We start from the raw sequence: 110,130 nt of genomic DNA, 5'->3' as shown, positions 1-110,130 counted from the left end.
TCGGCGGCGCGATCTGGTTCTTCAACGGGCTGCTGTTCCTCGGCAACGCCGCCTTCAACAATCTCGGCTTTCCCTTACGCTCGACGCTGCTGAACTGGGGGCGGGCGACGCTCGGCACCATCCCACCCGCGATGCTCGGCGCGTCGCTCTTCGGGCCCCGGGGCGTGGTGGCCGGCATGGGGCTCGGCTCGCTGGTCTTCGGGGTGCTCGGCATCCTGCTCGCCCGTCGCACGGTCGATCGGCTGGAGGGGGGCGGTCCGCCCCGGCGCGAACCTCAAAGCGCGGCAGAGGCGTCCCAGCGGGCGGCGCCGCTGCCGCCGGGCCACGCCCATCCCGAGCCGTTGAGCTGAAGGCGCGGGGGCCGGACACAGGTTTCGCGGGTCAGAACTGGTATTTCCCTGCGCAAACGGTCACGATGCCCTGTCCCGGCCGGTCCGACCGGGGCAGGATCGAGGCCTCATGTTCAACCCGCTCGAGATGTTCCAGGCGCAGGGCGAGGCCGGGATTCAGGCCATGGCCCAGCAATTCGGTCTGACGACCGAGCAGACGGCCCGCGCCTTCCAGGCGCTGATGCCGGCCCTGACGCTCGGCCTCCAGCGCAGCGTCGGCATGGACCCGAGCAGCTTCACCCGGATGTTCGGCCTGCCCGAGGCGGCTCGGCCCGCGGCACCGCAGGGGCTCGAGGCGCTTGGCCAGATGTTCGGCTCGGCGCAGCTCATGCAGGCCGTGCTGCAACAGGCCTCGGCCACGAGCGGCGTCGGCGCCCAGGTCCTGCGCCAGATGCTGCCGATGATGGCGGGCGCCGTGGTGGCGAGCATCGTGCACGTGATGCTCAACCAGCCGCAGGCCGCCCCCGTCCACGCCCAGCCGAGCGCGCCGCCCCCGCCCGTGCCGTTCCCGTTCGGTCCGGCCTGGGCCGAGATGGCGAAGGCGTTCCTGCCCGCGGCGGCGGCGCCCGCTCCGAAGCCAGCCCCCAAGCCTCCCGAGGTCAAGGCGGGCGAGGCCGGCTCCGACATGCTCCACCAGATGCTCCGCACCGGCGCGGAGGTGCAGGGCAACAACATCCGGGCGATGCAGGAGCTGTTCGAGACCTTCTGGCCCTCGACCGGCGCGACGGCCGGCGCGGCGCCCCAGGGCGGCCCGCCCGCTTCCCCATCCCCCGATCCGGCGGCGCCCAAGCCCCGGCGCGGACGGCCGTCCGGCGGGACCGGTTGACGCGGGGTCGCGGCCTCAGGGTGCCGTTGACCCGATGGGCCCGGACGGCATGTCCTGCCGCGCACGAGATCCGACGATGACCGACCACCTGACCGCCTGGGCCGAGTGCGCGGAGAGCGTTGCCGAGAACGGCGTTGCCAAGCGCACGATTCCGGGCACGGGCGCCAGCCTCGTGCGCGTGGTGGTGCCGGCGGGCATCTCGGCCTCGCGCCACAGCCACGGGCACGAGCAGTTCGTGCAGGTCATCTCGGGGTCGGGCATCCTGGAGACCGAGCAGGGCCGCAAGCCGTTCTCCGCCGGCAGCGTGTTCCACTTCCCCGCCGGGGCTTGGCATGCCGCGATGTTCGAGACCGAGACCGTGCTGATCGAGACGAACCTCTCGGCGCAGGGCTGACAGAGATCCGGAGACCGGCTTCCGGATCGGCCTCCGCCGGGCGGAGTGCTGCCGGATGAAGCCTCTTCCCGCACGAGGCTGGTCAAGGCTTCGTGGGCGGAGCGCATCGCATCCTCGGCGGCGATCAAGCTGACCCCCTGTGGATCGGAGGCGATGCCGCCCAATCGGTTCACGCGGGCGGCGACCGCCATCCAGGCAACGGCGCAGCCCGGAAACGTGGAGACGTAGAACGCAGGGACGCAAGCCCATGCCCCCGAAATCGATCTCCGGGTAAGTTTCCGTCAGGTCAGAAAGGGGAATGACCGAGCACTCGAACCCGACCTCGCCGCCTTCCCAGGTTGCCGGCATGTACCCGTCCACGGCAGTCCGGAACATCCGACGGTCCGGACAAACCCAACCTGCGGCAAATTATTCTTTGTGCGCGCCCAAAATGCCTGTGCTTGGCCTGAACGCGTCGCGCGTGTAGGAATCCCACCTTCAACGCCCGCCCGTGCACGCCGACGAAAGGCCGGGCATCGCCCCTACCAGAACAGAGGCTGACCATGAGCGCCGGTACCGCCGCCGACAAGCACTTCTCCAACAGCTTCTTCGCCGCCCCGCTGACCGAGGCCGATCCCGAGATCGCCGAGGCGGTGGCCAAGGAGCTCGGCCGCCAGCAGCACGAGATCGAGCTGATCGCCTCGGAGAACATCGTCTCCCGCGCCGTGCTGGAGGCGCAGGGCTCGGTGCTGACCAACAAGTACGCCGAGGGCTATCCGGGCCGGCGCTACTACGGCGGCTGCCAGTTCGTGGACATCGCCGAGGACCTCGCCATCGAGCGCGCCAAGCGCCTGTTCGATTGCGGCTTCGCCAACGTGCAGCCGAACTCGGGCTCCCAGGCCAACCAGGGCGTGTTCCTGGCGCTGATGCAGCCCGGCGACACGTTCCTCGGCCTCGATCTCGCCGCGGGCGGCCACCTGACGCACGGCGCCCCGCCGAACGTCTCGGGCAAGTGGTTCAAGCCGGTCTCCTACACGGTGCGCCGTGACGACCAGCGGATCGACATGGAGCAGGTCGCCCAGCTTGCGCAGGAGCACAAGCCGAAGGTGATCATCGCCGGCGGCTCGGGCTACCCGCGCCATTGGGACTTCGCCAAGTTCCGCGAGATCGCCGACTCGGTCGGCGCCTACTTCATGGTCGACGCCGCCCACTTCGCTGGTCTGATCGCGGCGGGCGTGCATCCGTCGCCGTTCCCGCACGCTCATGTGGTCACCACCACGACCCACAAGACGCTCCGCGGCCCGCGCGGCGGCATGATCCTGACGAACGACGAGGCGCTCGCCAAGAAGTTCAACTCGGCGATCTTTCCCGGCCTCCAGGGCGGCCCGCTGATGCACGTCATCGCCGGCAAGGCCGTGGCCTTCGGCGAGGCGCTCAAGCCCGAGTTCAAGATCTACGCCCGCCAGGTGGTCGAGAACGCCAAGGCGCTCGCCGACACGCTGATCTCGGGCGGCTACGACATCACTTCGGGCGGCACCGACAACCACCTGATGCTGGTCGACCTGCAGCGGAAGGGCCTGACCGGCAAGGCGGCGGAAGCCGCGCTGTCGCGGGCCGACATCACCTGCAACAAGAACGGCGTGCCGTTCGACCCGCAGAAGCCGACCATCACGTCGGGCATCCGGCTCGGCACCCCGGCCGGCACCTCCCGCGGCTTCGGAGTCGCCGAGTTCAAGCAGATCGGCGGCTTCATCGTCGAGGTGCTTGACGGGCTCACCGCCAAGGGCGAGGCGGGTGACAGCGCGGTCGAGGCCGACGTCAAGCGCCGCGTCCATGCACTGACGGATCGGTTCCCGATCTACGGCTGAGGCCCAAGCGGGGCCCGAGCGGGGCGGCCTTCCGGCCCGCCCCCGAGTGGATTAGGAAACGGCCGCGGACCCAACCGGTCCGCGGCCGTTTCCATGCCCGAGTGCGAAACCCATGCGGTGTCCTTATTGCGGCGGCTCCGAGACCCAGGTGAAGGACTCGCGGCCCTCCGAGGACGGCGCCGCGATCCGGCGCCGCCGGGTCTGTCCCGACTGCGCCGGCCGCTTCACCACCTTCGAGCGGGTGCAGCTGCGCGAGGTCGTGGTGCTCAAGCGCTCCGGCAAGCGTGTCCCCTTCGACCGGGACAAGCTCCAGCGCTCGATCGACGTGGCTCTGCGCAAGCGGGCCGTCGATCCCGAGCGGATCGAGCGGCTGGTCAGCGGCATCACCCGGCAGCTCGAGAGTGCGGGCGAGCCGGAGGTGACCTCCGAGGCGATCGGCGAGCTGGTGATGGCGGGACTCAAAGGTCTCGACGATGTCGCCTACGTGCGCTTCGCCTCGGTCTACAAGAATTTCCGCGAGGCCAAGGATTTCGAGGACCTGCTCGGCACGCTGAGCGACGGCACCCTGGTTCCGGCGGCCGCGCCCGGACCTGAGGTCGAGCCGGAGCCCGAAGCATCGGGACGCCGCCGCGCCGGCCGCTCATGAGCGACGACACGAACTTCATGCGCCTCGCCCTGGCGCTGGGCCGACGCGGGCTCGGCACCACTTGGCCGAACCCGTCGGTCGGCGCCGTCGTGGTCGAACCCGGGACGGGGCGGATCCTCGGGACGGGGGCGACGGCACCGGGCGGGCGCCCGCACGGCGAGCCTCTGGCGCTCGCCGCCGCGGGCGACGCTGCCCGCGGCGCGACCCTCTACGTCACCCTAGAGCCGTGCTCGCATCACGGCCGCACGCCGCCCTGCACCGACGCGATCCTGACTTCGGGGATCGCCCGGGTGGTCAGCGCGATCGAGGATCCGGACCCGCGCGTGGCGGGCCGCGGTCACGCCTTGCTGCGGGCCGGCGGCGTCACGGTCGAGACCGGGCTGTTGCGGGACGCGGCGGGGCGCGACCATGTCGGCCATATCACCCGGGTGACACGCGGCCGGCCGGCCCTGCACCTGAAGCTCGCCCGCACCCGCGACGGCTTCTGCGCGGCCGCCGGGCCGGAGCGCCTGCGGATCACCGGGCCGGTGGCGGACGGGGCGGTCCATCTCTGGCGGGCCCATGCGGACGCGATCCTGATCGGCATCGGTACCGCCCGCGCCGACGACCCATCGCTGACCGTGCGGCTGCCGGGGCTGGCGGCGCGCTCGCCCTTACGGATCGTCCTCGACACGCATCTGCGGCTCTCCCCGGCCAGCGTGCTCGCCCGGACGGCCCGCGACACGCCGACCCTGGTGCTCACCACCCGCTCGGCCCCGGCCCATGCGCGGCGCGCCCTGGAGGCCCTGGGCGTCGAGGTCGCGGCCGTGCCGGCGGACGCGGCCGGTGGGATCGATCTCCCGGCAGCTTTGGCGCATCTCGGCGAGCGTGGCCTGACGCGCCTGTGCAGCGAGGGCGGCCCCCACCTTGCGGAGGCGCTGGCGCGGGCCGATCTGATCGATGCCTGCACGCTGGTCACCGGGCCGGTGGAACTGGGGCCAGCGGGCGGCCTGCCGGCGCTGGGGCCGGTCCTGGCGGAGGCGCTGGCGAGCGACCGCTTCCGCGAGGGCGAGCGGTCGCAGCTCGGGCCCGACGCGGCCGTGACCTACGAACGCAACAGGACGTAAGCGATGTTCACGGGGTTGGTCAGCGCCATCGGCACGGTTGTCTCGATCGCGGGCGAGGGCGACCTGCGCCGGATCGCGATCCGCGCCTCCTACGACCCAGCGACGATCGCGCTCGGCGCCTCGATCGCCTGCGCGGGCCCGTGCCTCACGGCGGTGGCGGTGGAGCCGGCCGAGGGCGGCTGTGTCTTCGCGGTGGACGCCGCCGCCGAGACCCTGGCGCGCACCACTGTGGGCTCCTGGGTCGCGGGCATGCGGATCAACCTCGAACGCTCGCTGAAGATCGGCGATGAGCTCGGCGGCCATCTGGTCACCGGCCACGTCGATGGCCTCGCCGAGATCGTGGAACGCGAGTCCGTCACGGCCGACGCCTGGGGTACCAGCGAGCGCTTCACCCTGCGGGCGCCTTGGAACCTGGCCAAGTTCATCGCCGAGAAGGGCTCGGTCTGCCTCGACGGGACCTCGCTCACGGTGAATTCGGTCCGGGACGACCTGTTCTCGGTGCTGCTGATCCCCCACACGCTGCAGGTCACCACCTGGGGCGAGCGGCGCGCGGGAGATCGGCTCAACCTGGAGGTCGACCTGATCGCCCGCTACGCCGCTCGGCTCAGCGAGGCGCGAGCCGGCTGATCCGAAAGCCTTCGTCATTGCAAGCGGAGCGAAGCAATCCCGCAGCGCCCCGCTGTCGGGTGTCCCGCAGCCCTGGGTTGCTTCGCTCCGCTCGCAATGACGGCTCGAGGCCTCATCAGCGCGGCGGGATCGAGTAGGTGCCGGTGGCGTGGCAGACGAGGTCCGGGCTGCCGGCGGCGGTGATCAGCACTTCACCGACGGCCAGCCGCCGGCCGAGCTTGAGCAGGCGGCATTCCGCCACGAGATCCCCCGAGGCGGGCTTGCGCAGGAAGTTGAAGCTCAGGCTCGTCGTCACGGCGAGCGCCACCGGGCCGATATTGGCGAGGATCGCCGCATAGAGGGCGTAGTCGGCGAGCGCCATCATGGCCGGCCCCGACACGGTCGCGCCGGGGCGCAGGAAGCGCTCGTGGGCCTCCAGCCGCATCCGCGCCGAGAGCGGGCCAACCTCTTCAAGATGGTAGGCGCGCCCGCCCGCCTGCATCTGCGGGAATTCGCGATCAAGGAAGTCGCTGGTCTCGGCGAGGGTCAGGATCGTGGCGCTCATGCGTGTTTGCAGCATGGGCGGAGATGTGGGGCAACCGGCCTGATCCCGCCTGTCCCCTCATCCTGAGGTGCCGGAGCGCAGCGCAGGTCTCGAAGGAGGTCTCCAGGGATCGCGAGACTGGCTGGAGGTCTCCTTCGAGGCCCGCTATCGCGGGCACCTCAGGATGAGGGTGTCGGGTTGGAACACCGGTTCTGCCAACCCGCTCAGAAAAAGATCGGCCGCGCGCTGGCTGTGATCTCGCCCAGCACCGTGCCGGTGGCCGGCTCGACCTCCTTGAGCACCACGTCGTAGCCCCAGAGGTCGGCGAGGTGCTGCAGCACGCGCTTGGCATCGTCCTTCTGCAGGGTGATCTTGTTGATCGCCTTATGATGCAGGATCAGGCGCCGGTCGCCCTCAAGATCCACATCCACCACCTCGATATCCGGGTCGAGCCACGCCACGTCGTACTGGCGGGCGAAGGCCCGGCGCAGCTTGCGGTAGCCGCGCTCGTCGTGGATCGCCTCCACCCGCAGCTCCGGCTCCTCGGGGTCGTCGACCACGTGGAACAGGCGCAGGTCGCGCATCAGCTTGGGCGACAGGAACTGCTGGATGAAGCTCTCGTCCCGGTAATTTTCCCAGCAATCGCGCAGCACCGCCATGGCGTCGCCGGTGCCGGCGATGTCGGGGAACCACTCCCGATCCTCCTCCGTCGGCTGCTCGGTGATGCGGGCGATGTCCTGCATCATCGCGAAGCCGATCGCGTAGGGATTATGGCCGCCATAGGAGCGGTCGTCGTAGTTCGGTTGCCGGATGACGTTGGTGTGCGACTGGAGGAACTCCAGATAGGCCGCCTCAGTGATCTGTCCGGATTCCGACAGGGCGTTCATGATCCGGTAGTGGCAGTAGGTGGCGCAGCCCTCGTTCATCACCTTGGTCTGGCGCTGCGGGTAGAAATACTGGGCCACCAGGCGGACGATGCGCAGGATCTCCCGCTGCCAGGGGCGTAGACGGGGCGCGGCCTTCTCCAGGAAATACAGGATATTCTCCTGCGGCAGTTCGAGCAGCGCCTTGCGCCGCTCGGCGGCCGCGTCCGGACGCGCCGTGCCGATCTTCTGCGGCAGGGTCCGCCAGAGGTCGTTGTAGATCTGCTCACCGTGCTCGATCCGCTCGCGCTCCCGACGCTGCTCGGAGGCGAGGTCCGGCCGCTTCTTGCGCGGATAGCGGTGGACGCCCTGGCTCATCAGCGCGTGCGCGGCGTCGAGCACCTGCTCCACGGCTTGGTGGCCGTAGCGCTCCTCGCAGCGGCTGATAAAGCCTTTCGCGAAATCCAGGTAGTCCAGAATACCTTCAGCGTCGGTCCATTGCCTAAACAAATAATTGTTCTTGAAGAAGTGGTTGTGGCCGAACGCGGCGTGGGCGATGACCAGCGTCTGCATGGTCGCCGTGTTCTCCTCCATCACGTAGGAGATGCACGGGTCGGAGTTAATGACGATCTCGTAGGCGAGCCCCATCAGGCCGCGGCGGTAGCCAGCCTCGTGCTGGGCGAAGTGCTTGCCGAACGACCAGTGCTTGTAGAACAGCGGCATGCCGATCGACGCGTAGGCGTCGAGCATCTGCTCGGCCGTGATGATCTCGATCTGGTTCGGATACCAGGACAGGCCGAGCTGCGGCCCGGCCACCGCCTCGCAGGCGTCGTGGATCCGCCGGATCGTGTCGAAATCCCAGTCGTTGCCGGTGAACAGGGGTTTATCGACCTTGACGGCCGGCGCACGCACCGTGGATCGGCTGAGGCTGGTCACCATGAAACCCTCATCACATCCTCCCCTCCCCTTGTGGGGAGGGCCGGGGGTGGGGATGGTGCAGGAGGCACCGCGGCGATCAGACCTGAACCACCCCCACCGCCACCCCTATCCCTCCCCACAAGGGGGGAAGGACAAACTCACCCCTCCGCCTCCGCCCGCGCGTCCTTGCGGCCGAACAGCTCGCGGAAGACCGGGTAGATCTCCCGCCGATGGTTGACCTTGCGCATGGCGATCGGCCCGCCGGCCTTGGCGATCGCCTCGTAGGTCCGCCACAGGGTGGTGCGGTGCTCGACGAAGCCGGCGCGCGGGCCGTTCTCGTCGCCGACCTCCAGATAGGCGAAGTGCTGGCAGGCCGGCAGGATGTGCGACCGCAGCAGCTCCGTCGAGGTCGGCCCATCGGAGGAGACGTTGTCGCCGTCGGAGGCCTGGGCGGCGTAGATGTTCCAGTCGTTGGGATCGTAGCGCTCGGCGATGACGCGCTTCATCTCCACCAGCGCGGACGAGACCAACGTGCCGCCGGTCTCGCGAGAGCCGAAGAACGTCTCCTCGTCCACCTCGGTCGCCCGGTCGGTGTGGCGGATGAACACGATCTCGACGTGCCGGTAGCGGCGCGTCAGGAAGATGTGCAGCAGGATGTAGAACCTTTTGGCGAGGTCCTTCATGTGCTCGGTCATCGAGCCGGACACGTCCATCAGGCAGAACATCACCGCTTGCGCGATCGGCCGCGGATAGGGCTCGAATCGGCGGAACCGTAGGTCGATCGGGTCGACGTAGGGGATGCGCTTCGCGCGCTCGCGCAGCTTCAGGAGCGCCTGCTCCAGCTCCGGCCGCTCCGGGTCGCCCTCCGGCAGGGCGTCGAGCCGCGCCTCCAGGGCCGCGACCTCCTCGGGCTTCGGGCGCTTGAGGGCGATCCGCCGCGACATCGAGTTGCGCAGTGTGCGGGTGAGCGCGAGGTTCGCCGGCGAGCCCGTCACCGTGTAGCCCGCCCGGCGCAGCCCCTCCGTTTCCACCACCGCGAGGCGGCGCTTGGCGAGGTCGGGCAGCTCAAGGTCTTCGAGGAAGAGTTCCAGAAACTCCTCGCGGGTGAGCACGAAGCGGAACGCGTCCTCGCTGTTCTCGCCGCCCTCCCCGCCCTCGCCGGAGCCGCGCCCGCCGCCACCGCCCGGCGGACGCTCGATCGTGTCGCCCTCCACGTAGGTCTTGTTGCCGGGCAGGATGTGGTCCTGCAGGCCGGTGCCGGGCTGGCGGGAGAAGCGCGGCTCGCGCACGCCGTCCGCCGGCACACTGACCCGGCCGTCCTTGCCGAGATCCTTGATGTCCTTCTCGCGGGCGGATTCCCGCACGGCACGCTGAGCCACGTCCTTCACACGGCGCAGGAAGCGCTGGCGGTTGGGGAGGCTCTTGCCGCCCGGGTTCAAACGTCGGTCGACGATGTGCATCCGCTGCGAAAACCCTCGTCCGCGTGTGCCGGCCGGGTCCGGACCTTTATCGTACCATGCTGCGACCGGAGGTATGGATCCCTCTTTCGCAACTGGCCTGAGATCTTCACCGGCCGGTCGTCCGAAACTGTGGCGGCGGAGGGTTTAAACTTGGCCCGGCCGGATTGGACCCGGCCGGGCGCCCCGCGCCTCAGCCCGCCTGCTTCACCCGCATGTACCATTCCACCAGGCGGCGAACCTGCCGCTCGGTATAGCCGCGCGCGACCATGCGCTCGACGAACTCGCCGTGCTTCTTCTCGGTCTCGCCGTCCTTCTTGGAGCCGAAGGAGATCACCGGCAGCAGTTCCTCCACCTGGGAGAACATCCGCCGCTCGATCACCTCGCGCAGTTTTTCGTAAGAGGTCCAGCTCGGGTTGCGGCCGCCATGCTGGGCTCGGGAGCGCAGGGCGAACTTCACCACCTCGTTGCGGAAGTCCTTCGGGTTGGCGATGCCCGCCGGCTTCTCAATCTTGGTCAGCTCCTGGTTCAGGAGCTCGCGGTTCATCAGCTGGCCGGTCTCGGCGTCCTTGAAGTCCTGGTCCTCGATCCAGGCGTCGGCATAGTCGATGTACCGGTCGAACAGGTTCTGCCCGTAATCGTGGTACGATTCGAGATAGGCCTTCTGGATCTCGTGGCCGATGAACTCCGCGTAGCGCGGAGCCAACTCGGTCTTGATGAATTCCAGGTACTTCTTCTCGGTCTCGGGCGGGAGTTGCTCGCGGCGCAGCGACTGCTCCAGCACGTACATCAGGTGCACAGGATCGGCCGAGACCTCGGTAGTGTCGTGGTTGAAGGTCGCGGCCAGCACCTTGAAGGCGAAGCGGGTGGAGATCCCGTCCATGCCCTCGTCGACGCCGGCCGTGTCCTTGTATTCCTGCATCGAGCGGGCGCGGGGATCGACCTCGCGCAAGCTCTCGCCGTCATAGACCCGCATCTTCGAGAAGACGTTGGAATTGGCGTGCTCGCGCAGGCGGGAGAGCACCGAGAATCGGGCCAGCATCTCCAGCGTGCCGGGCGCACAGGCCGCGTCCGACAGTTCCGAGCCGGAGATCAGCTTCTCGTAGATGTGCTGCTCCTCGGTCACGCGCAGGCAGTACGGGACCTTGATCACGTAGATCCGGTCGATGAAGGCCTCGTTGTTCTTGTTGGTCTTGAACGTCTGCCACTCGGCCTCGTTCGAGTGCGCCAGGATCACGCCCGTGAACGGGATCGCGCCGATATTCTCGGTGCCGACGTAGTTGCCCTCCTGCGTCGCGGTGAGCAGGGGGTGCAGCATCTTGATCGGCGCCTTGAACATCTCGACGAACTCGAGAATGCCCTGGTTCGCCCGGTTCAGGCCGCCCGAATACGAGTAGGCGTCGGGATCGGCCTGCGACAGCGTCTCCAGCCGGCGGATGTCGACCTTTCCGACGAGCGAGGAAATGTCCTGGTTGTTCTCGTCGCCCGGCTCGGTCTTGGCGATGGCGATCTGGCGCAGGCGCGAGGGCCGGACCTTGATCACCTTGAAGCGCGAGATGTCGCCGTTGAACTCGTCGAGGCGCTTCAGCGCCCAGGGGCTCATCAGGCCGGTCAGCCGCCGGCGCGGGATGCCGTAGCGGCGCTGGATCTCCTCGCCCATCGTCTCGGGGTCGAACAGCCCCAGCGGGCTCTCGAAAACCGGCGAGACCTCGTCCCCAGCTTTGAGTACGTAGACGGGGTGAACCTCCATCAGGAGCTTCAGCCGCTCGGCCAGCGACGACTTACCGCCGCCCACCGGGCCCAGAAGGTAGAGGATCTGCTTGCGCTCCTCCAACCCTTGCGCGGCGTGGCGGAAGAACGAGACGATCCGCTCGATCGTCTCCTCCATCCCGTAGAACTCGCGGAAGGCCGGGTAGGTCCGGATCGTCCGGTTCATGAAGATCCGGCCGAGGCGCGAATCCTTGGATGTATCCACAAATTCGGGTTCGCCGATCGCCGCCAGGATGCGCTCGGCGGCCGAGGCGTACATCAGGGGCTCGTCGCGACAGGCCTCGAGGTACTCGGAGAGCGTCATCTCCGTGTCGCGGCGGGCCTCGTACCCTCGGGCGAAGCTCTGGAAAAGGTCGTTCGTCGCATGCATGGGCATTCGATAACCCTCTCAGACCGTGACAGCTTCATCCTGTCTCGGCTTGGATGCAACCGACAGGCCCGCTTTTGTCGCAGTGCGGCGAGCATGGTGCTCGGCATGTCGATTGCTTGCAACACCTACGGGTGCTGAGCGCGGCGCGGACGAGTCTCCGCGCCGTCTCGCGCCGCATGCCGGAAGCGGCAAAACAGGACCCGACCCGCGAACGGCCGCCTCGGCTCACAAATCGGTGCCCTCTTTCTTGGACTCGTCGCCCGATTTGGCTGCCGCTGCTCCGACCGTGATCTTCACGGTCTGGGTCTGGACTTGTCCGTCGGAGCTCTTCACCTCGAACGTCACTTCGTCGGACCCGGTGAAACCGCTGTTGGGCTGGTAGAACAGCGCCTGCACCGCCGCTTCCTTGTTGGGGCAGCGATAGCTTGCCGGCGTCTTCAGCTTGCCGACCTTGGTGATGATCGAGCCGTTCTTCGGCGGCCCGGAAACCTTGAACTCGGGCATCGGCCCAGGAGAACAATCCTTCTTGAGGTTGGGCGCGATCTCAAGCCGCACCGACTTGCCGGGCGCGACCGTCTTGGTTCGGTTTGCCGTGGACTGGGCGAAAGCCGGCCCGGCGACGGCCAGACTGCCCACGAGGAGCGCGGCGAACGGACGAAGGGCGATCATGGCAGCGTCTCTCCGGTGCCGACCCGGGGCCTGTCTCCGGAAACGCCGCCCGGTGCCCCGTTCATCGGTCGAGAACATGTGGGGACGCCGCGCACGAGCGTCGAGGGCTCGGCCGGTGGCTTAATTCTGCAGCGCCGCGGCCACGATCCCCGTGACCCGGGCGATCTGCGCGGCGTCGAGCTCTCCGGCCAGGGCGGCGGCGAGCCGCGCCTCGACCTGCGCGCGCTCCCCGGCATCCGCGATCGGCGTGGCGGGAATCTCGTCCTCGGCGAGACGGCACACGCGGCGGATCGCCTCCGCGGCCGAGAGCAGCTTCTCCCGATCGGTGGGTCCCATTTCCCAGAGCGGGTTGCGCAGGCGGCTGATCACGCGCTTCGCGTCGCGGTACTCCCGGTCGACGTTGGTGGCGGCCTCGATCTGGCTGACGAGGAACATCAGTTCCAGGACTTCGGACGCCGCTTGCGGGCAGGTGCGGACGATCCGCATGATGCGGGCCATCAGCTCCTGGCTGGGCGACAGCTTGGATTTGGGCACGGCCATGCGGGCGACAACGCGAGTTGTTGCCGGAAAGTTCGCCTGCCGCGTGTATGATCGGCACCGGTGCGTCCGGGGGGATCCGCGGTGCCGGTCAGGTCTCCGCGCCGGACATCTCGCGCAGGCCGTCGAGCAGGGCGCGGCAGGCGCGCAGCTCCTCCAGGACGTCCGCCAGGACCGAGCGGTCGGAGACCCCGAGCGGCTCGGTCCGGGCGCCCGCCTCGGACTCGGCCTCCGGGAACAGCGGCTCGGCCGGCACGGCCTCGCCGCGGCCCACCGCCTGGACGAAACGGATGCCGTTCTCCTTGATCACCCGTTGCGCCCCGGCGATCGTGTAGCGCCGCACGTGCAGGAGATGGCGGATGCCGGCGACGAGCTCGACATCCTGGGGCCGGTAGTAGCGCCGTCCCCCAGCCCGCTTCACGGGGCGGATCTGCCCGAAGCGGGTCTCCCAAAAGCGCAGCACGTGCTGAGGCACGTCGAGTTCCTCGGCGACCTCGCTGATGGTGCGGAACGCGTGGGCGCTCTTCTCGCCGGTGACGGCCGGCGGTTCGTCGGTCTCTTCGGCGGCGAGGGCTGGCGGCATGGCTGTCGTACGGATCGGATGGAGACGGCACGATCTTGCCGGCTCGCAGAGCCGTACTCAAGCCTGACCGGCGCAGGAATTCCGCCGCGTTCCGGGACGGGACCGCGCTTGCGACGCGCCCTGCGCGGGCCCTTCCCGCCTCAATCGTCGTCGTGCTGGTCCGCGCCGTTGAGGCCGTTGATCTTGGCCTTGAGCACGTTCGACGGCTTGAACACCATGACCTGGCGGGGCTCGATTGCGACCTCCACCCCGGTCTTGGGATTGCGGCCGACGCGCTTGCCCTTGCTGCGCACCACGAAGGAGCCGAAGGAGGACAGCTTCACCGTCTCGCCGCTCGCCAGGCAGGTGCAGATCTCCGACAGCACGGTTTCGACGAGGGCGGCCGACTCGGTCCGCGACAGGCCCACCTGGTGATAGACGGCCTCGCTCAAGTCGGCGCGCGTCACCGTCTTGCCTGCCATGCCGTGTCCCCTCGCCCGCATCGCTCGCCCCATGGCGCATGACGCAGCACCCATGGCCGCACCGAACGCTGAAGGCGTATCCCTATGATCCGGCACGCTAATCGGCGCTCCGCCCCCGGTCAACCGCGCCGGCGCACCGAATTGTTTCGGGCGTGTCTCCGGACGCGTCACCAGCGGATCAGCGCGGCCCCCCAGCTGAAGCCGCCGCCGATCGCCTCGATCATCACCAGGTCGCCCGCGCGGATGCGGCCGTCCCGGCGCGCGACGTCGAGGGCCAGCGGGATCGAGGCCGCCGAGGTGTTGCCGTGGCGGTCCACGGTCAGCACGATCTTCTCCCGCGCGATGGCGAGCTTGTCGGCCGAGGCCTCGATGATCCGGCGGTTGGCCTGGTGGGGCACGAACCAGTCGAGTTCGTCCGCGGTGACGCCGGCCTGCGCGAAGGCCTCGACGATCACGTCGGTAACCTGCCCGACGGCGAACCGGAACACGTCGCGGCCCTCCATGCGCAGGCGCCCGGTGGTGCCGGTCGAACCGGGTCCGCCATCGACGTAGAGCTTCTCGCGGTGCCGCCCGTCCGAGCGCAGGCTGGTGCTCAGGACCCCGCGGCCGTCCGCGTCCTCCCGCGCCTCCAACACGACCGCCCCGGCCCCGTCCCCGAACAGGACGCAGGTGGTGCGGTCCTTCCAATCAACGATTCGCGAGAAGGTCTCGGCGCCGATCACCAGCGCGCGGCGGGCCGCCCCGGTGGTCAGGAATTTGTCAGCGGTCGAGACCGCGAACACGAAGCCGGCGCAGACGGCCTGCAGATCGAAGGCGGCGCCCTGGTGGATGCCGAGCGCGGCCTGGATCTGGGTCGCGGTGGACGGGAAGGTGTGGTCCGGCGTCGAGGTGGCGCAGATGACGAGATCGATGTCGTCCGCCGTCAGGCCGGCATCGTCCAGGGCGGCCTGGGCGGCCCGGGTGCCGAGCACCGAGGTGGTCTCGTCGGAATCCGCGATGTGCCGCTGGCGGATGCCGGTCCGCTGCACGATCCACTCGTCCGAGGTGTCCACCTGCTCGGCCAGGGCGGCGTTGGTCACCACGCGCGCGGGCAGGCACGATCCGGTTCCGACCACCACCGAGCGCAGGGCTGGGACGCGCCGATTCTGCTCGGGGTCTGTACGGAGGGTTGCCATCATTGTCCTTCCCGGGCAGCGCGGGTTCACACCCTTCCGGTGTGTCGCCGTGGACGCCCGATTTCCATCCTGTCCGCCAATAGGCCTAGGCCGGCACCGGCCTTTCAGGCCGGCGCCAGGGCCGCCGTCTGGTCGAGCCTCTCACGGATCGTGCGGATCATGTCGTGACGCGCCATGTCGTGCGCCAGATCGATGGCGGCCGCGAAGCCCTGCGCGTTCTCCGAGCCGTGGCTCTTGATGACGATGCCCTCCAGGCCGAGGAACACGCCGCCATTGGCCCGGCTCGGGTTCATCTTGTCGCGGAGGGCACGGAACGCCTGCCGGGCGAAGAGGGCGCCGATCTTGGCCGCCAGCGTCCGCGTCATGGCCGCGCGGAGATAGCTGCCGATCTGCTTGGCCGTGCCCTCGGCGGTCTTGAGGGCGATGTTGCCGGTGAAGCCCTCGGTCACGACCACGTCGACCGTGCCCCGGCCAAGATCCGTGCCCTCGACGAAGCCGTGATAGCTGAGGCCGGGGCTCTCCATCTCGCGCAGGATCCGGGCGGCCTCCTTGACGGCCTCGTTGCCCTTCATCTCCTCGGTGCCGACGTTGAGCAGGCCGACGGTTGGCCGGTCGAGGTCGAACACGATGCGGGCCATGGCCGAACCCATCACGGCCATCTCGACGAGGTGCTCGGCATCCGTCCCGATGGTGGCGCCGACATCGAGCACGATGCTCTCGCCGCGCACGGTCGGCCACAGACACGCGATGGCCGGGCGCTCGATGCCCGACATGGTCTTCAGGCAGATCTTCGACATCGCCATCAGGGCGCCGGTGTTGCCGGCCGAGACGCAGGCATCCGCCTGACCGTCGCGCACCGCCTGGATCGCCTGCCACATGGACGACTTGCCCCGGCCCTGGCGCACTGCCTGGCTCGGCTTGTCGTCCATGGCGACGGCCACGGTGGTGTGGCGGATCTCGACGCAATCCTTGAGGCGGGGCTCCTTGGCGACCAGCGGTGCGATCACCGCCTCGTCGCCGAACATCAGGAAGGTGGTGCCGGGATGGCGCTCGCGGGCGAGGGCCGCACCGGGCACGACCGTGGAGGGCCCGTGGTCGCCGCCCATGGCGTCGAGCGAGATGCACACGCGTTGAGACATGTCGTTCAGGCGGGTCGCGGGGTCTCGGCGGGAAAAGCGGTGGACAGGGACGAGATAGCCCCGTCAGGCGCGGCGGACCATAGCGATACCGGGCCGGCGGGCAAATGAATTCGGGCGGCACACGCCAGGTCGCCGCCATGCGGTGGCATAATCGCTCGGGGCCCGGGACTGCCAGGACGGTCGGAATATCCCCCGTCATTCCGAGGCCGCACAGCGGCGCCCGGGATCCAGACGCGCTGTCGGCGCAAGATCTTGACGCGTCGGCGTGTCTGGATCCCGGGCTCGCCCACGACGCCCCGGAAAGACGGCGCGTCCGTGACGTCATGGCGTCGCGCGGCGGGCAGGCGATCGATGCCGCGCGGTGCGCGGGTGTCGGTGCTCAACCCTCGCCGTCGCGAAGCTTGCGCAGCCCGGCCAGGGGGCCTGCGTCCTCGCCCACCACCACGGGCTCGAAGCTGATGCCGGGCTTGCGGGGATAGGGGTCCAGCCCCAGCGCCAGGAACTCCGCGGTGAGCGCGCCGAAATCGATGCGGCCGCCGACGAGCGGGTCGGGGATGTCGGCGTCCTCGGCATCGGTGCCGGCGAGCCGGTCGGTGTCGGTGAACACGACCTCGACCGGTTCGCGCACCGGGGCCTCGAACGGTTCGAGGCTGACGGTGCAGACCTGCGTCACGAAGGCCTCCACGGTGCCCGTCACCGTGATCCGGCTGGTCGAACCCTGGATCTCGAACCGCCCGACCAGGTCGCGGATGGCGGGGATCCCGAAATCGGCCGCGAGGGCCGCGCACTCGGCCGGGCTCGCCTCCACGGTGGCGCTGCCGTGTCCCTGGGGCAGGCGCTCGACATTCACCCAGCGCGAGAGCGGGCCGCTGGCCTGGCTGCTGTCCCGGGTCATGCGCGGTCTCCTGCTCTGTCCTCGTTGGGCGCGAAAGGGGGCGCGAAGCCGTCCGGCTTCGGGAAGGGCGGGCCATCGCCGAGCAGCTCGTCGAGGTCAACCGCGGCCAGAGCCGCGTCGACCGCCTGAACGTAGGCGGCGAGGCCCGTCCCGTCCCCCTCCCCGCCGAGCACGTTGCGGACGAGGACAGCGCGCAACTCCACCGTGTCGCCCGCGTCGAGGGCGGCGTCGTAGCCCGTGGCCCGGCCGTAGAAGGCGGCGCCGAGCTTCTTCATCCGCTTGGACACGCCCATGTCGCCGACGCCCAGTTCGCGCAGGGACGCGTCGAGCTGGGTGAAGACCGAATTCACGAGATCCTGCGCCACCTCGGCGGCCGGCGCCGGCAGCCGGCTCAGCCGGCGCAGGACCAGGATCGCGTGGAGGCACAGGGCCTCGAACCGGCCCTCGACGGTGTCGGGGACGCCGAGACGCGTGTACAGGCCCGGCTGGCGCGCGGCCATGCTCAGGGTAAGGTGCAGCCCCTCGACGGCACGGCGGCGTGCGTTCGCGCGGCGGAACAGCCCGGCGATCATGGGCACCCCAGCGGGACAAATCGGACGGCGCCGCACCCGGCACGGATGTCGGCTGCCTGTGGCCAAGCTTGCCTTGTCAAAGCCATAACCCCGCGGTACGGCAACCCACGCCCAGGGCGCAAGCGCCGTCGGAATTCCGTGCCGGCGGCCTCGGTTGCGTCCCGTCCGTCCACACGCTCTCTGGGGGCCCGATGCGGCGCCGTCTCGTCCAGTCCTTCGCGCGCCTCGCCCTGCTCGGCCTTACGGGAGCCGGCCTGTCCGGCTGCATCGGCGAGGAGCTGCGCCACGGCTATCAGGTCGATCAGGCGGCGCTCGCCACGATCAAGCCCGGCATGAGCCCCGAGCAGGTGCTACAGATCCTCGGCACGCCCTCGACGGTCTCCACGGTGGGCAACAAGTCCTGGTACTACATCTCCCAGAACACCCGCCGGACGATCATGTTCATGGGCGAGCAGGTCGAGGACCAGAAGGTCACGGCGGTCTACTTCAGCCCCGGCTTCAAGGTCGAGCGCGTGGCGCTCTACGGTCTCCAGGACGGCCGGGTGTTCGACTTCATCGAGCGCACCACGCCGACGAGCGGCGCCGACCGGGCCTTCCTCAGCCAGCTGTTCCGCGGCCTGACCCGCTACGAGCCGTTCGGCAGCGGCAACGGCGCCAGCGTCGTGCCGGGCGCGAACCGCGGCCTCTGAACAACGGCGCCCGCCGCAAGGCGGGCGATCTCCGCGGGTTCTGAAAACACGTATTCGGGTCCGAGCGCCGCGAGCGCCCGCGGATCGGTGTAGCCCCAGGCCACGGCGCCGAACGGGCAGCCGAGGGCGCGCGCCGCCTCCAGATCCCGGATCTCGTCGCCGATGCAGAGCGCCCGGTCCGCGGCAATCCCGGTCCGCGCGAGCAGCGCCTTCAGCCGACGCGCCTTGCCGAAGATCGAGGCCCCGCAGGCGTAGGCGTCGATGCGGGCGGCGTTGCCCGGCCCGAGCACGCGGCGGACGGTTTCCCGGCGGTTCGACGACAGGATCGCCAGCGGCACGCCCGCCTCGGCGATCTCGGCCAGCATCGCGGTGACGCCGGGGAACAGTGCGATCCGTGCGGCGTCGCGCGCGGCCAGGGCGTGCATGTGTCGGGCGATGAGCGGCAATTTCCAGCGGGGGATGCCGAGATGGGCCACGATCGCCCGGGCGCCCTGCAGCCGCAGCTCCTCGACCTCATGCGCCTCGACGCGCCGGAACCGGTAGCGGTCGGCCACGCCGTTCAGGACCGAGCAGAACCAGTCGAAGCTGTCGGCCAGTGTGCCGTCGAAATCGAGGACGATGAGGCCAGGCCCGCGCGCGGGCTCCCGGGCCATCTCAGGTCCGCAGGTTCTCGAGCGGGACGCTGAGGCGCAGCAGCAGCCCGCCCGGCGCCCAGTCGTGCTCCAGCACGCCGTCGAGCTGGCCGGCGACGCTGCGCTCGGCCAGTACCGTGCCGAAACCCTTGCGGGACGGCGCGCCGACGACCGGGGGGCCACCCGCCTCCTGCCATGTCAGCGTGTAGCGGTCCGCTTCCCGGCGCCCCATCAGCGAGACCCCGCCCGCCTTGGTGGAGAGGCCGCCATATTTCATCGCGTTGGTCGCCTGCTCGTGCATGATCAGCGCGAGGGCGGTGGCGGTGCGCTCGCCGATCTCGGCATCGTCGCCGGAGATCGCCACCCGGGCGCGGCCGCCCTCCTCGTAGGCGGCCATGATCAGGCGCATGAGCCCCAGCACCGTCTGGCCCGCCACCTCGGGGGCGCTGTCGGGGGAGTGCGGCCGGACATATTCGTGGGCCCGCGCCAGGGCGCCGAGCCGCTCCCGGAAGGCAGCCGCGAAGGGCTTGGCGGCCGGATCGCTGCGCGCGGTCAGCGCGGCCAGCCCGCCGACCACCGCGAAGATGTTCTTGATCCGGTGCGACAGCTCGCGGATCAGCAGGTCACGTGCCTCCTCGGCGCGCTTGGCCTCGCGCAGGTCGCGAGTGACGGTGGCGTAGCCGACCTCGGCTCCGGTCGGGTCGCGTACCGGGAAGATATTGTACAGGACCGCCACCGGCTCGCCGGTGACGAAGTGCCGGAACGCCAGCTCTCCCTCCCAGAAGCCGTTCCGGCGGACCGCCGGCATCACGGTCTCGGCCAGCACCCGGCGGCTGTCGGCCGTGAAGAAATCGGGAATCCTGTGCCGGCGCGCGGTGGCGAGGTCGGGCAGTCCGACCAGGGCCAGGGCCGCCTCGTTGAGGTGGGTGATCTCACCCTCGAGGGTGCAGAGGCCGATGAAGTCCTTCGAGGTCTCCACGATGGCGGCGAGCTGGCGCGCCTCGGCCTCGGCGCGCTTCAGGTCGTCGATGTCGGTGCAGGTCCCGAACCAGCGCTCGATCCGCCCCTCCGCGTCGCGGATCGGCATGGCGCGGCCCAGCGTCCAGCGATAGGCGCCGTCGCGGTGGCGCAGACGGTACTCGATCTCGTAGGGCTCGCCGGTCTCCAGCGAGTGGCGCCAGCGTGTCCAGGCCCGTTCCTGATCCTCGGGATGGAACACGTCGTTCCAGCCCTCGCCATCGGTGGAGCCGTAGGGCACGCCGGTGAACTCGTACCAGCGGTCATTGTAATAGTCGTGGAACCCGTCCGGCTGCGTGGTCCAGACCATCTGGGGCATTGCCGCGGTCATCACCCGGAAGCGACGCTCGCTCGCGGCGATCTCCGCCTCGCGGGCCGCGACCTGGGCGAGGGTCCGGCGGTGCTCCAGCAGGCTTGAGATCTGGCGCGCCAGGGCGAGCAGCGTGGCGGTCTGCTCCGAATCGAGAGCCTTCGGCCGGGCGACGCGGTCCAGCACGCAGAGGGCGCCGAGAGGGATGCCCTGCCCGCCCCGGATCACCGCGCCGGCGTAGAACCGGAACCCTTCCGGCCCGGTCACCAGCGGGTTCTCGACGGTCCGCGGATCGGTGGTGAGGTCCGGGATGACGAGCATCTCGCCCGCCTCGATCGTGTAGGCGCAGACCGAGCAGTTGATCGGGAGCTCGCGCTTGCCGAGCCCGACCTCGGACTTGAACCATTGCCGCTGGGCATCGACCAGGCTGACGAGGGCGACCGGCGCCCGGCAGACATAGGCGGCGACGCGCACCAGATCGTCGTAGAGCGGCTCGGGCTCCGAATCGAGGATCGCGAGGTCGCGCAGTTCCGCAATCCGGGCCGAGGCGCTCCAACGCGCGTCGGTCGGTTCGGAAGCCGCGAGCGCGTGAGGTGCCGGCACATCCATGGTCCCGCCCCCAAATAGGTGCGCCGACGGCGCCTGCCTAGGCACCGCCGCGCATTGCCGCCACGCTTTCATGGGCGCGGCGGCGGATCGAGGCCGCGGGCGCCTCAGGCGGCGCGGGCCTCGCTCAGGGTCGGGTAGTCGATGTAGCCCTCCGGGCCCTGGCTGTACCACGTCGCGGCGTTGTCCTTGTTGAGCGGCGCGCCCTTGGCGATCCGCTCGACCAGATCCGGATTGGCAATGTAGGTCCGGCCGAACGCGATGGCGTCGGCCTCGCCGGCATCCAGCACCTTCTGGCCGCTGATCCCGTCGTAATCGGCGTTGAGGATCATCGGGTTGCGGAACACGCGCCGCATCGCCGGGGCGATCGGCGGGTGGTCGGCCTTGCCGAAGGTGCCGTCCGGGCCCGGCTCGCGCATCTCCAGGAAGGCAATGCCGATATAGGCCAGTGCCTGCGCGGCGGCCACGAACAGCGGCTCCGGGTTCGAGTCGTTGCAGCCCTGGATCGCGCCGTTCGGCGAGAGGCGCACGCCGGTGCGCTCGGGTCCCGCAACCTTGGCCACCACCTCGGTGACCTCGCGCAGCAGCCGCACCCGGTTCTCGATGGAGCCGCCGTACTGGTCGGTGCGGTGGTTGGTGCCGTCGCGCAGGAATTCGTCGATCAGGTAGCCGTTCGCCGCGTGGATCTGCACGCCGTCGAAGCCCGCGGCCAGCGCATTGGCGGTGGCGCGCTCGTAATCTGTAAGCAGGCGCGGGATCTCGGCGAGCTCCAGGGCTCGGGCCCCACCGTAGGGCTTCTTGCCGGAATAGGTGTGGGCCTGGTCGGGCGCCGTGGTGGCCGAGGACGAGACCGGCTTGGCGCCGCCGAGGAAGTCCGGATGAACCATCCGTCCCATGTGCCAAATCTGGCAAACGATCTTGCCGCCCTTGTCGTGGACCGCCTTCACGATCGGCCGCCAGGCATCGACCTGGGCGTCGGACCAGATGCCGGGCGCGAACGGCCAGCCCAGCCCCTCCTGGGAGATGCCGGTGGCCTCGGTGAGGATCAGGCCGGCGCCGGCGCGCTGGGCGTAGTACTCGGCCATGATCGGGGTCGGCACGTGCTCGCGGGTGCCGCGGCCCCGGGTGAGCGGGGCCATGAAGATCCGGTTCTTGGCCTTGATGGCGCCGATGCGGATCGGGTCGAGCAGGGATGGCATGGATGACCTCGTGCTGGTGCGACCTGCGGGCCGCATCCGGTTCGTTCCGGCGCCGAGGTGGCGCTGCGGCGCGGCGATGCCAAGGTGCAGCGCAACCGGAACGACGGCGGCGTGCGGGCGCGCACATGCTGAAATGCGAAGGACCGGGCCCGTCCGGAGCCCGGTCCTCGTCGCACATCCGGCTTTCGCCAGATCTCAGCTATGCGCCAGCACGGCCAGCAGCAGCAGGGCGATGATGTTGGTGATCTTGATCGCCGGGTTCACCGCCGGGCCGGCGGTGTCCTTGTAGGGGTCGCCGACCGTGTCGCCGGTCACCGCCGCCTTATGGGCCTCCGAGCCCTTGCCGCCGTGATGGCCGTCCTCGATGTACTTCTTTGCGTTGTCCCAGGCGCCGCCGCCCGAGGTCATCGAGATCGCCACGTAGAGCCCGGTGAGGATCACGCCGAGCAAGCTCGCCCCCACCGTAGCGAAGGCCTGGTTCTTGCCCGCGATCAGCTGGATCACGAAGAACAGCACGATCGGCGACAGCACCGGCAGCAGCGACGGGACGATCATCTCCTTGATCGCCGCGCGGGTCAGCATGTCGACCGCCCGGCCGTAATCCGGCCGGTCCGTGCCCTGCATGATCCCGGGCTTCTCCCGGAACTGGCGGCGGACCTCCTCCACGACCGCGCCCGCCGCGCGCCCGACCGCCGTCATGGCGATGCCGGCGAACAGGAACGGGATCAGGCCGCCGAGCAGCAGGCCCACCACCACGTAGGGGTTGGACAGGGAGAAATCGACGCTGACGCCCTGGAAGAAGCGGTACTGCGTCGGGCTCGCATTGGCGATGAAGTAGTTCAGGTCCGACGTGTAGGCGGCGAACAGCACCAGCGCGCCGAGGCCGGCCGAGCCGATCGCGTAGCCCTTGGTGACCGCCTTGGTGGTGTTGCCGACCGCGTCGAGGGCGTCGGTCGACTTGCGCACGTCGGAGGGCAGGCCCGCCATCTCGGCGATGCCGCCGGCGTTGTCGGTGACCGGCCCGAAGGCGTCGAGGGCCACGATGAAGCCGGCCAGCGCCAGCATGGCGGTGACCGCGATGGCGATGCCGAACAGGCCTGCGAGCGCGTAGGTGCTGATGATGCCGCCGACGATCACCAGGGCGGGAAGGGCCGTGGATTCGAGGGAGATCGCCAGCCCCTGGATCACGTTGGTGCCATGGCCGGTGACCGAGGCGGTGGCGATCGACTTCACCGGGCGGAAATTGGTGCCGGTGTAGTACTCGGTGATCACCACGATCAGCGCCGTGATGGCGAGCCCGATCACCGCGCAGCCGAACAGGGCGGCCGAGGTGAAGGTGACGCCCGTCGAGGTGGTGAAGGACGTGGCGAAGCCGCCGAGCAGCGTCATGTTGACGAGGGCGATGGCCGCGACCGAGAGCACGCCCGCCGCGATCAGGCCCTTGTAGAGGGCGCCCATGATCGACTGGTTGGCCCCGAGCCGCACCGCGAAGGTCCCGGCGATCGACGTGACGATGCATGCAGCGCCGATGGCCAGCGGGTAGAGCATCATCGGCTCCAGCACATCCCGGCCGCTGCCGGTGGGGCCGGAGAAGAAGATCGCCGCCAGCACCATGGTGGCGACGATCGTGACCGCGTAGGTCTCGAACAGGTCGGCCGCCATGCCGGCGCAGTCGCCGACATTGTCGCCGACATTGTCGGCGATGGTGGCAGGGTTGCGCGGATCGTCCTCCGGAATTCCGGCCTCGACCTTGCCGACGAGGTCGCCGCCGACATCCGCCCCCTTGGTGAAGATGCCGCCGCCGAGGCGGGCGAAGATCGAGATCAGCGAGGCGCCGAAGCCCAGGGCCACCAGTGCGTCGATCACCTCGCGGCTCGACGGGTCGAGATGGGCGCCGCGGGTGAGATACAGGTAGTACAGGGCGACCCCGAGCAGCGCGAGGCCGGCGACCAGCATGCCGGTGACCGCGCCGGACTTGAAGGCCATGTCGAGGCCCCCGCCCAGCGAGGTCGAGGCGGCCTGGGCGGTGCGGACGTTGGCCCGGACCGATACGTTCATGCCGATGAAGCCCGCCGCGCCCGAGAGCACGGCGCCGATCAGGAAGCCGATGGCGACCTTGATCCCGAGGAACACGGCGAGCAGCACGAACAGCACCACGCCGACGATACCGATGGTTGTGTATTGCCGCCGCAGATAGGCCTGCGCGCCCTCCGCGATGGCCGCGGCGATCTCCTGCATGCGCTGAGTGCCGGCGTCGCGCCGCATCAAGTCGAGAATCGTGACGATGCCGTAGGCGACGGCGCAGAGCCCGCCCGCGATGATCAGAACCAAGGGAATCATTCGACCGTCCTTGTTATTATCGTGCCTGGCGTGGGCTTGTGCTTGTCGAGCTTGACCGCCGCGAGACGGCCATGGGACGCGGTGCTCGGATTCGGGGCTTTCCTTCCCAAAACAAGGCCTTGATTGCCAAACTTCGCTGGAGAGCGCAAACGCCGAGTTGAAGATGTTTGCAGCGCGGCGCGCAAATGCTGCATCGCGGAAACACGAAGCCGGCGCATTATTGTGCAGGATCCGGATCCGGCGGCCCTGGGCTGAGCCGATCAGGGGCGATGCAGGGGACCGGGATTCCAGCGGCCGGCACGGGCACGGCGCCCTCCCCGCTGGACGACGGCGGACGCCGTGCCCGACCCTTCACTTTCCGGTGGAGATCCTCCGGCGACGTCCACTCTCCGTCATCGCGCGGAGACGGCCATGCCGGAGCGGTCGACCGGAAACCGTCTCAGAAGTGGCTGAACGAGCCCGCGGCGAACACACGCGCCGCGCCATCGTCCATCGCGAAACGGGGCGGCCCATCGCCGGCGGTGACGGTGCCGATGGCCGTGAGCGGAACGCCGCCCTCCTCCGCCTCAGCTCGGAAGGCGTCGAGCTGTTCCGGCGCCACCGTGCAGAGGATCTCGTAATCGTCGCCGCCGGTCAGGATCGTGTCGATCAGGCCGGGCTCGGCCGCGAGAGCGCGCCGGGCCGGTTGCGAGAGCGGCACGGCGGCTCCGTCGATCCGGGCGCTCCGGCCTGCGCCGAGCATCTTGGCGAGATCACCCGCCAGACCGTCCGAGACGTCCATCGCCGCGGAGGCGTGGCGGCGGACGGCCGGTGCCGCCGCGAGGCGCGGCCGCGGGTGCAGGTATCGGTCGGCCAGGAGGGCCCGCAGCGCCGGATCGAGCGCCGCCGACCAGGGCGCCTGCGGCTCCAGGCGCAGGCGCAGGCCGAGCGCCGCGTCGCCGATCGTGCCGGTGACGCAGATCCGGTCGCCGACCCGGGCCGTGTGGCGCCGGACGATCCCGCCGGTCGGCACCTCGCCCATCATCGTCACGCCGATCAGCGCCGGCCCGCCGGAGCGCACCGTGTCGCCGCCGAGGAGCGGACAGCCGGCCTCCGCTGCCGCCCCGCCGAGTCCGCCCGCGAAGCCGGCGAGCCACGCCTCCGTCCAGTCATCGGGCAGGGCCAGCGTCAGCAGGAAGCCGCGCGGGACCGCGCCCTTGGCGGCGATGTCGGACAGGTTCACGCCGAGCGCCTTGCGGGCGATGGAGGCTGGCGGATCGTCCGGGAAGTAGTGGATCCCCGCCACCACCGCGTCGGCGGTGAGGACGAGGTCGTGGCCGGGGGTCGGTGTCAGGGTGGCGGCGTCGTCCCGGAGCCCGTCGGCGCCCGGCCCGGCCAGCGGCGCGAAGTACCGGGCGATCAGCCCGTCCTCGGAGATGCGGGACGGGCCGGCCAAGGGTTCAGGCCTTCTTGGCGGAAGGATTCTTGGCGGAAGGATTCTTGGCGGAGCCGGACTTGCCGGAGAGCGGCTTCGACGAGCCCGGCTTGCTCGAAGCCTTGGCGGCCCCGACCTCGCCCGGCCGGACTTCCCGGGCAAGCCGGTCGAGCACGGCGTTCACGAGGCCCGGCTCGTCGGCCGTGTAGAAGCTGTGAGCCACGTCGACATAGGCCGAGATCGCCGCTCCCACCGGCACGTCGGGCCGGAACATCAGTTCGTAGGCACCGGCCCGCAGGATCGCCCGCAGCACGATCTCGATGCGCCGCAGCGGCCAGCCCTGGGCGAGCGCCTGATCGAGCTTCGGGTCGATCGCCCGCTGCTCCTCGACGGTGCCGCGCAGGAGGTCGCGGAAGAAGGCGGTCTCGGCCTTCGGATGGGCGATCCCGTCGACCTCCCGGCCGATCCAGAAGGCCTCGAACTCCGCGAGCGCGTCGAGAACGCCCTTGCCGGAGATGTCCATCTCGTAGAGCGCCTGCACCACGGCGAGGCGGGCGCCGCTGCGCGGGCTGAACTTGACGGTGCTGGCGGTCGTCTCGGTGGACGCGGCGCCGGTCTCCGGCTGGGTCTCGGGTGTCCCGGTCATTGAGGTATCCGTCATCGCGGGCGGGCGGCCTCGGCCGCGCGCTTCAGGGCGAGCACGCCGAGCGCCGCCTCGGCCGCGCCGCCGCCCTTGTTCATCTCGGCGACCCGAGCGCGGGCCAGCGCCTGCGCCTCGGTCTCGACGGTGAGAATGCCGTTGCCCAGCGGCACGCGGCGGCCGACCGACAGGTCCATCAGCGCGCGGGCGCTCTCGCCGGCGACGATGTCGTAATGGCCGGTCTCGCCGCGGATCACGCAGCCGAGCGCCACCACGGCGTCGTAGGACCCCGTGTCGAGCAGGATCGCCACCGCGGCGGGGATCTCCAGGGCGCCCGGCACCGTCACCACGGTGGCCTTCGCGGCGGCCGCCTCGATCGCCGCCAGGGCGCCGGCGAGGAGCTCGTCGGCGATCGCGTCGTAATAGCGCGCCTCGACGACGAGAATCCGGGCACCGGCCAGCGCCGGATCGGTGGGCTTGGGCGCCGAATCGGCGCGGGTATGGGCGACCATGGCTCTCGTCCGGCCGGGTTTTCGGGGGCTGGCGGATCGCACGACGGGCGCCCGCATGGGGGAGGACGGTTAGACCGAAGCGGCCGGCGCCACAAGCGGTGCGGATGCGGGTGGGGACTGCGATGCGAAGGGGCGCTGCGACGGCACCTTCCCACCCTACCGCACCAGCGGCGGCAGCGGCGCGGATCCGCCCTCCGGGACCGCCGTGCGGGCGACGTTCATTGTCATGGCGAGCAGCGCGTAATAGCCGTTGATGCCGGTGAGATCGATCGCCCCCTGCTCGCCGAAGCGCGCCACCACGGCCGCGTAGGTCGCGTCGCTCACCGCGCGGTTGCGCATCAGTTCGGTCGAGAAGGCGTAGGCCAGGGCCTCGTCGGCGCTCATCGTGTCGGGGCGCCGCCCCTCGGCCAGGGCCTGCGCGGTCTCGGGTGCGACGCCGGCCTTCAGGGCGATTGGGTGGTGGATGGCCCATTCCACCGGCTGGCTCCAGTCCCGGGCCACGATCAGGATCACGAACTCGCTGATGCGCAGCGGCAGGGCGCTGCCGTAGCGCAGGTAGAGTCCCATCCGGCTTGCGCAGAGCATCAGCTCGGGGCTGCGCAGCAGCGGCACGAACGGCCCGAAGACCGGAACGCCGCGCTCGGCCTCGAACGCCGCCGCGGCCGCGGCCTGCGCCTCCGTGAGGCCGCCGGCCGGGATCGCCGGCATGCGCTCCGCGCTGGTCTTCTCGCTGGCCATGCATTTCCCCTCCCCTGCATCGTCCCTGCATCGTGCCCGGCACGCGGCGTGCTCTGGATTTCCGGTCCCCGTACGCCTAGACCGTTCAGGCTCAGCGGCACGACCCGCGCGCCCGGACCGGGCTGCGATCCTTTAGAACGCCAGCGAGGCTTACGGCTTTGGCCCTCCCCGTCAACGAACGCCGGCGCATCATGCTGCTCACGGGTGCGAGCCGGGGCATCGGCCACGCCACCGTCAAGCGGTTCTCGGCCGCGGGCTGGCGCGTGATCACCTGCTCGCGCCACGCCTTCCCGGAGAACTGCCCCTGGGAGATGGGTCCCGAGGACCATCTCCAGGTCGATCTCGCCGATGCGCAGGACACGGTCCGCGCCGTCGAGGAGGTCCGGGGCCGGCTCGCCGCCGAGGGCGGCGTGCTGCACGCGCTGGTCAACAATGCCGGCATCTCGCCCAAGGGGCCGGACGGCGAGCGCCTCGGCGCCCTGGCGACCGAGTTCGATGCGTGGCAGCGCGTGTTCCAGGTCAACCTGTTCGCCACGATCCTTCTGGCCCGCGGCCTGCGCGACGAGCTCGCCCGGGCCAAGGGCTCGATCGTCAACGTGACCTCGATCGCGGGCTCGCGCGTCCACCCCTTCGCGGGCGCCGCCTACGGCACCTCGAAGGCGGCGCTGGCCGGCCTGACCCGCGAGATGGCCGCCGATTTCGGGCCGCTGGGCGTGCGGGTCAACGCGATCTCGCCGGGCGAGATCGACACGTCGATCCTGTCGCCCGGCACCGAGAAGCTCGTCGAGCAGATCCCGCAGCGCCGGCTCGGCACACCGGACGAGGTCGCCAAAGCGATCTACTTCCTGTGCACCGAGGCCTCGTCCTACGTGAACGGGGCCGAACTCCACATCAACGGCGGCCAGCACGTTTGACCAGAACGCCTGCCCCCTCGGGCACGAACGCCGTGGGTCACGGCCCGGCTCCTCTGCGCCGGGCTCTCCTCATCGGCCTGCTCCTGTGCAGCGTGCCCCTGGCCGCCGCGCGGGCGGAGCCCGGGATCCGGATCCTCGACCTGCCCTTCAAGGTCCGGGCCCTGCGCGGCCCCCGCAGCGAGGCCGCCGTCTCGGTGGCGACCTCCGGGCTGCTGCCGATCGCCGGCGCGAAGGTGAGCCAGCAGGCCGGCGACGAGGAGAGCGCGCCGATCGCCGTGGTCTGGGGCGACGACGGTGGTGCCGTGCTGTCGCTCTCCGAGGGAGCCGTGAGCGTCCGCCCAATCGGCCGGGAGGCGGTCGAGGGGCTGACCGCCGCGGAGACGCCGCGCGGGGCCGTGCCGGGCTCGCGCCGGGCGCTCTCCGGTCCCTTGAGCGCCTATCTCACCGGACGCACCCGCGCGCCGGACGGCAGCGCCGCGGCGGCCGTCCTGACCATCCGCGAGCGCCAGCCGATGGCGGTCAGCACCGACCCCAAGCCCGTCCCGGTGGCGACCGTGACGGTTCCGGCCGGGGGCGACGCGGTGTTCGCGCCCCTGCGGCCGCGCCTGCTCCGCCTCGGAGATCGTCCGGCGCTGCTGGCCTCCACGCGCTCGGGTGCGGAGACCGGCGGGCTCGCGCTGATCGAGCGCCCGGCCGGTGACCCGGGCGCGGCCTGGACGGTCGCGGCACGCACGCCGCCGCAGCCCAGGCCGCCCCTGAAGATTGCCGGCATCGCCGACTTCTCCGGGTCCGGCGCCGTCCAGGCCGCGACGGTCAGCGCCGGCGGCCGGCTCCAGCTCTGGACGCTGCATCCCGACCGGATCGAGGCCGGCGGCGCGGCCGAGGGCTACGCGGCCGGCGACGGCGATTCCGACCTCGCCGTGACAACACCCGCCAGCGGCGCGCCCGAGCTGGTGCTGCCCGTGGCGGGCCGCGCCGAGATCGCCCTGGTCTCGGCGAAGGGATCCCTGCACGAGCGCCTACGCGTGCCGCTCCCGGCCCCGGCCGAGACCGGAATCGTGGTCCTGGGCGAGGGGGCGGCGGCGCGGCTGCTGGTCGGCCTCGCCGACGGCCGGGTGGCGGTCGTCGCGCCCGATGGGGGAAAACCATGACGGCGGACGCCCAGGCCGACAGCCGCCTGTTCCCGGCGCGCCCGTTCGTGGGTGCGTCGATCGCGGTGATCCGGGACGAGCGCGTCCTGCTGGCGGCCCGCGCCAACGAGCCGATGCGCGGCGTCTGGACGCTGCCGGGCGGCCTCGTGGAGGCGGGGGAGGCTTTGGCCGAGGCGGCCCTGCGCGAGTTGTCCGAGGAAGTCGGCCTGACCGCCGAGGTGGTCGGCGTGCTCTCGCCCACCGAGATCATCGTCCGGGACGAGGCCGGCCGCGCCCGGCACCATTACGTCGTGCACCCACACGCCGCCCTGTGGCACGGCGGCGAGCCGGTGGCCGGACCCGAGGCCCTCGGCACCCGGTGGGCGACGCTCGCCGAGGTCGCCACCCTGCCGACGACGCCGGGCCTGGTCGAAACCCTGCAGGAGGCGTTCGCGCGGGTTCGGGACCGCAATCCGGCCCGCGGCGGGACGGTGACAGCGTGAGGCGCGCGACGATCCTGTGCCTGCTGGCGGCGCTCGCCGGTCAAGCCGCCGCGCCGGCTATGGCGCAGCAGCGCTCCGGCCGCCCGGCGGCGTCCGCCAGCAAGGACGCCAAGGACGCGCCCAAGGAGACGAACTCACCCGCCGACAGTCCGGCCCCCTACGACCGCGACCTGATGCGCATGTCCGAGATCATCGGGGCGCTGGCCTTTCTGCGCGGCCTCTGCAGCGCGCCGGATGCCGCGGACTGGCCGGCCCGCATGAAGGCGCTGATTGACTCCGAGGGCGTGACCCCCGTCCGCCGCGACCGTCTGGCCGGCGCCTACAACCGCGGCTATCGCGGCTACGCGCTGACCTACCGGGTCTGCACGCCGGCCGCCCACGAGGCGGCCGCCCGCTACGTCGCCGAGGGCGACCGGCTGTCGCACGCGCTGGCAGGCCGTTTCGGGGGGTGATGCAGGCGCAACACACTGCTCAGGCATGCCGGCGAAGCGTCGGATTTGAGCCCTCGCGTTAACCGATTCGAAATTCCCGGCTGGCCGAGCCGCAGGGACCTGCTTATCATCCGTTGTGTCCGCCGGGTCTTGTGCCCGGCGCAATGGAAGTATCGGGCCATGCAGCATATCTCTCACACCGCTCCTCTCGAGGTCGATGTCGAGGAGAAACGTGTCGCGCTGAGTTACGTCTCGGAAGCGTTCGCAGAAGGCTGCCTCGACGGGCTCGACGGAGACTGCATGGCTCAGGCCGCCCTGTTCGCCGCCTTCCAGGAACTGGTCATGACCTACGGTGAGGAAGCCACGGCTCGTTACGCGGAAGGATTCCCGGAGCGCATCCGCGGTGGCGCCTTCACCACGACCCTCCAGCACTGAGGGCCGGATCGCGGACGGTTGAGGCGCGGGCGGGCAACGACTACCTCCCGCTTCCGCGGTCCAGCACGCTGGACCGCTCCAGTCCTGTGAGGATCAGCCTGCCATGCCCGTCGCCCTGCTGCCGGACCGCGCTCTCGTCGCCGTCACCGGCCTGGACGCCGACGCGCTCCTTCAGGGCGTGCTGACCTGCAATGTCGAGACGCTGCAGGCCGGCGAGGCGCGCCTCGGTGCCCTGCTGACGGCCCAGGGCAAGATCCTGTTCGACTTCCTCGTGTCGCGGCTGCCGGACGGGTTCCGGTTCGACGTGCAGGTGGACCGGGCGGCCGATCTCGCCAAGCGGCTGTCGCTCTACCGGCTGCGCGCCCAGGTCGCGATCACCGCCGACCCGACCGTGGCGGTGGCTGCCGCCTGGGAGGGGCCCGCGCCGGCCGCCGCCGAGGCGGTCGCCGATTCCCGCCACGCCGATCTCGGGTCCCGCCTCTACGCGGCCGAAGGCGCCTTCTCGGCCGACGCCGCGGAGGCCGATTACCACGCGCACCGGATCGCGCTGGGCATCCCGGAGGGCGGGCGCGACTACGCCTTCGGAGACGCGTTCCCGCACGAGGCGCTGATGGACCAGCTCGGCGGGATCGACTTCAAGAAGGGCTGCTATGTCGGCCAAGAGGTGGTCTCTCGGATGCAGCACCGGGGTACCGCCCGGACCCGCATCCTGGCGGCCGCCTACCCGGACGGCGCCCCCGCGCCCGGCACCGAGATCACGGCCGGCGGCAAGGTTCTGGGCACCACGGGCAGCTCCGCCGGCGGGCGCGGCCTCGCCCTGGTCCGGATCGACCGGCTGGTCGACGCGCTCGCCGCCGGGGAGACACCGCTTGCCGGTGATCGCCCCGCGACGCTGGAGCGGCCTGCCTACGCGACCTTCCCGATGCCGGAGGCCGCAGCGAGCCCGGCCGGGTGAGCTGCGATCGCGCCGCGGACACGGCTCCGATCAGGAAAGCCGGCCGCTGAAACCCCGCGACGCCGCCTCCGCTTGAATCCGCCGCCCGTTCCGGCGACACCCGTCCTGGAATGGCTACAAACAGGACCGGGGCGGAAACGATGGGCGTCTACGAGCCCGGCACCGAGGCGGAGGCCGGGGAGATCGTGCGGGCGGCCGCCGGGCGCGGCGAGCGCCTGCGGCTGGCCGGCGGCGGGACCGCCGCGGGTCTCGGCCGGCCCGCGCAGGACAGCGCGACGCTCTCGGCGAAAGCGCTCACCGGCGTCACGCTCTACGAGCCCGCCGAAATGGTGGTGGCCGCCCGGGCCGGCACGCCGCTCGCCGAGGTCGAGGCCCTGCTCGCCTCCCGGGGCCAGATGCTGCCCTTCGAGCCGATGGACCTGCGCGGCCTCTACGGCACCACCGGCGAACCGACCTTCGGGGCCGTGGCGGCGATCAACAATGCCGGCCCGCGACGGATCAATGCCGGGGCGGCGCGTGACAGCCTGATCGGCGTGCGCTTCGTCAACGGGCGGGGCGAGGCGATCAAGTCGGGCGGCCGGGTGATGAAGAATGTCACCGGCCTCGACCTGGTGAAGCTGATGGCCGGCGCCCACGGCACGCTCGGGCTCCTCACCGAGGTGACCTTCAAGGTGCTGCCATCCTGCGAGCGCGTCGCCACGCTGATCTTCCCGGGTCTCGACGACGCGCGCGGGATCGCGGCCCTGTCGGAGGCCCTGGGCTCGCCGTTCGAGCTGACCGGCGCGGCCCACCTGCCGGCGGGGATCGACGCCCCGCAGGCGCGGACCCTGATGCGCCTCGAAGGCTTTTCGGACTCGATCGACTACCGGACGGGCGAGTTGCGCCGCCTGCTCAAGCGCTACGGGTCGGCGGAGATCCTGGACGGCGAGGCCGGCGCCGCCCTCTGGCGGTCGGTGCGCGATGCCGCGCCGCTGGCCGAGCCGCGCGAGGCCGCGCTCTGGCGGATCTCGACCGCGCCGACCCACGGGCCGGCCCTGGCGGCGGCGGTCGCGGCGGAGCGCGACGCCCGCTGGTTCTTCGACTGGGGCGGCGGCCTGATCTGGCTCGCCACCGGCTCCGAAGGCGATGCCGGCGCCGCGACGGTGCGCCGGGCCGTGCAGGCCCAGGGCGGCCACGCCACGCTGGTGCGCGCCCCCGACGCCGTGCGCGCCGCCGTCCCGGTGTTCCAACCGCTGGCTGAGCCGCTGATGCGGCTCACCGCTGGCATCAAGGCGGCGCACGATCCCGCCGGATTGCTCAACCCCGGCCGGATGTACGCCGGACTGTAAGCTTCAGATTCCGCCCCTTCCCGGTCGCGGGGAGGCGAGGCGCCGAGGATGTGACCCGTGCAGACCAACTTCGCCCCCGCCCAGCTCGCCGACCCCGCCATGGCGGCCTCGGAGAAAATCCTGCGGACCTGCGTGCATTGCGGCTTCTGCACGGCGACCTGCCCGACCTACCTGCTGCTCGGCGACGAGCTCGATTCCCCGCGCGGGCGGATCTATCTGATCAAGGACATGCTGGAGGGCGGCAAGCCGGCCTCGCAGGAGGTGGTCAAGCATGTCGACCGCTGCCTCTCCTGCCTGTCCTGCATGACCACCTGCCCGTCGGGGGTGCATTACATGCACCTCGTCGATCATGCCCGGGCGCATATCGAGAAGACCTACGCGCGGCCGACGGGCGACCGCTTCCTGCGCGCCCTGCTCGCCCAGGTCCTGCCCTACCCGAACCGCTTCCGCCTCGCGCTGGTCGCCGCCAAGCTCGGCGCGCCGTTCCGCGGGCTGGTCGGCCGCCTGCCGCGCGTGGGCAACCGCCTCGCTGCCATGCTCGACCTCGCCCCGGCCGGGATGCCGCCGCGTGAGCCGACGAACCGGCCGGGCCGGTTCGCGCCGGCGAACGGACAGGCCGCCAAGCGTGTCGCGCTGCTGCGCGGTTGCGCCCAGAGCGTGCTGCGGCCAGACTTCAACGCGGCGGCGATCCGGCTGCTCAACCGCCACGGGATCGAGGTGGTGCACGCCAACGAGGGCTGCTGCGGGGCGCTGACCCACCACATGGGTAAGGAGCATTCGGCCCACGCCCACGCCAAGCAGACGATCGACGCCTGGGATGCCGAGATCGCCAAGGGCCTCGACGCGATCCTGGTGACGGCGTCCGGCTGCGGCACGACGATCAAGGATTACGGCTTCATGTTCCGGGACGACCCGGCCTATGCCGAGAAGGCGCAGCGGGTCTCAGCCTTGGCCAAGGACGTGACCGAGTACGTGGCGCAGCTCGACCTGAAGACGACCACGGATGCGAGCGACCTGGTGGTGGCGTACCACTCGGCCTGCTCGATGCAGCACGGCCAGGGCATCCGGACGGAGCCGAAGGCCCTGCTCAAGCGGGCCGGCTTCACCGTGAAGGACGTGCCCGAGGGCCATATCTGCTGCGGCTCGGCGGGGACCTACAACATCCTCCAGCCCGAGCTGGCCCTGAAGCTGCGCGCCCGGAAGGTCGCCAATATCGAGCGCGTGCGCCCCGACGTGATCGCCACCGGCAACATCGGCTGCGCGACGCAGATTGGGAAGGGCACAAGCATCCCGATCGTCCACACGGTGGAGCTGCTCGACTGGGCGACCGGCGGTCCGAGGCCCGCGGCGCTGTCGGGGGTGGCGCCGCAACTCGCGGCGGCCGAGTAGAAGCAGGACGACGTTTGCACCCGCTCCATCATTCCGGGGCGCCGCAGGCGCCCCGGACCCGAAGGGGCACGCCTGAGGCGGCCGATCTAGAACCACGTCGTCGCCAGAACTTTCTGTGTTGGCGCCTCTGGATCCCGGGCTCCGTTGCGCGGCCCCGAGATGACGGGCCGCTTGGCATCACAGCCGTGACAGCCCCGTGACATCTCTTCACGCTTGACCCTTGCCAAATCCGCGCAGCGGTCTGTAATGATACCGACCCCTTTCCGGTCCCGCCGGCCGCCGCAACGGCCCGCGGACGTGGCCGAATTCCTTGCGAAAACGGTTGCGGTATCGCGGCGGATCCTGTCGGTCCGTCTGGCGGCGACGGTTGTCGCCCGCGATCGGGCAGGTGTCGCACGACGCGGCGGGGATCCTCCGCCGCACCCCAGGAATTCACGGCCGGTTCCCGCCGGCCGAGATCGTTTCGCGAGGTCGGAACCACGATGGACGGACGCACGGCCCAGCATAACGCTGCGCGTGCCCCGGAGGCGCGAGAGGTGCGTCGGTCCGGTCCGTCCCTCGATCCGGCCTGTTTCAACCCCAGGCGCCCAGGGCGCCGAACGGCGGTTGACGGCAATTTCCCCTCGAACCCATCCGCCTCGGCGACGAGGCCGGCACCACGCCCGACAGGTTTGACGTCGGGCGAGGCGCCGCCGGGACCACGGGCACGGAGAACGACGTCGGCCGCCATGCCGAGAGTCCGACATGGCCAACAAAATGCTGATCGACGCGATGCACTCGGAGGAGACCCGAGTCGTCACGGTTCACGGGTCTAGGGTCGAGGAGTTCGACTTCGAAGCCGCCAACCGGCGTCAGCTGCGCGGCAACATCTATCTCGCCAAGGTCACCCGGGTGGAGCCGTCGCTCCAGGCGGCCTTCGTCGAGTACGGCGGCAACCGCCACGGCTTCCTGGCCTTCAACGAGATCCACCCCGACTACTACCAGATCCCCCTCGCCGATCGGCAGGCGCTCCTCGAGGAGGAGGCCCGCGACGCCGAGGAGCACCGCGAGCGCGAGGAGCGCCGCCGCCGCTCGCCCCGCCGCTCCCGCGGTCGCCGCGCCGAGGCCCGCGCCCGCAGCGCTGACGAGACGGTGAGCGCCGAGGACGCGCACGAAGCCGCGCACGAGACTGCCCAGGTCGAGGGTGACGATGGTCAGGTCGCGGAGCGCGCCGAGACGCCCCCGGAGGCCGGGATCGCGCCGGCCGGCATGCCCGACACGCTCGCCGAGAACCCCGAGGCGGTGCAGGAGGCGCTCGCCTCCGAGACTGCGGCCGACGATATCGCCGAGCCACAGGCCGAGCCGGCGCAGGGCGCCGATTTCGCCGCCGAGCCGGCTGCCGAGCCCGCCGCCGAAGCAATCGACCCCGCCCCGGTCGCGGCGCAGGCCGAGGACGCCGCGACCGACCAGGACAGCCCGGTCGAGCCCGAGGCCCGGATCGCCATCGCGGAAGCGCTGACCGTGGCTGAGGCGCCGGCCGAGACCGTCACGGCGGACGCGTCCGAGCCGGTCGCCGACGACGAGGCCGACGAGTCCTCCGACGAGGAGGATGCGGAGGACGAGGAGTCCGACGACGACGAGGATGAGGACGACGAAGACGAGTCCGACGAGGATGACGACTCGGACGAGGATTCCGACGACCCCGACGCCGAGCCCAAGATCGCGCAGGTCGGCGGCAACGGCGACGCGCTGGCCGAGATCCCCGAGCGGCCCCGCCACTACCGCCGCCAGTACAAGATCCAGGAGGTGATCAAGCGCCGCCAGATCATCCTCGTGCAGGTGGTCAAGGAGGAGCGCGGCACGAAGGGCGCGGCGCTCACCACCTACCTGTCGCTCGCCGGCCGCTACTCGGTGCTGATGCCCAACACCGGCCGCGGCGGCGGCATCTCCCGCAAGATCACCTCGGCGGCCGACCGCAAGCGCCTCAAGGAGGTCGTGCAGGACCTGGAGGTGCCCGAGGGGATGGGCGTGATCCTGCGCACCGCCGGCGCCTCGCGCTCCAAGCCCGAGATCGCCCGCGACTTCGAGTACCTGATGCGCCTGTGGGAATCGGTCCGCGAGCTGACGCTGACCTCGATGGCCCCGGCGCTGGTCTACGAGGAGGGCTCGCTGATCAAGCGCGCCATCCGTGACCTCTACAACAAGGATCTGGACGAGGTTCTGGTCGCCGGCGAGGACGCCTACCGCGAGGCCAAGGACTTCATGCGGATGCTGATGCCCGGCCAGTCTAAGGTCGTGAAGCCCTACCGCGACCCGACGCCGATCTTCGCCCGCTTCGGGGTCGAGCAGCAGCTCGACGCGATGTTCTCGACCCACGTTTCGCTGAAGTCCGGCGGCTACCTCGTGATCAACCCGACCGAGGCCCTGGTCTCGATCGACGTGAACTCAGGGAGAGCCACCCGCGAGCACGACATCGAGGATACCGCCCTCAAGACGAACCTGGAGGCCGCCGAGGAGGTCGCCCGCCAGCTCCGCCTGCGCGACCTCGCGGGTCTGATCGTCATCGACTTCATCGACATGGAGGAGAAGCGGAACAACCGCGCCGTCGAGAAGAAGCTCAACGAGTGCCTGAAGAACGACCGCGCCCGCATCCAGGTGGGCCGGATCTCGCCCTTCGGCCTCATGGAGATGAGCCGCCAGCGCATCCGCACCGGCGTGCTGGAATCCTCCTCGATCCCCTGCGCCCATTGCGGCGGCTCGGGCTTCGTGCGCGCCACCGCCTCGGTGGCCCTGCACATCCTGCGCTCGATCGAGGAGGCGCTGCTCAAGTCGGCTTCCCACAACCTGGTCCTGCGCACCCGCACCGAGGTCGCCCTCTACATCCTCAACCAGAAGCGCGGGCACCTGCGCGAGCTGGAGGTGCGCTTCGGCGTCACCATCACGATCGCGGCCGACGAGCGCCTGGCGGCCACCGCGGCGTTCCAGCTCGACCGCGGCGAGCCGGCCCAGCGCGCGGAGGGCCCGGTGACGGGGGTACGCGCCCAGGCAATCTCGCCGACGACCGAGTTCGAGGACGAGGACGAGGAGGCCGACGAGGTCGAGGTCGAGGTCGAGGCGGAAACCGAGGGCGAGGCCGAGGAAGGCCACGCCGAGGCCCGCGAGGACGCGTCGCGCGAAGAGGGCGACGGCCGGCGGCGTCGGCGGCGTCGGCGTCGGCGCGGTGGTCGGCAGGAAGGCCGCTCGGAGGACGGCAGCGCCGAGGAGAATCGCCAGGCCGGCGAGCGCTCCGAGGAGGACGGCCCGGACGAGGAGTGGGACGGCGAGGAGCCGGCCGCCGACGAGCCGGCCCAGCCTGCCGTTGCGGCCGAGGCAGGGGATGCCGAGGAGGCGGTGGCCGGACCGGACGAGTCGGCCCGCGCGGACGACGAGGGTGGGCGCCGCCGTCGCCGGGGGCGCCGCGGCGGACGTGGGCGCGGCGAGGGCCGCGGCCGCGAATCCGCCGAGCAGGACGAGGCCCCGGAGGCTGCGGGCGAGGCGGTCGCTCTGCCGGCGGAAGAGCCGGTGAGCGCGCAGGCTGTGGCCGAGACGGTCGAGGCCGCACCGGCGGCGAACCGCGACGAGGCTGCGGTGGACCTGCCGGTGGCATCTGCGCCGGATTCTGCGGCGCCGGAAGCCGCGGAGCCCGCCAAGGCCGCGGCCGAACCGGCGCCCGAACCCGTCGCGGTCGTGCTGACGCCCCCGTCCGATCCGGACCGGCCGAAGCGCGCCGGCTGGTGGTCCCGCACCAAGGCGGCTCTGACGGGCGAGTAATCTCAGGTGCCCCTGGACTGAATAGGTCCAGGGGCACCGTAATCGCGCACGACGACGTGAGCGCTCTGCTGCATCCGCAATTCCAGCCGGGCGCAGAGACATGCCTCAACCTTCATCATTGGTTGAAGATTCGGTGCGACAGTCCCGCCGATTAATGCGTCGGAGGGAACCGCATGTTCAGTTTGCGCCGGCAGCGCCAGAGCCAGGACGCGGCCGTAACCCCGGTGAAGGCGATTGCCGCGACCGAGGTGCCGCCCGCTGCTCCTGCCGAAACGAGCCCTCGCCCCGAGGCGGCACCGGCCGTCGATCGCGAGTGGCTGTCCCTTCTGGCCCGTCTGTCCGCCTCGGCCTCGGATGCCGGGACCTCGATCGGCTGGATGACGCACGACGCCTCCGGCACCGCCGAGCAGGCCCGGTTGATCGCCGCTGCCAGCGAGGAACTCGCCGCCACAACCGGTGAGATCGCGGCCCGCTCCTCCTCGGCGGCCGAGACCGCCGAGGCGGCCCGGGCGGGTATCGCCACCTGCGTCGGCGACCTGCATCGCGCCACCGAGGGCATGCGCGGGATTGAGGAAGGCACCGAGGAGATCGGCGGCCGGCTCGACAGCTTCTCGGTCGCGGCCCTGCGGATCGAGGAGATGGCCGGCACCATCGCGGCGATCTCCGCCCAGACCAACCTGCTGGCGCTGAACGCCACGATCGAGGCGGCCCGGGCCGGCGAGGCGGGCCGCGGCTTCGCGGTCGTCGCCGCCGAGGTCAAGACCTTGTCGGCGCAGACCGCCAAGGCGACCGACGAGATCCGCGCCCGTGTGAACGGCCTGCGCGAGGAGATGGCCGCGATGCAGGCGGCGGTCACGCGCAGCCGCAACGCGGTCGAGGCCGGCGCTGCCGCCATGGTGCGGGCCAATGCCCGGGTCGAGACGGAGAGCGGCGCCGTGGCGAATGTCGCCGCGCAGATGCGGGAGGCCTCCGAGATCCTGGGCCAGCAGATCCTGGCCACCGGTGACATCGCCCGCAACGTCGGCCGGATCGCCGAGGGCACCGACAAGGCGCGGCGGGAGATCGGCGACGCCCTGAGCCAGCTCGAGCAGATCGAGGATCTGGGCCGGACCCTGCTTGACCGGCAGAAGGCGGAGGCCGTAGACGACCGCCTGGCCCGCATCCCGGCCGATTGCGCCGCGTGGCGCCGCGCCATCGCGGCGACCCTGGTGGGGATGCGCTCCGCAGACAACCCGCCGGCGGGCATCGCCGCCGACCCGACGCGGCCGGCCGCCCTGGAGGCGCCGCTGACGCGCGCCCGCGAGCAGGCGGCGGCCCTCATCCGCCACGTGCGCGCGCATGCCTGGGACGAGGCCACCACGGCCTTCGTCGCCTTCGAGGCGGCGATTAAGGACGCCCGCGCGGCCGTGGCCTGAGCCACCTTCAGGCGTCGATCAGGCGATCGAGGCGCATGCGGGTGATCTGCGCGACCTCGTCAAGCGCGGTCGCCTCCTCGACCGCCGGATCCCGCCCGATCCGGGCCTCGAACACCGCCAGGATCTCGGCCCGGCTCCGGCCGCGCACCGCGATGATGAACGGGAAACCGAACCGCGCCCGGTAGGCGGCGTTCAGGCGGTCGAACGCTGCTGCGTCGGCCTCGGTCATGCGGTCGAGCCCGGCGCCGCCCTGCTCGCTCGCCGAAGCCGCCGTCAGGCTGCGCGCCCGCGCCTCCGGCCCGGCGAGTTCCGGATGGCCGTTAAGGAAGGCGCGCCGCGTCTCCGCGGGGACCGCGCGGACTGCCCGCATCATCGCGGCGTGCAGGGCCGCGACGCTGGCGAACGGCCGCTCGTGCCAGGCGGCCCAGGCCACCCAGGCGGCGTGCTCGAACACGCCTCCGAGGAGGCCCACGAAGGCGTCCTCGTCCATCCGGTTGACGGCGGCGAGATCGGGCACGGGCCTCAGCTGCCGCGATAGGTGGTGAAGCTGCCGGGCGCACAGAGCATCGGCACGTGATAATGCTGCTTCGGGTCGAAGATCGCGAAGCGCACCACGGGATTGTCGATGAAGATGTCGGCCTCGTCGGTGCCGGCGCGACCCCGGAAATAATCGTCGACGTGGAAGGCCAGCTCGTACTGGCCGGCCTTGGCCTCGTTCGCCGCCAGGATTGGCGCGTCGGTCCGCCCGTCGGCGTTGGTCACCACGCTCTTCACGAGCCGCCACGTCTCCCCGTCCAGCACCGAGAAGTCGATGCGGACCCCAGCGGCGGGGCGCCCGCGATCGGTGTCGAGGACGTGGGTCGAGATGCCGGCCATGCCTGCAGGGTCCTCAGCGAAGCGGTTCGGAGCGGGCGTCAGCTGCCGCGATAGTAGGAATAGCCCCACGGCGTGAACAGCACCGGCAGGTGGTAGCGCTGGCCGGCATCGCGGATCCGGAAGCGGATCGGCACGCGGCTGAGGAAGTTCGGGCTCGGCAGGATCACGCCGAGGGCCGCGAAATACGCCTCCACGTGCATCAGCAGCTCGTACTGGCCGGGCTTGAGGGCGTCATCCACGAGGAGCGGCTCGGCCGGCCGACCGTTGGCAGCGGTGGTGACGGTCTTGAGCGGCCGGTAGGTGTCGCCGTCGCGCACGGACAGGTCGCAGACCATCCCGGCCCCCGGCGTGCCGTGGAAGTTGTCGATGGCGTGCAGCGTCAGGCGCGGGCCGAGGCCCGCCTGCGAGACCGGGCCGGCGGTGAGCGTCCCGGGCTTGCCCGGCGCCCCCGGCGCCTGGGCGTGCGCGACGTTCCCGGACGCGGCGGCCGCGACGCCGCCGAGGCCGAGTGCGGCGAGGCTTCGACGGGTCAGGGCAAGGGGCTCCGCGTGTGGCGCCTGCCGCTCCTCGGGCGCAGGACGATCGATCGGAGATGGTACAGGCGACACGGGGCTGCGCTCAACCGCACGCCGCAGCGGCGGCCGGAGGAACCTGCGTCGCCCTCTTGCGACAGATCGGCCCCATCCCGCACACTCCCGGCTCACCAGACCGGGGGACGACGCAAGGGCCGCGCCAGGGAAGCGGCCTTACCAGCGGCCTTCCGCCTGGCGCTGACGGAGGGCGCGTTCCTCCGCGCTCGGGGGCTTGGTGGCGAAGCTGCCGGTTCGAACCGCGCCGCCGCGCGCGAAGGACGCGAAGTGGACGCCGTTCGGCGCGTGCGCCTGCTCGATCAGCGTCCACGATCGGGCTGCCGCCGGATCGTCCGCGTACCAGCGCTTGCCGCGGCCGAGCATGACCGGGAAGGTGATCAGCACGATCCGGTCGATGAGCCCTGCCGGGAGCAGGGCCGGGTACAGCAGGCTGCTGCCCTGGATGAGGAGATCGGGACCGTCGCTATCCTTGAGGCGCGTGACCGCCGCGACCGGATCGCCGACGAGACGCTGGCTGTTGTTCCAGTCCAGCGACCGGTCGGACGACGTCACGACATGCTTGCGCACGGCATTGAAGGTCGCCCCGATCGGCTGGTCACCGTTGTGCGGCCAGTAGGCGGCGAAGATCTCGTAGGTCCGCCGCCCGAGCAGCAATTCATAATCGCCGCCGAGCAGCCGACTCATCGGCCCGTCGAGGGACGCGTCGAAGTACGGGAAGGTCCAGCCGCCGTGCCGGAACCCGGTCTGGTCCTCCTCAGGCCCGCCGGGCGCCTGGATCACGCCGTCGAGCGACTGGAACAGGGAGCCGGTGATCTCACGCATCGGCAGAGCCTCCGCGCAGGGCCGCTTCGATCCGGGCGATGTCGATCTTGCGCATGGTCATCATCGCCTCGAACGCGCGCCGCGCCGCGGCTCGGTCGGGATCGCTGTTGGCGCGCAGGAGCGCTCGCGGCGTGATCTGCCACGAGAAGCCCCAGCGGTCCCGGCACCAGCCGCACTGGCTCTCCTCCCCGCCGCGGCCCACGATCGCGTCCCAGTAGCGGTCGGTCTCCGCCTGATCCTCGGTTAGCACCATGAAGCTGACCGCCTGATTGGCCCTGAAGGCGGGGCCGCCGTTGAGGCCGACGAACGGTCGGCCGAGCACGGTGAACGTGACCGTGAGTTCGGCGCCCGCGGACCCGCCCGGGAAATCCGACGGGGCGTTCATGGGGGCGCCGACATGGCTGTCCGGGAAGGTCTCGGCGTAGAACTCCGCGGCCCTGCGGGCCTCGCCGTGGTCGAACCACAGGCAGGTCGTCAGCTTGTCGCCGGTCATCGCGGGTCGCTCCCCTTCACGCTGCGTTGCGCGGGCCGGCGAGGCCGAGCCTGTTGCCCGCCGGATCGGCGATGTTGGCCGAGTAGCTGCCGCCGGGGATCGGGTCGGGCCCCTGGAGCACCGTGCCGCCTGTTTCCCGGACGGTCGCGAGCGCGGCGTCGATGTCGGCGACGTGGACGTACCAGTTCCACCGTGCCGGGGCGCCGGTCGCCGCGCTCGACATTACCGCGCCGGGGCGCAGGTCGCCCCGCCCGATGAAGGCGTACTCGCCCATCGTGCCCATTGGCATGGCGCCAAGCTTCTCCCAGCCGAACAGCGCGCCGTAGAACGCGAAGGCGCCCGCGGGATCGGGGGTGGCGAGCTCGATCCAGACGCCGTGGCCGACGGTCGGCTGCGTCCCGAGCGGCACCGGCTCGAAGGCCCGGCTCTCCCCGGGATCGGTCGCCGCCAGGAGCGCGAAGACCACGTCCTGCGGGTCGCTGACCATCGCGAAGCGGCCGACATGGGGGATGTCGACCGGTCCGAACCGGACCCGGCCGCCGAGCTCCACCACCCGCCCGGCGGCGCCATCGACGTCGCGGGTGGCGAGATAGACCGCCCATCCGGGGAAGCCGGGCGCCTCCGGCATCGTCTGCCGGATCCCCGCCACGGGGTGCCCGTCGACCGCGCCGATCCGGTATCCGCCGTGCTCGGGCATGGGCGAGGGCGCGACGTGCCAGCCCGCGACCGCCTCGTAGAAGGCCTGAGCCGCATCCGGATCGCCGGCATTCAGCTCGAACCAAACGGGCGTCCCCTCGGAAATGAGCATCGGGCGCATTCCTCCGTGTGAATGGGCACGTCGGCCCGGCGCGGCGCGTTTTTCGCGGCGATTTGTGTGGCGGCGACTCGTCCAGCCCCGCTTTGCACAGGCTGGCAGTCTCGGTTACACAAAGCAACCATGCAGTCAGAAAAAATAACTGAGGTCGGACCGAGCCCGCGGGAGCGCCGCTACGACGATGCCTGCGGCACCGCCCTGGCCCTGGAATTCATCGGCGAGCGCTGGTCGCTGCTGATCATGCGCGAGCTCGTGTTCGGCCCGCGCCGCTTCGGCGAGATCCGGGCGAATCTCCCAGGCCTCAGCGCCAACGTGCTGACCCAGCGCCTGGAGAGCCTCGAGGAGGCCGGCATCGTCCTGCGCTACCGGCTGCCGTCGCCCGCCAGCGTCCAGGTCTACGATCTGACGGAGTGGGGCCGCGAGGCCGCGCCGCTGATGCGCGCCATGGGGCGCTGGGCGGCGCGCTCGCCGCGGCACGACCGGAGCCTGTTCATGTCGGCGGCCTCGGCCATGATGTCGCTCCAGGCCCTGGTCGATCCGAAGCGCGCCGCGTCGCTGACCGTGTCGGCCGGATTTCACTTCCCCGGCGAGGATTTCGTTGCGACCGTCGAGGGCGGCGAGGTCCACGTACGCCGCGGTGTCATGGACGCGCCCGACCTCGCCTTCATGGGCGATACGCGGGCGCTGCGCCGGACGATCTACGGCAAGGCGCCCCTCGCCCGGGACGGGGCCGGCGGCACGCTCGCCTTCGCGGGCGAGGCCGATCTCGCGCGCGCCTTCGTCGACCTGTTCACGCTGCCTGCCAAGAGGGCCTGAGCGGCGGCGCAAGCCGGCCCACCCGGGCCGCGACCGGCCTGCGCCCCGTCGGGCCGCGCTCTAGCTCGGCGGCGGGTCGGATTGGGCGGGCGGCGGCGTGTCGGTGGTCTTCTGGCGCTCGCGCTCCTTGCGCAGCTCCCGTTCGGCCAGGAGCCAGAACTCGATCTCGAATCCCTCGGGCCGGTGATTGCGCTCCCACAATTCGTAGGCGCGCTCGCGGATCTGCTCGAAGGTGATGGCATCCGGCGCCCGGGGCGGCGGAGGCGCGCGCGGGGAATCGGGCACAGGCGAAGACCCAGGGGGCTGAGGCGGGCGCCCCGGGGCCGAAGCCCCCGGGGACGGATGAAGGTCGGGCTTCACGTCGTCGCCGCCGGCGGCGATCAGGGGGCCGGCCTGTCGAGATAGGCGGCCACGCTGGTGATCCGGCTGCCCACCATGGTGACGGCCTTGCGCAGCCGCTCCTCGCTCACTCCGAAGCGATGGGCCCAGGCCTCGCGCACGGTCCGGTCGTAGATGTCGATATGGGTCTTGCCTCGCGCTTCAGTGGACATGCTGTGCCCGCTCCGGTCTGTCGGTGCGCCGCGGCTGTGCCGGGCTGTCTGCCGAGACAACCGGACGTCCCCGAATTCGGTTGCTGCCCCGAGGCGCGGCCGGGGCCTGTCCGTCGCGGGGTCAGTGCGCCGTCGTCACGGGCTGCGGGACCGGGTCCAGCAGCGGCTCGGCCTCCGGCGCCTCCTGCCGGACCCGGGCGGCCACGAAGGCGGTTAGCAGCGGCACCAGCAGGGCGGTGACCACGACGCTCGCCGCGACCAGCACCGTCGCGGGCCCGGCGGCATCCGCGTAGGCCGGGTTGGCGGCCGCGATGATGGCCGGCACGGCGGCGGCGTTGCCGGCCGTCGAGGCGGCGGCGACGCCCGCCACGCCATTGCCGCCGGTGAGCCGGTCGGCGACGAACAGCACCGCCCCCGTCACGACGACGACGGCCACGCCCAGCCCGATGCCGAGCAGGCCCGCCTGCCAGATCTTGGCGAGGTCGAGCCCGAAGCCGAGAGCGAAGGCGAAGAACGGGATCATCACCGGCGCGGCGCTCGACAGGAAGGCGCGCATGTCGCGGTCGAGGTTGCCCAGAACCATGCCGATGAGCAGCGGCAGGATGCTGCCCACCAGCGTCGGCCACGGGAAGGCGGAGAGGCCCGCCAGCCCCAGCGTCACCATGGTCAGGAACGGGCCGGATTCGAGGCTCATGATCGCGTAGGCGCCCGCATCCTTCGGGCGGCCGAACTGGCCCATCAGGGCGAGGTAGAGCCCGCCATTGGTGTCGTTCATGGCGGCCACGATCGCCAGCGTCGAGATGCCCGCGAAGGCGCCGCTGAGGACCGGAGCCTCGCCGAGGAAGTGCCCGACCACCACGCCCATGAGCGCCGCCACGCCGACCTTGGCGGCCAGCAGCACCCCGCCCTTGCGGGCGATCGCCGGGGTGGCGCGGAAGTCGATGCCCGCGCCCATGCAGACGAAGAACACGGCGAGGATCGGGAGCGCCCCGTTGAACAGGGCGCCGGTGAACGAGCCGAAGAAGGTCGCGGTGTTCGGGAAGAGCGTGTGGAGGATCGCCCCGAGGAACAGCGGCACGACCATCAAGCCGCCGGGGACGCGCTCCAGCGAGCGCTTGATCGGAATCTGCATGGGTCGTCCTCCGGTGCGGCCTCTGTCCCGGGCCTGACACCCGCAAGTCCCCCCGGCCGCCTGCTACAACCTTTCGACAAGTGCGTGCAACACGCCGCCTCGCACGTCGCTCGGCCGGTGTCCTTGTCGACAAATCGTTGACAAGCGTGCGGCTTCCACGCTGACTTGGCCGAGCGCGGACGGAGGTGCTTCGGGATGTCGTCAGCCCTGCCCGACGGAGCGGAGGCCTCCGATCCGGCATCCCGTCCCGTCACGGTGCCGGTGCGGCCGACCGCTCCGGCCGACGGTATCTACCGCGCGATCCGCGCGGGCATCGCTAACGGCACCTACGCGGCCCACGCCCGCCTACCCGGCGAGCACGACCTCGCGCGCCATTTCCGGGTCTCGCGCCCGGTGGTGCGGGCGGCCCTCGATCAGTTACGCCGGGAGGGTGCCATCGTGTCGCGACAGGGGGCGGGCAGCTTCGTCCGGCCGCGCGGGGCCAGCCCCGCGCCGGGTTTCGCGCCGGTGGAGAGCATCGCCGACATCCAGCGCTGCTACGAGTTCCGCCTGACGATCGAGCCGGACGCCGCCGGCCACGCCGCGGCGCGGCGCGACGCGACCGCCCTGGCCCGGATCGAGGCTGCCCTCGACCTACTCACCGTCGCCACCCGTCAGGAGCAGCATCGGGAGGACGCCGATTTCGCCTTCCACCACGCGGTCGCGGCGGCCGCCAACAACCATTACTTCGCGGCCTCCCTGCAGGCGCTGCAATCGCACATCGCGATCGGCATGAAGATCCACGGCCTCGCCCTGCTCGGCCCGAATTCCGGATTGCGCGGGGTGCTGGAGGAGCATCGCGGGATCTTCGCGGCGATCCGCGACGGCGATGCCGCGGTCGCCCGCGCCCGCATGGACGCCCATATCCGCCGCTCGCGCGACCGCCTGTTCGAGGGGCGGCTCCTCGACCTGTCGATGTCGCCGCCTTGAGTATCCGGCGCGCCGGTGTCGCGACGAGGCAGGCGGTTTCCGACAGATCACCTCGTCATTCCAGGACTGCGAAGCAGGGCCCGGAATCCAGAACCGCCGACGCGGCCGGTCCTGGCACCGCAGCGGTTCTGGTTTCCGGGCGCCGCTGTGCGGCCCCGGAATGACGGTGCGGTTTGATCGCCACCGTTCCGGCGGCCTCGTCAGCACGCGACGCCCTCTGCGGCGTTCCTTGACCGGCGACGCGAGTCGGGCGTATCCGGCGAACAGCTTCACAACAAGTCAGGGCTGTGCCCACCGCGAGGATCCTCAGGATGCGTGCCGAAGCCGGCGCTGCTGCCATCGGACCGGCCGGCGATCCGGCCGCCGGCCGCAAGGACCGGCACAGGCGCGGCTCGGGCCATGCCGCGGTGAACGCCTCTCGCGCATCATGACCCGCCTGCGCCTCATCGCCGACGACCTGACCGGCACCCTCGACACGGCGGCCGGCTTCACCGGCCTGTGCGGGCCGATCCCGGTGGCGTGGCCGGAGATCCTGCCCGCCGAGGCGCCCGGCTGCCTGGCGATCGACTCCGGGACCCGCGAGCTGTCGGAGGGGGCTGCCGCCGGGATCGTCGGCGGCCTCGCGCCCCGGCTGCGCGACGCCGACATCGCCTTCAAGAAGGTCGACAGCCTGCTGCGCGGCCCCTGGGCGGCGGAACTCGCCGCCGTGATGCGCCTCGGGGCCTGGGATCGCTGCATCGTCGCGCCCGCCTTCCCCTATCAGGGCCGCCGCACGGAGAATGGGCGCCAGCTCGCCCGGCGGGACGGTGGCTGGGCGCCGGTCTCGGGCGACATCGCCGAGGCGCTGCGGGCGGTCGGGCTGCCGGCGCGGCGGGCCTCCGTCGCCGACGGGCCGGTTCCGGGCGTCGCGGTCTACGACGCGGACAGCGACGCCGATCTGGCGCAGGTGGCGGAGCTCGGCCGGGACGGCGCGGTGCTGTGGTGCGGCAGCGGCGGCCTCGCGGCGGCCCTGGCGCGCGGCGTCGCGGCCCCGAGCGACGCGCGTCTCGCCGGCCCGGTGCTCGGCCTGTTCGGCTCCGACCGGCCCGAGACCGCCGCGCAGCTCGCGGCCTGCGGCGGCCACCACCTCATCCTGCCACCGGACCACCCGGACCACGCCGGCGCCGTGCGGACGCGCCTCGACCGGGACGGCGTTGTCCTGGCGAGCCTCGCCCTGCCCGACGGCACCGCCCGGGAGGACGCGGCGGCGCGGATCGCCGCAGCTTTCGCGGGCGTGGTCGACCGGATGCCGAAGCCCGGCACGCTGCTGGTCGCCGGCGGCGAGACCCTGAAGGCGCTGTGCCTCGCGCTCCAGGTCGAGCGCCTCGACGTGACCGGCCAGATCACCCCCGGCCTGCCGCGTTCGACCCTGCGGGGCGGCCGCTGGGACGGTCTCGCGGTGGTGTCGAAATCGGGCGCCTTCGGAACGGAGGGCGTCTGGCGCGATCTACTTCATCGGAACGGCCTCAGACCGGGCTGACGCCCGACAGGAGCGACCCATGACCCAACACCTGGCCATCACCATGGGCGATCCGGCCGGCATCGGCCCGGAGATCATCGTCAAGGCCGCTTCCCGCCTGAAGGACCGGATCGACGCCGGCGACCTGCGCCTGATGGTCATCGGCAGCGCCCCGGCCCTGCGCCGCGCCGAGGCCGCGCTGAAGCTCTTGCCGGAGCAGATCCCCGAGGTCGCCGAGGACGGCGACTGGCCGGCCCTGTGCTGCCTTCAGGCGGATGCCGAGGGCGCGCCGATCGAGCCGGGCCGACTCTCGGCCGATGGGGGGCGCTTCGCCTACAAGGCGATCGAGGCCGGGGTGCGCCTCGCCATGGCCGGCAAGATCGGCGGCATCGTCACGGCGCCGCTCAACAAGGAGGCGCTCAACAAGGCCGGCTACCATTATGCCGGCCACACCGAGATGCTGGCGGAGCTGACCGGCGTGCGCGGCTCGGTGATGATGCTGGCCCACGGCAACATGCGGGTCTCCCACGTCACCACCCACGTGGCCCTGGAGGACGTGCCGAAGCGCCTGACCCCGGAGCGCCTGCGCCTCGTCATCGACCTCACCGACAAGGCCCTGAAGGGGCTCGGCCTCGCGAAGCCCAAGATCGCGGTGGCGGCGCTCAACCCCCATGCCGGCGAGGGCGGCCTGTTCGGGCGCCAGGACATCGATGTCAGCACCCCGGTGATCGAGATGGCCAACGCCGACGGGCTCGACATCCACGGGCCGGTGCCGGGCGACACCGTGTTCGTGAAGCTGCGCGCCGGCCAGTACGATGCGGTGATCGCCATGTACCACGATCAGGGGCACATCCCGGTGAAGCTCCTCGGCTTCGAGATCGACCCGGCGACCGGCAAATGGATGGATCTGTCGGGGGTGAACATCACCCTGGGCCTGCCGATCATCCGCACCTCGGTCGATCACGGCACCGCCTTCGACATCGCCGGCACGGGCATCGCCAACGAGCGCAGCCTGATCGAGGCGATCGAGTACGCGGAACGGCTCGCTGCCAACCGTGTGGCGTGAGGCGACGGGCGGTCATCCCGGGGCCGCGAAGCGGAGCCCGAGATCCAGACCCGCCGATGCGTCAGATCCTGGCTCTGCCAGCGCTTCTGGATTCCAGGCTCGTCTGCGGCGCCCCGGAACGACGGCGCGGATCAGAGACCACACCGTCTGTTTCACGTGAAACAAAACAGGAACGCTGGCTGCTCAACGCGCCTCCACCCAGCCACCCTCCTCCATCGCCTCGCACGCGAAGGGCGAGGGCGGCGCCTCGACGCCGCGCCAGCGGGCGTAGCGCCACGGGCGGTACCAGGCCGAACCGTCCGGCAGCCGCTCCGGCACGAGGTCGATGCCGTGGGTGCCGAGCGGGCCGCAGCGGCAGATCCGCGCGAAGCCCATCCAGCCGCCGGGCCAGAGCCCGTGCCGGGTGATCGCCGTGTCGGTGTACTCGGAGCAGCTCGGCCAGTGCCGGCACTGGCGGCCGATCACCCCCGACAGCGTGAGCTGGTAGCCGCGGATCAGCCCGTGCGCGGCGCGCCGGATCACGCGGCCTGGCGCTTGGCGGCGATCTGGTCGAGGGCGTCGACCACGGCGTCGAAGGTCAGGAGCGTCGAGGCGTGGCGGGCCTTGAACTCCCGCACCGGCTCCAGCACCGCGAGATCCGACCAGGCGCCGTCCGGGGCCGGGCCGTTCTCCTTGAGCATCGCCCGCATGGCCGCGCGCACGCCGCGCAATTCGTCCGCGCTGGCGCCGACCACGTGCCGCCCCATCAGCGACGAGGAGGCCTGACCGAGGGCGCAGGCGCGGACCTCGTGGGCGAAATCCGCCACCCGTCCGTCCTCGCCCAGCACGAGATCGACCGTCACGGTCGAGCCGCACAAACGGGAATGCGCCGTGGCGCTGGCGTCGGGGCTCTCCAGCCGGCCGAGCCGGGGGATGTCGGCGGCGAGTTCCAGGATACGGCGGTTGTAGATGTCGTCGAGCATCGGATCCTCGGCCGGGTGCGCGGAGCGCGGCGCAGAGTCCTCGGGACTCTGCCGCGCGACTCGCGCATTGCCTGCGCATTGCGTGTTGCCCCGCGAACGATGATATAGGCCCCTCACGGCCGCTTCGCGAGGAGGCGCGTCGTCGACCAGGGTCGCGCCCACGGCCGGGGTGAGCCCAGGCTCTCTTCCAACCGGGGCGCCGGCTTGAAACCTTTTTCGAGCCCGGGATCTTCCCTCAAACGCCCGACGCGATCCGACGATGTACGCCAAGCCCGACAGCACCCCGATGAAGTCCCGCATCGCGCGGGCCGGAGATGCCATGGATGCCGCGCTCAAGTCCTTGTCCTATCAGGGCGACGGCCAGGGTTTCGACCGGAACGGGATCAACGGGCAAGGTCTGAACGGCATGCGCAATGACAATCGGCCGGTCGATGACGGCCGCTCCGTGGAGATCGCTCCCGAGCCGGCCTCCGCGACCCGCGTGCCCGACGGGATCGAGACCGGCCGCCCGAGCCGCGCCGAGGCCGAGGCCGCCGTGCGCACGCTCCTGCGCTGGGCCGGCGACGACCCGGCCCGGGAGGGCCTGCGCGATACCCCGGCCCGGGTGACCAAGGCCTACGAGCAGCTGTTCGGCGGCTACGGCGTCAATGCCGAGGCGCTGCTCGAACGCGTCTTCGAGGAGGTCGAGGGCTACTCGGACATCGTGCTGGTGCGCGACATCCCGTTCCATTCCCACTGCGAGCACCACATGGTTCCGTTCATGGGCCTCGCCCACATCGCCTACTACCCGACCAAGGGCGTGGTCGGCCTGTCGAAGCTCGCCCGGGTGGTCGACACCTTCGCCCGCCGCCTGCAGACGCAGGAGACCATGACGGCCCAGATCGCCGACGTGATCGAGAGCATCCTCAAACCCCGCGGCGTCGCCGTGATGGTGGAGGCCGAGCATCTCTGCATGGCGATGCGCGGCGTCCAGAAGGCCGGCGTCTCGACGATCACCAGCCAGTTCCGCGGCGTGTTCAAGGACGACGCCAACGAGCAGGTCCGCTTCCTGACCCTGGTGCGCGGCGGCGCCAAGTAACCTCCCGGACGATCCTCGGCGCCATGACCGGCAGCGACAGCGCGTTCGATCCCCCCGGCACCCGCGCCGAGGTCGAGGAGGGCACGGCCCTCACCCCCCGCTTCGACCGGGACGGGCTCGTCGCCTGCATCGCGGTCGACGCCGAGGACGGCCGCGTGCTGATGCTCGCCCATATGAACGCCGAGTCGCTGGCGCGCACGCTCGAGACCGGCGAGGCCTGGTACTGGTCGCGCTCCCGGCAGGAACTCTGGCACAAGGGCGCCACCAGCGGACAGATCCAGCGCGTCGTCGAGATGCGGGTCGATTGCGACCAGGACGCTCTGCTGATCCGCGTCGCGGTCGGCGGCGACGGCGGCTGCTGCCACACCGGCCGGCGAGATTGCTTTTACCGCAGCGTCGAGCGTGCCCCGGACGGCCGTTTCGTCCTGAAGGCCGCCGGGCGATGAGCCGACCCCTTGCCACAAAGTGGCAAGGCGAATCGGCCGAGTCGCTGTTCCTCCCCGGCACCGTCGAGCCGGTCCGGCCGCCGTCGAGCGCCGGTCCGCGGATCGGGCTCGCCCTGGGTGGCGGCTCGGCCCGTGGCTGGGCCCATATCGGGGTGATCCGGGCGCTCGAGGAAGCCGGCCTGACGCCGACAGTGGTGGCGGGCTGCTCCATCGGCGCGGTGGTCGGCGCCTGCTACGCGGCCGGGCGGCTCGACCGGCTCGAGGCCTTCGCGCGGGCGCTGACCCGACGCCGGGTGGTCGGGCTGATCGACCCGCGGCTGCCGGGCTCCGGCCTGATCGCCGGCAACCGCCTGCGCCAGCGCCTCGCCGCCGATCTCGGCGAGCGCCGGATCGAGAGCCTGCCGGTCCGCTTCGGCTGCGTCGCCACCGAGTACGGCACCGGCCACGAGGTCAGCCTGACCGAGGGGCCTGCGGTGGACGCGGTGCGCGCCTCCTACGCGATCCCCGGCCTGTTCCCTCCGGTCGCCCATGACGGACGGGTGCTGATGGACGGGACGCTGGTCAACCCGGTGCCGGTGGCTCTGGCCCGGTCGCTCGGCGCGGATCTGGTGATCTGCGTGAACCTCAACGGCGACACCGGCGGCCCGGTCGTGCGCGAGGCGCCCGAGCCGGCCCCGCGCCGGGGCTTCCTGCGGGTGGTGCGCGGGCGCCTGCCGGGCTTCGACCGGGCCGAACCCGAGATCGCCGTGCCGGGCATCGCCCGGGTGGTGCTCGACGCGTTCAACATCACCCAGGACCGGATCTCCCGGGCGCGGCTGGAGCGCGACCCGCCGGACGTGGCCATCGGCCCGGACGTGGCCGGCTTCGGCCTGTTCGACTTCCATCGCGCCGCCGAGGGGATCGCCCTGGGGCACCGGGCCGCCCGGGCGGCGCTGCCGCGGATCCGGGCCGTACTGGAAGGGGCGGCGGCACGGGCGTGAGCGGAGGACGCTCCTTCGTGATCAAGGTCGCGGAGACTGCTTTCTCGACGCGGCACTTCCCCATCGCTTCGGGCAATCCATCGTCCGCTAGCGGACAGAAAATCATCATTGAATACCGTCGTTTATCACTATTAGACAAGGATATATTGTATTAAAAATAATCTTCGGCGTCATAATTGCGCATGACTCCGTGACATGCAATCATCGCGCATTGCATCAGCAGAATGTCCGTAGCTGACGCAGGAAAGTCACCCTCGCGACGCGCCAAGAACCCTTTCGCAACCTGCTTCATGAGTGCCTCGCGGGCCTACGCGGCGGGAGGTATCGGCATGGATCATGATACGATGCGCCGGGCGACGGCCGAGTTCTTCGGCACGTTCTGGCTCACCTTTGGCGGCTGCGGCGCCGCCGTCTTGTCGGCCGCGTTCCCCGAACTCGGGATCGGTTTCCTGGGTGTCGCGCTCGCCTTCGGTCTCACAGTGCTCACGATGGCTTACGCTGTGGGCCACATCTCAGGCGGCCACTTCAATCCTGCCGTGACGCTTGGACTCTGGTCGGGCCATCGGTGCGCGACGCGGCACGTTCTCCCCTATATCGGCGCTCAGGTGATCGGTGCCGTCCTTGCCGCAGGAATCCTTTACAGTATCGCCTCCGGCAAGGCGGGCTGGGTTCCGAACGGCTTCGCGTCCAACGGCTATGGCGAACTCAGCCCCGGCAAATACGGACTTGCAGCCTGCCTGATCACCGAGTTTCTGACGACATTCTTCTTCCTGTTCATCATCATCGGCACGACGTCGAAGGGCGCCGCGGTGGGATTTGCCGGGATCCCGATCGGCTTCACCCTGGTGCTGATCCACCTCGTCTCGATCCCGGTGACCAACACCTCGGTCAACCCGGCGCGCAGCACCGGACCGGCCCTGATCGCGGGCGGCGCGTACATCGATCAGCTCTGGCTGTTCTGGCTGGCGCCGATTGTGGGCGCGATGGCGGCGGGGGCCTTGGCCCGGTGGCTGTATGAACCCGCGGATATCGTCGAGACGACCGTGGTCGAGAAGCAGGCCGCCGTCTGAGCGCAGTTCTCCTCCGGACGAGGGCGACCCGGATCGGCGCTGTGCATCCCAGCGGCCTCACAACGGCTGCAACAGCTGGTCCCGCGGCCGGCCAGCGGACCTTCGAAGACCCGCCTCAGGCCGTGAGCAGCCCGGGCCGCGAGACGCCGCGCTGGAATTTCGGGGCGCGCGGCGATCTCGACCCCGCCCACATTCCGCCGGCCCGCCCCCCCCCCCCGGCGACGGTGCGGCGCGCGACGCTGCAGACCTCTTCGTGCCCATCCGTTGCGAAGCGGACGGTCTATTATTTCGCCGAATACCCTTGCCAAAATTGATCAAAGCCCGCCTGCAACAGATTTATTCACCTACTGATCACAAATCACTCGCGTGCTTCTCGGAAGTTGCGTTGACAAGAGTGGCCCACATTCAGGCGGCCTTCCGCTCAACCGCCTGAATCATGCGACCCGGTTTCGCGGCACACCCCTCGCGCAAGCCGACGACAGCGACTGGCCGAAACGACCCGGCGCCGTGAAGGGATTGAGATGGGGCCGTCCGTGACTGTGAACCGGGCCTGAACCCTGCGACGTGACGCAGTCGCCAATCAGAATCACTTTCAAATCAACTGATTTCGTCACCTATTTCCACGATACATCCCCTGAGTCTAACCAATATTAGTTGACGCTGACGGATCATCACTGTACTCGGCGCCATATATAACGGAATAGCGCCCGACAAGGAGTGCATCCGATGGAAACGCTTTGCCGAAATAGGGCGGGATACGCGCCGACTCTGGCAGCACTCGCGTCGATCGCCTGCTTCGCGCCGCCGGCCTCTGCGCAAAGTGCGGGCGGTAAGCCTCCCGCCGATGCCGCCGCGCCGGGCAGCGCAAGCGATGCGGATCCCACGCGGGGCAAGACGGCGGATCTGTTCGTGGCCACGCACGATGTGTCCGGAAAACTCGGTACTCCGCTTCCGCTGGATGTCAGGCTTGTCCGCGTGGGCGCGATCTCCATCGAGGCCATCCACCTGCTTGGCCTGCCCCGAGGCGTGACGATCAGCGACTCCATCAACACCTTCTCGCCGTCCGACGACAAGCGGGAGGTGGACATCAGCGCGTGGGATCTTCCGAATATCCAGATCACCCAGACCGACGGGCGCGAGAGCAGCTTTCCGCTCGCCGTCGCGGCGATCTGGACGCCGGAGCCCGGTGGGCAGGTCGATGTTGCGACGAGCCTCCTCAACGTCAATTTCCTCCCCAACGATCCTGACCGGCCCGTGACCGCCGGCGACGGGCCGCGCGGCCCCGATTCGCCACCGGCACCCACGCGCGGCGCGCCGTCGGCCACCCCGGTCATCGCCAAGGCCGCGGCGCCCGATGCGGCGGTCACGACCGCGGGCGCCGGCGTGCCGCCGGCCAGCGGTACGCCGGCCGAGACCATTGCGGCGATCGATCGCCCGGCGCCGCCGGCCGTCGTCGAGAGGCGGCCGGCCGCCGAGGGCGAGTCCGGGCGGCTCGCGCATCCCCCGGGGACCGCCCAGCCGACGCCGCAGGTCGACCCGCTGGTGGAGCGCGCCAGGGGCCTGATCCGGCGCGGCGACATCAGCGGCGCCCGCCTCCTGCTGGAGCGTGCACAGGCGCGCAACGCGGCGGACGCGACCTTTCTCCTCGCCCAGACCTGGGACCCGGCCATGCTGCGGCGCTGGAACGTGCGCGGCCTGCGGGCCGATCCGGATCTCGCCCGAAGTCTGTACGCGAAGGCCGCGGGTCAGAACCCGACCGACGAGCGGCTGCTCGCCGCGACGGGCCGCTGACCCCGCGCCCTGACCGCAATCCGACGATCACCGAGGGACACGCACATGCCGAGGCTTGCCCGATACGCTGCCCTTCTCGGGCTCGCCCTGATGGCGTCCGGCCCCGCCGCCGCCGCCTCCGACTCCTCGCCTCCCGATAGCGGCCCGACAACGGAGGCCGCTCTCGGCGAGCGCATGAACGCCAACACCGTGACGGTGGTGACCGGCACGCCCGGCGGAACCTATTTCCGCGTCGGTGCCGATCTCGCCTTCGTGCTGGACGACGGCGACAAGCTTCGGGTCCTGCCGATCCTCGGCAAGGGGGCGGGCGAGAATGCCTACGACATCCGCTTCCTGAAAGGCGTCGACCTCGGCTTCGTCCGCACCGATACGCTAGAGCAGCTTCGGCAGGACAAGCGGCTCAAGAACATCGAGCGGCACATCCAGTTCATCGCCAAGCTGTTCGATGACGAACTCCACGTCATCGCGCCCAAAGAGGTCCGGACGGTCGGCGATCTGGCCGGCAAGCGGGTCAGCTTCGACGTCAAGGGCAGCGGCACCGACTACAGCGGCAGGGCCATGTTCCGCGAACTCGGCGTGACCGTGGAGGCGATCAACGTCGACCAGCCGACCGCCCTCGAGATGCTGCGCAAGGGCGAGATCGCGGCCGTCGTGTCGGTGGCGGCGAAGCCCGTGGCCTTCATCGCGGGCTTCGATCCGGGGGACCGCTTCCACTTCGTGAAGGCGCCCTACCCGGACACGATGAACGAGGCCTACATCCCCGCGACCCTGACCCGGGCCGATTACCCGAAGCTCGTGGCCGACGAGGCGGTGGAGACCGTCGCGGTGGGCACGGTCCTCGGCGTCTACAACAGCCCGCGGGGATCGGCGCGCTACGACAAGCTCGTCCGCTTCGTCGACGCCTTCTTCGGCCAGTTCGACAAGTTCCTGGCTCCGCAGCGGCATCCGAAATGGCGCGAGGTCAACCTTGCGGCCTCGGTGAACGGCTGGACGCGCTTCCGGCCCGCGCAGGACTGGCTCGATCGCCACCGGGAGCAGGAGGCCGCCGACCGGCCGGATCTCGACCGGTTCTTCCAGTCACAGCCCAACCGGAAGGCCGGGAAGGAAGAGATCTACCAAGCCTATCTGAAATGGCGGCAGGGCCAGTGATCGCCGCTCAACAGCCGCGCAGATGCGCCACCAACCGCGCGGCCCCCGCCTCCGGCGCCCCCGTGTTGAGGATCCGCACATCCGGCTCGACCTGCCCCGCCCGCGCCAGGCGCGCGGCGAGGTCGCCGTCCTCTGGACGGCCGCGGGCCGCGAGGCGTTGCGCCAGGATCTCGGGGGGCGCGGTGATCTCGACCACGCTCACAGGCCGGCCGGCCGCCCGGGCCTCGGCGACGATGCGGCGCGAGACGTTGCAGACCACCACGTGCCCGTCCGCCGCGAGCCGGCCCACCGCCTGCGGCAGGGCGTAGCCGAGGCCGTGGGCGCGCCAGCTCAGGGTGAACCGGCCCGCCGCGCAGCCCTCGGCAAAGGCGGCCTCGTCGATCTGGTCGTTATCCTCGTCCGCCGAGGGCGGCCGCGTTACGAGGCGGCGCGGGAAGACGTAGCGCGGATCGTCGGCCAGAGCCTCGCGGGCCAGCCGGATCAGCGTGTCCTTGCCGGCCCCGCTCGGGCCGACCACGAGGACGAGGCAGCCCGGCATCAGGCGACCCGCGCCCCGGCGCGCCAGACCGCGCGGACCACCGGCACGCCCTCGGCCCGCTGCACCCGCACGAGGTCGGCCCGCAGGCCGGCCTCCAGGGCGCCGCGGTCGGTCAGGCCGGTGGCCCGGGCCGGGTTCGCCGTCACGGTGGCGAGCGCCGCCGGCAGGGTGATGGCGGGGACCTGCTCGGGCAGCAGGAAGGCCGCCATCAGCAGGCTCGCCGGCACGTAATCCGACGACAGGATGTCGAGACGCCCGGCCTCGGCCAGGGCGGCGGCGGCGACGTTGCCCGAATGCGAGCCGCCGCGGATCAGGTTCGGCGCCCCCATCATCACGGTGATCCCGTGCCGGTGGGCGGACTCGGCCGCCTCCAGGGTGGTGGGGAACTCGGCGAGCCGCACCCCCTCGCCGACCGCGAGATCGACATCCGCCAGGGTGGTGTCGTCGTGGCTCGCCAGCGGGATCCCCATCTCGCGGGCGAACTGGACGAGCGCCGGGCGGTTCTTGGCGTTCAGCGCCCGGCCGTCGCGGATCTTGCGCTCGGTGTTGGCGCGGATCTCCTCCATGGGCCGGCCGCCGCGGGTGGCGTAGGTGTAGTACTTCTCCATGTCGCGGAATTGCCGCTGGCCCGGGGTGTGGTCCATCAGCGAGATCAGCCCCACGGGATAGCGGGCCGTGAAGGACGCCACCGTGTCGAGCACGTCGGTGGAGGGCAACTCGCAGCGCAGGTGCGTGAAGTGCTCGGCCCGGAACAGGTCGCCGGCCCGGGCGGTGGCGATGGCGCCCGCGAGCTGCTCCAGCTCGGAGCCGAGGCCGCTGCCGTCCGGATCGCTGCCGGCGCGCAGCGAATCGAACACCGTGGTGATGCCCGAGGCGGTGATCTGCGCGTCGTAGGCGAGCACCGCGCCGAGCGGGTGCCAGCGGACCTTGGGGCGCGGCGCGTAGTGGCTCTCCAGATGGTCGGTGTGCAGCTCGATCAGCCCGGGGATCAGGTAATCGCCGGCGCAATCGAAGCCGCGCGCGGGCGCCCGGCCCTCGCCGATCTCGGCGATCGCCCCGTCGGAGACGGCGAGCCAGCCGCGCTGCACCCGGTCGGGCAGGACCAGGGTGGCGTTCTCGAGGATCAGGTCGTCCATCTTTGTTCCTCAGGCTGCCCGGGCTTGCGGCGCGAAGCGGGTGACATCGACCACCCGGGTCGCCACAGCGTCGCGCATCTCGCTGTCGTGGAAGATGCCGAGCACGCCGGCCCCGGCCTGGAGCTTCTCGCAGACGAGGTCGGCGACCACCGCACGGTTCTGCGCGTCCAGGGAGGCGGTGGGCTCGTCGAGCAGCAGAAGCGGCCGGTCGGCGATCAGGCCCCGGGCGATGTTGACCCGCTGCTGCTCGCCGCCCGAGAAGGTCGCGGGCGGCAGGCCCCAGAGCCGCTCGGGCAGGTTCAGCCGGGCGAGCAGGTCCTTGGCGCGGGCCTGCGCCGTCTCGGCGTCGAGCCCGCCCTCGCGGCCCGCGGCCTCGACCACGTCGAGGGCCGAGACGCGCGGGATCACCCGCAGGAACTGCGACACGTAGGCGATCACCCGCGCCCGCAGCGCCAGCACCACCCGCGGGTCGGCCCGGACGACGTCGACCACGGCGTCGCCGTCGCGGACCCGGATGGCACCCGCGTCGCAGCGGTAATTGCCGTAGGCCATCTTGAGGAGCGAGGACTTGCCCGCCCCCGATGGGCCGCCGAGCACCACGCATTCGCCGGGCTCGACCGTGAAGCTGACGTCGCCCACCACCGGCAGCACGATGCCGCCGCGCAGGTGCAGGGTGAAGCTCTTGGCGACGTCCTCGAAGGTCAGAAGCGCGGTCATGCGGCGAGCACCGAGGAAACGAGGAGCTGGGTGTAGGCGTGCTCGGGATCGTCGAGCACCCGGTCGGTCAGGCCGGTCTCGATCACCCGGCCGGCCCGCATCACGGCGATCCGGTGCGAGAGCAGCCGCGCCACCGCGAGGTCGTGGGTCACGATGATCACCGCGAGCCCGAGCTCCGCCGAAAGCCGCCGGATCAGGTCGAGGAGCCGGGCCTGGACCGAGACGTCGAGGCCCGAGGTCGGCTCGTCCATCAGCACGAGGCGCGGCCCCGTGACGAGGTTGCGGGCGATCTGCAGCCGCTGGCGCATGCCGCCGGAGAACTGGCTCGGCGGGTCGTCCACGCGGCCGGCCTCGATCTCGACCCGGCCGAGCCAGTCCAGCGCCTGGCCGCGGATCCGGCCGTAATGGCGCTCGCCCATGCCCATCAGCCGCTCGCCGACATTGCCGCCGGCCGAGACCGCCATGCGCAGGCCCTGGCGCGCGTCCTGGCGGACGAAGCCCCAGTCGGTGCGCATCAGCCGGCGCAGCTCGGCGGGCCCGAGATCGGCGAGGCTGCGGGTCCGCCCGTCGCGCATCCGGTAGCGGACCTCGCCGGAATCGGGGGCCAGCTCGCCAGCGAGCAGCGACAGGAGCGTCGACTTGCCCGAGCCCGACTCGCCCACGATGGCGAGCACCTCGCCCTCGGTGACGTCGAGATCGATCCCCGCGCAGGCGAGGCGATTGCCGTAGGCCTTGGTCAGGCCGTGGGCGGAGAGGAGCGGCGCCCTCATCGGCCAGCCTCCGCCACGCGGGTCTCGCAGATGTCGGTGTCGGAGCAGATGAACATCCGGCCTCCGGAATCGTCGGTGACCACCTCGTCGAGGTAGTGGCCGCTTGCCCCGCACAGGGCGCAGGGTTGGGTGAATTCCTGCACGCGGAACGGGTGGTCCTCGAAATCGAGGCTGCGCACCCGCGTGTAGGGCGGCACCGCGTAGATCCGCCGCTCGCGGCCCGCGCCGAAGAGCTGGAGCGCCGGGCAATCGTCCATCTTCGGGTTGTCGAACTTCGGCGTCGGCGACGGGTCCATCACGTAGCGGCCGGCGACCTCCACCGGATACGCGTAGGTGGTGGCGATGTGGCCGTGCCGGCTGATGTCCTCGTAGAGCTTCACGTGCATGGCGCCGTACTCGGCGAGCGCGTGGAGCTGGCGCGACTCGGTCTCGCGCGGTTCGAGGAAGCGCAGGGGCTCGGGGATCGGCACCTGATAGACCAGGGTCTGGCCCTCGGCGAGCGGCGTCTCGGGGATGCGGTGGCGGGTCTGGATGATGGTCGCCTCGGTGGTGCGGGTGGTGGTCGCCACACCGGAGGTCCGGGCGAAGAAGCGGCGGATCGAGACCGCGTTGGTGGTGTCGTCGGCCCCCTGATCGATCACCTTGAGCACGTCCGATTGCCCGAGGATCGCGGCCGTGACCTGCACGCCCCCGGTGCCCCAGCCATAGGGCATCGGCATCTCGCGGGAGGCGAAGGGCACCTGATAGCCCGGCACCGCGATCGCCTTGAGGATGGCCCGGCGGATCATCCGCTTCGTGCCCTCGTCGAGATAGGCGAAGTTGTAGCCCGGTTCGCTCTCCGGGCGCTGCGCGATCGCGGCGCTCATTCGGCGGCCTCCTGCATCTCGACGGACTCGGATGTCTGCTCGAACTCGGCGCGCAGGCGCCGGACCAGCTCCAGCTCGGCTTGAAAGTCGACGTAGTGGGGCAGCTTCAGGTGCTCGACGAAGCCGGTCGCCTGGAGGCTGTCGCAATGGGCCAGGACGAATTCCTGGTCCTGCGCCGGGCTCGCCACTGGCTCGCCGAGCTCCTCGGCACGGAGCGCCCGGTCGACCAGGGCCATCGCCATGGCCTTGCGCTCGCTCTGCCCGAAGCTCAGCCCGTAGCCGCGGGTGAACTGGGGCGGGGCCGCGCGCGAACCCTTGAACTGGTTGACCATCTGGCACTCGGTGAGCCGCACCCGGCCGAGCGGCACCGCGAAGCCCAGCTCCTCGGGCACGAACTCCACCGCGACCTCGCCGACCCGGATCTCGCCCACGAACGGGTGGGTGCGGCCGTAGCCGCGCTGGGTCGAGTAGGCGAGGCTCAGGATGAAGCCCTCGTCGCCCCGCGCGAGCGCCTGAAGCCGCAGCGCCCGGTCGGCCGGGTAATCCACCGGCTCGCGGGTGAGGTCGCCCGCGGGCGCGCCGTCATCCGGCGGCGACGGCTCGATCAGGCCGTCCTGCGCCAGCAGGTCGGTGACCCGCGGGCAGGTGGCGGCATCGGCCCGCGGCTCGGCCTCGGCCGCGGGCTCGACGTCCGCCTCGGCGGCCAGGGCGAAGTCGATCAGCCGGTGCGTGTAGTCGAAGGTCGGCCCGAGCACTTGGCCGCCCGGAAGGTCCTTGAAGGTGGCGGAGATCCGGCGCTCCAGCGCCATCGCGCCGGTCTCCAGCGGCACGGAGGCGCCGAACCGGGGCAGCGTCGTCCGGTAGGCGCGGACCAGGAACACCGCCTCGACCACGTCGCCGCGGGCCTGCTTGAGGGCCAAAGCCGCGAGGTCGGGATCGTAGAGCGAGCCCTCGGTCATCACCCGGTCGACCAGCAGCGCCATCTGCGCGCGGATCTGCGCCACGGACAGTTCCGGGACGGACGGGTCGCCCCGGCGCGTCTCGGCGAGGAGCCGGTGGGCGTTGTCGATGGCGGCCTCGCCGCCCTTCACGGCCACGTACATGGCTCAAGCCTCCGTCACGACGGTGGAGCGCGGCAGGCCGGCGACCTGGCCCGGAGCGGTGAGGATCAGGTCGACGCCGAGGGGAAAGTCGGCGCGGTTCTCGGCGAGCTGGCCAACGAAGCCCGCCGGCAGGGGCGTCAGCGCCATGCGGGCGCTCCCCGCGATGCCGGGACCGGTCAGGTGCAGCCCCGCCCCCGACGTGATGGCGTCGAGGGCGAGAACCAGGGTGGTGGAGGTGTCGGGGTAGGCCGGCGTACCCGGCGCGAAGCAGCCGAGCGCCGGGCAGCGCGCGGGCTCGCGGACCAGCGCGAAGGCGGCTCGGGCCGGATCGTCGGTGAGCGGCGCTCCGGTGTGGAAGCGCAGATAGGCGGCGACCTCCGGCGCGTCGGCGAGGGCGGCGTCGAGCCAGACCGGCGTGTCGGCGTCGGTGAGCGCCAGCGCGACGGCGGCGAGTTCCGGCGTCAGCGGCGCGGGCGGCGTGAGGCCGGGGTCGAGCGGCCGGATCCGGCCGGGCCGGGCGAGCGCGTCCATCACGGCGCGGAACGCCGCCTGCGCATCGTGGACGGGATCGGCGAAGCCGGGTGCGAGCATGCTCAATCCTCTCCGCGGGCGAGGGTCAGGAAATCCACCCGGGTCGCGGCCGTGCGCCGGGCCGCCTGCGCGTGGGACGCCTCGACCCGCCGGGCGACAGGCTCCAGGGCCGCCTCGACCCGGGCGCGCCGGGCCGGGTTCTGCCAGAGGGCATCGAGGATCGCGGCGAGCCGCGCCTTCGTGCGGTCGCGACCGAGATGGTAGGCGAAGCCGGCCGGGCCGCCCGCGAGGCGGATCGCGGCCCGGGTTACGCTGACCTCGCCGAGATTGAACGGGCGCCCGTCGCCGCCGATCCGGCCGGTCGCCATCACCAGGCCGGTCTCCGGCGGCCGCAGATCGGCGCTGGCCGGGCTGTCGAGCGCCGACAGGGCTGCCTCCAGGTCGGCGCGGCTCGCCTCGGCGCAGAGCGCCATCACGGCGCGGCGCGCCGCGCCATCGCCGCCGCATTCCGGATTCCTCGGGTTCGTCGTCACCGCGACTCCCTCCTTCGCTCAGTTGTATAGGTGTATAGACAACTGGCGTGCTGGCCACAAATGAAGTTTGGATGACAGGATGGATGCGCAGGCGCAGGCACCCGGCCTTGTCCGGGGCGAGGGGCTGACGGCGTGGCGGCAGATCGCCGACGCCCTGACGGCCGAGATCGCGGCGGGCGGTTACGCACCGGGCCAGAAGCTGCCCCCGGAAGCCGTCCTGGCGACGCGGTTCGCGGTGAACCGGCACACGGTGCGGCGGGCGCTGGCCGCTCTGGCCGAGGGCGGCCTCGTCCGCGCCAGCCAGGGCCGAGGCACCTTCGTGGAGGAGGCGCCCCTCGCCTACCCGATCGGGCCGCGCACCCGCTTCTCCGAGATCGTCGCCGGGGCGGGCCGCGAGGCCTGGGGCGACCTGATCGGCTCGACCACGCGTCCGGCCGGGCCCGAGCAGGCGGCGGCGCTTGCCCTCGCCCCCGGCGCGCCCATTCTGGAACTGCTGACGGTCCACCGGGCCGACGACGCGCCACTCTCGACCGCGCTGACCTGGCTGCCGCTGCCGCGCTTCGCCGGCTTCGGCGAGGCCTATGCTGCGCGCGGGTCGATCACCCGGGCCTTCGCGGCCTGCGGCGTCCCCGACTACACCCGGCTCTCGACACGCGTCCGCGCCCGCCCGGCCGATGCCGAGGAGGCGCGGCGGCTCGATATCGCGCCGGGGCGGGTCGTCCTCGTGGTGTCGAGCGTGAACGTCGATCCCGCGGGCGTGCCGATCCAGGCGAACCGGACCCTGTTCGCCGCCGACCGGGTGGAGCTGGTGATCGGGGGGTGAGCAGACCTGGATGAGGCCCGGATGCGGCGGGTCCCGCTCACGCGCCGCGTCGTTCCGGGTCCGCGATGCGGAGCCCGGAACCCAGAACCGCCTGCGATGTGCAATCCTGCCGCGTCGGCGGGTCTGGATTGCCCGCCTCCGGCGTGCCTCTCCGGGTCCGGGCTCGCCTGCGGCGCCCCGGAATGACGTCATTCGGCCAGACTTTCAGCGCGCCGCCGGCCCGATGATCGCCCGGCGCAGGCGGGTCGAGACCCAGTCGATCGCCGCCACGGTGACGAGGATCATCAGCACCAGGAAGGCGACCTGCTGCAACTCCAGCACACGGATCAGCTCGGTGAGGTACTGGCCGATGCCGCCGGCGCCGACGATGCCGATGATCGTGGCCGAGCGGGTGTTCGACTCGAAGAAGTACAGCACCTGGCTCGCCAGCACCGGCAGCACCCCGGGGATCAGCCCGAAGCGGATGCGGTGGAGGGCCGAGCCGCCCGAGGCGACGACGCCCTCGCCGGCGCGGCGGTCGCAGGTTTCGATCGCCTCCGAGAACAGCTTGCCCAGCGCGCCCACGTCCGAGCAGGCGATGGCGAGCAGGCCGGCGAAAGGGCCGAGCCCGACGACGTTGATCCAGATCAGCGCCCAGATCAGCACGTCCACGGAGCGCAGGATGTCGAGGCCGCGCCGGACCGCGAACCGGGCGAATGGGTTCGGCACGACGTTCCGGGCGGCCAGGAACGCCACCGGGAAGGCCAGCACCGCCGCCGTGAGCGTGCCGAGGAACGCGATGCCCAGCGTCTCGCCGAGCGCGTGCAGGAAGGTCCAGAGATGGCCCTCCGGGGATGGCGGCAGCATCAGCACCGCGAAGGACCCGAGCCGCCCGAGCCCGTGGACGATCCGCTCGGCCGACATGTCGAGCCGCCAGCACGCCAGGGCGGTGAGACCCACCAGGACGCCGAGAACGCCAACGAGGCGCGCCCGCGCCGCCCGGTCGGCGCGGAACTGCGCCGGGTAGCGGGCGCGCAGCCGGGCGAGGTCGGCGCGGGCCGCCGCCCGCAGGGCTCCGGTGCGGGCCGCGCTCATCGGGCGGTCTCCGGGCCGATCAGCCGGTGGCGGACCCGCTCGGTGGCGAGGTCGATGCAGAACACGGTCAGAATGATCAGCACGAGGATCGCGCTCACGTCCGCGTAGTAGAAGTTGCGGATTGCGGCCAGGAACTCCTGGCCGATCCCCCCTGCCCCGACGAAGCCCAGCACGGCCGCCCCGCGCACGTTGATCTCGAAGCGCAGCAGCCCGTAGGAGGCGAAGTTCGACAGCACCTGCGGCAGCACCGCGAAGCGCACGGTCTCGACCCAGGAGGCGCCCGAGGCGGACAGGCCCTCGACGGGCCGCATGTCGATATTCTCGACCACCTCGGAGAACAGCTTGCCCAGCGCTCCCGTGGTGTGGATCGCGATGGCCAGCACGCCGACCATCGGTCCGAGGCCGAAGGCGATCACGAAGATCAGCGCGAACACCACGTCCGGGACGGTGCGGCAGACCTCTAGGAAGCGCTTGGCCAGGATCCGCAGCAGCCGCGACCGCACCAGGTTGGCGGCGGCGACGAAGCTGAGGGCGAAGCCCGCCAGCGCCCCCAGCAGCGTGCCGAGATAGGCCATCAGCAGGGTCTCGCCCAGCAGTGCGAGCCAGCCCGGCAGGCCCCAGTACCAGGCGCGCAGATCCTCGACCGGATGGTCGAGGCCGACCGGCGGCAGGATCTGCTGGATGTAGGCGGTGAATTTGCCGATGTTCCCGGCGAGGACCAGCGGCCGCACCTCGGCGGCATACCCAGCGAGGAGGGCCAGGGCCGCGACCGCCGCGAACCCGGCCAGCGTCCGGCGCCGCGCGGCACCGGTCGAGGCCGCGTAGAGGCCGGAGAGGGCGGCTTCCCGCTCCGGCGGCAGCTTCGTCAGGCCAGGCAAGGCCGTCGCCTCCGGATCAGGACTTCTTGCGCTGCTCGTCGTTGAACCGCAGCATATCGATGATCGGCTGGTAATCCTTGAGGGTCACCGGCTTGAGGCCCTGGTCCTTGCCGTCGGAGAGGCGGTCGAAGGCGGCCTTGTCGGCCTTCGGCAGGGCGACGAACGCGTCCCGGATCTTGGCCTTCAGGTCGTCCGGGAGGGTGGACAGCATGGCGTAGGGCCCTTCCGGCAGGAAGTCGGACTTGAACACCACCCGGAAGTCGGAGGTCTGCATCGGCGTGCCGTCGGGCTTCTTCAGCATGCCCTTGGTGATCATGCGGGTGACGATCGAGTCGGTCTCGGAATTCCACAGGTTGGCGGCGGCCTCGACCGTGCCCTGGGTCAGCGCCAGGACGGCGTTCTCGTGGCTGCCGGCGAAGACCGCCTTGCCGAAGAACTTGTCCACGTCGTAGCCGGCCCGCTTCAGGAAGAAGCGCGGCGCCTGGTTGCCGGAGGTGGAGTTCGGATCGACCAGGGCGAGGTTCTTGCCCTTCAGATCCTCGATGGTCTTGTACGGGCTGGAGGCCAGCGCGTAGATCACCGAGTAGTAGCCCGCGGCGCCGGTCTCGTGGATCGGGCTCACCACCGGCTCGACCTTCACGCCGGTCATCGCGGCGCGGGCGACGGAGGCCGGTCCGTAGAAGGCGAGCTGGATGTTGCCGGCGCGCTGGCCCTCGATCACCGCGGCGTAGTCGCTGGCGACCCGCAGCTTCACCGGCACGCCGACCGTCTTGGTCAGGTAGTCCGCCAGGGGCGCGTAGCGGTCGACGGTGCCGCTGGCATTCTCCATCGGAATCACCGCCAGGGTCAGCTCGGGATACTGCGCCTTCCAGTCCTGGGCGGCGGCCGGCAGGCCTAGAAGCGCGAGGGCCGTGGCGGCCGCGGCGAGGGTGCGTCGGGTGATCATCGTGTCGTCCTTCGTGTCGGCGTGTGTCGCGGGTTCGGCCGGGCGCGTGGCCGGCCGGGCGTTTCCCGATCCGTGGTTGGTGTTGGGGCCGGACGGCCCGGTTCAGGCGCCGAGGGCGGCCTCGCGCACGGGCCGCGCCGACACGAGGCCGGGCCGGCCCGGCATCGCCGCCCGCTGCTCGGCCTCGCGCCGCGCCGAATCATCGAGCACCTCGCCGGCCTCCAGGCCGTAGAGCCGGCGGGCGACATCCTCGGTGAGGTCGAACGGCCCGCCCTCGAACACCACCCGGCCGGCGCTGAGCCCGACGAGGCGGTCGCAATAGGCACGGGCGAGGTCGAGGGAGTGCAGGTTGCACAGGACGGTGATGCCGTAGCGGCGGTTCACCTCGGCCAGCGCGTCCATCACCAGGCGGGTGTTGCGCGGATCGAGGGAGGCGACCGGCTCGTCGGCGAGCAGGATCTCGGGCTCCTGCACCAGGGCGCGGGCGATGGCGACGCGCTGCTGCTGGCCGCCCGACAGGCCGTCCGCCCGCTGGCCGGCGAACTCGCCCATGTCGAAGCTCTCCAGGGCGGCGAGCGCCATCGCCCGGTCCTCCTCGGACCATTGGCGCAGCAGGGACCGGTAGCTCGGCACGTGGCTCAGCCGGCCCATCAGGACATTGGTCATCACGTCGAGGCGGCCGACGAGGTTGAACTGCTGGAAGATCATGGCGCAGCGGGTGCGCCAATCCCGCAGGGCGCGGCCCCGCAGCCGCGTGACGTCGCGCCCGTCATGGAGGATGCGCCCGGAACTCGGGTCGGCCAGCCGGTTGATGAGCCGCAGCAGCGTCGATTTGCCGGCGCCGGACCGGCCGATCACGCCGACGAAGCTGCCGGGCTCGATCTGCAGCGAGACACCGTCGACGGCGCGTCGGCCGACGTACTGGCGCGTAAGATCCTCGATGACCAGCATGCATCCATCCGCCGCGGAATGGCCGCACCTAAACGCCGGTTCCACGACGATTGGATGACGAATACGATCCAATGTTGTTTGCCGGCGCAACGTCTACTGTCGATTGCCGCTCTCGGCTTCGTACCGGTCGAGGAACGCTTCGATCGGAAGCCCGCGGAAATCCGGGAGCGCCCGGCGGAGGCGCTCGTGATCCCAGTCCCACCAGGCGAGGCGCTCCAGGCGCGCGGCGACGGCGTCCGGGAACCGGCGCCGGACCGGACGGGCGGGATTGCCGACCACGATCGTGTAGGGTTCGACGTCGTGCGTGACGATCGCGCCGGCCCCGACCACCGCGCCGGTGCCGATGGTGCGGCCGGGCAGGACCACCACGCCGTGGCCGATCCAGACATCGTGGCCGATCGACACCGGGCTCGCCCGGCGCCGGTCGAAGAAGGCCCGCTCGTCGGCCTCCTCGGGCCAGTAGGATTGCGCCCGGTAGGTGAAATGCGCCTGGGAGGCGCGCTCCATCGGGTGATTGCCGGGGTTGATCCGGACGCTGGCGGCGATCGAGCAGAACTTGCCGATCGTGGTGTAGATCACCTCGCCGTCCTGGCCGATGTAGGAATAGTCGTCGAGGCTTGTCTCGGTGAGACGGGTGCGGGCGCCGATCTCGGTGAAGCGGCCGAGGCGGCAATCCGCGACCCGGGCGCTCGGGTCGACCGCCGGCTCGAGGCCGAGGGAAAGGTCAGCCACGGGGTTCTCCGAAGGGCAGGCGTGCCAGGAGCCGGAACGGCCCGGCCCTGTCCTGGGTCAGGAGGCCGAGGGCGTCGATCACCAGGGGCTCGGGCCCGGAGGCGGCGTAGGCCTCCGACAGGTGCCGGTGCCAGGCGTCGCGTTCGGCCTCCGGCAGGGCGTCGGTCAGGGTCATGTGGAAGCGGAAGGCCTCGAACACGTACGGGTAGCCCCAGCGATCGAGCAGCGCCCGGCCGCGCGGGTCGAGGCGCTCCGGGCGGCGCTTCGCGCGCTCGGCCTCGGTGAGCGGCGCGCGGAACGGGTCGAGCGCCGCAACGCACTCGGCGGCGAGCAGCCCCAGGGCCGGCGGCGGGTCTTCCGGCACCAGGGCGAGGAACGCCCCGAGCGCGGCGACCACCAGAGGCCCGACCGCCACCGGCGGGTGCGCGGCCGCGAGGTCGCGGGCGGCGGCGATGAGCCCGGCCTCGGTGGCACCCGCCGCGAGGCGCAGGGGCGCCTTGAGGGTGGCGTGGAATCCGTAAATCCGGGCCCCCGTGGTGATGGCCGCAAGTTCGTTCAGGCCCGCCGGATGGGGAACCGGCGCCCCGGAGACGTTGTCGTAACCGAGCACGCCCCGTCCGAAGGCTTCGAGGCGTGAGCCCGGGGCGGGCAGGCAGTACAGGGCGTAGCGGCGCGACACGTCTCGGCCTCCGGATTGTCGGGCGCCGTCAGGCCGTCGGCGCGTAGCTGCGCGCCTCGGCGGCCCGCCGCGGGCGCACGTCCATGGCGTTGCCGCGCCACACGATGGCGCTCTGGACCCAGGCGCCGAGCCAGATTGCCGGGATCAGGGCGTCGCGCACCAGGAAGGCCGCCAGCATGCGGGGCGAACGGTGCCAGCCCGCGCGGAGCGCGAGCCGGTGCTCGGCGCCATAGCACAGGGCGGCGAGGCCGGCAGCGCCGGCAAGGCCCGCGAGGCTGCCGGCCCAGAGGGCGACGAGGAGCGCCGGCAGCAGGACGCCGCTGCCGATCTCGGGCGCGAAGAACAGCGGGAAGGTCACGCGGCGCAGGCGCGCCCAGCGGAGCTGCCGGGACCAGACCTCCCGGAAGCCGCGCGGGCCCAACGGCTGCTCGAACGGGCTCGCCACGAGGTGGACGCGCTTGCCGGCCGCGCGCACCAGCTTGGTGGCGGCCGCGTCCTCGGCGATTTCGGCGGCCAGCGCCTGAAGGCCGCCCCGCTGGTCCAGGAACGGCTTGTGCCAGAGCATGCTCTTGCCCTGCGCGAAGCCCAGCCCAAAGGCCTCGGCGGCGTATTGCCAGCGCGCCTGCAGGGTGTTGAGGAAGGCGCATTCCACCTCGGCCATGAAGCTGCCCGGGCGCGCCCCGGCGGGGGTGGAGCAGACCAGGCCGGTATCGGCGCGCCACGCCGCCTGGAGGCGCTGCAGGTAGTCCGGCGGCATGGCCACGTTGGAATCGGCCAGGACAACCCAGTCGTGGGCGGCGGCGTGCCAGCCGCGCAGGCAGTTGTTCAGCTTCGGGTTCTCGCTGATCCGCTCATCGCCGAGGATCAGGCGGGCGGGCACCTGCGGGTGGGCGGCGATCAGGCGCTCCACCATCGGCACGATCGGATCGCCCGGATCGGCCACGCAGAAGATCAGCTCGTAGGCCGGATAATCGAGGCGGAAGCTCCGGATCAGCATCTCCTCGCTGTAGGATTCCAGCCCGTGAAGCGGGCGGATCAGCGAGACGGGCGCGCCTGCCGGAAACCGCGACGGGCCGTGCACCTGCCCGAGGCGTCGCCCCGCGATGGCGATGCTGCCGATCTGGATGAGGGCCAGGAGCGCGCCGAACGACAGGGCCGGCACCGTGGCGTCAATCATGCGGATCTCTCGTTCGCTCGTGCGCGGCCCGGTCGCTAGCGGCCCGATCGCGTCAGGCGTGTGACAGCCGCCTGACGGCGAGGCGACTGTCGGAGCGGCCGGTCACCCGGCCCGGGCGCGTCGTTCATCGATCGGCGACCGGATCTTCGGCGGTGAAGACAGGCTAGGCGGAGACGCCCGCGTTGATCCTAAGGTCCCAGCTGATCGGATACGGTCTCCACGACCGGTCACGGGCGCTGTGTCACCGGGCCGTCACGCGCGCATTTTAATCCCGGCTCACCACCAAAAATGATTTCGCGCGAGGCTGCATGTCCGATTCCGCCGTGATACCGTCGGGCGCCGCGCGAGGCAGGCCCGAGGGCGGCCCGCGCCTCGATCACGGGATGCATCTGGGCGGCCTCGTCGCCTTCCTGCTCGTGCTGGTGGCGGGGCTCTCCTACGCCGTCGTGAGCCTGATCGCCGACATGAACGCGGTCGGCGAGGCGCCGCTGGCCTACGGCGCCTTCGCGCTGCTCGGGCTCGCGCTGCTGATCGCGCTCGGCTTCGAGTTCGTGAACGGCTTCCACGACACCGCCAACGCGGTCGCCACGGTGATCTACACGCACTCGCTGCCGCCGCTCGTGGCGGTGATCTGGTCGGGCTTCTTCAACTTCCTCGGGGTGATGCTCTCCTCCGGGGCGGTGGCCTACGCCATCGTCACCCTGCTTCCGGTGGAGCTGATCCTGAATGTCGGCTCCCATGCCGGCTACGCGATGATCTTCGCGCTGCTGCTGGCCGCGATCATCTGGAATCTGGGGACCTGGGCCTTCGGCCTGCCGAACTCCTCGTCCCACGCGCTGATCGGCTCGGTGCTCGGCGTCGGCCTCGCCAACCAGCTGATGAACGGCGGCGACGGCACCTCCGGGGTCGACTGGACTCAGGCGCTCAACGTGTTCAAGGCGCTGCTGTTCTCGCCCGTCTGCGGCTTCGTGCTGGCGGCCCTGCTGCTGCTCGCGCTCAAGTTCGCCGTGCGCCGCAAGGACCTCTACGAGGCGCCGAAGGGCGATACGCCCCCGCCCCTGTGGATCCGCGGCCTGCTGATCCTGACCTGCACGCTGGTCTCCTTCTTCCACGGCGGCAATGACGGGCAGAAGGGCATGGGCCTGATCATGCTGATCCTGATCGGCGCCGCCCCGACCGCCTACGCGCTGAACCGCACCATGGCGGACGACACGACTCCGGCCTTCGTGCAGAGCTCGACGGCGGCGAGCCAGGTCTTCTCCGCCCGCGCCCCCGGCGCACCGGCGCCGGACGCCGCCGCGGCGCGCCGGACGGTGACGGAGGCGTTGAAGACGAAGGCGCTCGACCAGCCGCCGGTCTATGCCGCGCTCGCGGCGCTCTCGAACGACATCGCCGCAAGCGTGAAGAGTTACGGGGCGATCCGGACCGTGCCGGCCGCCCAGACGCAGAACCTGCGCAGCGACATGTACCTCGCCGCCGACGCGGTGCGGCTGCTGCCGGGCACCGGGGCCGACCTCTCCGAGACCGACAAGGCGACGCTGAAACGCTATTCCAGCCTGCTCAACGACGGCACCCGCTACATCCCGGGCTGGGTGAAGGTCTGCGTCGCCCTCGCCCTCGGGCTTGGCACCATGGTCGGCTGGAAGCGCATCGTCGTGACGGTGGGCGAGAAGATCGGCAAGACCCATCTCACCTACGCCCAGGGCGCCTCGGCCGAGATCGTGGCCGCCGGCACGATCGGGCTGGCCGAGCTCTACGGCCTGCCGGTCTCGACCACACATATCCTGTCCTCGGGCGTGGCCGGCACGATGGCCGCCAACGGCTCCGGGCTCCAGACGTCGACGGTGCGCAACATGGCGCTGGCCTGGATCCTGACCCTGCCGGCGGCGATCACGCTCGCGGCGCTCTTGTTCTTCCTCCTGCGCCACCTGTTCTGACGCGTGGCTGGGCCGGTGACCGCAGCCGCCCCGCGCAACGGAACGAACAGTCTCCGACCCAGCCTCCTGAGGTGCCCCCCGACTCCTCAGGAACTCGACATGGCCCGCACGAAGGCCAGGCAGGTCCGGCGCGCGGCCGGGTTCTCGATTGCCACGAAGGCGGAGACGAGGTCGGCCGCCTGCGCGATCGCCGCGTCCGGACGGTCCTCGTCCGGGAAGAAGGTCGTGACCGGGACGCCGAGCGTCCGGGCAACGCGCTCCAGGGCGTCCCGAGACCGCGCCGTGTCCGGACGCGGTTCCGGCGACCGGTCCGGAGCCTGCGAAAGGCCGGACGCCATGGCTCAGCCGGCCTTCTGTCCGAGCTGGATCGCCCGGGCAATCTCCGACCGCCTGGCGGCGTAGCCCGGGGCGACCATCGGGTAATCGGCCGGCAGGCCGTACTTGGCCCGGTAGCGCTCGGGCGTCAGGCCGTTCGCCGTCAGGTGGCGCTTCATCGTCTTATACGAGCGGCCGTCGATGAAGCTGATCAGGCCGTCGCGCTGGATCGAGGCCTCGACCTGCCCGGGCGTCAGCCCGGCTGAGTTTGCGCCCGAGCCGCCGCCCCGGAGGACCGAGATCGCCGAATGAACTTGGTCGATGAGGCCGGGCAGGTCGGCCATTCCGACGGCATTGCGGGACACGTAGGCGGCGACGATGGTGCCGACCCTTTCCAGCATGAAGGAGGCGTGTGTTTCGTTCAGGTTGTTCATCTGCGTCATCGCTACTGTGGGCTGTATCGGCTGCTCTCTGGAAGGTCAGATCGTAAGCGTCTGCACCGCATGAGTTCTGGCGGATGGGTGAGGCCGCGCCGGGTCTGAATTCCGTATCACCTCAAGTTATCAAACCACGATTTCTTGAGGATGCAGATAATATACAATATGAAACGGGAGCATCTTGTCCGGGAGCGCGATGTTTTTTGCCCGATCGCGCGAACGGGGGGCCAGACAAGGTAAACGATTGATGCAGCCACTGTTTTCGATCGTGGGGCTCCATCCGAGGAACAGTTTTCAGCGCTGGCAAGAGATCTTGCTCGAGCGCCAGGTTCCCCTCAAGCAGACGCGCCTCGACCCCGGGTCGTTCGAGGGCCGGCTCGACGTCGCCGGGATCGGCCCGCTGCTGATGACGCGCATCACGCAAGGGCCGATGCGCAGCGAGATCACGCCCGCGATCATCCGGCGCTTCGAGAAGGGCGACACGCTCGTCGTGGTCTTCAAGCTCGCGGGTGTGTCGACCACGTCGCAGGACGACCGGTCCTGCCCACAACGGACGGGCGATCTTGTTCGTGCTCGATCACCGCCCGGCCGTGCTGACGTCCGGCGCGGGCAGCCAATCCATGTTCCTGGAGCTGCCGCGCGCGCGCCTGGAGAGGCTCCTGGGACCGGCCCGGCTCTACACGGCCCCGACGGTCGGGCGCGGCCTCGCCTCCACGATACTCACCACGACCTTCTTCCACGAATTGATCCGCATCCGCGACCAGCTCGGTCCGGAGGCCGTCGCGCGCATGACCGGAATCGGCGTGGGCCTGATCGTGGCCAGCATCGCCGAGCGGATGGCCCAGGAGGTCCCTCGGCCCGTCCAGGGCTCGGTCGTGGTCCAGCACGCCAAGGCCTATGTCGAGGTGCATCTCGGCGACCCCGCCCTCGACCCGCCGCAGCTCGCGGCCGCGGTTGGCGTGTCGCTGCGACGGCTGCAGGAACTGTTCCACGAGCGCGGCCGGCACGTCTCCGACTGGATCTGGGAACGCCGGCTGGCCGCCGCCGCCGAGCGGCTGACCGATTTGGCCTGTGCCCATCTGCCGATCGGCCTGCTGGCCTACGGCTGCGGTTTCGCCAGCCAGGCCCACTTCGCCCGCCGCTTCAAGGAGCGCCATGGAACGACGCCGCGGGACTACCGGCACGCAGCCCACCAGCCGAGCCCGGCCTGAGGCGTGCACGGCGCCGGGTCGGGCAGCGCCGGAGCGGCGCGAGCTGAGCCCGCGGCGGCGGACGGATCCGGACACACCACACGACGCGACGACGGGCGATGCAGACCTTCTTCTCGACAGACGGGATCCATCCCAGGAACGCCTTCCGCCGATGGCGGGAGGTGATGTGCGACCAGATGGTGCCGAACGAGATCCGGAGCCTCGACGCCGCACGGTTCCACGGCCGGATCGAGGCCGCCGCGTTCGGGTCGCTCCTGATCACGCGCAGCGTCCAAAGCTCGACGCGCACCGAGGTGACGCCGGAGGCGGTTCGGCGGAATGGCCGGGGCGACCGCCTCTACGCGGTCTTCACCCAATCCGGCCGCCATGCCCTCCAGCAGAACGAACGCGAGGCCATGGGCTTGGCCGGCGAGTTCGTCGTGCTCGATCATCGCCCGGGTGTGAGCGCGATCGAGACAGGCACCTTCCTGATCCTCGACCTGCCGCGCGAGCGTCTGGAGCGCGTGCTCGGTCCGTCCCGGCTGTTCACCGCCCTCACGATCGGAGCCGACCGCGCGTCCACGACCCTGACGAGCACCTATGTCCAGGAACTGATCCGGGTGGGCGACCAGCTCCCCCCTGACGGCAAGGCGCGGATGGCGTCGATCGGGATCGACCTGATCGTGGCCGGCCTCGCCGAGCGTCTGACCCAGGAGGTGCCACGCTCCATCCACGGCAACGCCACGGTCCAGCGCGCCAAGGCCTTCGTCGAGTCGAATCTCGGCGATCCGGCGCTCGACCCACCCCACCTCGCCGCCGCGATGGGCGTGTCGCTGCGACGGCTTCAGGAGCTGTTCCACGAACGCGGCCAGCACATCGCCGACTACATCTGGGAGCGCCGGCTCGCGGCGGCGGCCCAGCGCCTGGCCGACCCCGCCTGCGCCCATCTGTCGATCGGCCTGCTGGCCTACGGCTGCGGCTTCGCCAGCCAGGCCCACTTCGCCCGCCGCTTCAAGGAGCGCCATGGAACGACGCCGCGGGACTACCGGCACGCAGCCCTCGTGGGCGCCCCGTGATCCACCGACCCGGGACGCCCGACGCGTTCCGGGTCAGGCCGAGCGGTCGCTCCGGCGCAGGCTCGCCGGCAGGGCGAAGAGGGCGAGCCCGGCCGCGACGAGGCAGAGCACCCCGATGCCGTAGAGGGCCGGGGTCGTCGAGCCGGTGAGGTCCTTGACCCAGCCGACCATCACCGGGCTGACGATGCCGCCGAACTGGCCGAGCGTGTTGATCAGCGCGATCCCGCCCGCCGCGCCGACGCCGGTGACGAGCTTGGCCGGCAGAGTCCAGAAGGTCGGGATCGAGGCGACGATACCGGCGCCGAGCAGGGCCAGGGCGCACATCAGCGGCACGATGTGCTTGTCGAACAGGCCGGCGCCGAAGAAGCCGAGCGCCGCCGCGATGGCCAGCCCGGCGACGAATTTCGGCCGCTCGCCCGAGGCGTCGGACAGGCGCCCGATCACCACCATGCTGATCGCCCCGCAGATGTAGGGGATCGCCGTGAGGAAGCCCACCGAGGCCGCCTGCCCGCCGCTCGCGGTCTTGATCAGGTCCGGGCCCCAGAAATTCAGCCCGTAGGAGCCGATCTGCAGGAGGAAGTAGATCAGCCCGATCATCAGGAAGCCTGGCTGCCGGATCGCCCCGAGCAGCGAGTGGTCGCCGATCTCGCGGTTGTGGTGGGCGATGCGGCCGGACAGGAGCGCCTTCTCGGGCTCGGTGAGCCAGCGCGCGTCGGAGATCCGGTCGTCGAGGCGCGTCAGCACGAGCAGGCCGAGCACGAGGCAGGGCAGGCCGCCGGCCAGGAACAGCCACTGCCAGCCGGCGAGGCCGCCGACGCCGTTGAGCCCGCCCAGGATCAGGCCCGCTACCGGCGCGCCGAAGATGCCCGAGAAGGCCGAGGCGACGAACATGAACGAGGTGATCCGGCCGCGATGCGAGGCCGGGAACCAGATGGTCAGGTAGTAGAGGATGCCCGGCGCGAAGCCCGCCTCCATGGCGCCGATCAGGAAGCGCAGGGCGTAGAAGTGCCACTCGCTGCGGATGAAGATCATCAGCGCGGTGGCGATGCCCCAGGAGATCATGATCCGGGCGATCCAGCGCCGCGCCCCGACCCGGTAGAGGAACAGGTTCGAGGGCACCTCGAAGATCACGTAGCCGACGACGAACATGCTCGCGCCGAGCCCGTAGGCGACGTTGCTGAAGCCGAGATCGCTCTGGAGCTGGAACTTGGCGAAGCTGATGTTGATGCGGTCGAAGAACGCGAACATGTAGCAGATCATGATCAGCGGCATGAGCCGCCACGCGACCTTGCGGACGACGCCGTTCTCGGTCACCGCGCCGGCCTCGGCGGCCGGCGACCCGGACAGGGCTGCGGTCATGGTTTCCTCCGTTGTGTGTTTTTGGGGCGTGTGGTGCGCGGTGCCGCCTTCGGGCGGGCGGCTTGTCCGCGTGAACTCAGAGCCTGTTCGATTGGGCCTCTCCAGCCCGCGCCCTCATCCTGAGGTGCGGCGAAGCTGCCTCGAAGGAGCCCTCCAGACGGCTCTGCGATCCCTGGAGGCCTCCTTCGAGGCCTCCGCTACGCTCCGGCACCTCAGAATGAGGGCGCGAGGGGGATCTCCATCATGTCGCGCGGGCTCAAGGATGCAGGAGCTGACAGAGTCTCAAGCCGCCCTGGCGGGCGCCGGGTGGAGGTCGCAGGGCCGTCCAGCCTTGGCGACCTGCCCGGGCACGTCGTGGCCGACGAGGCGGGGCAGGTCCCGCGACAGGCCGATCAGCGCCGCGAGGTCGAGGCCCGTCGGCACGCCCATCTCGTGGGCCATGCTGACGAGGTCCTCGGTGCAGATGTTGCCGGTCGCGCCCGGCGCGAACGGGCAGCCGCCGAGGCCGCCGATCGCCGCGTCGAACCGCCGTGCGCCCGCATCGTAGGCCGCCAGCACGTTGGCGAGGCCGAGGCCGCGGGTGTTGTGGAAGTGGAGCGTCAGGCGCTCCGGTCCGACCAGCGGCAGGACCCGCGCGACGAGACGCGCGACCTGCCGGGGATTGGCCATGCCGGTGGTGTCGGCGAGCGTCACGCCGTCGATGCCGAGTGACAGGTAGCGCTCGACCTGGGCCAGGACCTTGTCGGCCGGCTGGTCGCCCTCGAACGGGCAGCCGAAGGCGGTGGCCACCGTGGCGTTGGTGCTCACCGGCGCGCCGCGGACCGAATCCATGATCCGGGCAAATCCGGCGATCGAGTCGGCCGGGCTCATGCCCATGTTGGCGCGGTTGTGGGTCTCGCTCACCGAGGCCACGAGGTTGATCTCGTCGACCTTGGCGGCCAGCGCCCGCTCGGCGCCCTTCGGGTTCGGCACCAGGGCGACGTAGACCGTGCCGGGCCGCCGCCGGATCCCGGCGAAGACCGCGGCCGCGTCGGCGAGCGCCGGCACCGCCTTCGGCGACACGAAGGACGAGACCTCGATCCGGCTGAAGCCGGCCTCCGCCAGGGCGTCGATCAGCCGGATTTTCTCCGCCGTCTCCACGAAGACGGGCTCGATCTGGAAGCCGTCGCGGGTGGCGACCTCCTGGACGATCAAGGCGTCGCTCGACAAGGCGCTCATGCCACGGCTCCCTTCGCGCGCAGGGCGGCGATGCGCGCATCGTCGAGTCCGAGTTCGGCGAGCACGGAATCCGTGTGGGCGCCGAGTGCCGGCCCCTGCCAGCGGACTTCACCGGGGGTCTCCGACAGCTTCGGCACGATGCCGGGCATCTTCACCGCGGTCCCGCCGGGGAGTTCCGCCTGCAGGATCATGTCGCGCGCCTGGTAGTGCGGATCGGCCACGATGTCGGCCACCGAGTAGATCCGGCCGGCCGGCACGTCGGCGGCGGCGAGGGCGGCGAGGGCCTCCTCGACCGTCTGGGTCTTCGACCAGTCGGCGATGGTGCCGTCGAGCATCGCCGATTGCTGCGAGCGGCCCTCGTTGTTGCGCAGCGCCGGGTCGTCCGCGAGGTCGGCCCGGCCGATCGCCGTCATCAGGCGGCGGAAGATCGGGTCGCTGTTGCCGGCGATGACCACGTAGCCGCCGTCGCGTGTCGGGTAGGTGTTCGACGGCGTGATGCCCGGCAGGGCGCCGCCGGTGCGGGTGCGGACCTCGCCCAGCAGGTCGTATTCGGGGACGAGGCTCTCCATGACGTTGAACACGCTCTCGACGAGCGAGACATCGATGACCTGACCGGCGCCCTGCCCGGTCTTCACCCGCAGCAGCGCCATCAGCGCGCCGATCACGCCGTGGAGTGAGGCCAGGGTGTCGCCGATGCTGACGCCGACGCGGGCGGGCGGCGAATCCGGGCTGCCGGTGGTGAAGCGGATGCCGCCCATCGACTCGCCGATGGCGCCGAAGCCCGGGCGGTCGCGGTAGGGGCCGGTCTGGCCGTAGCCGGAGATGCGGACCATCACGAGGTTGGGGTTGAGCGCCGAGAGCACGTCCCAGCCGAGCCCCAGCTTCTCCAGGCCGCCGGGGCGGAAGTTCTCGACCACCACGTCCGCGCTCGTGGCGAGCTGCTTGACGATGTCGAGGCCCTCCGGGGACTTCAGATTGACGGCGATCGACTTCTTGTTGCGTGACTGCAGGTACCACCAGAGCGAGGTGCCCTCGTGCATCTTGCGCCACTTCCGGAGCGGGTCACCCTCGCCCGGCGGCTCGACCTTGATGACCTCGGCGCCGAACTCGGCCATCAGCCGCGTCGCGAAGGGCGCGGCGATCAGCTGACCAAGCTCGAGAACGCGGATACCGCTGAGCGGACCGGACACGGCTTTCCTCCATCGTTTGTTGTCCCGGCCATACTGCCGTTGCCGCCGCGAAGTCCAAACGTCATGCGCCACCCTGCGTTCGCGCGTGGAGAACGCAGGGTCTGGGAGCACAGGGGCGACGCAGCTTCGGATTTCCGGACGCGGACCACGTCTGCGATGACAGATTCGTCATCCCGGGGCCGCGCGGCGGAGCCCGGGATCCAGAGCCGCCGAGGCGCCAAAATCATATAAACGCGGTGTGTCTGGGTTCCGGGCTCGCCTGCGGCGCCCCAGAACGACGGTGCGGGCGTTCTAGGCCGGATCTCGCCTCGCGCCGGCCGCGGCGGCGCGCAGATGCTCCAGCAAGAGCGTCGCCGCCGGCGTCAGGGGACCCGGGCGGACCACGAGTGAGAGCGTGCGCTGCGCCCAGGGATCCGTGAGCGGCACCGCCGCGAGGCGCATCGGCGGCCCGAGCAGGGCGTAGACATGCTCGGGCACGGTGCCGAGGCCCATGCCGACCTGCGCCATCCGGCAGATCGCGTCGAAGCTCGGCACGTGCATCCGCAGCCGCAGCGGACGGCCGAGGCGCCGGGCCTCGTCGCGCAGGGCGGCGTAGATCGAGCTCTCCGCGTGCAGCCCGACATGATCGTAGTCGAGGGTGTCGGCGAGAGCGACGCCGCCGCGCCCGCTCAGGGGATGGCCGGCCGGCATCACCAGGACGAGGCGGTCGCTCCGGTACGGATAGGCGGTGAGGCTGCGGGTGTCGGAGGTGTCGGCGCAGAGGCCCAGATCGGCGAGTCCCTCTTCGACACCGGCCACGACGCCGCCGCTCGGGCGCTCCTCCAGGTCGAGCCGGATCCCGGGCTGCGCCGCCAGGAAGGCCTGCAGATCCTCGGGCAGGAATTCCACGATCGCAGAGAGGTTGGCGAGCACGCGCACGAAGCCGCGGACCCCGCGGGCGTGCTCGGCGAGTTCCAGGGCGATCTGCTCGGCGCTCGCCAGCATGCGGCGGGTGTGATGCAGGAGGGTCTCGCCGGCGGGCGTGAGCCGCATGCCGCGCGGCTCGCGGGTCAGCAGAGTGCAGCCCAGCGCGTGCTCCAGCTCGGCGAGGCGCTTGCTCACCGCCGAAGGGGCGATCGCCGCCCGCCGGGCCGCGCCGTTCAGCGTCCCCTCCTGGCAGATCGCCGCGAACAGGCGCAGCGTCTTAAGGTCGAGGCGGCTCAGGGTCGCGGCCGCGGGCAGGTCTGCGGACATCTGGCGGCGATCCCGGTCCGCGGCCGGCTAGTCCCGGGACCCGACCGGCTGGCCGTAGGTGCCGTAGCCGAGCTTGGCCCCCTCCCGGTTGACGAGTCCGAAGCGCAGCACCGCCTGCTCCAGATAGGCGATCGCGTCGACCAGATGGGCACGGGCCTCGGCGATACTGTCCTCGCCCTCCTCGACCGGCGTCTCGGCGAGCTTCACGGCGGCGATCAGGACGCGGTCGCGCTCGTCCTCGATCCGCGGGTCGCGGGCGACGTGGCCGCGGATCTTGGCGTCGAACGCCTCGATGACGGACCAGGGCAGCGCGTCCTTGCCGGACGGCGCCTTGAAGGCCAGGGCGTGGCGCCGCGCGGCCGCGCTGGCGGCCCTGACATGGTCGGCGAGTGCTGCATCCATTCCCGGTCTCCGCGGCTCCGACTCGATCTCCCGAACGCCCCGCGGCGCGGTCCGTTGCCCGTGACGCCTTACCGGGCGCAGCAACAATCCTTCAAGGCGGCGCCGGCCAGGGGGTTACCTTGGCGGTTCGCGCCCTTATCTCTCGGTCCTGTGATCAACGGGCCGGACCGGCCCGGCGAACGGGGGACGATATGGGAACGACGCTGAGCGCCGGCGGATGGCGCCCGACATCCGCGGCGGCGCGCCTCCTCGGCGTGCTCTCGGTGATCCTGGTGGCCGCGGGCCTGTCGGGCTGCGGGGCGATCAACCAGGTGCCAACCCTGCAGGAGCAGGCCAAGTCCGCCTGGAGCGAGGTGCAGAACCAGTACCAGCGCCGCGCCGACCTGATCCCCAACCTCGTCGAGACCGTGAAGGGCTACGCCCAGCAGGAGAAGGACGTGCTGATCGGCGTCACCGAGGCGCGCGCCAAGGCGTCGAGCGTGAAGGTCGACGCGTCCACGATCAGCGACCCGCAGAAGTTCAAGGAATACCAGGATGCCCAGAACCAGCTGTCGGGCGCGCTCGGCCGGCTGCTGGTGACGGTGGAGAAGTATCCCGATCTCAAGTCGAACCAGAACTTCCTCGCCCTGCAATCGCAGCTGGAGGGCACCGAGAACCGCATCGCGGTGGCGCGGCGCGACTACATCACGGCCGTCCAGGCCTACAACACCGAGGTGCGCACCATCCCGGGCCGCTGGATCGCGGCGTTCCTGTATCCCGACGCCAAGCCGATGGAGACCTTCACGGCGACGCCCAACGCCGACCGGCCGCCGAACGTGAAGTTCTAGGATGCCGCCCATGGGCCGGAGCATCCCCAACCGGGTGCGGCTCGCCCTGGCGCTCGCCGTCCTCTGCGCCTGCCTGACGATCTACGCGGTCGGGGCGTTCGCCGCCGAGCTGACCTTCCCGACGCTGACCGGCCGCGTGGTCGACGTGGCCGGCATCCTCACGCCGGAGCAGCGCGGCCAGCTCGAAGGCAAGCTGAAGGCGCACGAGGATAAGACCTCGGACCAGGTGGTCGTCGCCACCGTGCCCAATCTCCAGGGCACGACCATCGAGGATTACGCCAACCGCCTGTTCCGGGCCTGGAAGCTCGGGCAGGCCAAGACCAACAACGGCGTCCTGCTGCTCGTCGCGCCGAGCGAGCGCAAGGTTCGGATCGAGGTCGGCTACGGGCTGGAGGGCGCCCTCACCGACGCGCTCTCCCGGGTGATCATCGCCAGCGCGATCACGCCCCGCTTCAAGACCGGCGACTTTTACGGGGGCCTCGACGCGGGCGTCGACGGGATCCTGTCGATCCTGGCCGGTGATGCGCAGGAGTGGCAGCGCAAGCCGCAGGTGCGCGCCGACGAGGTGGATAGCGGCCAGGTCGCGGTCTTCATCATCCTGTTCCTGATCGTGCTGTTCGTCGCCTGGCGCATGAGCCGCGGCGGCGGCCGGGTTGGAAGCCGGGGCGGACGCGGCGGCATCATCATCCTGCCGGGCCCGGGCTCGGGCGGATGGGGCGGCGGCTTCTCGGATGGCGGCTCGTCCGGGGGCTTCGGCGGCGGATTCTCCGGCGGAGGCGGCTCGTCGGGCGGTGGAGGAGCCTCCGGTGACTGGTAAGGGCGCGGACGTGCTGACGCCGGAGGCGCGGGAACGGCTCGCGCGGGCGGTGTCGCGGGCCGAGGCCGGCACGTCCGGCGAGATCGTCGTGATGGTGAGCCGCCGCGCGGGCGCCTACCGGTCGATCACTCTGCTCGCGGCCCTGATCGCCGCGCTGGTCCTGCCCTGGCCGCTGATCGCGCTGACGAGTTGGAGCGCGGCGTCGATCGTCCTGACCCAGGCCGCCCTCGTGGCCGCGATCCTGGTGGCGAGCGAGAATGAGCGTCTGCGCCTCGCCCTGGTGCCGCGGCGGCTGCGCAGCGCCCGGGCCCGCGAGGCGGCCCAGCGGGCCTTCTGGTCCCGCGGCCTGAGCCTCACGCGCGGGCGCACCGGCATCCTGCTCTACCTCTCGCTCGCCGAGCGCCATGCGGAGATTGTCACGGATCTCGGCGTGCTCCGGCACATCGCGCCCGCCGCCTGGGACGGGATCCTGGCCGACCTCGTCACCGCCCTGGGGCGCGGCGCGATCGAGGCCGGGCTGACCGTGGCGGTGGAGCAGGTCGGCCGGTGCCTCGCGGAGAATCTTCCGGCGGGGATCGGTGATCCGGACGAGCTGCCCAACCGCGTGATCGTCGTCGATTGAACCGCGTCCGCCGTCCGGTTCGATGCCGGGGTGGAACCAAAGGCTATCGATGATAGGCCGGTGATGCAGCTTCTGATTTGGGATATGTCTTGCGGCACAGCTTGTGCGACGCCGCACGAAGGTTTCTGGCGAACCGTAACCGACCGGCGGCGCGCGCGATTTTGCTGTTGAGACCCGCGCCGCTGCGGCGGCTGCCGCCTACGTGACGGCGCCGGGTGACGCGGGGTTCGGCCGACCGGCCCTGCCCGAGGAGGCCGTGATGAAGATCCTGATCGCCGCATCGCCGCTGACCGGCCACGTGAACCCGCTGCTCGCCGTCGGCCGTGCCGCCGCCGCGCGCGGGGACGCGGTTCTGGTCCTGACGGATCCGGCCTTCCAGCCGAAGGTCGAGGCGGCCGGCCTGCGCTTCACGGGCTATCCCGACAACGATTCGGCGACGTTCCGCGAGACCGACCTGCCCGCCGGACCGGAGCGCTACCGGCGCGAGTTCGAGCGGCGGTTCATCGATCCCATGCCGGTCCAGGCCGCGACCCTGCGTGGGCTGATCGCCGAGGAAGCGCCGGACGTCATCGTCGCCGGCAGCATGTTCCTGGGCGTGCTGCCCCTTCTGCTCGACACGGCGCCGCGGCCGCCGATCGCGACGGTCAATGTCAGCTTCCTGTTCCTGGACCGACCCGACCACGCGCCCGTCGGTCTCGGCCTGCCGCCCGCCCGGGACCAGGCCGAGCAGGTTCGCTACGCGGCTCTGAAGGCCGGAATGGATGCGGCCTTCGTCAACCCGGTGCGCGCCTACACGGACGCCCAGCTGGCCCGGCTCGGCCTGCCGCCGATCCCGGCCTCGCTGACGCACTCCATCGTGCTGCTGCCGGACCTGTTCCTCCAGCCCACCGTGCCGGGCTTCGAGTACGATTACGGCACCTTGCCGCCGGGCGTGCGCTTCATCGGCCTGCTGCAGCCGCCCACGCCCCCGGCACCGCTGCCGGATTGGTGGCCGGAGCTGGAGCGGGCGAACGCGGCGGGCACGCCGGTCGTGCTGGTGACACAGGGAACGCTCGCCAACGCGGATTTCGGCGAGCTGGTCGAGCCGACCCTCGCGGCTCTGGCGCATCGGGACGACCTGCTCGTCCTGGCCACCACGGGCGGCCGTCCCGTCGATGTGCTGCGCGGGCCGATCCCGGCCAACACGCGCGTCTCCTGCTTCCTGCCGTTCCGCGAGCTGCTGCCCCGGGTGAGCGTGCTCGTCACGAATGGCGGTTACGGCAGCGTCTCGCAGGCGCTCTCCGCCGGGGTGCCGATCGTCTCGGCCGGGCTGACCGAGGACAAGGCCGAGGTAAACGCGCGGATCGGCTGGTCGGGCGTCGGCGTCAATCTCGGGACCAACGCACCGACGTCCGAGGCCGTGGGCGAGGCGGTGTCGCGGGTGCTCGACGATCCCGGGTTCCGGCAGCGCGCCGGGCGCATCGGCGAGGCGTTCGCGGCCCGGGACGCGATGGCCGCCATCCTGATGGCGGTGGACGATCTCGGCCGGTCCGGGGCGAGAGCCGGCCGCGACGCGGTCCCGATGGCGAGGTCGGCGTGACGATGGCCGCAGATGCAAAGGCGCTGCGCGTCGTCGTCGATCTCAACCGCTGCCAGGGCTACGCGCAGTGCTGCTACGCGGCGCCCGATGCCTTCACCTTACGCGGCCACGAGATCCTGTTCTACGATCCTGCCCCGCCGGCCGCGCGACGCGGCGCGATCGAGCGGGCGGTTCATGCCTGCCCGGTCCGCGCCATCAGCCTTCAGGCCAGCGCGGATGATGGAGAGACGTCGTGACGCCTGAGCCGGCCGGCATCGTCGTAGTCGGTGCCTCGCTGGCCGGCCTGCGCGGTGCCGAGGCGCTGCGCCGCCGGGGCTATGCCGGTCCCCTGACCCTGGTCGGCGCGGAGCCGCATCGCCCTTACGACCGCCCGCCTTTGTCGAAGCACGTGCTGGTCGGCGACCTGGACGCGGATGCGACCCGGCTGCCGGAGCTGGCACCCCTGCACGCCCGGTGGCGTCTCGGCAGCCCGGCCATCGCCCTCGACCGCTCCGCCCGGACGCTCCGGCTCGCGGACGGAACCGCGCTGGCCTACGACAAGCTCCTCATCGCCACCGGGGCCGAGGCCCGCGCCTGGCCGAGCGAGACCGGTGGGCGTCTGAGCGGTGTCTTCACCCTCCGCGGACGCGACGACGCGGCTGCCCTGCGCGCGGCCGTGCAGGCCCGCCCGCGCCGGGTGCTCGTCGTCGGCGGCGGCCTGATCGGCTGCGAGACGGCCTCGTGCCTGCGCGACCTCGGCCTAGCCGTGACCCTGGTCGATCCCAACTCCACCCCCCTGGCCGCCGCCCTCGGGACCTTCGTCGGCGGGGTCATCGCCGAATGCCTGCGCGACGCCGGCGCGGAATTTCGCCCCGGCACGATGGTGCGCGCCTTCGAGGGCGACGCGGCGGGCCGGGTCGCCCGCGCGCGCCTGTCGGATGGCGGGACCATCGAGGCCGACCTCGTCATCGCCGCCCTCGGCGCGACCCGGGCGACCGGTTGGCTCCAGGGCGCCGGCCTGCGGGCGGATTCCGGCGGCCTCACCTGCGACGCGGCCTGCCGCGTCCTCGACGCCGACGGAACGCCCTGCCCCGACATCTACGCCGCCGGCGACGTGGCGCGCTGGCCGATCCCGCTCTACGGCAACCGCCTGGTCTCGGTGGAGCATTGGGGCAATGCCGTCGAGCAGGCGGGCCACGCCGCCCGCAACATGCTGGCGCCACCGGACGACCAGCACCCCTACCAGCACATGCCGGCCTTCTGGTCGAGCCAGTTCGGCATCAACATCAAGCTGACCGGCCTGACCGCGGGTGCCGACGCACTGGCCGTGGTCCAGGGCACGCGGGCGTCGCGGCGTTTCCTGGCGGTTTATGGCCGGAACGGGCGCAGCATCGCCGCCCTCTCCTTCGACCAGGCGCGCTGGCTGCCGGCCTACGCGCAGGCGATCACGGCCGGCAGCGTCTTCCCGCCGATCATCGATGCCACCGACCAGCCCCGGATCGAGACGGCCGCGCCGGGTTTCCCGCCGCCGCGCGCGACCGCCCCGGCGCCCAGCCGCTCCGAGACCGTGCATGCCTGACGACGCGCTGTTCGCCGCCGTGATGGACCCGGCCAACCGGGCCGATCCCTATCCGCTCTACGCCCGGCTGCGCGAGCGCCCGGTCTCGCGCCAGCGCGACGGGAGCTACGTGGTCAGCACCCACGCGGCAATCCGGACGCTGATCTTCGATCCGCGCCTCAGCTCGGAGGATCTGCCGCCGTTCAAGCGGCCGTCCACCGGGAACCCGATCCGCGACTGGATCATCAACCCGATCCGAAGCCGGGTCGCCACGGCACACCGCCCGCTGATCTTCCGCGACCCGCCCGACCACGACACCCTGCGCGCCGCGGTGATGCGCGAATTCACCATCCCGCGGGTCCAGGGCCTGCGCCCGCGCGTGCTCCGCGAGGTCGACGCGCTCCTGGACAAGTGCCACGGACGCGACCGGCTCTGCCTCGTGGAGGACCTGTCCTATCCGCTGCCCGTCTCGGTGATCTGCGAGCTGCTCGGCGTGCCGGTGACCGACGAGCCGCGCTTCCAATCCTGGGCGACGCAGCTCGCCACTGCGTTGGAGCCGGATGCGCGCGGCGACGTCGAGAGCCGGCGGCGCACGGTGGCGGCCTTCGACGCGATCTCGGACTACATGCGCAACCTCATCCGCGAGAAGCGCAGTCAGCCGGCCGACGACATGCTGAGCGGGCTCGCCGCGCCCGGGCCCGGCGGCGCGAAACGCATGAGCGATTTCGATCTGATCTCGACGGCGATCCTGCTCTTGGTCGCGGGCCACGAGACGACGGTGAACCTGATCACCAACGCGATGCTGACCCTGCTCCGGCATCCGCAGGAGCTGGAGCGCCTGCGCTCCGATCCCGAGCGCGCCCCGCGGGTGATCGAGGAGGTGCTGCGCTACGAGCCGCCGGTGCATTTCCGGACCCGCAAAGCGCTCGGCGCGATCACCCTCGCCGGTGAGACGATCCCGAAGGGGGCGCCGGTGATCCTGCTCTTCGCGGCAGCCAATCGCGATCCGGCCCGCTTCGAAACCCCAGACCGGTTCGATCCGGACCGTCCGGACATCGAGCATTTCGGCTTCGGCGGCGGGCTGCATTTTTGCGTGGGCGCCCCTTTGGCGCGGATCGAGGCCGAGATCGCCCTCGTCGCGTTGAGCCGCCGCCTCGTCGCGCCACGCCTGGTGCGGGATCCGCCGCCCTATCGGACCGGCGCCTCCCTTCGAGGCCCGGAGCAGCTGGCGATCGACATCGGCGGGATCGCCCCCGTGCAAGCGTCCTAGGACGACACGCGTTCGGGAACCTATCGCCGCGTCAATCTTCCACGGAACGATTGGACGTCATTCCGGGGCGCCGGAGGCGAGCCCCGGGATGACGGGGTTAGGCGTAAAGAGCAGGTGAAGACGAACGTTTCACGTGAAACATTTGTAAACCACCCGCCCGACCAACGCTGGCGACCGCAGAAACGTCACCGGCGCACCGGCACCGGTCCGTTCATGCCGGGCCAGTCGGAATAGCCGTTGGCACCACCCCCATACCAATAGGCTTTCGGCGCCTCTGCCAGCGGTGCGCCGCTGGTGAAACGGCCGACGAGATCGGGATTGGCGAGATAGGGGCGACCGAAGCTGAACAGGTCGGCGCGGCCCTCGGCCAATTCCTTCTCGGCGAGGTCCAGGGTCAGATCGTTATTGCCGATATAGGCGCCCTTGAACCGGCGGCGCAGGTCGAGGAAATCGATCCCGTCTGGCACGTCCCGGGATTGCTGGGTCACGCCCTCGATCGCGTGGACGTAGAGCAGATCGAACCCGCTGAGCGCGTCGAGATAGGCGCCGTAGGTGGCGTGCGGATCGGAATCGAGCGGTGTCTCGCCGGGCTGCGTCGTGGCGGGCGAGATCCGGATGCCGACGCGCCGGCCGCCGCCCCAGACCTCGGTGACGGCCTGGACCACCTCCAGGGGAAAGCGCAGGCGGTTCTCGACCGAGCCGCCGTACCGATCGGCGCGCCGGTTCGTCGAATCGCGCACGAACTGCTCCAGCAGGTAATTGTTGGCCGAGTGGATCTCGACGCCGTCGAACCCGGCACGCTTGGCGTTCTCGGCCGCCCGCCGGTAATCCGCGACGATCCCGGCGATCTCGTCGGTCTCCAGCGCTCGCGGCGTCACGTGAGGCTTCATGCCGTCCTGCGTGAAAGCCGTGCCCTCCGGCTTGATCGCCGAGGCCGAGACCGGAAGCGCCCCGCCCGGCTGAAGCTCGGGATGCGAGATCCGGCCGGTGTGCCAGAGTTGGAGGAAGATCAGGCCGTCGTTGGCATGGACCGTCCGGACGATGCGCGACCAGCTCTCCACCTGCGCGTCGGACCAGATGCCCGGCGTGTAGGCGTAGCCCACGCCCTGCGGCGAGATGTTGGTCGCCTCGGCGATGATCAGGCCGGCACTGGCCCGCTGCCCGTAGTAATCGGCCGCGAAGTCCGGCGGCACACCCGCGTTGTCGGAGCGGCTGCGGGTCAGCGGCGCCATCACGACGCGGTTCTTGAGCTCCAAGTCGCCGATAGTGACGGGCTGGAGGATCGGGCTACTCGGCATGATGTCTCGCTGGGACTGGTGAGAGGCGGGCCGGCGCGGCGCCACGATCGGACGGCACCACGGGTCGGCGAGAGGTCCACGAACTCTGCCGCCGGCCTGACAACAGGTTGAAGCGGGCGTCGGGTTCCGGAGATGGACGAAGCGTCAGCGTTCCTGCGCGCCGCATCCGTGGTTGCGATGTCGCGGTGCCGGAACTTGGCCGTACGGCCGCAGGCTTTACCTCCGACGTGGCCGACTCGGTCACACCCCCATCGACCTCTGGAGACCCTTGCGATGAAGGCACTGTGCTGGCACGGCCGCAACGACATCCGCTGCGATACGGTCCCAGATCCGGTGATCGAGGATTCTCGCGACGTCATCATCAAGGTGACGAGCTGCGCGATCTGCGGCTCGGACCTGCACCTCATGGACGGGCTGATGCCGACCATGGAGAGCGGCGACGTCCTCGGCCACGAATTCATGGGTGAAGTCGTCGAAGTCGGCCAGGGCTTCACCAAATACAAGAAGGGCGACCGGATCATCGTGCCCTTCAACATCAATTGCGGCGAATGCCGTCAGTGCAAGCTCGGCAACTTCTCAGTGTGCGAGCGCTCGAACCGCAACGCCGCGATGGCCGCCGCCCAGTTTGGCTACACCACGGCCGGCCTGTTCGGCTACTCGCACCTCACCGGCGGCTATGCGGGCGGTCAGGCTGAGTATGTGCGCGTGCCGATGGCCGACGTCGCGCCCATGAAGGTCCCGGACGGCATGGACGACGAGTCGGTCCTGTTCCTCACCGACATCCTGCCCACCGGCTGGCAGGGCGCCGAGCATTGCGAGATCCAGGGCGGCGAGACCATCGCGATCTGGGGTGCAGGGCCGGTGGGCCTGTTCGCCATCCAGTCGGCCAAGATCATGGGCGCCGAGCGGATCATCGTTATCGAGACGGTGCCCGAGCGGATCGCCCTGGCCAAGAAGGTCGGCGCCACCGACGTGATCGACTTCATGAACGAGGACGTGTTCGAGCGGATCAAGGAGATCACCAAGGGCCAGGGCGCCGACGGCGTGATCGACTGCGTCGGCATGGAGGCGAGCGGCGGCCACGGCGGCATCACCGGCGTGCTCTCCACGGTGCAGGAGAAGCTCACCGCCACGGAGCGCCCCTACGCGCTGGCCGAGGCGATCAAGGCGGTCCGGCCCTGCGGCATCGTCTCGGTGCCGGGCGTCTATGGCGGCCCGATCCCGGTCAACATGGGCTCGATCGTCCAGAAGGGCCTGACCCTCAAGAGCGGCCAGACGCACGTGAAGCGCTACCTCGAGACGCTGACCAAGCTGATCCAGGAGGGCAAGTTCGACATGACCGGCCTGATCACGCACCGCTCGCAGGATCTCGCGGACGGGCCGGACCTCTACAAGACCTTCCGCGACAAGAAGGACGGCTGCGTGAAGGTGGTGTTCCACCTGTAAGCCGCACGAGGCGCGCCGCGATCGGAGCCGTCCGCGGCGCGCCGCCCCGTTTTTAATGATCTTCTAGAAGCCAGTTTGCTTATGATACCTGTCTCTGAGAACAGGTTTGAATAATAATAGAAACAAAAGCAATCTTATCCGAGCCAACAACAGTATCATTCGTCCGATCCGCAACCATGCATGTTAATCATCATTGCTCATGCACACGTACTGCTTGACGGGAACATCGACAGCGAAGAAGCTTGCGCCCACATTGGCAGCCCGAGATCCGACGCGGCAGCGGGTCAAGCATAAAATCTTCATCCGGCCGGGATGAAGCAAGGAGGGGGCGACCAGTGGGTTTCGTGCGCGACAAGGATCTGCACGCCAGGATCAAGGCCCTGGACAGATCTCAAGCCGTCATCGAATTCGCGACCGACGGGACGATCCTGGCCGCCAACAAGAACTTCCTCGACACGCTGGGCTACGCGCTGGACGAGATCCGGGGCCGACCGCATGCGGAACTCGTCGATCCGGCATACCGAGAGAGCGACGCGTATCGCGACTTCTGGGCGGCGCTCCGGCGTGGGGATTACCAAGCCGGCGAATTCAAGCGGATCGGCAAGGACGGCCGCGCGGTCTGGCTTCAGGCGACCTACAATCCCATCCTGGACCGACGCGGCAGACCGCTCAAGATCGTCAAGTTCGCCAGCGATGTCACCGAGCAGGTGACGCGCGCAATCGCCTACGAGGGTCAGATCCGGGCGATCAACCGCTCCCAGGCGGTGATCGAGTTCGCGCTCGACGGGACGATCCTGACCGCCAACGACAACTTCCTCGCCGCCATGGGATACCGTCTGGAGGAGGTCACGGGGCGTCATCACAGCCTGTTCATCGAGCCGGAGGTCCGCGACAGCGCCGCGTACCGGGCGTTCTGGGACCGTCTGGGCCGCGGTGAGTACGAGGCCGCCGAGTTCAAGCGCCGCGCCAAGAGCGGCCGCGAAGTCTTCATCCAGGGTAGCTACAACCCGATCTTCGATCGGGACGGACGCCCCCTGAAGATCGTCAAGTTCGCCACCGACGTCACCGCGCAGGTGCTGGATCGCCAACGCCGGACGGAGTTGCAGACGGCGCTGGCCCGGGACCTGAATGCCATCGCGGAGGCGTCCTCGAAGGTCTCGCGCCAGGCGGGAGAGAGCGCGCAATCGTCGGCCCACGTCTCCGGCGACATCCAGTCGATCGCGTCGGGGGCGGAGCAGATCGCCACTTCGGTGGCGGAGATCAGCGCTCAGGTCGTGCAGGCGTCCGAGATGTCCGGACGGGCCGTAGAGCAGGCCCAGGCGACGCAGGCGATCATCTCGGGTCTGAATGACTCGGCCGAGCAGATCGGCGCGGTTGTGGCGCTGATCCAGAATATCGCCTCCCAGACGAATCTGCTGGCGCTCAACGCGACCATCGAGGCGGCCCGCGCCGGCGCGGCGGGCCGGGGCTTCGCGGTGGTCGCCTCCGAGGTGAAGGCGCTCGCCGATCAGACCGCGAAGGCGACCGAGCAGATTGCCGTCCAGATCACCGGAACCCAGACCGCGACCGGAAAGGCGGTGGCGGCGGTCGGCTCGATCCAGGCCACGATCGTGGGTCTCAACGCGGTGGCGGCCACCATCGCCACGGCCGTCGAGGAGCAATCCGCGGTGACCCGCGCGATGTCGACGACCATGCAGACCGCAGCACAAGGGATCGGGGCGATCACCTCGGGCCTCGGTCTCATCGCCGAGTCCGCCGGCCAGGCCGACGAGGCCACGCAGACGCTGCGCGCCGCGGCTCAGAGTCTCGCCTAGCCCTCGTCCCGATCGGGTTACGACGGGATCGAGGGAGCACGTCGCGGCCGCCTCGGCCGATGACACCCGTCATGCGAACCGGGCAGCGCCCGGCGCGACAGGCTCACGCGCGCCGCAGAACCGATGATGCTGAGCCGGCTCAGCATCGAACTGGCTCGTCGGTCGCAGCTACGGTCGGTTCGCGGCGGGCACGTCCGGACACGCCTCTTCGCCTTCGCTGCGGCCGGCTTGTTCAGAGGGCTAGGATTGGTCCCGCCTCGAAGATGCTAGCGCAGGGTCGGCGACTCGCCCGGCTTCAGGTGCCGGTCCTCGCCGTCGGGACCACCGAGCGAGACGTGATTGTTGAGCCGGCTCAGATGCTCGAAGACGTGCGCGAATGCATCGGTCACGGCCTGCTCGAAGCTGCCGTCGCCTTTGCCCTGGGCCGCTCTCAGCGCGCTGAGAAGGGCGTGGTGCTTTTCGGTGTCGCTCGACATGACAGACCTCGCCGCCGGGCGGGGAGCCCGCGCGTCGAGCAAAGCATCGCCGACGATCGAAGTTCCTGCGGGCGACCGCGCGGTGCCGTGCGAGCCGCGTCAGGCCATCCGGGCCAGCACATCCTCCTGCCGCACCCGGCGATGGATCAGCGCCATGGCGGCATGCCCGAGCACGACGACCAGCAGGGTGAAGCCGAGCCAGTGATGGAGGAGATCGCCCGGAGCCACCATCCAGGCGATCTTCGTGTCCCGCCCCGGCATCAGAGGAAGGCCGTAGGGCGTGAACGGCTTACCGGAGCCGTACTGGCGGAGCAGGGCGAGGCCCGGCGTGAAGACCATCAGCAGATAGATGAACGCGTGACCGGCCACCGCGGCACGCCCCAGGCGTCCGGGATGCGGCGGTCTGCGCGCCACGTTCGCAAGCCCCCAGAGGCCGCGCAGGAGCACGAGGACGAAAAGGGTGAAGCCGAGGGTGAAGTGGCTGCCGCCGACGAAGCGTGTCAGGGCGGTGTCGCCGATCGCGACGTAGAGGAGCGCGCCGGCGAATTGCCAAGCGAAGAGCGCGGCCATGAGCCAGTGGAACGCCCGGCTGATCCGGCCGTAGCGCTGCGGCGTGTCAAGCCAGCCGTTCATCCGCATGAGGGGCCTTCCTGGTCGACGCGCCCGTCGCGCCGCGTGTGGTCCGTTGTGGCTCGTCCGTAGGCGGGCAGCATCGCATGCGCGCCGCGCACGGCGCGGTGCGTGACGCTCTCGCCCGGTGGCGGCGCGGCGGCCCGGTTCATTCCGCGCCTCCGGCCCACAGGTGCTCCGCCGCGCCGCCCACCCGCAGGATCTCTTCGGCCGCGCTGGTGAGCGCACCGTCCGGCGCAGGCTGGCGCAGGTAGGTCGCGAGGTCGCGGGACAGGCGCTCCAGGGGATGGGACCGCAGGAAACCCTGCAGGCCGACGGACCGCTGAGCGAGTTGCAGCACGTCGAGCCCGGCCTTCTCCACGGCGAGCCGGGTCAGGTTGACGAAGGCGACGACGCGCTCGGGCGGAAGGTCATTTTCCGCGACGATCCGGGCGGCGCGCTCGATCCAGTGTCGAGCACCCTCGACCGCGATGGCACCCTCGCCGAGCCGCGCGCGCTGATGGGGATCGCCGCCACGACCGGTTGCGCCGAGGTGCGCGCGCCACGCATCGAACACGGCCTCGATGCCGCCGAACTGCACGGCCGCGAACCGCCAGGCCCCGCTCGAGAAGGTCGGTTGGCGCTGGTAATCGTCCCGCCCGCCGAGGATCGCGTCCGCGCCGACGGCGATGTCCTCGAAATCGACGGTGCCGGTGGCGGAGGCGCGCATGCCGTGCGCGCGCCAGCCGGTCAGATCGGCGCGGCTGCCGGGCTCCAGCGGCACGACCAGCATCAGCGACGCCGCATCCGGCTCCCGCGTGACCGTCACCAGGGCGCGGGTGACATAACCGGCCCCCGACGCGAAGGCCTTCACGCCCCGGAGCCGGCCATCCTCTCCCAGGCGCAGGCTGTCGCCTGGCCGGTTGGTATTCCAGACTCCGAACAGGTGCCCCGCGCGCGCATCGGCGAACAGGCGTGCCTGCTGCGCGGGGGCGCCGTAGCGCGCCACGAGCTGGAGCGCGTTGACGTGGCCCTCGTAGAGGCGCCCCAGCGCCAGGCTGCCGTACCCGACGAGCCGCAGCACCGCCGCGAGCTTGCGCGCGCCCGGCTCCTCGCCGAGCCCGACCCCACCGTCGCTGGACGGAACCGGCGCGGCGAGCAGGCCGCATTGGGCGAGGTCGGCGACATCCTCAGCCGGAAAGCCGTCGTCGCGGTCCTGGGCGCCGGCGCGCTCGGCCGCAGTGATCGACGCTTGTCGCGCGACCGCGACGGCGTCGAAGGCCAGGTTAATCGGAGTCCTCTGGTCCATGCACCTTCCCCCCATTAGGCCACCGCAGCGGCGATATCCTCGACCGTGCGTCCGGTCAGGACCGATCGCGGCGCTTCCTCCAAGATGTCGGGCTCGCCGGCCGCGCGGGCCGCCCCGTCGTGGGACTTCACCAGCAGCCACGAGACCTGGCGCTCCCGCGGCTTCGGCCGCATCCGCATGAGACGCCAGCGACCGGTCAGCTTCTGCCCATGCAGGGTGAAGGCGAGCGACCCCGTGGCCAGTGCCGCGTCCGGATCGCCCTCCGGCTCCCAGGTCCCCCGGTCCCAGAGCAGCACGGTGCCCGCGCCGTACTGGCCCGGCGCGATCACGCCCTCGTAGTCCGCGTAGTCCAGGCCGTGATCCTCGACAGCGACGGCGAGGCGGCGTTCGCCCGCGACGAGGCTCGGCCCGCGCGCGACCGCCCAGCTCTTGAGGACCCCGCCGACCTGCAGCCGGAAGTCGTAGTGCAGCCGGCGGGCCGCGTGCTTCTGCACGCGGTAGGCCAGGATCCCTGGGTCAGACATGGTCGGCCCGCCCGACCCGATCCCGAACCGGGATGGCGGTCTCCCCCGTTGGCGACGGTCCCTGGTCCCGGCCTCGGCAGGCGTTCTCGGTTTTCATGTCGCGACAGCCTCCGACAGCCGCACCAGACTGCCTGGCGACCCCGAAAACCAACTTAAGGCAAGCCCGAATTTTCCTGGGCCACGCTGCGACCAAAACGACCGGGCCTCAGGACAGCCGTGGCATTCGCGAGCCTTCCAGAGATCCATTTGAATGAACGATAGGCCCGAGGAAATCTTCGTGGTGGCGAACACGCCCTGAAACAAACGCGCCAAGCAGAACCGTCATCCCGCGCCGACGGGCGGCGTTTACGTCGCAGCCTTCGACTGGAAACGGGGACCGCCCTCGACGTTTGCCGACGAACCCGAAACGAACCTGGAGCTTCGAAAGCATGGCCAGCACAGATATCGGTACGATCTACGCCGGAGCGCTGCGGAACACGCGCGCCTTGGAGAAGCAGGGCCTGGAACAGATCGAGCGGCAGCTCTCCGGATTGGAGCGGTACCCGGATTACGCCGCCGTGCTGCGCCGGCATGCCGAGACCACGAAGGGACAGCTGGCCCGTCTGGACCGGGCGCTGGAGGGCATCGGCGCGAGCCCATCCACGCTGAAGGAGACGGTCACGAGCGTCGCCGGCTCGATCGGAGCCGCGGTCCACGCGACCGCGCAGGACGAGACGCTGAAGAACCTCTACGCCGGATACGCCTACCAGTACGACCAGATCGCCGCCTATCGCTCGTTGGCGGTCATCGCGGAGCGGGCCGGCAAGTCGGACCAGGCCTTATCCTTCCGCGCGGCGGTCGAGGAGGAGACGAAGGCGGCCGAGGAGATCGCCGCGCTCATCGAGCCGGTGACCCGGACCTACCTCGACCTGACGCTCGCCGGCGGCAAGGCCGACAGCTGATCCGAAGTCGATCCTAGTTGTCGGGGCGGCCGCGCCTGCGGGGCCGCCCATCCCACCATTGGAGGGTGACCCATGGCCGAGACGGACGATCACGCGACGACCTACAAGGAGTTCAAGGAGGTCGTGAACATGACGGCCTCCGCCCTGGAGAAGCATCTCGCGAGCGAGGCCAGCCAATCGGTCGGCCAGAAGAAGGATGGGGGCGAAGCGACGGGCCACGTGGAGGGGCGCCACATCGTCGCGATGCTGCACAAGAAGAAATCCGAGCTGTCGGACGAGGATTACCGGCACATGCGCAAGGTGATCGGCTACGTGCACCGGCACCTGAAGCAGGGCGGCCCGAAGGACAAGGATGAGGTGAAGGATTCGCCCTGGCGGCTGTCGCTGATGAACTGGGGCCACGATCCCCTGAAGGCGGCCTGAGCCATGGACGATCCGACGCCCATCGCCGTCACCGTCGAATCCTGGGGCGACGGCGGCGCGCGGTTCCGCTGGCACCTGACGGACGCCGACGGCGTGTCGATCCGGGTCTCGCCGGAGGCGTACGCCTCGCCCGAGGACGCGCAGGACGCGGGTCAGGCCGCTCTTCAGGCGTTCGGCGCGGCGGCGCGCGCATGACGCGGGCCGACAGCCCGCCGCAGGGTGTGGCCGGCCGGCCCGCGCTGGCGGCCGGGATACGCCCGCGTCCAGCGGCGGCCGGGCCGTCGTGACCGCCCAAGCAGCGCACGGAGCCGCCTTCGCCCGCCTCGCCGCACACTTCGGACCGGGCGCACCGGTGGTCCTCTGCCACGATGACGCGGACGGCCTGTCGGCGGGTGCCCTCCTGGCCCGAGCCCTCATGCGCGCCGGGCACAGCGAGACCCGGGCCCGCATCATCGGCCGCGGCGAGTCCCCGTGGTCGGCCGCCCTCCGCGACGAGCTCGCGGCCCAGACGCCCGGCGGCCTCGTGGTTGCCGATCTCGGCGTCCAGGCCGAACCGATCCTGCCGGGCGTGCCGACGGTGCTGGTGGATCATCACGTGCCGCGCTCCTGGCCCGAAGCCGACGCGGCCATGGTGATCAGCGGCCACGCGGACGCGCCGATCCCCACCTCCAGTCTCCTCGCGCTGGCCTGCGCGACGGCCCTGGGCCCGGCGGACGATCTCGCGTGGCTCGCCGGGATCGGGCTCGTCGGCGATCTCGGCGAGCGCGGCGCGAGCAGCGACTTCCCTGAGATCATGGGTCCGCTGCGCAAATCCTACACCGTCAAGGCGCTGCGCGAGGCCGTGAGCCTCGTCAACGCGCCGCGGCGCACGGCCTCGGGCGATGCGAGGGCCGCCCTGTCGCTGCTCCTTCGTGCCTCTGGTCCGGCGGAGATCGTCACCGGGACCGCTCCGGAGGCCGAAGCCCTGCGCGAGGCGCGTTCCGAGGTGAAGGCCGCTCTCGATGCCGCGCGCCGGATCCCGCCGCTCTTCGCCGGTCCGGTCGCCCTGATCCGCTGCGACTCCCCGTGCCAGATCCATCCACTCGTCGCGCAATCGTGGACCGGCCGCCTGCGCCGGCAGGTGGTGATCGGCGCGAATGCATCGTTCCGCACCGGCTTCGTGCATTTCGCCGCGCGCAGCGCGTCCGAGCCGGACCTGATCACGTTCCTCCAGGACCGCGCACCGCCGCTCGGGCCGGACGACCAGTTCGCCCAGGGGCACCGACGCGCCACCGGCGGCCAAGTCCGCGTCGAGACCTGGAACCGCTTCGTGACCGATCTCGGCTTCGGCCCGGAAGCCCGGGCCCCGTGAGCGGGGCTGCAGCCGGGCGTCCCGACGTGGCCGAACGCCGCTGGTCCGCTCCGGAGAGCTGTGAACGGACATGCGGGACCACGTCGATCCTTGACGACGCATAGCCGCTTACCAGCGCGATTTCTGGTGCAGCCAGACAAGACGCCTCAGCCGCTTCGACGCGCTCGCGCGGCTTGGCCCTCCCCTCCCCTTCGTTGAGATCGCGGTTCCGACGGCCTATGCATGGGCGCCATGGACCTCCAAGCCTCCGCCACACCCGCCGTAGCGTCGTTCGCCTGCAAGCCCTCGACCGGAAAGGCGGCACCGTTCCTGCCGATGAGCCGCGCCGAGATGACGGCGCTCGGGTGGGAGTCCTGCGACATCGTGCTGGTGACTGGCGACGCCTACGTAGACCACCCGAGCTTCGGCATGGCGATCATCGGCCGGCTGCTTGAGGCGCAGGGGTTCCGGGTCGGCATCATCGCCCAGCCCGACTGGCAGTCGGCGGAGCCGTTCAAGGCGCTCGGCAAGCCGAACCTGTTCTTCGGCGTCACCGGCGGCAACCTCGATTCGATGGTGAACCGCTACACGGCGGACCGGCGCCTGCGCCACGACGACGCCTACACGGCCGGTGGCGAGGGCGGCCGGCGCCCGGACCGCTGCACCATCGTGTACACGCAGCGCTGCCGCGAGGCCTTCAAGGACGTGCCGATCGTGCTCGGCGGCATCGAGGCGTCGCTGCGGCGGATCGCGCACTACGATTACTGGTCCGACAAGGTGCGCCGCTCGATCCTGGCGGACGCCAAGGCGGACCTGCTGATCTACGGCAACGCCGAGCGCGCCGTGGTCGAGGTGGCGAACCGCCTCGCGGCCGGCGAGGCGCCGAACCAGCTCGACGCGATCCGGGGCGTCGCCCTGTTCCGCCGCGTGCCCGCCCACTACACCGAGCTGCCCGCCGACGACCTCGATTCGACGGACGAGGCCGCCACCCGCCGGCCCGGCGAGACCGTGATCCGGCTCCCCGCCTACGACGAGGTCAAGGACGACAAGGAGGCCTATGCCCGCGCCTCGCGCGTGCTGCACCGGGAGGCCAATCCCGGCAACGCGCGCCCCCTCGTCCAGCGCCACGGCGACCGCGACCTGTGGCTGAACCCGCCGCCGATCCCGCTGACCAGCGACGAGATGGACGCGGTCTACGACCTGCCCTACGCCCGCGCGCCGCACCCGTCCTACGGCGACGCGAAGATCCCCGCCTGGGACATGATCAAGTTCTCGGTGACGATCATGCGCGGCTGCTTCGGCGGCTGCACCTTCTGCTCGATCACCGAGCACGAGGGCCGCGTCATCCAGAACCGCTCGGAGGGCTCGATCCTGCGCGAGATCGAGCGGATCCGCGACAAGACCCCGGGCTTCACGGGCGTGATCTCGGATGTCGGCGGGCCGACGGCGAACATGTACCGGATGGCCTGCAAGGACCCGAAGATCGAGGCGGCGTGCCGGTTGCCGTCCTGCGTCTTCCCGGACGTCTGCCCGAACCTGAACACGTCGCACGACGACCTGATCCGGCTCTACCGCAAGGTCCGCGAGGTGAAGGGCGTCAAGAAGGTGATGGTCGCCTCGGGCGTGCGCTACGACCTCGCGGTGAAGAGCCCCGAATACATCAAGGAGCTCGTCACCCACCACGTCGGCGGCCGCCTGAAGATTGCGCCCGAGCACACCGAGCGCGGCCCCCTCGACAAGATGATGAAGCCGGGTATCGGCACCTACGACCGCTTCAAGGAGATGTTCGACGCCGCCGCCAAGGAGGCGGGCAAGAAGTACTACCTGATCCCGTACTTCATCGCGGCGCATCCGGGCACGACCGACGAGGACATGATGCACCTCGCGCTCTGGCTCAAGAAGAACAACTATCGCGCCGATCAGGTCCAGACGTTCCTGCCCTCGCCGATGGCGACCGCCACCGCCATGTACCACACCGAGATCAACACTCTGCGGGGCGTGAAACGCGGTGGCAGCGAGCCGGTCGAGGCGATCAAGGGGCTGCGCCAGCGCCGGCTGCACAAGGCATTCCTGCGCTACCACGACCCCGAGAACTGGCCCCTGCTGCGCGAGGCGCTGCGGGAGATGGGCCGCGCCGATCTGATCGGGCCGCGGCCGGACCAGCTCGTGCCGTTCTCGCAGCCGCCGGGAACCGGCGCGGGGGCGGGCCGGACGGGCGGCCAGCCGCGACCGGTGTACCGTCCGGGCGGCAGCCAGCGCTTCACCACGAAGGGCGTGCCGCTGCGCAAGTGACGGTCTCGCGCGTCTGATGAACAGGCAATCCGAGGCCGGCTTCCGACCCCGGTCGCTCCTCTACGGCCTCACGCCTCTTGCCGCCTGGACCGGTCACGGCGTCTCAGCGCCGGCGGTCGGGTCCGACGCTTCGGCGGCCGCGAATGCCCGACGGGCTCGCTCGACCTCGGCGTGGTGCGTCTCGGCCCAGATCCACACACCGCAGAACGCAGCTCCCAGGCTCTGGCCCAGCGGCGTCAGCGTGTAATCCACACGCGGCGGGATCACCGGGTGGACCCTGCGCCGCACGAGACCGTCGCGTTCCATCTGCCGGACCGTCTGCGTCAGCATCTTCTGGCTGATCCGGCCCACGGCCTTGCCGAGTTGCGTGAACCGGAGGGTCCCGTGCTCGTCCAGGGCTTCGAGGACCAGCATGGTCCACTTGTCGGCCACCTTTGCGATGATGTCGTTCACCAGCGCCTCGATCGCCGGGTCGACATCGTCCGGGATCGGCCCGTGCCGCTGTGCCTCGATCGCGGGATCCGGGGCGGCCCTGCGCATCCGACACTCTCCTTTCGGTAAGTACAAATCTTTTCGGTGCCTACTTCAGGCTGGAGAGTGTGATCCATACCCTCTGCGGCGACAACAACGGAGGTCGCCGTCATGAAAACCTCGGGCAACACAATCCTCATTACCGGAGGCGGGTCGGGGATCGGAGCCGCGCTCGCGCACCGCTTCCACGATCTGGGCAACAATGTCATCGTCGCCGGCCGCCGGCTGGAGGCCTTGGAACGGGTCACCGCCGGCCGGCCGGGCCTGCACGCGATGCCGCTCGACATTGCGGATGCCGGCGACATCGCGGCGTTCGCCCAGCGGATCATTGCCGAGCACCCGGCCCTGAACGTGGTGATCAACAACGCCGGGATCATGCGCTTCGAGGCGCTGGATCGGGCCCGAGACCTCGCGGACGCCGAGGCGACGATCACCACCAACCTGCTCGGCCCGATCCGGCTGACCGACGCCCTGATCGGGCATCTGGTCGGGCGCCCCGATGCGGCGCTGATCAACGTGTCCTCGGGCCTGGCCTTCGTGCCGCTGACGGCGACCCCGACCTACTCGGCGACGAAGGCGGCCATCCACAGCTACACGGTCTCGCTGCGCGAGGTTCTGAAGGACCGGGTCGAGGTGATCGAACTCGTACCCCCCGCCGTGCAGACCGACCTGACGCCGGGCCAGTCCACTCGCGAGGGCTACCTGCCGCTGACCGACTTCATCGACGAGGTCATGACCCTGTTCCAGCAGCAGCCCACGCCGCGCGAGATCCTCGTGCAGCGCGTCGCCTTTCAGCGCAACGCCGAAGCCGAGCACCGCTTCGACGCGGCCGTGACGACCCTGAACGAGGCCGCCCGCCAAGCACGCGCGGCGCAACGCTGAGGCCAGCCGCTCGACCCGTGTTCGTCGCTTCAATTCGGAGAAAGCCGATGCCGTTTGCCAACTTCAAGATCCCGCAAGGCATGATGACCGCCGCGCAGAAGGCGGACCTGATTCACCGCACGACAGATCTGCTGGTCTCGTATTTCGGTGAGGGCGCGCGCGCCCACACGATGGTTCTGGTCGATGAGGTCGTGGATGGCGGCTACGGGCGCGCGGACGCGGTGTTCGACCTTGAGGCCCTCCGACGGATGCAGGCGCGATTGGAGCCGCGTTCGCGCTGACGGGGCACCTCTTCACGCGCTACGGAGAGCGGGCGGCAACGGCCCGCGCGCCGCCGGCCCGCTCCGGGGAGGAGCCGACGCATTGCCCCCAGAGGGCCGGCTCATGTCGCCATCGCCGCCCGCGCGGCCTGGATTTTCGCCTTCACGGCGTCGAGGTTGAAGCTCGCGCCCTTCCACATCGGCGGGAACTCGATGGCGGTCATCGCCAGCTTCTCCACGTCCTGCTGGACGAAGGTGAAGCGCCAGACCTCGTACAGGAACCAGTTCATGTAGTTCTGCGTGCCGGTCTTGGTCCCGTTGTCGGGCCAGCCCGTCCGCTCGAACGGGTCGAGCCGCAGGTTCGTTATGGAGGGGACATCGGGTTTGGTCTTGTCCCCGAGCCAGCGTGCGTCATGACCGATCCCCCTCTCTCAGGATGCACCGGAAACCGACATGGCTCATGGAGGTGTCGACGGGCTGCGCGTGCCGGGCCGCCGGCCGATAGCGGCGGCAGTAATTCGGCGCGCACAGGTGCGAGCCGCCCTTCACGACCTTGCAGGGGATCGGAACCTGCGGATTGCGCGGGTCGACGCTGTCCTCCTCGCGCCCGCCCTGCGGGTTTCGGGGGATGCAGCAGGCCTTCGCAGCCTCGGCCGGATGCGTCGCGCTGTACCAATCGGACGTCCACTCCCAGACATTGCCGATCATGTCGAAGAGCCCGTAGCCATTCGGGGGGAATGCTCCGACCGGCGTCGTGCGTTTGTCGGGCCCGGTGGCGGTGTTGAGGTGCGGGAAGTCGCCTTGCCACGTGTTGGCCATCCGGCGTCCCGCGGGCGCGAAGTCGTCACCCCAGGCGTATTCCGCGCCATCCAGCCCCCCTCGGGCCGCGAACTCCCACTCCGCCTCGGTCGGAAGGGCCTTGCCGGCCCAGGCGACGTAGGCCTCGGCGTCGCGGAGCGCGACGTGCACGACGGGATGATCGTCGAGGCCCTTGAGCGAGCTCCCCGGACCGTAGGGATGCCGCCAGTTTGCTCCCCGCAGAAACGTCCACCATCGCGTCCAGTCGCGCGTGTCGCCGGGCGCACGCGGCGGATGGAAGGTGAGCGAGCCAGCATAGAGCATTTCCGGCTGCGCGCCCGGATAGTTCATCGGATCCGGGGGGCTCTCCGCGACCGTCCGGTAGCCGGTCGCGCGGACGAAGTCCTTGAAACGGCGGTTGGTGACCGGGACCGGGTCGATCCAGAAGCTGTCGACGCTGACACGATGCGCCGGCGCTTCCTCGGAATAGTGATCGTTCGACCCCATGCGGAAGGTTCCGCCGGGGATACGGATCATCCCTTCACCGGTCCTCGAAGACGAGTCGGGAACACGTCGTGCCAGCGCGGAGAGCGAAGCACCCGCCATCGCATGCTCCTCATCCAAATGCCCCCGTGCTTCCGCTGGAGCAGCGGAACCGTAGATGTCTCAGTCTACGGACTGTGAATACAGCTGCATTGATCCATGCGGACGCACAAGGATCTACATCTGAAGACACGTCAGCAACGCAACGTAGCTCGGCGGCCCACCGATGCTCACTTCCTGAACGCAGGCGTTGCGGCGGTTCGTCTTGAACCCTGGCCATTGCTGTTCAAGCTGTGTGCGAGCCTGTGTCTCGTCATGGATGCAGCCCCGATCGGTCGCCTGAGCGCTCTGACCGATCGACGGTGCTGCGCCGCAGATTGCCTTGATGTCGAAGCGCGGCACCTCCTCGGCATAAGCAGCCGTTGCGGCGGGAAGTGCCAGGATCAGCAGGCCCAACGGCTTCAACATCGCCTGCCCCCTTCGCTGGACTTCGACGCGATACGCTTTCTCACTCAACGCGGGATGGATCAGGCGGCCCGACTCGGGTCCGGGCAAAATCACGCTCCGCGTCAAGCAATAGGTCGCCGCGCCACATTTGTAATCGGCAGCCGACTCGCTGTTGGATCACCGATACAATAAACATTTGACATCCAAATGTGTCAAGCGAATACGTCGAAATGGATTGCCATGAAGAGCGACGCCTAAGCGGAAGTGAGCTGGCGAGCACCGATCGAGAATGAAGGGCCGGAACACGCGGCAATCGAATTACACTGATCTGATATGATTACCCTAGAATTATTAGAAAATTCCAGTTATAAATAACGCGCGATCCGCTCACGGAACATTCAACATCATCAATGGCTCGCATGATTGCTACGTGAGGGTCCAGGTAAATCGCCGGCCCATATCCGGTGCACGGCTCGGTCCTAGAGCCGCTCCCGGTCACGTTGGGACGGCCGACGACACGGCACGAATCGTTGCGCCGGATCGGATCATCCCCGCCGCGACCTCATCCTGAGGCCTCCGCCACGCTTCGGCGCCTCAGGATGAGGGGGATGGCACATGGGCCGGTCGTTGCCGGCTCGCCAATATGCCCCCCCCACGCGCGAAGCGTGTCGCAACACGGGCGGTCGCGGCCCTCGCACGAGACAGACGCGAAACACGGCGCCTTTCGCCGACAGAGTCCGCGCAAATGTTTTCCTGGCGGGCGCGCGTCTTGCGCCAGGATGTACAAGAATCAGTTCCGGCACGCGCGAATCCACGACCCCCGATCCAAGCCGATGGCCATCGTGCGCTGCCGAAACACAGTGTCATGGAATTGCGGTCGGTATCCGTCACATCGAAACCGCCTTCATCCACAGAGAGTGTCGCAAAATTACATCAAAAGGCCGGCATTAAAAAACCTCGCTCCGCTCGAACGCTTGTTTACCGGCTCATGCTGTGCCAGCGTTGCTTAAAGTCTCAGCGATTCCCCTCGCCAAATCTTGGGAGCTGAAGATATGCAACGCCTCGGCACGCCCATCCGATGGGCTGCGGCAGCTCTCCTGAGCGTATCGGCCCTGATGGCCGCCGAGGAGGCCCGAGCGGCTGAATATGCGCAGGGCGTCTACGTGCTCGGCAATCGCGGCCCGCTCGCGGGCGTAACGCCGCCGCCGGGCTGCTACTTCGAGAGCGAGACGTACTTCTATCAAGGCGACCTGGGGGCGAACCGTATCTTCCAGGGTGGCGGTGTCGTGGCCGCGGGAGTCAAGAATTCCACCGTGGCGAACTTTGCGTCGCCGATCTGGGTGACGCCGGTCGAGATCCTGGGCGGCAATCTCGGCTTCTCCATCACCATCCCGTTCGGGACGCCGGATGTCAGCGCGGCCGCAGTCCTGTCCTCACCACGCATCGACCGCATCATCGCCGGCCGCGAACACGATGCCGTCTTCAACGTCGGCGATATCTATCTCGCGTCCTTCGTGGGCTGGCATGCCGGCAATTTCCACTGGACCGCGACGGCGCTCGGCGTCGTTCCCTCCGGCTCGTTCGAGAACGGCCAGCTGTCCAACATCGCGCTGAACCGCCCGGCCCTCGATCTCAGCGGCGCGCTCACCTACCTCGACCCGGTTCTCGGCTACGAGCTCTCGGTCGTGCCCGGCATCACGTTCAACTGGATCAACCCCGCGACGCGATACCTGACCGGCACCGAGTTCCACCTGGAATGGTCGGCGTCGAAGTATCTGAGCAAGGACCTGTCGATCGGGCTCGTCGGCTATTTCTACGACCAGCTGACGGGTGACAGCGGATCCGGCGACCGGATCGGCCCGTTCAAGGGCCGGGTCGTGTCGCTGGGCGGCCAAGTCGGCTACACCTTTCACGCCGGTGAGATCCCCATCTCCACGAGCGTCAGGGTCTATCGCGAATTCGACGTCCGGAACCGGTTCCAGGGCACCGCGACGTACCTGACCATCTCGGCCCCGCTCTGGGTCGCGCCGCCGAAGGCCACCGCGGAGGCGAAGCCGGTTGTCGTGAAATATTGAGGAACGCGGGAAACGCCGTGCGCGCTGCCCGCGGCGGACCACCCGCCTCGGACGCGCGGCGGCCCGTTGGAGCTTGCAGCCGCAGGTATGCCCGCCCCCCGACGCCGCGATGGGGCGCATCGCGCTTAATCCTGCGCCGCAGTCACGGGTGTATCGCGGCCGCGACACACGAGAACTTGTTCGGCGCTGCCCCCGCCGGGGACACGCGCGTGCTTGCCTAGTTGCTAGGCAGTCTGCTTGAGAGCGCGGCTGTTCCCAAGGGTGCCCCTCATGTTGTCGCTCTCCACGCGGGGCCTGTCCGGCCTCGCGCTCCTGGTCCTTTCCGCTACGCCCAGTCTGGCGGCAGCCCCCACGCCCGACAGCGGCAGCACGGCCTGGATCCTGACTGCCTCCGCCCTCGTCCTGTTCATGACTCTGCCGGGCCTCGCCCTCTTCTACGGCGGGCTCGTCCACGCGCGGAACGTCCTGTCCGTGCTGATGCAGTGCTTCGCGATCTGCTGCATCGCCTCCGTGCTCTGGGCGATCTGCGGCTACAGCCTCGTGTTCGACGGGGACGGGGCGCTCATCGGGACGCTCCACAAGGCGTTCCTGGCTCATCTCGAGCCGCTGCGGACCGGAACGCTCCTGCCTGAGCCCGTGTTCGCGCTCTATCAGATGACCTTCGCGGTGATCACGCCGGCCCTCATCATCGGCGCCATCCCGGAGCGCGTGGCCTTTTCCTTCGTCGCCCTGTTCTCGGCCCTGTGGCTGCTGCTCGTCTACGTCCCGGTGGCGCACTGGATCTGGGGCGGCGGCTGGCTGGCCGCGCTCGGAACCCTCGACTTCGCCGGCGGCATCGTGGTCCACACCACGGCGGGAATCTCGGCCCTGCTCCTCGCCATTCTCGTGGGCCGCCGTCGCGGCTTCCCGACGACGCTGACGCCGCCACACAGCCCCGGAATGACCATGATGGGCGCCGGCATGCTCTGGGTCGGCTGGTTCGGCTTCAACGGCGGCTCTGCCCTTGCCGCCGACGCGAGCGCGGCGAATGCCATCCTGGTCACGCATCTGTCGGCCGCTGCGGGCGCCATGGCGTGGACGGCGGCGGAATGGGTGAAGATTCGCAAGCCCACCTCGATCGGGATCGTCACCGGCTGCGTGGCGGGTCTGGCCACGATCACGCCGGGCGCGGGCTACGTCTCGCCGGCCGCTTCCCTGCTGATCGGGGCCGCCGGCGGTCTCGTCTGCTTCTTCGTCACCTTGTACGTGAAGCATCGCCTCGTCATCGACGATTCCCTCGACGTCTTCGCCGTGCACGGCGTGGGCGGCATTCTCGGTTCGCTCCTGCTCGCGGTTTTCCTGCTGCCGGATCTCGGCGGCGTCGGTCTGAGCGAGGGCCGCACGGTCCTGGGGCAGCTCGCGGTTCAGGCGCTCGCCGTCGGGGTGACCGCCCTGTGGTCGGGGCTCCTCACATTCGGCCTGGCGCGGCTTCTCGGCGTCGTGACCCCGCTGCGCGTGGACCAAGAGGCCGAGCATGACGGGCTGGACCTGGCGAGCCATGGCGAGCGCGCCTACGAGTACACCACCTGATCGGACGCCCCGCCCTTGACTCGCGACGGTGGGAGCGAACGGGATCGGCACTGCAACGTTAACGGCGGCGTGACGTTCACCCGCGGCGCGCGGTGCAAGGAGGCCTGGTGCCGGACTGGATCCAACACACTGTCTGGTGGCAGGTCTTCCCACTCGGCTTCGTCGGAGCCGAGCCCGAGGCTGCGCCCGCCGCGCCGGTCGTGCAGCGTTTGTCCCACCTACACGGCTGGCTCGACTATGCCGTCGAACTCGGCGCTTCGGGATTGGCCCTGGGGCCGATCTTCGCGGCCTCGACCCACGGCTACGATACCGTCGACCCCTTCCGGATCGATCCGCGTCTCGGGGACGATGCCGATTTCGATGCGTTGATCGAGGCCGCGCACGCACGCGGCCTGCGCATCCTCCTCGACGGGGTGTTCAACCACGTCGGCCGCAGGCATCCGGCTTTCCAGGAGGTCCTGCATCGCGGCCCGCAGGCAGAGCGGGCGAATTGGTTCAAGCTGTCCTGGCCGCGCGGCACCGCGCCCGGCTCCGAGCCGGACTATGCCTGCTTCGAGGGGCATCGGCAGCTTGTCACGCTCAATCACGACGCGCCGCAGGTGGCGGATTACGTCGCGGCGATCATGGACCACTGGCTCAGTCGCGGCGCGGATGGCTGGCGCCTGGACGCGGCCTACGCCGTCCCGCGGCGGTTCTGGGCCCAGGTGCTGTCCCAGGTCCGCTCCGCGCACCCGGACGCCTACATCGTCGGCGAGGTGATCCACGGCGACTACACCGGCATCGTGCGGGAGACCGGCATGGATGCCGTGACCCAATACGAGCTCTGGAAGGCGATCTGGAGCGGCCTCAACGACCGCAATCTGTTCGAGCTCGCCCACGCGCTGGAGCGCCACAACGGCTACCTGGATGCCTTCGTGCCGCTGACCTTCGTGGGCAATCACGATGTGTCGCGCATCGCCAGTCGCCTTACGGACGAGCGGCACCTGCCCCACGCGCTCGCGATCCTGTTCACCTGCGGCGGCACGCCCTCGATCTACGCCGGCGACGAGCAGGCCTTCCGCGGCGTCAAGGAGGAACGGGTGGGTGGGGATGATGCAATCCGCCCGTCGTTCCCGCCGACGCCGGCAGAACTCGCTCCCTATGGCTGGCCGATCTACCGGTTGCACCAGAGCCTCATCGCCCTGCGCCGCCGTCATCCCTGGCTGCATCGCGCTCGCACGCGGCAGGTGCATCTGGCCAACGCGCAGCTCGTGCTCGCGATGACGGAGGCGCCCCAGGCGCTGTTCGTCGCGCTGAACCTCGCCGATGAGCCGGTCTCGCTGCCCGTACCGGAGGCTCGGCGCATCGAGGTGGGAGAGGGTCAACTCGTCAGCGACGCGGGTGGCGTGCGGGTGAGCCTCGGCCCACAGGGCTGGGCGATCCTGACCGCTTGAACAGCGGCCCGCTGGAACCCCGCTCCAGCCCGGTCAACCGAGCGGGGCGTCGATCACGCCCGGGTGATGCGGTGGCTGGACGTCGAGCGCGCCGCCTACGAAGCGGGTTGACCTTGCCACGATGGCAAGGTGCAGCGTTGCCGATCGGACCGCTGAGCCGAGAGGAGACGTCCTGTGAAAAGCCTGTTCGTGACCACTGCCGCCCTGCTGATGCTCAGCGCGGCCCCCGCCTTGGCCATGAGCTGCTGTGGCGGAGGCAAGGGCGCGATGATGTGCGGAAAGAACAGCATGGCGACGAGCCATACCGGCAAGGCCAAGAAGGGCAGCTGCTGTTGCGAGGGCATGAATGGCCGCAACATGAGCAGGCGCATCTAAGCGACGCCACGACGCTCCGTATCCACGCCGGCCTGACCAGCGGTCTGCTTCACGGTGCGAGAGGCGGGTGAAAAGAGCTGTGCCTTTCGCCCCTCATCCCCTCCCGGATTTATCGATACGCATGCTTGACGTCCGGGATGGTCGAGAACGGTCGCCACAGCGGCGTCCGCTTCATCCAGCACGCGCCGGGAAGCCGACAGGCGCACCACCACCTTCAACGGGTGGCAGCAGAACGCCGGGCGCGTATGCGCAGCTAGCCATACAGCAAACCTCTATCGTATACTCGCTGTACGATTTTGCATGGTGAGATCAGGATCAATCACCCCATGCCGCTCCACCCGGATACCCGTTCACAGTCCCGCGCTGATGAAAGCGGAACGGCGCCGCATCCGAAGGCCGAAGGCCGGCCGAACTTGCCGCGCGTCCAAACCTGCACCGCGGACCTTCGCCTGCATAGCCTGCCTGGGCAGATCGATCGGGCGGATGCGGAGCCGTCGCAGGCGCCTGACCCGGACCTGTTTCGCGATGACCTTCTGCGGCTGCTGCCCGAACTGAGGCACTTTGCGAGATCGGTCACGCAGGCGGCCGAGCAGGCCGAAGACCTCGTCCAAGAGACGCTTCTCAGGGCTTGGCAGAGCCAGGATCAATACCGCCCGAGCAGCGACTTGAAGGCATGGGCCTTCGCGATGATGCGGAACAGCGTCTTGTCCCACAGGCGCGACACGGACCGCGAACTCCCCGATCTGGGCATGGCCGCGGCAGGGCGATCGGCCGGCTCCGTTAATTGAGGGTCCACGTCCAGCCGGCCCTGAAGCTCCCGAGCGGTCGCGTGTTCGACCGCGCCATCAGTGGTGCAGATCGATGTGGTGCGCGTTCGTGCCCTGATCCGAAAGCCCGATTAGCTCGACGTTGCCATGCGACCCAGCCTCGGCCGGTGTGTGACTTGGCGCGGCAGCATGCCCGCGCTGGCCATCGGATGAGAACACGAGATTTCCGGCTGGGTCGACCTGCGCTGCCGGCGGCTGCGCCTGACTCT

At 70.5% G+C, this 110,130-nt stretch carries 115 protein-coding genes and 1 pseudogene (2 of these 116 running past the window's edge); 53 read left to right on the top strand and 63 right to left on the bottom strand.

The features are described 5' to 3' along the window. From AC3WSN_RS26205 to AC3WSN_RS26175, 7 genes are all read left to right on the top strand, one after another. Positions 1–350: the 3' portion of an MATE family efflux transporter gene (locus AC3WSN_RS26205; RefSeq protein WP_492541974.1), read on the top strand. 1,087 nt of this gene lie to the left of the window's left edge; only the last 350 of its 1,437 coding nucleotides appear in the window; the start codon falls outside the window, past its left edge; its stop codon occupies positions 348–350. 109 nt (positions 351–459) lie between these two features. Further along, entirely contained in the window at positions 460–1,215 is a 756-nt protein-coding gene (locus AC3WSN_RS26200; protein WP_192706135.1) for a DUF937 domain-containing protein, read from the top strand. 76 nt (positions 1,216–1,291) lie between these two features. Next, positions 1,292–1,609, top strand: a complete 318-nt coding sequence (locus AC3WSN_RS26195; protein ID WP_492541972.1) for a cupin domain-containing protein — start codon at positions 1,292–1,294, stop codon at positions 1,607–1,609. A gap of 542 nt (positions 1,610–2,151) precedes the next feature. Next, positions 2,152–3,456 carry a serine hydroxymethyltransferase gene (gene glyA, locus AC3WSN_RS26190; protein WP_192706133.1) on the top strand — a complete coding sequence of 435 codons (1,305 nt, stop codon included), beginning with the start codon at positions 2,152–2,154 and terminating at the stop codon, positions 3,454–3,456. A gap of 112 nt (positions 3,457–3,568) precedes the next feature. Beyond that, positions 3,569–4,102 carry a transcriptional regulator NrdR gene (nrdR, locus tag AC3WSN_RS26185; RefSeq protein WP_492541970.1) on the top strand — a complete coding sequence of 178 codons (534 nt, stop codon included), beginning with the start codon at positions 3,569–3,571 and terminating at the stop codon, positions 4,100–4,102. Further along, positions 4,099–5,208: a bifunctional diaminohydroxyphosphoribosylaminopyrimidine deaminase/5-amino-6-(5-phosphoribosylamino)uracil reductase RibD gene (ribD, locus tag AC3WSN_RS26180; RefSeq protein ID WP_492541968.1), complete on the top strand. Its 1,110-nt coding sequence runs from the start codon at positions 4,099–4,101 to the stop codon at positions 5,206–5,208. The genes nrdR and ribD overlap by 4 nt, the downstream gene beginning before the upstream one ends. Before the next feature lie 3 nt (positions 5,209–5,211). Then, complete coding sequence (locus AC3WSN_RS26175) at positions 5,212–5,835, top strand: riboflavin synthase (protein WP_492541966.1); 624 nt, start codon at positions 5,212–5,214, stop codon at positions 5,833–5,835. Between the two features lie 115 nt (positions 5,836–5,950). Here the strand turns inward: AC3WSN_RS26175 and AC3WSN_RS26170 are convergent, their stop codons facing one another. From AC3WSN_RS26170 to AC3WSN_RS26115, 12 genes are all read right to left on the bottom strand, one after another. Beyond that, a complete protein-coding gene (locus tag AC3WSN_RS26170; RefSeq protein ID WP_192706129.1) occupies positions 5,951–6,379 on the bottom strand; it encodes a PaaI family thioesterase in 429 nt (142 codons plus the stop codon). A 203-nt stretch (positions 6,380–6,582) separates the two neighbouring features. Next, a complete protein-coding gene (locus AC3WSN_RS26165) occupies positions 6,583–8,160 on the bottom strand; it encodes a SpoVR family protein (protein WP_238194593.1) in 1,578 nt (525 codons plus the stop codon). 137 nt (positions 8,161–8,297) lie between these two features. Then, positions 8,298–9,599, bottom strand: coding sequence for a YeaH/YhbH family protein (locus tag AC3WSN_RS26160; RefSeq protein WP_192706127.1), 1,302 nt, complete (start codon positions 9,597–9,599; stop codon positions 8,298–8,300). Between the two features lie 190 nt (positions 9,600–9,789). Beyond that, complete coding sequence (locus AC3WSN_RS26155; protein WP_192706126.1) at positions 9,790–11,742, bottom strand: PrkA family serine protein kinase; 1,953 nt, start codon at positions 11,740–11,742, stop codon at positions 9,790–9,792. Between the two features lie 219 nt (positions 11,743–11,961). Next, on the bottom strand, positions 11,962–12,405 hold the full coding sequence (locus AC3WSN_RS26150; RefSeq protein ID WP_492541963.1) for an Ig-like domain-containing protein: 444 nt from the start codon (positions 12,403–12,405) through the stop codon (positions 11,962–11,964). Between the two features lie 120 nt (positions 12,406–12,525). Beyond that, positions 12,526–12,945: a hypothetical protein gene (locus AC3WSN_RS26145; RefSeq protein ID WP_492541961.1), complete on the bottom strand. Its 420-nt coding sequence runs from the start codon at positions 12,943–12,945 to the stop codon at positions 12,526–12,528. Positions 12,946–13,033: 88 nt separating this feature from the next. Next, positions 13,034–13,525, bottom strand: coding sequence for a MerR family transcriptional regulator (locus tag AC3WSN_RS26140; RefSeq protein ID WP_492541959.1), 492 nt, complete (start codon positions 13,523–13,525; stop codon positions 13,034–13,036). A gap of 140 nt (positions 13,526–13,665) precedes the next feature. Next, complete coding sequence (locus AC3WSN_RS26135; protein ID WP_192706122.1) at positions 13,666–13,986, bottom strand: integration host factor subunit alpha; 321 nt, start codon at positions 13,984–13,986, stop codon at positions 13,666–13,668. A 167-nt stretch (positions 13,987–14,153) separates the two neighbouring features. Further along, complete coding sequence (locus AC3WSN_RS26130; protein ID WP_492541957.1) at positions 14,154–15,161, bottom strand: beta-ketoacyl-ACP synthase III; 1,008 nt, start codon at positions 15,159–15,161, stop codon at positions 14,154–14,156. A 104-nt stretch (positions 15,162–15,265) separates the two neighbouring features. Next, positions 15,266–16,300, bottom strand: a complete 1,035-nt coding sequence (plsX, locus tag AC3WSN_RS26125; RefSeq protein WP_238194586.1) for a phosphate acyltransferase PlsX — start codon at positions 16,298–16,300, stop codon at positions 15,266–15,268. A gap of 379 nt (positions 16,301–16,679) precedes the next feature. Further along, positions 16,680–17,195: a YceD family protein gene (locus tag AC3WSN_RS26120; protein ID WP_492541955.1), complete on the bottom strand. Its 516-nt coding sequence runs from the start codon at positions 17,193–17,195 to the stop codon at positions 16,680–16,682. Further along, positions 17,192–17,767: a ubiquinol-cytochrome C chaperone family protein gene (locus tag AC3WSN_RS26115; RefSeq protein ID WP_492543260.1), complete on the bottom strand. Its 576-nt coding sequence runs from the start codon at positions 17,765–17,767 to the stop codon at positions 17,192–17,194. Before AC3WSN_RS26115 ends, AC3WSN_RS26120 begins: the two co-directional genes overlap by 4 nt. Before the next feature lie 191 nt (positions 17,768–17,958). Between AC3WSN_RS26115 and AC3WSN_RS26110 the strand changes: the two genes are divergently transcribed. Further along, positions 17,959–18,456, top strand: a complete 498-nt coding sequence (locus AC3WSN_RS26110) for an outer membrane protein assembly factor BamE (RefSeq protein WP_492541953.1) — start codon at positions 17,959–17,961, stop codon at positions 18,454–18,456. On the opposite strand, the gene AC3WSN_RS26105 is transcribed toward AC3WSN_RS26110, so the two are convergent. The 8 genes from AC3WSN_RS26105 to AC3WSN_RS26070 form a co-directional block, all read right to left on the bottom strand. Further along, positions 18,393–19,109, bottom strand: coding sequence for an HAD hydrolase-like protein (locus AC3WSN_RS26105; protein WP_492541951.1), 717 nt, complete (start codon positions 19,107–19,109; stop codon positions 18,393–18,395). The two genes, AC3WSN_RS26110 and AC3WSN_RS26105, sit on opposite strands and share 64 nt — an antisense overlap. A 1-nt stretch (position 19,110) precedes the next feature. Continuing rightward, the gene (locus AC3WSN_RS26100; protein ID WP_492541949.1) at positions 19,111–21,024 is read right to left on the bottom strand and encodes a PAS domain S-box protein; all 1,914 of its coding nucleotides are present in this window, start codon (positions 21,022–21,024) and stop codon (positions 19,111–19,113) included. Between the two features lie 104 nt (positions 21,025–21,128). After that, positions 21,129–22,220, bottom strand: coding sequence for an alkene reductase (locus tag AC3WSN_RS26095; protein ID WP_492541948.1), 1,092 nt, complete (start codon positions 22,218–22,220; stop codon positions 21,129–21,131). Between the two features lie 195 nt (positions 22,221–22,415). After that, entirely contained in the window at positions 22,416–24,560 is a 2,145-nt protein-coding gene (locus tag AC3WSN_RS26090) for a sodium-translocating pyrophosphatase (protein WP_192706114.1), read from the bottom strand. A 439-nt stretch (positions 24,561–24,999) separates the two neighbouring features. Next, positions 25,000–25,995, bottom strand: coding sequence for a thiamine-phosphate kinase (gene thiL, locus AC3WSN_RS26085; protein ID WP_492541946.1), 996 nt, complete (start codon positions 25,993–25,995; stop codon positions 25,000–25,002). A 4-nt stretch (positions 25,996–25,999) separates the two neighbouring features. Further along, positions 26,000–26,620 (bottom strand): transcription antitermination factor NusB, encoded by a 621-nt coding sequence (nusB, locus tag AC3WSN_RS26080; RefSeq protein WP_492541944.1) that lies wholly within the window; start codon positions 26,618–26,620, stop codon positions 26,000–26,002. A gap of 11 nt (positions 26,621–26,631) precedes the next feature. Continuing rightward, on the bottom strand, positions 26,632–27,126 hold the full coding sequence (ribH, locus tag AC3WSN_RS26075) for a 6,7-dimethyl-8-ribityllumazine synthase (protein WP_492541942.1): 495 nt from the start codon (positions 27,124–27,126) through the stop codon (positions 26,632–26,634). Positions 27,127–27,282: 156 nt separating this feature from the next. After that, on the bottom strand, positions 27,283–27,864 hold the full coding sequence (locus AC3WSN_RS26070; RefSeq protein WP_492541940.1) for a carboxymuconolactone decarboxylase family protein: 582 nt from the start codon (positions 27,862–27,864) through the stop codon (positions 27,283–27,285). Positions 27,865–28,055: 191 nt separating this feature from the next. On the opposite strand from AC3WSN_RS26070, the gene AC3WSN_RS26065 reads away from it, so the two are divergent. The 10 genes from AC3WSN_RS26065 to AC3WSN_RS26020 all read left to right on the top strand — a co-directional run bounded on the left by AC3WSN_RS26065 (position 28,056) and on the right by AC3WSN_RS26020 (position 40,153). Continuing rightward, positions 28,056–28,778 (top strand): SDR family NAD(P)-dependent oxidoreductase, encoded by a 723-nt coding sequence (locus tag AC3WSN_RS26065; RefSeq protein WP_192707305.1) that lies wholly within the window; start codon positions 28,056–28,058, stop codon positions 28,776–28,778. Between the two features lie 32 nt (positions 28,779–28,810). After that, positions 28,811–29,929, top strand: coding sequence for a hypothetical protein (locus AC3WSN_RS26060; protein WP_492541938.1), 1,119 nt, complete (start codon positions 28,811–28,813; stop codon positions 29,927–29,929). Beyond that, entirely contained in the window at positions 29,926–30,411 is a 486-nt protein-coding gene (locus AC3WSN_RS26055) for an NUDIX hydrolase (RefSeq protein WP_492541936.1), read from the top strand. The genes AC3WSN_RS26060 and AC3WSN_RS26055 overlap by 4 nt, the downstream gene beginning before the upstream one ends. Positions 30,412–30,470: 59 nt before the next feature. After that, the gene (locus AC3WSN_RS26050; protein ID WP_492543258.1) at positions 30,471–30,863 is read left to right on the top strand and encodes a TIGR02301 family protein; all 393 of its coding nucleotides are present in this window, start codon (positions 30,471–30,473) and stop codon (positions 30,861–30,863) included. 159 nt (positions 30,864–31,022) lie between these two features. Beyond that, positions 31,023–31,277: a hypothetical protein gene (locus AC3WSN_RS26045; RefSeq protein WP_160534062.1), complete on the top strand. Its 255-nt coding sequence runs from the start codon at positions 31,023–31,025 to the stop codon at positions 31,275–31,277. 103 nt (positions 31,278–31,380) lie between these two features. Further along, on the top strand, positions 31,381–32,232 hold the full coding sequence (ygfZ, locus tag AC3WSN_RS26040) for a CAF17-like 4Fe-4S cluster assembly/insertion protein YgfZ (protein ID WP_492541934.1): 852 nt from the start codon (positions 31,381–31,383) through the stop codon (positions 32,230–32,232). Positions 32,233–32,372: 140 nt separating this feature from the next. Beyond that, a complete protein-coding gene (locus tag AC3WSN_RS26035) occupies positions 32,373–33,560 on the top strand; it encodes an FAD-binding protein (protein ID WP_492541932.1) in 1,188 nt (395 codons plus the stop codon). Between the two features lie 57 nt (positions 33,561–33,617). Next, positions 33,618–34,949, top strand: a complete 1,332-nt coding sequence (gene glcF / locus AC3WSN_RS26030; RefSeq protein WP_192706105.1) for a glycolate oxidase subunit GlcF — start codon at positions 33,618–33,620, stop codon at positions 34,947–34,949. Positions 34,950–35,693: 744 nt separating this feature from the next. Then, positions 35,694–38,738 carry an Rne/Rng family ribonuclease gene (locus AC3WSN_RS26025; RefSeq protein WP_492541930.1) on the top strand — a complete coding sequence of 1,015 codons (3,045 nt, stop codon included), beginning with the start codon at positions 35,694–35,696 and terminating at the stop codon, positions 38,736–38,738. A 173-nt stretch (positions 38,739–38,911) separates the two neighbouring features. After that, positions 38,912–40,153 carry a methyl-accepting chemotaxis protein gene (locus AC3WSN_RS26020; protein WP_492541928.1) on the top strand — a complete coding sequence of 414 codons (1,242 nt, stop codon included), beginning with the start codon at positions 38,912–38,914 and terminating at the stop codon, positions 40,151–40,153. Between the two features lie 7 nt (positions 40,154–40,160). Here AC3WSN_RS26020 and uraD read toward each other — a convergent pair whose 3' ends face one another. The 6 genes from uraD to AC3WSN_RS25990 all read right to left on the bottom strand — a co-directional run bounded on the left by uraD (position 40,161) and on the right by AC3WSN_RS25990 (position 43,742). After that, complete coding sequence (gene uraD, locus AC3WSN_RS26015; protein ID WP_492541927.1) at positions 40,161–40,670, bottom strand: 2-oxo-4-hydroxy-4-carboxy-5-ureidoimidazoline decarboxylase; 510 nt, start codon at positions 40,668–40,670, stop codon at positions 40,161–40,163. A 5-nt stretch (positions 40,671–40,675) separates the two neighbouring features. After that, positions 40,676–41,029, bottom strand: a complete 354-nt coding sequence (gene uraH / locus AC3WSN_RS26010; RefSeq protein ID WP_238194568.1) for a hydroxyisourate hydrolase — start codon at positions 41,027–41,029, stop codon at positions 40,676–40,678. Between the two features lie 38 nt (positions 41,030–41,067). Next, complete coding sequence (gene uraH, locus AC3WSN_RS26005; protein ID WP_492541925.1) at positions 41,068–41,637, bottom strand: hydroxyisourate hydrolase; 570 nt, start codon at positions 41,635–41,637, stop codon at positions 41,068–41,070. A 138-nt stretch (positions 41,638–41,775) separates the two neighbouring features. Beyond that, a complete protein-coding gene (locus AC3WSN_RS26000; protein WP_492541923.1) occupies positions 41,776–42,441 on the bottom strand; it encodes a dihydrofolate reductase family protein in 666 nt (221 codons plus the stop codon). Then, positions 42,434–42,934, bottom strand: a complete 501-nt coding sequence (locus tag AC3WSN_RS25995; protein ID WP_492541921.1) for a VOC family protein — start codon at positions 42,932–42,934, stop codon at positions 42,434–42,436. The genes AC3WSN_RS26000 and AC3WSN_RS25995 overlap by 8 nt, the downstream gene beginning before the upstream one ends. Positions 42,935–42,950: 16 nt before the next feature. Then, positions 42,951–43,742 carry a VOC family protein gene (locus tag AC3WSN_RS25990; RefSeq protein WP_492541919.1) on the bottom strand — a complete coding sequence of 264 codons (792 nt, stop codon included), beginning with the start codon at positions 43,740–43,742 and terminating at the stop codon, positions 42,951–42,953. A gap of 129 nt (positions 43,743–43,871) precedes the next feature. Between AC3WSN_RS25990 and AC3WSN_RS25985 the strand changes: the two genes are divergently transcribed. After that, on the top strand, positions 43,872–44,564 hold the full coding sequence (locus AC3WSN_RS25985) for a winged helix-turn-helix transcriptional regulator (RefSeq protein ID WP_492541917.1): 693 nt from the start codon (positions 43,872–43,874) through the stop codon (positions 44,562–44,564). A gap of 60 nt (positions 44,565–44,624) precedes the next feature. Here AC3WSN_RS25985 and AC3WSN_RS25980 read toward each other — a convergent pair whose 3' ends face one another. The 3 genes from AC3WSN_RS25980 to AC3WSN_RS25970 form a co-directional block, all read right to left on the bottom strand. Then, entirely contained in the window at positions 44,625–44,849 is a 225-nt protein-coding gene (locus AC3WSN_RS25980) for a DUF2934 domain-containing protein (protein WP_373622224.1), read from the bottom strand. Between the two features lie 95 nt (positions 44,850–44,944). After that, on the bottom strand, positions 44,945–45,115 hold the full coding sequence (locus AC3WSN_RS25975; RefSeq protein WP_192706095.1) for a DUF3606 domain-containing protein: 171 nt from the start codon (positions 45,113–45,115) through the stop codon (positions 44,945–44,947). A gap of 121 nt (positions 45,116–45,236) precedes the next feature. Then, the gene (locus AC3WSN_RS25970; RefSeq protein ID WP_192706094.1) at positions 45,237–46,247 is read right to left on the bottom strand and encodes a 2-keto-3-deoxygluconate permease; all 1,011 of its coding nucleotides are present in this window, start codon (positions 46,245–46,247) and stop codon (positions 45,237–45,239) included. 195 nt (positions 46,248–46,442) lie between these two features. Here AC3WSN_RS25970 and AC3WSN_RS25965 point away from each other — a divergent pair, with 195 nt between their 5' ends. The 3 genes from AC3WSN_RS25965 (at position 46,443) to pdxA (ending at position 49,780) form a co-directional block, all read left to right on the top strand. Next, complete coding sequence (locus tag AC3WSN_RS25965) at positions 46,443–47,216, top strand: FadR/GntR family transcriptional regulator (protein WP_492541914.1); 774 nt, start codon at positions 46,443–46,445, stop codon at positions 47,214–47,216. Between the two features lie 427 nt (positions 47,217–47,643). Beyond that, positions 47,644–48,735, top strand: coding sequence for a four-carbon acid sugar kinase family protein (locus tag AC3WSN_RS25960; RefSeq protein ID WP_492541913.1), 1,092 nt, complete (start codon positions 47,644–47,646; stop codon positions 48,733–48,735). 19 nt (positions 48,736–48,754) lie between these two features. Continuing rightward, positions 48,755–49,780, top strand: coding sequence for a 4-hydroxythreonine-4-phosphate dehydrogenase PdxA (gene pdxA / locus AC3WSN_RS25955; protein ID WP_492541911.1), 1,026 nt, complete (start codon positions 48,755–48,757; stop codon positions 49,778–49,780). Between the two features lie 183 nt (positions 49,781–49,963). On the opposite strand, the gene yidD is transcribed toward pdxA, so the two are convergent. Then, a complete protein-coding gene (gene yidD / locus AC3WSN_RS25950) occupies positions 49,964–50,302 on the bottom strand; it encodes a membrane protein insertion efficiency factor YidD (RefSeq protein ID WP_492541909.1) in 339 nt (112 codons plus the stop codon). Continuing rightward, on the bottom strand, positions 50,299–50,742 hold the full coding sequence (locus AC3WSN_RS25945) for an iron-sulfur cluster assembly scaffold protein (protein WP_192706089.1): 444 nt from the start codon (positions 50,740–50,742) through the stop codon (positions 50,299–50,301). Before AC3WSN_RS25945 ends, yidD begins: the two co-directional genes overlap by 4 nt. Before the next feature lie 406 nt (positions 50,743–51,148). On the opposite strand from AC3WSN_RS25945, the gene folE reads away from it, so the two are divergent. The 6 genes from folE (at position 51,149) to AC3WSN_RS25915 (ending at position 57,256) form a co-directional block, all read left to right on the top strand. Continuing rightward, complete coding sequence (gene folE, locus AC3WSN_RS25940; RefSeq protein ID WP_492543256.1) at positions 51,149–51,820, top strand: GTP cyclohydrolase I FolE; 672 nt, start codon at positions 51,149–51,151, stop codon at positions 51,818–51,820. A 23-nt stretch (positions 51,821–51,843) separates the two neighbouring features. After that, positions 51,844–52,266 carry a phosphoribosyl-AMP cyclohydrolase gene (hisI, locus tag AC3WSN_RS25935; protein WP_492541906.1) on the top strand — a complete coding sequence of 141 codons (423 nt, stop codon included), beginning with the start codon at positions 51,844–51,846 and terminating at the stop codon, positions 52,264–52,266. Continuing rightward, complete coding sequence (locus AC3WSN_RS25930; RefSeq protein ID WP_492541904.1) at positions 52,263–53,246, top strand: patatin-like phospholipase family protein; 984 nt, start codon at positions 52,263–52,265, stop codon at positions 53,244–53,246. The genes hisI and AC3WSN_RS25930 overlap by 4 nt, the downstream gene beginning before the upstream one ends. A 329-nt stretch (positions 53,247–53,575) precedes the next feature. Then, entirely contained in the window at positions 53,576–54,316 is a 741-nt protein-coding gene (aqpZ, locus tag AC3WSN_RS25925) for an aquaporin Z (protein WP_492541903.1), read from the top strand. Between the two features lie 726 nt (positions 54,317–55,042). Beyond that, on the top strand, positions 55,043–56,107 hold the full coding sequence (locus tag AC3WSN_RS25920) for a hypothetical protein (RefSeq protein WP_492541901.1): 1,065 nt from the start codon (positions 55,043–55,045) through the stop codon (positions 56,105–56,107). Positions 56,108–56,152: 45 nt separating this feature from the next. Further along, complete coding sequence (locus AC3WSN_RS25915; RefSeq protein ID WP_492541899.1) at positions 56,153–57,256, top strand: TAXI family TRAP transporter solute-binding subunit; 1,104 nt, start codon at positions 56,153–56,155, stop codon at positions 57,254–57,256. Positions 57,257–57,263: 7 nt separating this feature from the next. Here the strand turns inward: AC3WSN_RS25915 and phnN are convergent, their stop codons facing one another. Genes phnN through phnG form a run of 8 tightly spaced genes read right to left on the bottom strand, consistent with a single transcriptional unit; the run spans position 57,264 to position 63,450 of the window. Continuing rightward, a complete protein-coding gene (gene phnN, locus AC3WSN_RS25910) occupies positions 57,264–57,794 on the bottom strand; it encodes a phosphonate metabolism protein/1,5-bisphosphokinase (PRPP-forming) PhnN (RefSeq protein WP_492541897.1) in 531 nt (176 codons plus the stop codon). After that, the gene (locus AC3WSN_RS25905; RefSeq protein ID WP_492541895.1) at positions 57,794–58,930 is read right to left on the bottom strand and encodes an alpha-D-ribose 1-methylphosphonate 5-triphosphate diphosphatase; all 1,137 of its coding nucleotides are present in this window, start codon (positions 58,928–58,930) and stop codon (positions 57,794–57,796) included. Before AC3WSN_RS25905 ends, phnN begins: the two co-directional genes overlap by 1 nt. 9 nt (positions 58,931–58,939) lie before the next feature. Continuing rightward, positions 58,940–59,647 carry a phosphonate C-P lyase system protein PhnL gene (gene phnL, locus AC3WSN_RS25900; protein ID WP_192706081.1) on the bottom strand — a complete coding sequence of 236 codons (708 nt, stop codon included), beginning with the start codon at positions 59,645–59,647 and terminating at the stop codon, positions 58,940–58,942. Then, positions 59,644–60,417 (bottom strand): phosphonate C-P lyase system protein PhnK, encoded by a 774-nt coding sequence (gene phnK / locus AC3WSN_RS25895; protein WP_492541894.1) that lies wholly within the window; start codon positions 60,415–60,417, stop codon positions 59,644–59,646. The genes phnL and phnK overlap by 4 nt, the downstream gene beginning before the upstream one ends. Then, the gene (locus tag AC3WSN_RS25890; protein WP_492541892.1) at positions 60,414–61,283 is read right to left on the bottom strand and encodes an alpha-D-ribose 1-methylphosphonate 5-phosphate C-P-lyase PhnJ; all 870 of its coding nucleotides are present in this window, start codon (positions 61,281–61,283) and stop codon (positions 60,414–60,416) included. Before AC3WSN_RS25890 ends, phnK begins: the two co-directional genes overlap by 4 nt. After that, positions 61,280–62,386, bottom strand: a complete 1,107-nt coding sequence (locus AC3WSN_RS25885; protein ID WP_492541890.1) for a carbon-phosphorus lyase complex subunit — start codon at positions 62,384–62,386, stop codon at positions 61,280–61,282. The genes AC3WSN_RS25890 and AC3WSN_RS25885 overlap by 4 nt, the downstream gene beginning before the upstream one ends. 3 nt (positions 62,387–62,389) lie before the next feature. Continuing rightward, positions 62,390–62,977 carry a phosphonate C-P lyase system protein PhnH gene (phnH, locus tag AC3WSN_RS25880; RefSeq protein WP_492541888.1) on the bottom strand — a complete coding sequence of 196 codons (588 nt, stop codon included), beginning with the start codon at positions 62,975–62,977 and terminating at the stop codon, positions 62,390–62,392. 2 nt (positions 62,978–62,979) lie between these two features. Then, entirely contained in the window at positions 62,980–63,450 is a 471-nt protein-coding gene (gene phnG / locus AC3WSN_RS25875; protein ID WP_492541886.1) for a phosphonate C-P lyase system protein PhnG, read from the bottom strand. A 79-nt stretch (positions 63,451–63,529) separates the two neighbouring features. Here phnG and phnF point away from each other — a divergent pair, with 79 nt between their 5' ends. After that, positions 63,530–64,273, top strand: coding sequence for a phosphonate metabolism transcriptional regulator PhnF (phnF, locus tag AC3WSN_RS25870; RefSeq protein WP_492541885.1), 744 nt, complete (start codon positions 63,530–63,532; stop codon positions 64,271–64,273). A gap of 204 nt (positions 64,274–64,477) precedes the next feature. Here phnF and phnE (AC3WSN_RS25865) read toward each other — a convergent pair whose 3' ends face one another. The 7 genes from phnE (AC3WSN_RS25865) to AC3WSN_RS25835 form a co-directional block, all read right to left on the bottom strand. Then, complete coding sequence (gene phnE, locus AC3WSN_RS25865; RefSeq protein ID WP_492541883.1) at positions 64,478–65,347, bottom strand: phosphonate ABC transporter, permease protein PhnE; 870 nt, start codon at positions 65,345–65,347, stop codon at positions 64,478–64,480. Continuing rightward, entirely contained in the window at positions 65,344–66,225 is an 882-nt protein-coding gene (gene phnE, locus AC3WSN_RS25860; RefSeq protein ID WP_492541881.1) for a phosphonate ABC transporter, permease protein PhnE, read from the bottom strand. The genes phnE (AC3WSN_RS25865) and phnE (AC3WSN_RS25860) overlap by 4 nt, the downstream gene beginning before the upstream one ends. Positions 66,226–66,241: 16 nt before the next feature. Then, positions 66,242–67,171: a phosphonate ABC transporter substrate-binding protein gene (gene phnD, locus AC3WSN_RS25855; protein ID WP_192706072.1), complete on the bottom strand. Its 930-nt coding sequence runs from the start codon at positions 67,169–67,171 to the stop codon at positions 66,242–66,244. Positions 67,172–67,273: 102 nt separating this feature from the next. Then, positions 67,274–68,122 carry a phosphonate ABC transporter ATP-binding protein gene (gene phnC / locus AC3WSN_RS25850; RefSeq protein WP_492541879.1) on the bottom strand — a complete coding sequence of 283 codons (849 nt, stop codon included), beginning with the start codon at positions 68,120–68,122 and terminating at the stop codon, positions 67,274–67,276. Between the two features lie 93 nt (positions 68,123–68,215). Next, the gene (locus tag AC3WSN_RS25845) at positions 68,216–68,854 is read right to left on the bottom strand and encodes an LbetaH domain-containing protein (RefSeq protein ID WP_492541877.1); all 639 of its coding nucleotides are present in this window, start codon (positions 68,852–68,854) and stop codon (positions 68,216–68,218) included. Continuing rightward, positions 68,847–69,533: a DUF1045 domain-containing protein gene (locus AC3WSN_RS25840; protein WP_492541875.1), complete on the bottom strand. Its 687-nt coding sequence runs from the start codon at positions 69,531–69,533 to the stop codon at positions 68,847–68,849. Before AC3WSN_RS25840 ends, AC3WSN_RS25845 begins: the two co-directional genes overlap by 8 nt. 28 nt (positions 69,534–69,561) lie before the next feature. Beyond that, complete coding sequence (locus tag AC3WSN_RS25835; protein WP_492541873.1) at positions 69,562–70,710, bottom strand: ceramide glucosyltransferase; 1,149 nt, start codon at positions 70,708–70,710, stop codon at positions 69,562–69,564. Positions 70,711–71,018: 308 nt separating this feature from the next. On the opposite strand from AC3WSN_RS25835, the gene AC3WSN_RS25830 reads away from it, so the two are divergent. Further along, complete coding sequence (locus AC3WSN_RS25830; RefSeq protein ID WP_492541871.1) at positions 71,019–72,647, top strand: inorganic phosphate transporter; 1,629 nt, start codon at positions 71,019–71,021, stop codon at positions 72,645–72,647. Positions 72,648–72,733: 86 nt separating this feature from the next. Here AC3WSN_RS25830 and AC3WSN_RS25825 read toward each other — a convergent pair whose 3' ends face one another. Further along, the gene (locus AC3WSN_RS25825; protein WP_192706066.1) at positions 72,734–72,985 is read right to left on the bottom strand and encodes a hypothetical protein; all 252 of its coding nucleotides are present in this window, start codon (positions 72,983–72,985) and stop codon (positions 72,734–72,736) included. Positions 72,986–72,988: 3 nt separating this feature from the next. Then, entirely contained in the window at positions 72,989–73,396 is a 408-nt protein-coding gene (locus AC3WSN_RS25820) for a Ros/MucR family transcriptional regulator (protein ID WP_492541869.1), read from the bottom strand. A gap of 250 nt (positions 73,397–73,646) precedes the next feature. Here AC3WSN_RS25820 and AC3WSN_RS25815 point away from each other — a divergent pair. Further along, positions 73,647–74,610 (top strand): annotated as a pseudogene (locus tag AC3WSN_RS25815) (helix-turn-helix domain-containing protein). Positions 74,611–74,708: 98 nt separating this feature from the next. Next, positions 74,709–75,665, top strand: coding sequence for a helix-turn-helix domain-containing protein (locus AC3WSN_RS25810; RefSeq protein WP_492541867.1), 957 nt, complete (start codon positions 74,709–74,711; stop codon positions 75,663–75,665). Between the two features lie 33 nt (positions 75,666–75,698). Here the strand turns inward: AC3WSN_RS25810 and AC3WSN_RS25805 are convergent, their stop codons facing one another. The 5 genes from AC3WSN_RS25805 to AC3WSN_RS25785 form a co-directional block, all read right to left on the bottom strand. Further along, positions 75,699–77,024, bottom strand: a complete 1,326-nt coding sequence (locus AC3WSN_RS25805) for an MFS transporter (protein ID WP_492541865.1) — start codon at positions 77,022–77,024, stop codon at positions 75,699–75,701. 282 nt (positions 77,025–77,306) lie between these two features. Then, positions 77,307–78,242, bottom strand: coding sequence for a hydroxymethylglutaryl-CoA lyase (locus tag AC3WSN_RS25800; protein WP_492541863.1), 936 nt, complete (start codon positions 78,240–78,242; stop codon positions 77,307–77,309). Further along, positions 78,239–79,432, bottom strand: a complete 1,194-nt coding sequence (locus tag AC3WSN_RS25795; protein WP_492541861.1) for a CaiB/BaiF CoA transferase family protein — start codon at positions 79,430–79,432, stop codon at positions 78,239–78,241. The genes AC3WSN_RS25800 and AC3WSN_RS25795 overlap by 4 nt, the downstream gene beginning before the upstream one ends. A 291-nt stretch (positions 79,433–79,723) precedes the next feature. Beyond that, entirely contained in the window at positions 79,724–80,665 is a 942-nt protein-coding gene (locus AC3WSN_RS25790) for a LysR substrate-binding domain-containing protein (RefSeq protein ID WP_492541859.1), read from the bottom strand. A 27-nt stretch (positions 80,666–80,692) separates the two neighbouring features. Next, positions 80,693–81,067, bottom strand: a complete 375-nt coding sequence (locus tag AC3WSN_RS25785; protein WP_192706059.1) for a hypothetical protein — start codon at positions 81,065–81,067, stop codon at positions 80,693–80,695. Positions 81,068–81,258: 191 nt separating this feature from the next. Here AC3WSN_RS25785 and AC3WSN_RS25780 point away from each other — a divergent pair, with 191 nt between their 5' ends. From AC3WSN_RS25780 to AC3WSN_RS25750, 7 genes are all read left to right on the top strand, one after another. Further along, positions 81,259–81,894, top strand: coding sequence for a LemA family protein (locus AC3WSN_RS25780; protein ID WP_492541857.1), 636 nt, complete (start codon positions 81,259–81,261; stop codon positions 81,892–81,894). A gap of 1 nt (position 81,895) precedes the next feature. Then, complete coding sequence (locus AC3WSN_RS25775) at positions 81,896–82,711, top strand: TPM domain-containing protein (protein WP_373622222.1); 816 nt, start codon at positions 81,896–81,898, stop codon at positions 82,709–82,711. Further along, positions 82,701–83,333, top strand: a complete 633-nt coding sequence (locus AC3WSN_RS25770) for a TPM domain-containing protein (RefSeq protein WP_192706056.1) — start codon at positions 82,701–82,703, stop codon at positions 83,331–83,333. Before AC3WSN_RS25775 ends, AC3WSN_RS25770 begins: the two co-directional genes overlap by 11 nt. A gap of 259 nt (positions 83,334–83,592) precedes the next feature. Next, on the top strand, positions 83,593–84,912 hold the full coding sequence (locus AC3WSN_RS25765; protein WP_492541854.1) for a nucleotide disphospho-sugar-binding domain-containing protein: 1,320 nt from the start codon (positions 83,593–83,595) through the stop codon (positions 84,910–84,912). Positions 84,913–84,914: 2 nt separating this feature from the next. Beyond that, positions 84,915–85,148, top strand: a complete 234-nt coding sequence (locus tag AC3WSN_RS25760) for a ferredoxin (RefSeq protein ID WP_492541852.1) — start codon at positions 84,915–84,917, stop codon at positions 85,146–85,148. Then, the gene (locus tag AC3WSN_RS25755; RefSeq protein WP_492541850.1) at positions 85,145–86,470 is read left to right on the top strand and encodes an NAD(P)/FAD-dependent oxidoreductase; all 1,326 of its coding nucleotides are present in this window, start codon (positions 85,145–85,147) and stop codon (positions 86,468–86,470) included. Before AC3WSN_RS25760 ends, AC3WSN_RS25755 begins: the two co-directional genes overlap by 4 nt. Further along, the gene (locus AC3WSN_RS25750; protein WP_492541848.1) at positions 86,463–87,719 is read left to right on the top strand and encodes a cytochrome P450; all 1,257 of its coding nucleotides are present in this window, start codon (positions 86,463–86,465) and stop codon (positions 87,717–87,719) included. The genes AC3WSN_RS25755 and AC3WSN_RS25750 overlap by 8 nt, the downstream gene beginning before the upstream one ends. Positions 87,720–87,904: 185 nt before the next feature. Here the strand turns inward: AC3WSN_RS25750 and AC3WSN_RS25745 are convergent, their stop codons facing one another. Next, on the bottom strand, positions 87,905–89,017 hold the full coding sequence (locus AC3WSN_RS25745; protein WP_492541846.1) for an alkene reductase: 1,113 nt from the start codon (positions 89,015–89,017) through the stop codon (positions 87,905–87,907). 273 nt (positions 89,018–89,290) lie between these two features. On the opposite strand from AC3WSN_RS25745, the gene AC3WSN_RS25740 reads away from it, so the two are divergent. Both AC3WSN_RS25740 and AC3WSN_RS25735 read left to right on the top strand, forming a co-directional pair. Next, a complete protein-coding gene (locus AC3WSN_RS25740) occupies positions 89,291–90,463 on the top strand; it encodes a zinc-dependent alcohol dehydrogenase (protein ID WP_192706051.1) in 1,173 nt (390 codons plus the stop codon). A gap of 335 nt (positions 90,464–90,798) precedes the next feature. Beyond that, on the top strand, positions 90,799–92,277 hold the full coding sequence (locus AC3WSN_RS25735) for a methyl-accepting chemotaxis protein (protein WP_492541844.1): 1,479 nt from the start codon (positions 90,799–90,801) through the stop codon (positions 92,275–92,277). A 266-nt stretch (positions 92,278–92,543) separates the two neighbouring features. On the opposite strand, the gene AC3WSN_RS25730 is transcribed toward AC3WSN_RS25735, so the two are convergent. The 4 genes from AC3WSN_RS25730 to AC3WSN_RS25715 form a co-directional block, all read right to left on the bottom strand. Further along, positions 92,544–92,753: a hypothetical protein gene (locus AC3WSN_RS25730; protein WP_192706049.1), complete on the bottom strand. Its 210-nt coding sequence runs from the start codon at positions 92,751–92,753 to the stop codon at positions 92,544–92,546. A 99-nt stretch (positions 92,754–92,852) separates the two neighbouring features. Continuing rightward, on the bottom strand, positions 92,853–93,386 hold the full coding sequence (locus AC3WSN_RS25725) for a cytochrome b (protein WP_492541842.1): 534 nt from the start codon (positions 93,384–93,386) through the stop codon (positions 92,853–92,855). 145 nt (positions 93,387–93,531) lie between these two features. Further along, positions 93,532–94,671, bottom strand: a complete 1,140-nt coding sequence (locus AC3WSN_RS25720) for an acyl-CoA dehydrogenase family protein (protein WP_192706047.1) — start codon at positions 94,669–94,671, stop codon at positions 93,532–93,534. A gap of 14 nt (positions 94,672–94,685) precedes the next feature. Further along, on the bottom strand, positions 94,686–95,195 hold the full coding sequence (locus tag AC3WSN_RS25715; protein WP_492541840.1) for a DNA polymerase ligase N-terminal domain-containing protein: 510 nt from the start codon (positions 95,193–95,195) through the stop codon (positions 94,686–94,688). A 428-nt stretch (positions 95,196–95,623) separates the two neighbouring features. Between AC3WSN_RS25715 and AC3WSN_RS25710 the strand changes: the two genes are divergently transcribed. From AC3WSN_RS25710 to AC3WSN_RS25690, 5 genes are all read left to right on the top strand, one after another. Then, a complete protein-coding gene (locus tag AC3WSN_RS25710) occupies positions 95,624–96,136 on the top strand; it encodes a DUF892 family protein (RefSeq protein WP_492541838.1) in 513 nt (170 codons plus the stop codon). A gap of 72 nt (positions 96,137–96,208) precedes the next feature. After that, positions 96,209–96,559 (top strand): DUF3140 domain-containing protein, encoded by a 351-nt coding sequence (locus AC3WSN_RS25705; RefSeq protein ID WP_192706044.1) that lies wholly within the window; start codon positions 96,209–96,211, stop codon positions 96,557–96,559. 3 nt (positions 96,560–96,562) lie between these two features. Continuing rightward, positions 96,563–96,754, top strand: a complete 192-nt coding sequence (locus AC3WSN_RS25700) for a hypothetical protein (RefSeq protein WP_492541836.1) — start codon at positions 96,563–96,565, stop codon at positions 96,752–96,754. 88 nt (positions 96,755–96,842) lie between these two features. Next, positions 96,843–97,910 (top strand): DHH family phosphoesterase, encoded by a 1,068-nt coding sequence (locus AC3WSN_RS25695; protein WP_492541834.1) that lies wholly within the window; start codon positions 96,843–96,845, stop codon positions 97,908–97,910. Between the two features lie 315 nt (positions 97,911–98,225). Beyond that, the gene (locus AC3WSN_RS25690) at positions 98,226–100,181 is read left to right on the top strand and encodes a YgiQ family radical SAM protein (RefSeq protein WP_492543254.1); all 1,956 of its coding nucleotides are present in this window, start codon (positions 98,226–98,228) and stop codon (positions 100,179–100,181) included. A gap of 93 nt (positions 100,182–100,274) precedes the next feature. Here AC3WSN_RS25690 and AC3WSN_RS25685 read toward each other — a convergent pair whose 3' ends face one another. Next, a complete protein-coding gene (locus tag AC3WSN_RS25685; RefSeq protein WP_492541832.1) occupies positions 100,275–100,721 on the bottom strand; it encodes a winged helix-turn-helix transcriptional regulator in 447 nt (148 codons plus the stop codon). 102 nt (positions 100,722–100,823) lie between these two features. Here AC3WSN_RS25685 and AC3WSN_RS25680 point away from each other — a divergent pair, with 102 nt between their 5' ends. Both AC3WSN_RS25680 and AC3WSN_RS25675 read left to right on the top strand, forming a co-directional pair. Beyond that, positions 100,824–101,594, top strand: a complete 771-nt coding sequence (locus tag AC3WSN_RS25680) for an SDR family oxidoreductase (protein WP_492541830.1) — start codon at positions 100,824–100,826, stop codon at positions 101,592–101,594. 47 nt (positions 101,595–101,641) lie between these two features. After that, a complete protein-coding gene (locus AC3WSN_RS25675) occupies positions 101,642–101,875 on the top strand; it encodes a tautomerase family protein (protein ID WP_192706039.1) in 234 nt (77 codons plus the stop codon). 101 nt (positions 101,876–101,976) lie between these two features. On the opposite strand, the gene AC3WSN_RS25670 is transcribed toward AC3WSN_RS25675, so the two are convergent. The 3 genes from AC3WSN_RS25670 to AC3WSN_RS25660 form a co-directional block, all read right to left on the bottom strand. Further along, entirely contained in the window at positions 101,977–102,144 is a 168-nt protein-coding gene (locus AC3WSN_RS25670) for a hypothetical protein (RefSeq protein ID WP_492541828.1), read from the bottom strand. Positions 102,145–102,265: 121 nt separating this feature from the next. Beyond that, positions 102,266–103,258 (bottom strand): formylglycine-generating enzyme family protein, encoded by a 993-nt coding sequence (locus AC3WSN_RS25665; protein WP_492541826.1) that lies wholly within the window; start codon positions 103,256–103,258, stop codon positions 102,266–102,268. Between the two features lie 114 nt (positions 103,259–103,372). Continuing rightward, positions 103,373–103,750 carry a hypothetical protein gene (locus tag AC3WSN_RS25660; protein WP_492541824.1) on the bottom strand — a complete coding sequence of 126 codons (378 nt, stop codon included), beginning with the start codon at positions 103,748–103,750 and terminating at the stop codon, positions 103,373–103,375. 944 nt (positions 103,751–104,694) lie between these two features. Between AC3WSN_RS25660 and AC3WSN_RS25655 the strand changes: the two genes are divergently transcribed. The 5 genes from AC3WSN_RS25655 (at position 104,695) to AC3WSN_RS25635 (ending at position 109,882) form a co-directional block, all read left to right on the top strand. After that, on the top strand, positions 104,695–105,717 hold the full coding sequence (locus AC3WSN_RS25655; protein WP_492541822.1) for a SphA family protein: 1,023 nt from the start codon (positions 104,695–104,697) through the stop codon (positions 105,715–105,717). 270 nt (positions 105,718–105,987) lie between these two features. Next, positions 105,988–107,286: an ammonium transporter gene (locus AC3WSN_RS25650; protein WP_492541820.1), complete on the top strand. Its 1,299-nt coding sequence runs from the start codon at positions 105,988–105,990 to the stop codon at positions 107,284–107,286. A gap of 107 nt (positions 107,287–107,393) precedes the next feature. Then, on the top strand, positions 107,394–108,719 hold the full coding sequence (locus AC3WSN_RS25645) for an alpha-amylase family glycosyl hydrolase (RefSeq protein WP_492541818.1): 1,326 nt from the start codon (positions 107,394–107,396) through the stop codon (positions 108,717–108,719). A 174-nt stretch (positions 108,720–108,893) separates the two neighbouring features. Then, complete coding sequence (locus AC3WSN_RS25640; RefSeq protein ID WP_192706033.1) at positions 108,894–109,094, top strand: hypothetical protein; 201 nt, start codon at positions 108,894–108,896, stop codon at positions 109,092–109,094. A 326-nt stretch (positions 109,095–109,420) separates the two neighbouring features. Next, the gene (locus tag AC3WSN_RS25635) at positions 109,421–109,882 is read left to right on the top strand and encodes a sigma-70 family RNA polymerase sigma factor (RefSeq protein ID WP_192706032.1); all 462 of its coding nucleotides are present in this window, start codon (positions 109,421–109,423) and stop codon (positions 109,880–109,882) included. 57 nt (positions 109,883–109,939) lie between these two features. On the opposite strand, the gene AC3WSN_RS25630 is transcribed toward AC3WSN_RS25635, so the two are convergent. Further along, a protein-coding gene (locus tag AC3WSN_RS25630) for a hypothetical protein (protein WP_492541816.1) crosses the window boundary here: on the bottom strand, positions 109,940–110,130 show its final stretch. 2,599 nt of this gene lie beyond the right edge of the window; the window shows 191 of its 2,790 coding nt (coding positions 2,600–2,790); its start codon lies beyond the right edge, outside the window; its stop codon occupies positions 109,940–109,942.

The organism is Methylobacterium sp. FW102-HT35C08 (assembly GCF_058790235.1).
The sequence above is the reverse complement of the archived record's forward strand: the minus strand, read 5'-3'. Positions and strand labels throughout refer to the sequence as shown.

Excerpts from the sequence above, each read along its gene's own strand:
- AC3WSN_RS26200 (WP_192706135.1), top strand. The coding sequence starts at position 460 with ATGTTCAACCCGCTCGAGATGTTCCAGGCGCAGGGCGAGGCCGGGATT.
- AC3WSN_RS26195 (WP_492541972.1), top strand. The coding sequence starts at position 1,292 with ATGACCGACCACCTGACCGCCTGGGCCGAGTGCGCGGAGAGCGTTGCC.
- glyA (WP_192706133.1), top strand. The coding sequence starts at position 2,152 with ATGAGCGCCGGTACCGCCGCCGACAAGCACTTCTCCAACAGCTTCTTC.
- nrdR (WP_492541970.1), top strand. The coding sequence starts at position 3,569 with ATGCGGTGTCCTTATTGCGGCGGCTCCGAGACCCAGGTGAAGGACTCG.
- ribD (WP_492541968.1), top strand. The coding sequence starts at position 4,099 with ATGAGCGACGACACGAACTTCATGCGCCTCGCCCTGGCGCTGGGCCGA.
- AC3WSN_RS26175 (WP_492541966.1), top strand. The coding sequence starts at position 5,212 with ATGTTCACGGGGTTGGTCAGCGCCATCGGCACGGTTGTCTCGATCGCG.
- AC3WSN_RS26170 (WP_192706129.1), bottom strand. The coding sequence starts at position 6,379 with ATGAGCGCCACGATCCTGACCCTCGCCGAGACCAGCGACTTCCTTGAT.
- AC3WSN_RS26165 (WP_238194593.1), bottom strand. The coding sequence starts at position 8,160 with ATGGTGACCAGCCTCAGCCGATCCACGGTGCGTGCGCCGGCCGTCAAG.
- AC3WSN_RS26160 (WP_192706127.1), bottom strand. The coding sequence starts at position 9,599 with ATGCACATCGTCGACCGACGTTTGAACCCGGGCGGCAAGAGCCTCCCC.
- AC3WSN_RS26155 (WP_192706126.1), bottom strand. The coding sequence starts at position 11,742 with ATGCCCATGCATGCGACGAACGACCTTTTCCAGAGCTTCGCCCGAGGG.
- AC3WSN_RS26150 (WP_492541963.1), bottom strand. The coding sequence starts at position 12,405 with ATGATCGCCCTTCGTCCGTTCGCCGCGCTCCTCGTGGGCAGTCTGGCC.
- AC3WSN_RS26145 (WP_492541961.1), bottom strand. The coding sequence starts at position 12,945 with ATGGCCGTGCCCAAATCCAAGCTGTCGCCCAGCCAGGAGCTGATGGCC.
- AC3WSN_RS26140 (WP_492541959.1), bottom strand. The coding sequence starts at position 13,525 with ATGCCGCCAGCCCTCGCCGCCGAAGAGACCGACGAACCGCCGGCCGTC.
- AC3WSN_RS26135 (WP_192706122.1), bottom strand. The coding sequence starts at position 13,986 with ATGGCAGGCAAGACGGTGACGCGCGCCGACTTGAGCGAGGCCGTCTAT.
- AC3WSN_RS26130 (WP_492541957.1), bottom strand. The coding sequence starts at position 15,161 with ATGGCAACCCTCCGTACAGACCCCGAGCAGAATCGGCGCGTCCCAGCC.
- plsX (WP_238194586.1), bottom strand. The coding sequence starts at position 16,300 with ATGTCTCAACGCGTGTGCATCTCGCTCGACGCCATGGGCGGCGACCAC.
- AC3WSN_RS26120 (WP_492541955.1), bottom strand. The coding sequence starts at position 17,195 with ATGACCCGGGACAGCAGCCAGGCCAGCGGCCCGCTCTCGCGCTGGGTG.
- AC3WSN_RS26115 (WP_492543260.1), bottom strand. The coding sequence starts at position 17,767 with ATGATCGCCGGGCTGTTCCGCCGCGCGAACGCACGCCGCCGTGCCGTC.
- AC3WSN_RS26110 (WP_492541953.1), top strand. The coding sequence starts at position 17,959 with ATGCGGCGCCGTCTCGTCCAGTCCTTCGCGCGCCTCGCCCTGCTCGGC.
- AC3WSN_RS26105 (WP_492541951.1), bottom strand. The coding sequence starts at position 19,109 with ATGGCCCGGGAGCCCGCGCGCGGGCCTGGCCTCATCGTCCTCGATTTC.
- AC3WSN_RS26100 (WP_492541949.1), bottom strand. The coding sequence starts at position 21,024 with ATGGATGTGCCGGCACCTCACGCGCTCGCGGCTTCCGAACCGACCGAC.
- AC3WSN_RS26095 (WP_492541948.1), bottom strand. The coding sequence starts at position 22,220 with ATGCCATCCCTGCTCGACCCGATCCGCATCGGCGCCATCAAGGCCAAG.
- AC3WSN_RS26090 (WP_192706114.1), bottom strand. The coding sequence starts at position 24,560 with ATGATTCCCTTGGTTCTGATCATCGCGGGCGGGCTCTGCGCCGTCGCC.
- nusB (WP_492541944.1), bottom strand. The coding sequence starts at position 26,620 with ATGACCGGGACACCCGAGACCCAGCCGGAGACCGGCGCCGCGTCCACC.
- ribH (WP_492541942.1), bottom strand. The coding sequence starts at position 27,126 with ATGGTCGCCCATACCCGCGCCGATTCGGCGCCCAAGCCCACCGATCCG.
- AC3WSN_RS26070 (WP_492541940.1), bottom strand. The coding sequence starts at position 27,864 with ATGGCCAGCGAGAAGACCAGCGCGGAGCGCATGCCGGCGATCCCGGCC.
- AC3WSN_RS26065 (WP_192707305.1), top strand. The coding sequence starts at position 28,056 with ATGCTGCTCACGGGTGCGAGCCGGGGCATCGGCCACGCCACCGTCAAG.
- AC3WSN_RS26055 (WP_492541936.1), top strand. The coding sequence starts at position 29,926 with ATGACGGCGGACGCCCAGGCCGACAGCCGCCTGTTCCCGGCGCGCCCG.
- AC3WSN_RS26050 (WP_492543258.1), top strand. The coding sequence starts at position 30,471 with ATGGCGCAGCAGCGCTCCGGCCGCCCGGCGGCGTCCGCCAGCAAGGAC.
- AC3WSN_RS26045 (WP_160534062.1), top strand. The coding sequence starts at position 31,023 with ATGCAGCATATCTCTCACACCGCTCCTCTCGAGGTCGATGTCGAGGAG.
- ygfZ (WP_492541934.1), top strand. The coding sequence starts at position 31,381 with ATGCCCGTCGCCCTGCTGCCGGACCGCGCTCTCGTCGCCGTCACCGGC.
- AC3WSN_RS26035 (WP_492541932.1), top strand. The coding sequence starts at position 32,373 with ATGGGCGTCTACGAGCCCGGCACCGAGGCGGAGGCCGGGGAGATCGTG.
- AC3WSN_RS26025 (WP_492541930.1), top strand. The coding sequence starts at position 35,694 with ATGGCCAACAAAATGCTGATCGACGCGATGCACTCGGAGGAGACCCGA.
- AC3WSN_RS26020 (WP_492541928.1), top strand. The coding sequence starts at position 38,912 with ATGTTCAGTTTGCGCCGGCAGCGCCAGAGCCAGGACGCGGCCGTAACC.
- uraH (WP_238194568.1), bottom strand. The coding sequence starts at position 41,029 with ATGGCCGGCATCTCGACCCACGTCCTCGACACCGATCGCGGGCGCCCC.
- AC3WSN_RS26000 (WP_492541923.1), bottom strand. The coding sequence starts at position 42,441 with ATGCGTGAGATCACCGGCTCCCTGTTCCAGTCGCTCGACGGCGTGATC.
- AC3WSN_RS25995 (WP_492541921.1), bottom strand. The coding sequence starts at position 42,934 with ATGACCGGCGACAAGCTGACGACCTGCCTGTGGTTCGACCACGGCGAG.
- AC3WSN_RS25990 (WP_492541919.1), bottom strand. The coding sequence starts at position 43,742 with ATGCTCATTTCCGAGGGGACGCCCGTTTGGTTCGAGCTGAATGCCGGC.
- AC3WSN_RS25985 (WP_492541917.1), top strand. The coding sequence starts at position 43,872 with ATGCAGTCAGAAAAAATAACTGAGGTCGGACCGAGCCCGCGGGAGCGC.
- AC3WSN_RS25975 (WP_192706095.1), bottom strand. The coding sequence starts at position 45,115 with ATGTCCACTGAAGCGCGAGGCAAGACCCATATCGACATCTACGACCGG.
- AC3WSN_RS25970 (WP_192706094.1), bottom strand. The coding sequence starts at position 46,247 with ATGCAGATTCCGATCAAGCGCTCGCTGGAGCGCGTCCCCGGCGGCTTG.
- AC3WSN_RS25965 (WP_492541914.1), top strand. The coding sequence starts at position 46,443 with ATGTCGTCAGCCCTGCCCGACGGAGCGGAGGCCTCCGATCCGGCATCC.
- AC3WSN_RS25960 (WP_492541913.1), top strand. The coding sequence starts at position 47,644 with ATGACCCGCCTGCGCCTCATCGCCGACGACCTGACCGGCACCCTCGAC.
- pdxA (WP_492541911.1), top strand. The coding sequence starts at position 48,755 with ATGACCCAACACCTGGCCATCACCATGGGCGATCCGGCCGGCATCGGC.
- AC3WSN_RS25945 (WP_192706089.1), bottom strand. The coding sequence starts at position 50,742 with ATGCTCGACGACATCTACAACCGCCGTATCCTGGAACTCGCCGCCGAC.
- folE (WP_492543256.1), top strand. The coding sequence starts at position 51,149 with ATGCGCAATGACAATCGGCCGGTCGATGACGGCCGCTCCGTGGAGATC.
- hisI (WP_492541906.1), top strand. The coding sequence starts at position 51,844 with ATGACCGGCAGCGACAGCGCGTTCGATCCCCCCGGCACCCGCGCCGAG.
- AC3WSN_RS25930 (WP_492541904.1), top strand. The coding sequence starts at position 52,263 with ATGAGCCGACCCCTTGCCACAAAGTGGCAAGGCGAATCGGCCGAGTCG.
- aqpZ (WP_492541903.1), top strand. The coding sequence starts at position 53,576 with ATGGATCATGATACGATGCGCCGGGCGACGGCCGAGTTCTTCGGCACG.
- AC3WSN_RS25920 (WP_492541901.1), top strand. The coding sequence starts at position 55,043 with ATGGAAACGCTTTGCCGAAATAGGGCGGGATACGCGCCGACTCTGGCA.
- AC3WSN_RS25915 (WP_492541899.1), top strand. The coding sequence starts at position 56,153 with ATGCCGAGGCTTGCCCGATACGCTGCCCTTCTCGGGCTCGCCCTGATG.
- phnN (WP_492541897.1), bottom strand. The coding sequence starts at position 57,794 with ATGCCGGGCTGCCTCGTCCTCGTGGTCGGCCCGAGCGGGGCCGGCAAG.
- AC3WSN_RS25905 (WP_492541895.1), bottom strand. The coding sequence starts at position 58,930 with ATGGACGACCTGATCCTCGAGAACGCCACCCTGGTCCTGCCCGACCGG.
- phnL (WP_192706081.1), bottom strand. The coding sequence starts at position 59,647 with ATGACCGCGCTTCTGACCTTCGAGGACGTCGCCAAGAGCTTCACCCTG.
- phnK (WP_492541894.1), bottom strand. The coding sequence starts at position 60,417 with ATGAGGGCGCCGCTCCTCTCCGCCCACGGCCTGACCAAGGCCTACGGC.
- AC3WSN_RS25890 (WP_492541892.1), bottom strand. The coding sequence starts at position 61,283 with ATGAGCGCCGCGATCGCGCAGCGCCCGGAGAGCGAACCGGGCTACAAC.
- AC3WSN_RS25885 (WP_492541890.1), bottom strand. The coding sequence starts at position 62,386 with ATGTACGTGGCCGTGAAGGGCGGCGAGGCCGCCATCGACAACGCCCAC.
- phnH (WP_492541888.1), bottom strand. The coding sequence starts at position 62,977 with ATGCTCGCACCCGGCTTCGCCGATCCCGTCCACGATGCGCAGGCGGCG.
- phnF (WP_492541885.1), top strand. The coding sequence starts at position 63,530 with ATGGATGCGCAGGCGCAGGCACCCGGCCTTGTCCGGGGCGAGGGGCTG.
- phnE (WP_492541883.1), bottom strand. The coding sequence starts at position 65,347 with ATGAGCGCGGCCCGCACCGGAGCCCTGCGGGCGGCGGCCCGCGCCGAC.
- phnD (WP_192706072.1), bottom strand. The coding sequence starts at position 67,171 with ATGATCACCCGACGCACCCTCGCCGCGGCCGCCACGGCCCTCGCGCTT.
- phnC (WP_492541879.1), bottom strand. The coding sequence starts at position 68,122 with ATGCTGGTCATCGAGGATCTTACGCGCCAGTACGTCGGCCGACGCGCC.
- AC3WSN_RS25835 (WP_492541873.1), bottom strand. The coding sequence starts at position 70,710 with ATGATTGACGCCACGGTGCCGGCCCTGTCGTTCGGCGCGCTCCTGGCC.
- AC3WSN_RS25830 (WP_492541871.1), top strand. The coding sequence starts at position 71,019 with ATGTCCGATTCCGCCGTGATACCGTCGGGCGCCGCGCGAGGCAGGCCC.
- AC3WSN_RS25825 (WP_192706066.1), bottom strand. The coding sequence starts at position 72,985 with ATGGCGTCCGGCCTTTCGCAGGCTCCGGACCGGTCGCCGGAACCGCGT.
- AC3WSN_RS25820 (WP_492541869.1), bottom strand. The coding sequence starts at position 73,396 with ATGAACAACCTGAACGAAACACACGCCTCCTTCATGCTGGAAAGGGTC.
- AC3WSN_RS25810 (WP_492541867.1), top strand. The coding sequence starts at position 74,709 with ATGCAGACCTTCTTCTCGACAGACGGGATCCATCCCAGGAACGCCTTC.
- AC3WSN_RS25805 (WP_492541865.1), bottom strand. The coding sequence starts at position 77,024 with ATGACCGCAGCCCTGTCCGGGTCGCCGGCCGCCGAGGCCGGCGCGGTG.
- AC3WSN_RS25800 (WP_492541863.1), bottom strand. The coding sequence starts at position 78,242 with ATGAGCGCCTTGTCGAGCGACGCCTTGATCGTCCAGGAGGTCGCCACC.
- AC3WSN_RS25790 (WP_492541859.1), bottom strand. The coding sequence starts at position 80,665 with ATGTCCGCAGACCTGCCCGCGGCCGCGACCCTGAGCCGCCTCGACCTT.
- AC3WSN_RS25785 (WP_192706059.1), bottom strand. The coding sequence starts at position 81,067 with ATGGATGCAGCACTCGCCGACCATGTCAGGGCCGCCAGCGCGGCCGCG.
- AC3WSN_RS25780 (WP_492541857.1), top strand. The coding sequence starts at position 81,259 with ATGGGAACGACGCTGAGCGCCGGCGGATGGCGCCCGACATCCGCGGCG.
- AC3WSN_RS25775 (WP_373622222.1), top strand. The coding sequence starts at position 81,896 with ATGCCGCCCATGGGCCGGAGCATCCCCAACCGGGTGCGGCTCGCCCTG.
- AC3WSN_RS25765 (WP_492541854.1), top strand. The coding sequence starts at position 83,593 with ATGAAGATCCTGATCGCCGCATCGCCGCTGACCGGCCACGTGAACCCG.
- AC3WSN_RS25760 (WP_492541852.1), top strand. The coding sequence starts at position 84,915 with ATGGCCGCAGATGCAAAGGCGCTGCGCGTCGTCGTCGATCTCAACCGC.
- AC3WSN_RS25750 (WP_492541848.1), top strand. The coding sequence starts at position 86,463 with ATGCCTGACGACGCGCTGTTCGCCGCCGTGATGGACCCGGCCAACCGG.
- AC3WSN_RS25745 (WP_492541846.1), bottom strand. The coding sequence starts at position 89,017 with ATGCCGAGTAGCCCGATCCTCCAGCCCGTCACTATCGGCGACTTGGAG.
- AC3WSN_RS25740 (WP_192706051.1), top strand. The coding sequence starts at position 89,291 with ATGAAGGCACTGTGCTGGCACGGCCGCAACGACATCCGCTGCGATACG.
- AC3WSN_RS25730 (WP_192706049.1), bottom strand. The coding sequence starts at position 92,753 with ATGTCGAGCGACACCGAAAAGCACCACGCCCTTCTCAGCGCGCTGAGA.
- AC3WSN_RS25725 (WP_492541842.1), bottom strand. The coding sequence starts at position 93,386 with ATGAACGGCTGGCTTGACACGCCGCAGCGCTACGGCCGGATCAGCCGG.
- AC3WSN_RS25720 (WP_192706047.1), bottom strand. The coding sequence starts at position 94,671 with ATGGACCAGAGGACTCCGATTAACCTGGCCTTCGACGCCGTCGCGGTC.
- AC3WSN_RS25715 (WP_492541840.1), bottom strand. The coding sequence starts at position 95,195 with ATGTCTGACCCAGGGATCCTGGCCTACCGCGTGCAGAAGCACGCGGCC.
- AC3WSN_RS25710 (WP_492541838.1), top strand. The coding sequence starts at position 95,624 with ATGGCCAGCACAGATATCGGTACGATCTACGCCGGAGCGCTGCGGAAC.
- AC3WSN_RS25705 (WP_192706044.1), top strand. The coding sequence starts at position 96,209 with ATGGCCGAGACGGACGATCACGCGACGACCTACAAGGAGTTCAAGGAG.
- AC3WSN_RS25700 (WP_492541836.1), top strand. The coding sequence starts at position 96,563 with ATGGACGATCCGACGCCCATCGCCGTCACCGTCGAATCCTGGGGCGAC.
- AC3WSN_RS25690 (WP_492543254.1), top strand. The coding sequence starts at position 98,226 with ATGAGCCGCGCCGAGATGACGGCGCTCGGGTGGGAGTCCTGCGACATC.
- AC3WSN_RS25685 (WP_492541832.1), bottom strand. The coding sequence starts at position 100,721 with ATGCGCAGGGCCGCCCCGGATCCCGCGATCGAGGCACAGCGGCACGGG.
- AC3WSN_RS25680 (WP_492541830.1), top strand. The coding sequence starts at position 100,824 with ATGAAAACCTCGGGCAACACAATCCTCATTACCGGAGGCGGGTCGGGG.
- AC3WSN_RS25675 (WP_192706039.1), top strand. The coding sequence starts at position 101,642 with ATGCCGTTTGCCAACTTCAAGATCCCGCAAGGCATGATGACCGCCGCG.
- AC3WSN_RS25670 (WP_492541828.1), bottom strand. The coding sequence starts at position 102,144 with ATGAACTGGTTCCTGTACGAGGTCTGGCGCTTCACCTTCGTCCAGCAG.
- AC3WSN_RS25665 (WP_492541826.1), bottom strand. The coding sequence starts at position 103,258 with ATGGCGGGTGCTTCGCTCTCCGCGCTGGCACGACGTGTTCCCGACTCG.
- AC3WSN_RS25655 (WP_492541822.1), top strand. The coding sequence starts at position 104,695 with ATGCAACGCCTCGGCACGCCCATCCGATGGGCTGCGGCAGCTCTCCTG.
- AC3WSN_RS25650 (WP_492541820.1), top strand. The coding sequence starts at position 105,988 with ATGTTGTCGCTCTCCACGCGGGGCCTGTCCGGCCTCGCGCTCCTGGTC.
- AC3WSN_RS25635 (WP_192706032.1), top strand. The coding sequence starts at position 109,421 with ATGCCGCTCCACCCGGATACCCGTTCACAGTCCCGCGCTGATGAAAGC.